General features: G+C 62.7%; 91 protein-coding genes, 1 tRNA gene and 2 pseudogenes. 47 read left to right on the top strand and 47 right to left on the bottom strand.

Features of this window, described 5'->3' with window-relative positions; all coding sequences use genetic code 11:
• The 5 genes and pseudogenes from IVB50_RS27270 to IVB50_RS27250 all read left to right on the top strand — a co-directional run.
• Positions 1–130 (top strand): annotated as a pseudogene (locus IVB50_RS27270) (chemotaxis protein CheW); the annotation flags it as partial.
• A gap of 31 nt (positions 131–161) precedes the next feature.
• The gene (locus IVB50_RS27265) at positions 162–548 is read left to right on the top strand and encodes a response regulator (RefSeq protein ID WP_018456638.1); all 387 of its coding nucleotides are present in this window, start codon (positions 162–164) and stop codon (positions 546–548) included.
• Between the two features lie 59 nt (positions 549–607).
• Entirely contained in the window at positions 608–1,489 is an 882-nt protein-coding gene (locus IVB50_RS27260) for a protein-glutamate O-methyltransferase CheR (protein ID WP_018456637.1), read from the top strand.
• Between the two features lie 2 nt (positions 1,490–1,491).
• A complete protein-coding gene (locus tag IVB50_RS27255) occupies positions 1,492–1,806 on the top strand; it encodes a hypothetical protein (protein WP_018456636.1) in 315 nt (104 codons plus the stop codon).
• A gap of 141 nt (positions 1,807–1,947) precedes the next feature.
• The gene (locus IVB50_RS27250; protein ID WP_018456635.1) at positions 1,948–2,451 is read left to right on the top strand and encodes a response regulator; all 504 of its coding nucleotides are present in this window, start codon (positions 1,948–1,950) and stop codon (positions 2,449–2,451) included.
• A 56-nt stretch (positions 2,452–2,507) separates the two neighbouring features.
• On the opposite strand, the gene IVB50_RS27245 is transcribed toward IVB50_RS27250, so the two are convergent.
• A complete protein-coding gene (locus IVB50_RS27245; RefSeq protein WP_018456634.1) occupies positions 2,508–2,762 on the bottom strand; it encodes a hypothetical protein in 255 nt (84 codons plus the stop codon).
• Positions 2,763–2,946: 184 nt separating this feature from the next.
• Here IVB50_RS27245 and IVB50_RS27240 point away from each other — a divergent pair, with 184 nt between their 5' ends.
• The gene (locus tag IVB50_RS27240; protein WP_018456633.1) at positions 2,947–3,582 is read left to right on the top strand and encodes a response regulator; all 636 of its coding nucleotides are present in this window, start codon (positions 2,947–2,949) and stop codon (positions 3,580–3,582) included.
• A gap of 117 nt (positions 3,583–3,699) precedes the next feature.
• On the opposite strand, the gene IVB50_RS27235 is transcribed toward IVB50_RS27240, so the two are convergent.
• From IVB50_RS27235 to IVB50_RS27225, 3 genes are all read right to left on the bottom strand, one after another.
• Positions 3,700–7,296: a PAS domain S-box protein gene (locus IVB50_RS27235; protein ID WP_247298157.1), complete on the bottom strand. Its 3,597-nt coding sequence runs from the start codon at positions 7,294–7,296 to the stop codon at positions 3,700–3,702.
• Positions 7,274–7,702: a response regulator gene (locus IVB50_RS27230; protein ID WP_018456631.1), complete on the bottom strand. Its 429-nt coding sequence runs from the start codon at positions 7,700–7,702 to the stop codon at positions 7,274–7,276. The genes IVB50_RS27235 and IVB50_RS27230 overlap by 23 nt, the downstream gene beginning before the upstream one ends.
• A gap of 201 nt (positions 7,703–7,903) precedes the next feature.
• Positions 7,904–8,620 carry a GntR family transcriptional regulator gene (locus IVB50_RS27225; protein ID WP_018456630.1) on the bottom strand — a complete coding sequence of 239 codons (717 nt, stop codon included), beginning with the start codon at positions 8,618–8,620 and terminating at the stop codon, positions 7,904–7,906.
• Positions 8,621–8,714: 94 nt separating this feature from the next.
• Between IVB50_RS27225 and IVB50_RS27220 the strand changes: the two genes are divergently transcribed.
• The 6 genes and pseudogenes from IVB50_RS27220 (at position 8,715) to IVB50_RS27195 (ending at position 15,002) form a co-directional block, all read left to right on the top strand.
• Positions 8,715–9,734, top strand: coding sequence for an ABC transporter substrate-binding protein (locus IVB50_RS27220; protein WP_018456629.1), 1,020 nt, complete (start codon positions 8,715–8,717; stop codon positions 9,732–9,734).
• A complete protein-coding gene (locus IVB50_RS27215; protein WP_018456628.1) occupies positions 9,734–10,495 on the top strand; it encodes an ABC transporter ATP-binding protein in 762 nt (253 codons plus the stop codon). Before IVB50_RS27220 ends, IVB50_RS27215 begins: the two co-directional genes overlap by 1 nt.
• An 11-nt stretch (positions 10,496–10,506) precedes the next feature.
• Positions 10,507–11,364 carry an ABC transporter permease gene (locus IVB50_RS27210; protein WP_085348860.1) on the top strand — a complete coding sequence of 286 codons (858 nt, stop codon included), beginning with the start codon at positions 10,507–10,509 and terminating at the stop codon, positions 11,362–11,364.
• Complete coding sequence (gene araD, locus IVB50_RS27205; protein WP_018456626.1) at positions 11,361–13,100, top strand: L-arabinonate dehydratase; 1,740 nt, start codon at positions 11,361–11,363, stop codon at positions 13,098–13,100. Before IVB50_RS27210 ends, araD begins: the two co-directional genes overlap by 4 nt.
• Positions 13,101–13,110: 10 nt before the next feature.
• Positions 13,111–13,828 (top strand): annotated as a pseudogene (locus IVB50_RS27200) (ribonuclease activity regulator RraA).
• A gap of 82 nt (positions 13,829–13,910) precedes the next feature.
• Positions 13,911–15,002, top strand: coding sequence for an SMP-30/gluconolactonase/LRE family protein (locus IVB50_RS27195; protein WP_018456624.1), 1,092 nt, complete (start codon positions 13,911–13,913; stop codon positions 15,000–15,002).
• Positions 15,003–15,112: 110 nt separating this feature from the next.
• Here IVB50_RS27195 and IVB50_RS27190 read toward each other — a convergent pair whose 3' ends face one another.
• Entirely contained in the window at positions 15,113–17,212 is a 2,100-nt protein-coding gene (locus IVB50_RS27190) for a S9 family peptidase (protein ID WP_026233212.1), read from the bottom strand.
• A 148-nt stretch (positions 17,213–17,360) separates the two neighbouring features.
• Between IVB50_RS27190 and IVB50_RS27185 the strand changes: the two genes are divergently transcribed.
• A complete protein-coding gene (locus IVB50_RS27185) occupies positions 17,361–18,797 on the top strand; it encodes an MBOAT family O-acyltransferase (protein WP_018456622.1) in 1,437 nt (478 codons plus the stop codon).
• The gene (locus IVB50_RS27180) at positions 18,797–19,903 is read left to right on the top strand and encodes a hypothetical protein (RefSeq protein WP_018456621.1); all 1,107 of its coding nucleotides are present in this window, start codon (positions 18,797–18,799) and stop codon (positions 19,901–19,903) included. The genes IVB50_RS27185 and IVB50_RS27180 overlap by 1 nt, the downstream gene beginning before the upstream one ends.
• A gap of 160 nt (positions 19,904–20,063) precedes the next feature.
• Here the strand turns inward: IVB50_RS27180 and IVB50_RS27175 are convergent, their stop codons facing one another.
• The 3 genes from IVB50_RS27175 to IVB50_RS27165 all read right to left on the bottom strand — a co-directional run bounded on the left by IVB50_RS27175 (position 20,064) and on the right by IVB50_RS27165 (position 24,041).
• Positions 20,064–21,251, bottom strand: a complete 1,188-nt coding sequence (locus tag IVB50_RS27175) for an aminotransferase class V-fold PLP-dependent enzyme (protein WP_018456620.1) — start codon at positions 21,249–21,251, stop codon at positions 20,064–20,066.
• 107 nt (positions 21,252–21,358) lie between these two features.
• Positions 21,359–22,099, bottom strand: coding sequence for a thermonuclease family protein (locus IVB50_RS27170; RefSeq protein WP_026233211.1), 741 nt, complete (start codon positions 22,097–22,099; stop codon positions 21,359–21,361).
• Between the two features lie 214 nt (positions 22,100–22,313).
• On the bottom strand, positions 22,314–24,041 hold the full coding sequence (locus IVB50_RS27165; protein WP_247298153.1) for a hypothetical protein: 1,728 nt from the start codon (positions 24,039–24,041) through the stop codon (positions 22,314–22,316).
• Positions 24,042–24,465: 424 nt separating this feature from the next.
• Between IVB50_RS27165 and IVB50_RS27160 the strand changes: the two genes are divergently transcribed.
• On the top strand, positions 24,466–25,314 hold the full coding sequence (locus IVB50_RS27160; protein WP_247298135.1) for a caspase family protein: 849 nt from the start codon (positions 24,466–24,468) through the stop codon (positions 25,312–25,314).
• A gap of 165 nt (positions 25,315–25,479) precedes the next feature.
• Here the strand turns inward: IVB50_RS27160 and IVB50_RS27155 are convergent, their stop codons facing one another.
• The 3 genes from IVB50_RS27155 to IVB50_RS27145 all read right to left on the bottom strand — a co-directional run bounded on the left by IVB50_RS27155 (position 25,480) and on the right by IVB50_RS27145 (position 28,047).
• On the bottom strand, positions 25,480–26,367 hold the full coding sequence (locus tag IVB50_RS27155; RefSeq protein WP_026233210.1) for an HlyD family efflux transporter periplasmic adaptor subunit: 888 nt from the start codon (positions 26,365–26,367) through the stop codon (positions 25,480–25,482).
• A 282-nt stretch (positions 26,368–26,649) separates the two neighbouring features.
• A complete protein-coding gene (locus IVB50_RS27150; protein WP_247298131.1) occupies positions 26,650–27,774 on the bottom strand; it encodes a beta-propeller fold lactonase family protein in 1,125 nt (374 codons plus the stop codon).
• Positions 27,775–27,894: 120 nt separating this feature from the next.
• Positions 27,895–28,047, bottom strand: coding sequence for a hypothetical protein (locus IVB50_RS27145; protein WP_018456614.1), 153 nt, complete (start codon positions 28,045–28,047; stop codon positions 27,895–27,897).
• A 117-nt stretch (positions 28,048–28,164) separates the two neighbouring features.
• On the opposite strand from IVB50_RS27145, the gene IVB50_RS27140 reads away from it, so the two are divergent.
• The gene (locus tag IVB50_RS27140) at positions 28,165–28,341 is read left to right on the top strand and encodes a hypothetical protein (protein ID WP_157642977.1); all 177 of its coding nucleotides are present in this window, start codon (positions 28,165–28,167) and stop codon (positions 28,339–28,341) included.
• Between the two features lie 95 nt (positions 28,342–28,436).
• The gene (locus IVB50_RS42475; RefSeq protein WP_018456612.1) at positions 28,437–28,559 is read left to right on the top strand and encodes a hypothetical protein; all 123 of its coding nucleotides are present in this window, start codon (positions 28,437–28,439) and stop codon (positions 28,557–28,559) included.
• A gap of 67 nt (positions 28,560–28,626) precedes the next feature.
• On the opposite strand, the gene IVB50_RS27135 is transcribed toward IVB50_RS42475, so the two are convergent.
• The 10 genes from IVB50_RS27135 to IVB50_RS27090 all read right to left on the bottom strand — a co-directional run bounded on the left by IVB50_RS27135 (position 28,627) and on the right by IVB50_RS27090 (position 39,475).
• Positions 28,627–28,986: a hypothetical protein gene (locus IVB50_RS27135; protein WP_018456611.1), complete on the bottom strand. Its 360-nt coding sequence runs from the start codon at positions 28,984–28,986 to the stop codon at positions 28,627–28,629.
• A gap of 202 nt (positions 28,987–29,188) precedes the next feature.
• The gene (locus IVB50_RS27130) at positions 29,189–30,106 is read right to left on the bottom strand and encodes an MBL fold metallo-hydrolase (RefSeq protein ID WP_018456610.1); all 918 of its coding nucleotides are present in this window, start codon (positions 30,104–30,106) and stop codon (positions 29,189–29,191) included.
• A gap of 128 nt (positions 30,107–30,234) precedes the next feature.
• Positions 30,235–31,017 carry a 3-hydroxybutyrate dehydrogenase gene (locus IVB50_RS27125; protein WP_018456609.1) on the bottom strand — a complete coding sequence of 261 codons (783 nt, stop codon included), beginning with the start codon at positions 31,015–31,017 and terminating at the stop codon, positions 30,235–30,237.
• 34 nt (positions 31,018–31,051) lie between these two features.
• On the bottom strand, positions 31,052–32,224 hold the full coding sequence (locus IVB50_RS27120) for a patatin-like phospholipase family protein (RefSeq protein ID WP_018456608.1): 1,173 nt from the start codon (positions 32,222–32,224) through the stop codon (positions 31,052–31,054).
• Between the two features lie 32 nt (positions 32,225–32,256).
• Positions 32,257–33,054: an acetoacetate decarboxylase gene (locus IVB50_RS27115; RefSeq protein ID WP_018456607.1), complete on the bottom strand. Its 798-nt coding sequence runs from the start codon at positions 33,052–33,054 to the stop codon at positions 32,257–32,259.
• 77 nt (positions 33,055–33,131) lie between these two features.
• Complete coding sequence (locus IVB50_RS27110; RefSeq protein WP_018456606.1) at positions 33,132–34,337, bottom strand: NAD(P)/FAD-dependent oxidoreductase; 1,206 nt, start codon at positions 34,335–34,337, stop codon at positions 33,132–33,134.
• Between the two features lie 103 nt (positions 34,338–34,440).
• Entirely contained in the window at positions 34,441–34,728 is a 288-nt protein-coding gene (locus IVB50_RS27105) for a hypothetical protein (RefSeq protein WP_018456605.1), read from the bottom strand.
• Between the two features lie 98 nt (positions 34,729–34,826).
• Entirely contained in the window at positions 34,827–35,786 is a 960-nt protein-coding gene (locus IVB50_RS27100) for an AraC family transcriptional regulator (RefSeq protein ID WP_162496292.1), read from the bottom strand.
• 212 nt (positions 35,787–35,998) lie between these two features.
• On the bottom strand, positions 35,999–38,662 hold the full coding sequence (locus IVB50_RS27095; protein ID WP_247298128.1) for an EAL domain-containing protein: 2,664 nt from the start codon (positions 38,660–38,662) through the stop codon (positions 35,999–36,001).
• Positions 38,663–38,749: 87 nt separating this feature from the next.
• Positions 38,750–39,475: a hypothetical protein gene (locus IVB50_RS27090; RefSeq protein ID WP_247298123.1), complete on the bottom strand. Its 726-nt coding sequence runs from the start codon at positions 39,473–39,475 to the stop codon at positions 38,750–38,752.
• A 186-nt stretch (positions 39,476–39,661) separates the two neighbouring features.
• Between IVB50_RS27090 and IVB50_RS27085 the strand changes: the two genes are divergently transcribed.
• Complete coding sequence (locus IVB50_RS27085; RefSeq protein WP_018456601.1) at positions 39,662–40,690, top strand: LysM peptidoglycan-binding domain-containing protein; 1,029 nt, start codon at positions 39,662–39,664, stop codon at positions 40,688–40,690.
• A 142-nt stretch (positions 40,691–40,832) separates the two neighbouring features.
• Positions 40,833–42,122 (top strand): Spy/CpxP family protein refolding chaperone, encoded by a 1,290-nt coding sequence (locus IVB50_RS27080; RefSeq protein WP_051113002.1) that lies wholly within the window; start codon positions 40,833–40,835, stop codon positions 42,120–42,122.
• Between the two features lie 102 nt (positions 42,123–42,224).
• Here the strand turns inward: IVB50_RS27080 and IVB50_RS27075 are convergent, their stop codons facing one another.
• Positions 42,225–44,672, bottom strand: coding sequence for an adenylate/guanylate cyclase domain-containing protein (locus IVB50_RS27075; RefSeq protein WP_018456599.1), 2,448 nt, complete (start codon positions 44,670–44,672; stop codon positions 42,225–42,227).
• 284 nt (positions 44,673–44,956) lie between these two features.
• Positions 44,957–47,026 (bottom strand): AsmA family protein, encoded by a 2,070-nt coding sequence (locus IVB50_RS27070; RefSeq protein ID WP_026233203.1) that lies wholly within the window; start codon positions 47,024–47,026, stop codon positions 44,957–44,959.
• 235 nt (positions 47,027–47,261) lie between these two features.
• On the opposite strand from IVB50_RS27070, the gene IVB50_RS27065 reads away from it, so the two are divergent.
• Positions 47,262–47,936 carry a Crp/Fnr family transcriptional regulator gene (locus IVB50_RS27065; protein WP_018456597.1) on the top strand — a complete coding sequence of 225 codons (675 nt, stop codon included), beginning with the start codon at positions 47,262–47,264 and terminating at the stop codon, positions 47,934–47,936.
• Positions 47,937–48,137: 201 nt separating this feature from the next.
• On the opposite strand, the gene IVB50_RS27060 is transcribed toward IVB50_RS27065, so the two are convergent.
• The 4 genes from IVB50_RS27060 to IVB50_RS27045 form a co-directional block, all read right to left on the bottom strand.
• On the bottom strand, positions 48,138–51,287 hold the full coding sequence (locus IVB50_RS27060; RefSeq protein ID WP_018456596.1) for an efflux RND transporter permease subunit: 3,150 nt from the start codon (positions 51,285–51,287) through the stop codon (positions 48,138–48,140).
• The gene (locus IVB50_RS27055) at positions 51,287–52,216 is read right to left on the bottom strand and encodes an efflux RND transporter periplasmic adaptor subunit (RefSeq protein ID WP_018456595.1); all 930 of its coding nucleotides are present in this window, start codon (positions 52,214–52,216) and stop codon (positions 51,287–51,289) included. Before IVB50_RS27055 ends, IVB50_RS27060 begins: the two co-directional genes overlap by 1 nt.
• Positions 52,217–52,374: 158 nt before the next feature.
• Entirely contained in the window at positions 52,375–53,046 is a 672-nt protein-coding gene (locus tag IVB50_RS27050) for an OmpA family protein (protein ID WP_026233202.1), read from the bottom strand.
• 145 nt (positions 53,047–53,191) lie between these two features.
• Positions 53,192–54,703 (bottom strand): caspase family protein, encoded by a 1,512-nt coding sequence (locus IVB50_RS27045; protein WP_018456593.1) that lies wholly within the window; start codon positions 54,701–54,703, stop codon positions 53,192–53,194.
• Positions 54,704–55,085: 382 nt separating this feature from the next.
• Here IVB50_RS27045 and IVB50_RS27040 point away from each other — a divergent pair, with 382 nt between their 5' ends.
• Positions 55,086–55,892 carry an N-acyl homoserine lactonase family protein gene (locus IVB50_RS27040; RefSeq protein ID WP_018456592.1) on the top strand — a complete coding sequence of 269 codons (807 nt, stop codon included), beginning with the start codon at positions 55,086–55,088 and terminating at the stop codon, positions 55,890–55,892.
• Here IVB50_RS27040 and IVB50_RS27035 read toward each other — a convergent pair whose 3' ends face one another.
• Positions 55,893–56,435 (bottom strand): MarR family transcriptional regulator, encoded by a 543-nt coding sequence (locus IVB50_RS27035; RefSeq protein WP_018456591.1) that lies wholly within the window; start codon positions 56,433–56,435, stop codon positions 55,893–55,895.
• A 109-nt stretch (positions 56,436–56,544) separates the two neighbouring features.
• On the opposite strand from IVB50_RS27035, the gene IVB50_RS27030 reads away from it, so the two are divergent.
• The 5 genes from IVB50_RS27030 to fahA all read left to right on the top strand — a co-directional run bounded on the left by IVB50_RS27030 (position 56,545) and on the right by fahA (position 62,200).
• Positions 56,545–58,185, top strand: coding sequence for an FAD-dependent oxidoreductase (locus tag IVB50_RS27030; protein WP_247298120.1), 1,641 nt, complete (start codon positions 56,545–56,547; stop codon positions 58,183–58,185).
• 13 nt (positions 58,186–58,198) lie between these two features.
• Complete coding sequence (locus IVB50_RS27025; RefSeq protein ID WP_018456589.1) at positions 58,199–58,423, top strand: DUF2783 domain-containing protein; 225 nt, start codon at positions 58,199–58,201, stop codon at positions 58,421–58,423.
• Positions 58,424–58,448: 25 nt separating this feature from the next.
• Positions 58,449–59,411 carry an MBL fold metallo-hydrolase gene (locus IVB50_RS27020; protein ID WP_018456588.1) on the top strand — a complete coding sequence of 321 codons (963 nt, stop codon included), beginning with the start codon at positions 58,449–58,451 and terminating at the stop codon, positions 59,409–59,411.
• A complete protein-coding gene (hmgA, locus tag IVB50_RS27015; protein ID WP_018456587.1) occupies positions 59,408–60,754 on the top strand; it encodes a homogentisate 1,2-dioxygenase in 1,347 nt (448 codons plus the stop codon). Before IVB50_RS27020 ends, hmgA begins: the two co-directional genes overlap by 4 nt.
• Before the next feature lie 174 nt (positions 60,755–60,928).
• The gene (gene fahA / locus IVB50_RS27010; RefSeq protein WP_026233201.1) at positions 60,929–62,200 is read left to right on the top strand and encodes a fumarylacetoacetase; all 1,272 of its coding nucleotides are present in this window, start codon (positions 60,929–60,931) and stop codon (positions 62,198–62,200) included.
• 133 nt (positions 62,201–62,333) lie between these two features.
• Here the strand turns inward: fahA and IVB50_RS27005 are convergent, their stop codons facing one another.
• Together IVB50_RS27005 and IVB50_RS27000 are read right to left on the bottom strand one after the other, a co-directional pair.
• Positions 62,334–62,645, bottom strand: a complete 312-nt coding sequence (locus IVB50_RS27005; protein WP_018456585.1) for a DUF1272 domain-containing protein — start codon at positions 62,643–62,645, stop codon at positions 62,334–62,336.
• Positions 62,646–62,719: 74 nt separating this feature from the next.
• On the bottom strand, positions 62,720–63,199 hold the full coding sequence (locus IVB50_RS27000; RefSeq protein ID WP_018456584.1) for an Lrp/AsnC family transcriptional regulator: 480 nt from the start codon (positions 63,197–63,199) through the stop codon (positions 62,720–62,722).
• Positions 63,200–63,320: 121 nt separating this feature from the next.
• On the opposite strand from IVB50_RS27000, the gene hppD reads away from it, so the two are divergent.
• Positions 63,321–64,436 (top strand): 4-hydroxyphenylpyruvate dioxygenase, encoded by a 1,116-nt coding sequence (gene hppD / locus IVB50_RS26995; protein WP_247298118.1) that lies wholly within the window; start codon positions 63,321–63,323, stop codon positions 64,434–64,436.
• A gap of 205 nt (positions 64,437–64,641) precedes the next feature.
• On the opposite strand, the gene IVB50_RS26990 is transcribed toward hppD, so the two are convergent.
• From IVB50_RS26990 to IVB50_RS26975, 4 genes are all read right to left on the bottom strand, one after another.
• Positions 64,642–65,754, bottom strand: coding sequence for a CaiB/BaiF CoA-transferase family protein (locus IVB50_RS26990; RefSeq protein ID WP_026233200.1), 1,113 nt, complete (start codon positions 65,752–65,754; stop codon positions 64,642–64,644).
• A gap of 209 nt (positions 65,755–65,963) precedes the next feature.
• Positions 65,964–66,764 (bottom strand): xanthine dehydrogenase family protein subunit M, encoded by an 801-nt coding sequence (locus tag IVB50_RS26985; RefSeq protein WP_018456581.1) that lies wholly within the window; start codon positions 66,762–66,764, stop codon positions 65,964–65,966.
• A gap of 13 nt (positions 66,765–66,777) precedes the next feature.
• A complete protein-coding gene (locus IVB50_RS26980) occupies positions 66,778–69,120 on the bottom strand; it encodes a xanthine dehydrogenase family protein molybdopterin-binding subunit (RefSeq protein ID WP_018456580.1) in 2,343 nt (780 codons plus the stop codon).
• 84 nt (positions 69,121–69,204) lie between these two features.
• A complete protein-coding gene (locus IVB50_RS26975; protein WP_026233199.1) occupies positions 69,205–69,690 on the bottom strand; it encodes a (2Fe-2S)-binding protein in 486 nt (161 codons plus the stop codon).
• A gap of 356 nt (positions 69,691–70,046) precedes the next feature.
• Between IVB50_RS26975 and IVB50_RS26970 the strand changes: the two genes are divergently transcribed.
• Positions 70,047–72,086 (top strand): HAMP domain-containing methyl-accepting chemotaxis protein, encoded by a 2,040-nt coding sequence (locus IVB50_RS26970; RefSeq protein ID WP_247298115.1) that lies wholly within the window; start codon positions 70,047–70,049, stop codon positions 72,084–72,086.
• 195 nt (positions 72,087–72,281) lie between these two features.
• On the top strand, positions 72,282–74,315 hold the full coding sequence (locus IVB50_RS26965) for a HAMP domain-containing methyl-accepting chemotaxis protein (RefSeq protein ID WP_247298112.1): 2,034 nt from the start codon (positions 72,282–72,284) through the stop codon (positions 74,313–74,315).
• Positions 74,316–74,492: 177 nt separating this feature from the next.
• Here the strand turns inward: IVB50_RS26965 and IVB50_RS26960 are convergent, their stop codons facing one another.
• On the bottom strand, positions 74,493–74,831 hold the full coding sequence (locus IVB50_RS26960) for a DUF3175 domain-containing protein (protein WP_018452857.1): 339 nt from the start codon (positions 74,829–74,831) through the stop codon (positions 74,493–74,495).
• A 182-nt stretch (positions 74,832–75,013) separates the two neighbouring features.
• Between IVB50_RS26960 and IVB50_RS26955 the strand changes: the two genes are divergently transcribed.
• The 3 genes from IVB50_RS26955 (at position 75,014) to IVB50_RS26945 (ending at position 79,028) form a co-directional block, all read left to right on the top strand.
• Complete coding sequence (locus tag IVB50_RS26955; RefSeq protein ID WP_026232409.1) at positions 75,014–76,501, top strand: MFS transporter; 1,488 nt, start codon at positions 75,014–75,016, stop codon at positions 76,499–76,501.
• 3 nt (positions 76,502–76,504) lie between these two features.
• Positions 76,505–77,326 carry a trehalose-phosphatase gene (gene otsB, locus IVB50_RS26950; protein WP_018452859.1) on the top strand — a complete coding sequence of 274 codons (822 nt, stop codon included), beginning with the start codon at positions 76,505–76,507 and terminating at the stop codon, positions 77,324–77,326.
• A 238-nt stretch (positions 77,327–77,564) separates the two neighbouring features.
• A complete protein-coding gene (locus IVB50_RS26945) occupies positions 77,565–79,028 on the top strand; it encodes a trehalose-6-phosphate synthase (protein WP_018452860.1) in 1,464 nt (487 codons plus the stop codon).
• Between the two features lie 51 nt (positions 79,029–79,079).
• Here IVB50_RS26945 and IVB50_RS26940 read toward each other — a convergent pair whose 3' ends face one another.
• The gene (locus IVB50_RS26940) at positions 79,080–79,421 is read right to left on the bottom strand and encodes a hypothetical protein (protein WP_018452861.1); all 342 of its coding nucleotides are present in this window, start codon (positions 79,419–79,421) and stop codon (positions 79,080–79,082) included.
• A gap of 196 nt (positions 79,422–79,617) precedes the next feature.
• Between IVB50_RS26940 and IVB50_RS26935 the strand changes: the two genes are divergently transcribed.
• The 4 genes from IVB50_RS26935 to IVB50_RS26920 all read left to right on the top strand — a co-directional run bounded on the left by IVB50_RS26935 (position 79,618) and on the right by IVB50_RS26920 (position 85,097).
• Positions 79,618–79,707, top strand: a tRNA-Ser gene (locus tag IVB50_RS26935).
• 428 nt (positions 79,708–80,135) lie between these two features.
• Positions 80,136–82,190: an AAA family ATPase gene (locus IVB50_RS26930; protein WP_247298109.1), complete on the top strand. Its 2,055-nt coding sequence runs from the start codon at positions 80,136–80,138 to the stop codon at positions 82,188–82,190.
• Positions 82,187–84,160 carry an ATP-dependent helicase gene (locus IVB50_RS26925; RefSeq protein ID WP_247298106.1) on the top strand — a complete coding sequence of 658 codons (1,974 nt, stop codon included), beginning with the start codon at positions 82,187–82,189 and terminating at the stop codon, positions 84,158–84,160. The genes IVB50_RS26930 and IVB50_RS26925 overlap by 4 nt, the downstream gene beginning before the upstream one ends.
• A complete protein-coding gene (locus IVB50_RS26920) occupies positions 84,135–85,097 on the top strand; it encodes a restriction endonuclease (RefSeq protein ID WP_247298103.1) in 963 nt (320 codons plus the stop codon). Before IVB50_RS26925 ends, IVB50_RS26920 begins: the two co-directional genes overlap by 26 nt.
• 161 nt (positions 85,098–85,258) lie before the next feature.
• Here IVB50_RS26920 and IVB50_RS26915 read toward each other — a convergent pair whose 3' ends face one another.
• From IVB50_RS26915 to IVB50_RS26905, 3 genes are read right to left on the bottom strand one after another with little or no spacing between them, the layout of a single operon-like run.
• Positions 85,259–85,684 (bottom strand): hypothetical protein, encoded by a 426-nt coding sequence (locus tag IVB50_RS26915; RefSeq protein ID WP_247298100.1) that lies wholly within the window; start codon positions 85,682–85,684, stop codon positions 85,259–85,261.
• Complete coding sequence (locus IVB50_RS26910) at positions 85,681–87,015, bottom strand: recombinase family protein (protein ID WP_247298098.1); 1,335 nt, start codon at positions 87,013–87,015, stop codon at positions 85,681–85,683. Before IVB50_RS26910 ends, IVB50_RS26915 begins: the two co-directional genes overlap by 4 nt.
• Positions 87,012–87,458 carry a DUF2924 domain-containing protein gene (locus tag IVB50_RS26905; RefSeq protein WP_247298094.1) on the bottom strand — a complete coding sequence of 149 codons (447 nt, stop codon included), beginning with the start codon at positions 87,456–87,458 and terminating at the stop codon, positions 87,012–87,014. Before IVB50_RS26905 ends, IVB50_RS26910 begins: the two co-directional genes overlap by 4 nt.
• A gap of 362 nt (positions 87,459–87,820) precedes the next feature.
• Here IVB50_RS26905 and IVB50_RS26900 point away from each other — a divergent pair, with 362 nt between their 5' ends.
• From IVB50_RS26900 to IVB50_RS26880, 5 genes are all read left to right on the top strand, one after another.
• Positions 87,821–88,912 (top strand): hypothetical protein, encoded by a 1,092-nt coding sequence (locus IVB50_RS26900; RefSeq protein WP_247298091.1) that lies wholly within the window; start codon positions 87,821–87,823, stop codon positions 88,910–88,912.
• A 64-nt stretch (positions 88,913–88,976) separates the two neighbouring features.
• Positions 88,977–89,195 carry a helix-turn-helix domain-containing protein gene (locus tag IVB50_RS26895; RefSeq protein ID WP_346770951.1) on the top strand — a complete coding sequence of 73 codons (219 nt, stop codon included), beginning with the start codon at positions 88,977–88,979 and terminating at the stop codon, positions 89,193–89,195.
• A 134-nt stretch (positions 89,196–89,329) separates the two neighbouring features.
• On the top strand, positions 89,330–90,169 hold the full coding sequence (locus IVB50_RS26890) for a helix-turn-helix domain-containing protein (RefSeq protein WP_247298085.1): 840 nt from the start codon (positions 89,330–89,332) through the stop codon (positions 90,167–90,169).
• A gap of 429 nt (positions 90,170–90,598) precedes the next feature.
• Complete coding sequence (locus IVB50_RS26885; protein ID WP_247298082.1) at positions 90,599–91,882, top strand: DNA methyltransferase; 1,284 nt, start codon at positions 90,599–90,601, stop codon at positions 91,880–91,882.
• An 11-nt stretch (positions 91,883–91,893) separates the two neighbouring features.
• Positions 91,894–92,352 carry a phage terminase small subunit P27 family gene (locus IVB50_RS26880; protein WP_346770950.1) on the top strand — a complete coding sequence of 153 codons (459 nt, stop codon included), beginning with the start codon at positions 91,894–91,896 and terminating at the stop codon, positions 92,350–92,352.
• A 140-nt stretch (positions 92,353–92,492) separates the two neighbouring features.
• On the opposite strand, the gene IVB50_RS26875 is transcribed toward IVB50_RS26880, so the two are convergent.
• The gene (locus IVB50_RS26875) at positions 92,493–93,896 is read right to left on the bottom strand and encodes a DUF4041 domain-containing protein (RefSeq protein WP_247298079.1); all 1,404 of its coding nucleotides are present in this window, start codon (positions 93,894–93,896) and stop codon (positions 92,493–92,495) included.
• Between the two features lie 490 nt (positions 93,897–94,386).
• On the opposite strand from IVB50_RS26875, the gene hxsA2 reads away from it, so the two are divergent.
• The 5 genes from hxsA2 to IVB50_RS26850 all read left to right on the top strand — a co-directional run bounded on the left by hxsA2 (position 94,387) and on the right by IVB50_RS26850 (position 99,027).
• On the top strand, positions 94,387–94,668 hold the full coding sequence (gene hxsA2 / locus IVB50_RS26870; RefSeq protein WP_247298077.1) for a His-Xaa-Ser repeat protein HxsA2: 282 nt from the start codon (positions 94,387–94,389) through the stop codon (positions 94,666–94,668).
• Positions 94,643–94,996, top strand: a complete 354-nt coding sequence (locus IVB50_RS26865; RefSeq protein WP_247298074.1) for a hypothetical protein — start codon at positions 94,643–94,645, stop codon at positions 94,994–94,996. The genes hxsA2 and IVB50_RS26865 overlap by 26 nt, the downstream gene beginning before the upstream one ends.
• 17 nt (positions 94,997–95,013) lie before the next feature.
• Positions 95,014–96,462 carry a His-Xaa-Ser system radical SAM maturase HxsB gene (gene hxsB / locus IVB50_RS26860; RefSeq protein ID WP_247298071.1) on the top strand — a complete coding sequence of 483 codons (1,449 nt, stop codon included), beginning with the start codon at positions 95,014–95,016 and terminating at the stop codon, positions 96,460–96,462.
• Positions 96,459–97,637: a His-Xaa-Ser system radical SAM maturase HxsC gene (gene hxsC / locus IVB50_RS26855; RefSeq protein ID WP_247298069.1), complete on the top strand. Its 1,179-nt coding sequence runs from the start codon at positions 96,459–96,461 to the stop codon at positions 97,635–97,637. Before hxsB ends, hxsC begins: the two co-directional genes overlap by 4 nt.
• Before the next feature lie 211 nt (positions 97,638–97,848).
• Positions 97,849–99,027: an SIR2 family protein gene (locus IVB50_RS26850; RefSeq protein WP_247298065.1), complete on the top strand. Its 1,179-nt coding sequence runs from the start codon at positions 97,849–97,851 to the stop codon at positions 99,025–99,027.
• Between the two features lie 54 nt (positions 99,028–99,081).
• On the opposite strand, the gene IVB50_RS26845 is transcribed toward IVB50_RS26850, so the two are convergent.
• Positions 99,082–99,396: a hypothetical protein gene (locus tag IVB50_RS26845; RefSeq protein WP_247298063.1), complete on the bottom strand. Its 315-nt coding sequence runs from the start codon at positions 99,394–99,396 to the stop codon at positions 99,082–99,084.
• A 200-nt stretch (positions 99,397–99,596) separates the two neighbouring features.
• On the opposite strand from IVB50_RS26845, the gene IVB50_RS26840 reads away from it, so the two are divergent.
• A complete protein-coding gene (locus IVB50_RS26840) occupies positions 99,597–100,703 on the top strand; it encodes a DUF2235 domain-containing protein (protein WP_247298061.1) in 1,107 nt (368 codons plus the stop codon).
• Here IVB50_RS26840 and IVB50_RS26835 read toward each other — a convergent pair.
• The 6 genes from IVB50_RS26835 to IVB50_RS26810 form a co-directional block, all read right to left on the bottom strand.
• The gene (locus IVB50_RS26835; protein WP_247298060.1) at positions 100,700–101,995 is read right to left on the bottom strand and encodes a hypothetical protein; all 1,296 of its coding nucleotides are present in this window, start codon (positions 101,993–101,995) and stop codon (positions 100,700–100,702) included. The two genes, IVB50_RS26840 and IVB50_RS26835, sit on opposite strands and share 4 nt — an antisense overlap.
• Before the next feature lie 7 nt (positions 101,996–102,002).
• On the bottom strand, positions 102,003–103,724 hold the full coding sequence (locus IVB50_RS26830; protein ID WP_247298058.1) for a hypothetical protein: 1,722 nt from the start codon (positions 103,722–103,724) through the stop codon (positions 102,003–102,005).
• Positions 103,725–103,948: 224 nt separating this feature from the next.
• Entirely contained in the window at positions 103,949–107,023 is a 3,075-nt protein-coding gene (locus tag IVB50_RS26825) for a DEAD/DEAH box helicase family protein (RefSeq protein ID WP_247298056.1), read from the bottom strand.
• A 249-nt stretch (positions 107,024–107,272) separates the two neighbouring features.
• Positions 107,273–108,430, bottom strand: coding sequence for a hypothetical protein (locus tag IVB50_RS26820; RefSeq protein ID WP_247298053.1), 1,158 nt, complete (start codon positions 108,428–108,430; stop codon positions 107,273–107,275).
• Positions 108,430–108,786: a hypothetical protein gene (locus IVB50_RS26815; RefSeq protein ID WP_247298050.1), complete on the bottom strand. Its 357-nt coding sequence runs from the start codon at positions 108,784–108,786 to the stop codon at positions 108,430–108,432. The genes IVB50_RS26820 and IVB50_RS26815 overlap by 1 nt, the downstream gene beginning before the upstream one ends.
• Before the next feature lie 294 nt (positions 108,787–109,080).
• Positions 109,081–109,257: a hypothetical protein gene (locus IVB50_RS26810; protein ID WP_247298047.1), complete on the bottom strand. Its 177-nt coding sequence runs from the start codon at positions 109,255–109,257 to the stop codon at positions 109,081–109,083.
• Between the last annotated feature and the right edge of the window lie 316 nt (positions 109,258–109,573).

Raw genomic sequence — 109,573 nt, 5'->3', positions numbered from 1 at the left:
CCCCGTCAATCTCGACCCCCGCATGGCCAAGCTCGCCGGCGGTGTCCACCGTCTCGACGGCCAGCTCATGGTCGTCCTCGACGTCGATCGCGTCCTCGAACTCAAAACCGAAGTGCAAATGGCTGCGTGAGCCCCAAAAACATCGAAGCCGGAGAACCCAAATGAAGACGTGCTTGGTGGTCGATGATTCCAGCGTCGTGCGCAAGATCGCACGCCGGATCCTGGAAGGCCTGCAATTCGAAGTCACGGAGGCCGAGGACGGCTCCAAGGCGCTCGAGGTCTGTCAGCGCAAGCTGCCCGACGCGGTGCTGCTGGACTGGAACATGCCGGTGATGGACGGCTTCGAGTTCATGGGCCACATGCGCCGCCTGCCGGGCGGCGACCAGCCCAAGGTTGTATTCTGCACCACCGAAAATAACGTGGCTCATATCGCTCAGGCGCTCAGCGGCGGCGCCAACGAGTACATCATGAAGCCCTTCGATAAAGACATCATCGCCGACAAATTCGCAGAAGTCGGCTTGATTCCGGTCGGACAAGCCATGGTCTGAGTGTCTGGCGGAGTGTTCCAGCCAGAGTGTTCCCAGTACAGCTTCCGAGAGGCCTATCCGTGACCCCGACCGAGTATGATTATCTGCGTAAGTTCCTGAGGGATCATTCCGGGCTCGATCTGTCCGCAGACAAGCAATATCTGATTGAAAGCCGGCTGTTGCCGCTGGCGCGCAAGGCCGGGATCTCCGGCATCGGCGAGCTCGTGCAGAAGCTGCAAGGCGCTGGCTCGGGCGCGCTCGTCACCAGCGTGGTCGAGGCGATGACCACCAACGAGACCTTCTTCTTTCGCGACAAGGTCCCGTTCGATCATTTCCGCGACACCATCATGCCGGAGATCATCAAGGCCCGCGCCGGCCGCCGCAGCGTCCGCATCTGGTGCGCCGCCGGCTCCACGGGGCAGGAGCCCTATTCGCTCGCGATGAGCCTAAAGGAGATGGGTGCGGCCCTAACTGGCTGGCGCGTCGAGATCATCGCGACCGACCTGTCGCAGGAGGTGCTCGAGAAGGCCAAGGCCGGCATCTACAGCCAGTTCGAAGTGCAGCGCGGACTGCCGATCCAGATGCTGATGAAATATTTCAAGCAGATCGGCGAGACCTGGCAGATCAATCCCGAGCTGCGGGCGATGATCCAGCACCGGCAGCTCAATCTGCTGCACGATTTCGCTCAGCTCGGCACCTTCGACGTCATCTTCTGCCGCAACGTGCTGATCTATTTCGATCAGGACACCAAGATCAACATCTTCAACCGGCTGGCTCGCCAGATCGAGGGAGACGGCTTCCTGGTGCTGGGCGCGGCCGAAACGGTGGTCGGACTGACCGACACGTTCAGGCCGATTCCGGAGAAGCGCGGTCTCTACAAGCCGAACGACCCGCGCGCGGCGGCCGCCAAGCCGGTTCTTGCCGGCGCAGCGCCGCGCCTAGCGGTCATGGCGGGACGATAGGCATGGCCGAGGATGGCAAAGGCGCGGAACGCGTGACGTTCAGTCGCGGCTATGATGTCTGCATCATGGCCATCGACGGCACTTGGCGCCGCGACTGCAAGCTCAACGCGATCTCCGACACCGACGCCATCCTGACGGTGGAAGGCTCGATTCAGGGCCTGAACCTCAAAGAGTTCTTCCTGCTGCTGTCGTCCACCGGCCTTGCCTACCGCCGCTGCGAATTGGTGCGCGTCAACGGCGTCGAAATGGACATTCAATTCCTGCGGGGCAAGAACCGGAAGAAGCGGGCCGTCGGTGGCCGTGACGAGGCGGCGTGATCTTCACGTGCGTCGCGTCGCCGTTTTCCGCGACGTTGGTTCGCATTTGCTGAAACATCCGACTGAATTTGCCGTCGCGGCTTTACGTCGCCTAAGCGCGAACGGTGTATCCATTGCCGGTCTCAATCTCAGGATACGGCAATGCCCAGAAGCTCTTTCTCCTCTCTCCCGTCAAACCTGCCCGACGCCGCCGAGCGGCGCGCGCTTCAGCTTCTGGTGGTCGATGACGACGGCACACAGCGCAGCCTGATCACGATCGCGGCCAAGCAGGCCGGCCACGAGGTCACCGTGGCGCCGTCCGTGGCCGAAGCGATCGAGAAACTCCGCACCGCGCGCTTCGACTGCGTGACACTCGATCTCGTGCTAGAGGATGGCGACGGCATGGACGTGCTGGGCGAGATGGCCAAGGCGAAATTTGGCGGCGCCGTGATCGTCGTCAGCGGCATGGACGGCAAGCGCCGCAGCGCCGCCCGCAGCTTCGCCCGTTCCGTCGGGATCGAGCTCCAGAGCCTGCCCAAGCCGCTGGATCTGGCCGCGTTGCGCATCAGCCTCGCCAATCTCGGCAAGACCGCGATGGGCCTGCCGGCGATCCACACCTGGGGCGGTGTCGCCACCGACGCGATCGTGGAGCGGCACCGCGCCTGATCCGCGGCCGGCCATGCGATGAAAGAATGCGGTCGCCGCGTCGCAGCGATCGCGATCTACAGCGTACCGCTGGCCTCCGACAGGCATTCCAGGGCGTGGCCAAGGCCCGCCCGGCAGGCGTCGAGCGCGGCGATCGCCCTGGCATACCGGGGTGTGACATCGTCGAGCACGAAGACGTCGGCGGAACTTTCCGGATCGCTCCCGTGTTCTTGAGCCATGGCTGTGGCGGTCCGGCGCATGCTGCTCTCGATCTGCGAGATCAGCACGCGAAGGTCGGCCGCAATCAGCTCACGGCTCTCGACTTCGGGCATTGCCACGAAAGGCGGTAGCGGCCAAAATTAGCATGGATATTCTCCGTCCTCTGCAATTAGGCGCCTCGCCGCTACTTGTGCGTCAAGTTCATGTCCCGTACAAATACGGTGGGCCGAATCCGCGCCGAACGCCATAACGGTTGGGGCGGACGCGAGTCCTTCATGCCAACCGGATGTGTGGCACATGGCCGAACAAAGCTCTCGCGGTGAAATCTTCGTGGTCGACGACGACGCTGCCGTTCGCGACACCTTGTCGATGGTGTTGAAGGCGGCGGGCTATGAGGTGATCTGTTTTGCGGACGGCGCAGCATTGCTCTCCGTCGCGCGAAGCCGCACACCTGCAGCGGTCCTGCTCGACGTGCACATTCCCGGCAAGTCCGGGCTCGATATTCTCAATGAGCTGCACGGCGAGGACTATCCGGCACCGATCTTCATGATCTCCGGACAGGGCGATATCGCGATGGCGGTCGGGGCCATCAAGAGCGGCGCGCTCGACTTCATCGAGAAGCCGTTCCGCGGCAGCGAGATCGTCGGCCGGCTCGACGAGGCGATCGACGCCTATGCCCGCAGGCAGTCGGAGAACGCAGCGCCGAAGTTCGGCTCGCTGCATTTCCCCGGGCGCGAGCCGTTGACGCGCAGGGAGCGCGAGGTGCTTGAGCAGTTCGCCGCCGGCGCTTCCAACAAGGAGGCCGGCCGCACGCTCGGCATCAGCCCGCGCACCATCGAGGACCATCGCGCCAACATCATGAAGAAGCTCGGTGCGCGCAATGCCGCCGATCTGATCCGGATCGTGATGACCGCGGCGCAGCGCGCGTCGTAAATTCCGTGGGCGACATTTCGTAGCCCGGATGAGCGAAGCGACTTCCGGGACCTGGCTCGTGGTGTTCCCGGGTATCGCTTCGCTCACCCGGGCTGCGGGCTCTCACCCGACGCGCCATCAACTGTTCAACGCCTTGCGGATGGCCCGCGCCAGATCCGATTTGCGATAGGGCTTCGCTAGCAGCAGAACGCCCGAATCCAGCCGGCCGTGATGGATGATCGCGTTCTCGGTATAGCCGGACGTGTAGAGCACCCGGAGATCGGGACGCGTTCTCTGCAGTTCGTCGGCGAGCTGCCTTCCGTTCATCTTGCCGGGCATGATGACGTCGGTGAACAGGAGGTCGAACGGTTTTCCGGCGGCGACGATTGCGAGCGCCTCCGCGGCGTTCGCAGCCTGCAAGGTGACGTAGCCGAGCGAATGCAGCTGTGCCAGCACGTAGTCGCGCACCAGCCGGTCGTCCTCGACCACAAGGATCGTCTCGTGTCCGCCCTCGATGGTCGCCGGCGTCACGCCCTCGCCGACCGCCGTCGGCGTCTTGCCGGGCGGCAGGTACATCTTGATCGTGGTGCCGTGGCCTTCCTCGCTGTAGATCTTGATATGGCCCGCCGACTGCTTGATGAAGCCGTAGACCATCGAAAGCCCGAGTCCGGTGCCCTTGCCCGGTCCCTTCGAGGTGAAGAAAGGGTCGAACACCCTGGCCAGCATGTTGGCGGGAATTCCGCTGCCGGTGTCGCTCACGGCGATCAGCACGTAGTGTCCCGGCGGGACGTCGTTGACGCTGGCATAGACCTCGTCGAGATAGGCCGCGCCCGTCTCCACGATCAGCTTGCCGCCGCCCGGCATGGCATCGCGGGCATTGAGCGCGAGGTTGAGGATCGCGGTGGTGAGCTGGCTGGGATCGACGATCGCGACGCAGTTCTCGTCCTCGAACACCGATTCGATATGGATCTGCTCGCCCAGCGTCGGCCGCAATAATTTCGCCGTGTCGATGATCAGCGCGTTGACGTCGATCTCGCGCGGCTGGAGCGGCTGCTTGCGCGCAAACGCCAGCAGGTGCTGCGTCAGCTCGGCGCCACGCCCGGCGGCCTCGTCGATCATCTTCGTGATCGCCGCGAGCTCCGGCTCGTTGGCCACCGCGTCGGCCAGGATCTCGATCGTTCCGGTGATGACGGTGAGAATGTTGTTGAAGTCGTGCGCCACGCCGCCGGTGAGCTGGCCGACCGCCTCCATTTTCTCGGCCTGGCGGATGCGCTCGTCGGCCGCGATCTTGTCGGTCAGGTCGCGGTAGAACGAATTGAAGAGAACGCCTTCGCGTCGCTGGAGCGCCGTGACGCTGAGCTCGGCCCTGAACTCCTTACCGTCGCGTCGCCGCACCAAAAGTTCGCGCCGTGGATTAGCCAGCGATTGTTGCTCGGATTCGAGAAAGAGCTTCAGTCTGGCCCTGACGCTTTCGCGCTCACTGGGGGCGACGAAAAGCTCAATCGCATTCTTGCCGATCGCCTCCTCACGGGTCCATCCGAAGAGCTTCTCGGCCTGCGAGTTCCAACTCAGGATGGCCCCGGTGTGGTCCGTCTGGGTGAAAGCATCGAGCGAGGTCTCGACGATGTTGCGCGCAAGCTGTTCGCTCTCCCGCAAGGACTCCTGTGCAAGCCTCGCTTCTGTCATGTCGCGCCCGACAAAGAAGTAGCGCTGGGCGTGGTCGGACCAGCTGCCGAGCCAGGACAGCCAGACCTCACGACCGTCCTTGTGGAAGCAGCGGGTGTCCGCGAGCTTCAGCCGCTCGCCGCGCCTGAGCGCGCGCATCTCGTCGCGCGACTGGTCGAGATGGCCGGAATGAATGAAATCGGCGCCGCTGCGGCCGATCATCTCCTCCGGCCGGTAGCCGAGAATGGCCTCGCTGCTCGGACTGATCTGCGCGATGTGGCCGCGCGCGTCCATCACCATGATCAGATCCTGGGAGGTCTCGAAGATCTGTCGCCGTTCCTCGAGCTGCTGCTGCAGCGCCCGCTCGGCCCGTCGCGCCTCGGTCAGGCTGCGCGCGGTGCCGGAGGCGCCCACGATCTCGCCCGATGGGCCCCTGATCGGCGACAGGCTGAGTGAGATTTCGACCGGCGTGCCATCCTTGCGCAGGCGCACCGTCTCGAACCGTTCCATCGGTTCACCTCCGGCGATCCGCCGCAAATAGTCCTTGCCTTGCTCGCGTCGGTCGGGTGGGACGATGATCGAGGTGGATTTCCCGATCGCCTCATTCGCCGAATAGCCGTAGAGGCGCTCGGCGGCGGCATTCCAGCCGGTGATGATGGCGTCGAGCGATTGCATCACGATCGCTTCGTCGGAGGATTCGACGGCGGCGCTGAACAAGCGCTCGCGCGCTTCATGATGGCTTCGCGCGGCCTCGGTGCGGCGATGCTCCTCGATCTCGCGTTCAAGCGCGGTCGTCTTCGCTCTCGTTTCTTCGACCATTTGCGCGAATGCCCGCGCCAGCACGCCTGTCTCTCCGCTCGCATCGACGGGAATCTCGGCGCGCCGTCCGCTGCCGATCGCTTCCACCGCCGCGGTCAGACGCCCGATCGGCCGCGTCAATGAGCGCGCCAGCAGTACCGCAAGCAAAGCTGCGGCAAGGACAGCAAGCAGGCCGACCAGTGAGGAGGCTTTTTGAATGGCCGCCGGAACGCTACTGAACACGGATGGTGGGGCCGTCTCGATGACTGCCAACCACTCCTTGCCGGCCAGCAGTGCCGGTGCGAGCGCCGCTCCACTCGGCCGGCCCGCTTGGTCGCTCGTAAGCTGCGTGGATCGTTGCGGCAGGCCGGCCCGGGCTGCAAAGAAAGGAAAGTCCCGGCGCCAATCGTTGGCGTTGCCAAGCAATGCACCGAATTCCCGCGCACGATCAGGGTGGACAAGATAGTCGCCACGCGAATTCACGACATAGATTTCTCCTCCTGCGCTCGTGGTCGAGCGGACGCGGTCGAGCGCAGGACGCATGTCGATATTGGCGATGACGATGCCGAACGGCTTGCTATCAGGCGTGAACAGCGGAGTCGCGACGCGCAACGTCGGAATGTGAGGGTCCGTGGTTCCTCCCTGCCGCGTGGCGAGATCGACGGGCGAAACATAGATGTCGCCCGGCGCCAATCGAATCGTCTCCTGGAAGTAGGTTCGGTCGCTCTTGCGTTCCAGTTCGCCGTCGGGGACGATCCGTGCTGTTCCGTTCGGGCCGGCGCGATCGACGCGGACCAACTCGCGCTGGTCGTCGTCAAGGCCGATGATTCGAAATTGCCCGTAGCTCGGTTTCGCGTCGATCTCGGCTGCGAGCCGGGCTGCGATGCGCTCGCGCCAGGTTTGCTCGGAAACGCCGTCGACATCGTCGAGGCCTCCACCGATGTGGGCACGGATCAGGCCGTTGATGGCCGCGGCGGAGCGATAACCGAGCAGATCGCCGCGCGCGCCGGCAACGTAGGATTCAAGATGGGTGGCCAGCAGGCTCGACTGGGCTTCAATCCGTTCCAGGACCCGCGGAATGACGGCCTGGGTGATATTGCGATAGCCGAGCCAGCCGACTGCGGCCACGGTGACCGCCACCAGCAGGATCATCGCGATGGCGAGCCGCGTAGCGAGTGTCATGGGGAAATCTGCACCGCTTCCTGAATGGCCGTGCCCGCGCTCGGTTGGAACAGAATGAAGGTTCTTGTCATCGGCGGCCGGTGCTGACATCCGGATTCCTCACCGATGCCGTCCGCGCCGCGTCCAGGCAGCCAGCGACCGCGGCGAGCAGCGCGTCGGCCCGGAACGGCTTCTGCAAGCTCGCCACCGCGCCGAGCTTGGTCGCCATCTTGAGGAAGTCCGGCTCCGCATGGGCGTCCGGCGTGAACGAACGGCCGGAAATGACGACGATCGGAATCGCCGGCTGCAGCGCCCGGATGTGGCGCATCGTCTCCAGGCCGTCCATGCCGGGCATGAAGATGTCGAGAAAGAGAAGGTCGAACTGGCCGGCCTCGAACAGCGCAAGTCCCTTGCGGCCGTCTCCGGCGACGGTGATTTGATGACCGGCCCTCTCCAGGAGCAGCCGAATCGTCATCTGCACGGCCGGATCGTCATCCACGATCAGGATGTTGGCCACGTCTGGTATCCTCCCGGGCCGGATGGGGTGTCCCAGCGACCGCAAATCAAACCATCAACTCTGAAATTGTTGCGCGGATTGCATCTGGCCTGCAAGCACTTCGCCATCGATCCCAAGATTGCTCGCAAAAGGCGAACTCGGTTGCGTCAATTTATGCACGGTGACGTGCACAAGCGCTCGCGACAACCGCGCGCCATATGCCTAGTCGGTCAAATATTCCGGATAGTGGCTTCGGATCGTGTCGAGCTCGCTCAACGTGCCCGACAGGTGCTTGCGCAGATGCTGTTGCGCAGCATCGGCGTCGCCGGCCTCGATCGCGCGCGTGATCAGCTTGTGGTGGCGGACGATGTTCTGGGCCTTGCCGGGTGAGGGCAGATGCATCCGGCGCAGCCGGTCGATATGTCCGCTACGGCTGCGCACCAGCGTCCAGAGTTCCTGCTTGCCGGCCGCGGCATAAAGCTGCGCGTGAAAATCATTGTCGCCAGCGATGAAGCTCTCGAAGTCTCCGGCCTTGGCGAATTGCTGCTGGAGCGCGATCGTGTGGTCGAGGCGTATGACCAGGGCTTCGCCGTGCTGCTGCGCGAGCAGCCGGACGATTTCGAGCTCCAGCGCCTGGCGCAGGAAATGGGCCTGCTCGGCCCGACCGACGTCGACGCGGCTGACGACGGTGGCGTGCTGCGGAAACACGTCGACCAGCCCTTCTTCCTCGAGCCGCATCAAGGCGTCGCGGATCGGCGTCGAGCTGACGCCGAATTGTGCGGCGAGATCCGTGCGCGACAGCGGCGAGCCCGGCGGCAATTCGAGCGCGAGAATGGCATTGCGCAGCCGCTCGAATACTTGCGGTGCGGCCTGCCGGGCCCGGTCGAGCCGCGCGCCGGGGCGGGGGGCTACGCGGGGCGCGGGTTCGGCTGGTTCCATGCGAAGCGCTCCGGCCAGCTTGCCTTTGATACACTAATGCATTAGTGCATTAGCAAGATCGCTCGTCAATGGCGGCCGGAGGAAACGAACAACAATGATCAAGCAATTTCAGTGTGGCCTCACGGCCGTCGCCCTGATCGCCGCAGCGGCGCTGACGGCTTCGCCAGCAAAGGCGCAGCAGAAGTCCGAGATCTCGCTGTCTCGCCAGCCCGGCATTTTCTACATGCCGAGCCACATCATGGAAAAGCAGAAGCTGATCGAGAAGCACGCCGCTCAGCTCGGGGTGGCCGGCGTCACCACCAAATGGGTCACCTTCTCCGGCGGCGGTGCGCAGACCGATGCGCTGCTCGCGGGCGGGGTCGACATCCTCAACACCGGCACCGGCAATCTGCTGCTGCTGTGGGACCGCACCCGCGGCGGCGTCAAGGGCATCGTCGCGACCTCGGCGCAGCCGATGACGCTGATCAGCCGCGACGCCAACATCAAGTCGATCAAGGATTTCGGCCCCAACGACAAGATCGCCGTGCCGACCGTAAAAGTCTCGACCCAGGCCATCGTGCTCCAGATCGCCGCCGCCGAAGCCTTTGGTCCCGACCAATGGTCGAAGCTGGACGTCAACACGGTGCAGCTCGGTCATCCCGACGCCTATGCGGCGCTGTCCAACGCCAAGCACGAGGTGCACACCCATTTTTCGATTCCGCCGTTCACCTTCCTCGAGCTGAAGAACGTGCCGGGCGCGCATGTCGTGCTGTCGTCGCCTGACGTGATGGGCGGCCCGCTCAGCCAGGCGCAGTTCTTCACCACCACGAAGTTCGCTGATGCCAACCCGAAAATCATCCAGGCCGTGCGCGATGCGACCAAGGAAGCTCAGGATCTGATCCGCAGCGACACCAGACAGGCGGTCGAGATCTACAAGGAGATCACCGGCGACAAGACCTCGGTGGAAGAGCTGCTCGATCTCCTCCAGGAGCCCGGCATGATGGAGTGGAATCTCGAACCGCAGGGCACGATGAAATTCGCCGCCCATCTGTTCAAGACCGGCACGCTGAAGACTCAGCCCAAGGCCTGGACTGATTATTATCTGCCCGTCGCCCACGATCTGAAGGGCAACTGATGGCGCTGCTCGACGTCAGCTCCGTGACGCTGCGCTACAAGACCTCCAGCGCCGTCGTCACGGCGACCGAACGGGTCAGCTTCACAGTCGACAGGTCCGACCGCTTCGTGCTGCTCGGGCCGTCCGGCTGCGGCAAGTCGACCCTGCTCAAGGCCGTCGGCGGCTACATGGCGCCGAGCGAAGGCCGCATGACCATCAACGACCGCGAGATTCGCGGTCCCGGCGCCGATCGCATGATGATCTTCCAAGAGTTCGACCAGCTGCTGCCTTGGAAAAGCGTGCTGGCCAACGTGATGTTTCCGCTGCTGACCGCGCGAAAATTGTCGCGCAAGGATGCCGATGCGCGGGCGCGGGCCTATATCGAGAAAGTGGGCCTCACCCGCGTGGTCGACGCTTATCCGCACACGCTCTCCGGCGGCATGAAGCAGCGCGTCGCGATCGCGCGCGGCATGGCAATGGAGCCCGACATCCTACTGATGGACGAGCCGTTCGCCGCGCTCGACGCGCTGACGCGGCGAACCTGCCAGGACGAGCTGCTCCAGCTCTGGAGCGAGACCAAATTCACCGTGCTGTTCGTGACCCACTCGATCGCGGAAGCGATCCGCATCGGCAACCGCATCCTGCTGTTGTCGCCGCATCCCGGCCGCGTCAAGGCCGAGGTGGTCGACGTCGACAAGGTCTCCAATGACGATGGCAGTGCCGGCCGGCTGGAGAAGGAGATTCACGATCTCCTGTTCGCCTCCGAAGCAACGGCGCATTGAGGGAGCCTCTCATGGGCGAAGCGAGAATAATGCTGCGTGACGCGCCGGTCGTCGGCAGCGCAGCCGAGGTCGAGCGCAAGCTGAGCGTGCCCGAGCTGTTGTGGAACGACGGCTTTGTCCGCAAGACCGTCATCATCCTGTTCCTCGCGGCGGTCTGGGAGGCCTACGGCCTCGCCCTCGACAATCCCCTGCTGTTTCCGACGCTGCACGACACGATCCTCACGCTCTACGATCGCGTCAAGGACGGCACGATTCCCATGCGGGCCTGGGCTTCGCTAAAAGTGCTGTTCATGGGCTATTCAGCCGGCATCGCGCTCGCCGCGATCTTCACCGTGCTCGCGATCTCCACCCGCATCGGCACCGATTTCCTTGAGACGGTCACGGCGATGTTCAATCCGCTGCCGGCGATCGCGCTGTTGCCGCTCGCTTTGATCTGGTTCGGTCTCGGCAACGGCAGTCTGGTGTTTGTGCTGATCCATTCGGTGCTGTGGCCGGTCGCGCTCAACACCCATTCGGGCTTCAAGAGCGTGTCCAACACGCTGCGCATGGTCGGCCGCAATTACGGCCTTCGGGGATTGCCGTACGTGGCGAAAATCCTCATCCCCGCCGCGTTCGGCTCGATCCTGACCGGCCTCAAGATCGGCTGGGCCTTTGCCTGGCGCACGCTGATCGCGGCCGAGCTGGTGTTCGGCGTGTCGTCGGGGCAGGGCGGGCTCGGCTGGTTCATCTTCGAAAACCGCAACCTGCTCGACATACCTGCGGTCTTCGCCGGCCTCTTGACGGTGATCATCATCGGGCTTTTTGTCGAAAACCTGATCTTCCGCGCCATCGAGCGGAACACCGTGCAGAAATGGGGCACCCAATCATGACCAAGAAGAAACTAACGCCCGACCAGCTCCGCAGCGCGCGCTGGTTCGCACCCGACGATCTCCGCTCGTTCGGCCATCGCTCCCGCACCATGCAGATGGGCTACGCGCCGGAGGAGTGGAAGGACCGCCCGATCATCGCGATCCTCAACACCTGGTCGGACGCGCAGCCCTGCCACATGCACTTCAAGTCGCGCGTTGACGACGTCAAGCGCGGCATCCTGATGGCCGGCGGCCTGCCGCTGGAGCTGCCGGCACTGTCGCTGTCGGAATCGCTGCTCAAGCCGACCACCATGCTCTATCGCAATCTGCTGGCGATGGACGCCGAGGAGCTGTTGCGCAGCCATCCCGTCGACGGCGTGGTGCTGATGGGCGGCTGCGACAAGACCACGCCGGCGCTGCTGCTGGGTGCGACCTCGATGAACATCCCGGCGATCTATCTGCCGGCAGGTCCGATGCTGCGCGGCAATTGGAAGGGCAAGACGCTCGGCTCGGGCTCGGACGGCTGGAAATACTGGGACGAGCGGCGCGCCGGAAAAATCTCCGACAAGGACTGGCTCGACATCGAGGCCGGCATTGCGCGCAGCTACGGCACCTGCATGACCATGGGCACGGCTTCCACCATGACCGCGATTGCAGAGGCGATCGGCATGACGCTGCCGGGCGCGTCCTCGATTCCCGCCGCTGATGCCAACCATATCCGCATGGCCTCGGAATGCGGGCGCCGTATCGTCGAGATGGTCTGGGAAGATCTGACGCCGAAGACAATCCAGACCCGCAAGGCGTTCGAGAACGCGATTGCAGTGGCGATGGCGATGGGCTGTTCGACCAACGCCATCATCCATCTGATCGCGCAGGCCCGCCGCGCCGGTCTCGACATCGGCCTCGACGATTTCGAGATTGCGAGCCGCAAGGTGCCCGTCATCGCCAATGTGCGGCCGAGCGGCGATGCCTATCTGATGGAGGACTTCTTCTATGCCGGCGGCCTGCCGGCGCTGATGGGGCAGATCAAGCCGCATCTGCATCTCGACTGCATCACCGTCACCGGCCTGACGCTGGGCGAGAATATCGCGCATGCCGAGGTCCACAATGACGATGTGATCCGCTCGATCGACAATCCCATCTACAAGGAAGGCGCCCTCGCGGTGCTCAAGGGCAATCTCGCACCCGACGGCTGCGTCATCAAGCCGTCGGCCTGCGCGCCGCGCTTCCTCAAGCACACCGGGCCGGCGCTGGTGTTCGACGACTACCCTTCGATGAAGAAGGCGGTCGACGATCCCGATCTCGACGTCACCGAAGACCACATCCTCATCCTTCGCAACGCCGGGCCGCAGGGCGGGCCGGGCATGCCGGAATGGGGCATGCTGCCGATCCCGACAAAACTCGTGAAGCAGGGCGTGCGCGACATGGTGCGAATCTCGGATGCGCGCATGAGCGGCACCAGCTACGGCGCCTGCATTCTGCACGTCGCCCCCGAATCCTATGTCGGCGGACCGCTCGCGCTGGTGCGGAACGGCGACCGCATCACGCTCGACGTCGCCACCCGCACCATCAATCTCGACGTGTCGGAAGCCGAGCTCGACAAGCGTCGCGCCGCCTGGAAGCAGCCCGAGCGCCGCTTCGAGCGCGGCTATGGCTGGATGTTCACCAAGCACATCAAGCAGGCCAATGACGGCTGCGACTTCGACTTCCTCGAGACCGATTTCGGCGCGCCGATCGGCGAGCCCTCGATTTACTAGAGAGCGTGACATGACCAAACTTGCCGAGGCCACCCGCAACAAGCTCAAATCCGTCTCCACCGCCACCGTCGCAACCGCGTTGTTCAAGCGGGGCCTGCGCATCCAGATGATCCAGGATGTGCACCCGCTCAGTGCCGACCAGCCGACTGGTCGGTGAAGCCTTCACGCTGCGTTATATGCCGGCGCGCGAGGATCTCAACACCATCGAGGTTTTCAAGGACCGCTCCCATCCGCAGCGCAAGGCAGTCGAGGATTGCCCGGCGGGCCACGTGCTGGTGATGGACAGCCGCAAGGACGCGCGCGCCGCGTCCGCCGGTGCAATCCTGGTCACGCGCTTGATGAAGCGCGGCGTCGCCGGGGTCGTCACCGATGGCGGTTTTCGCGACTCGGCCGAGATCGCCAAGCTCGGTATCCCCGCCTACCACCACCGCCCAAGCGCGCCGACCAATCTGACGCTGCATCACGCCATCGAGATCAACGTGCCGATCGGCTGCGGGGATGCGCCGGTGTTTCCCGGCGACGTCATTCTCGGCGACAGGGACGGCGTGATCGTGATCCCTGCGCATCTCGCTGAGGAGATCGCCAACGAGACCTTCGAGATGACCGCGTTCGAGGACTTCGTCACCGAGGAAGTCAACAAGGGCCGCGGCATTTTCGGTCTCTATCCGGCAACGGACCCACAGACGCTGACCGACTTCGCCGCATGGCGGAAGGCGAACGGAAGGTAAAGGCCGCGCGCCGACACCAAGCATATCAAGAAACAGGCCGGCCGCAGCAAGCGCCGGCCTTAAATCACCCAGGGAGGACTCCATGAATTTCACGCGACGCAACCTCTTGGCCGGCGCCGGCGCTGCGGCCACCTCCGCGCTCCTCGCCCACGCCGCCGGTGCCCAGTCGTTTCCGTTCGCGCCGAACCAGCGCTACCCCGATCCCGCCGTTCAAATCCTCGATCCCAGTTTTGGAAAGTACCGGCTCTATTCCTCGACGCTCGAGCAGGTCGCAACCGGCATGCGCTGGGCGGAAGGCCCCGCCTATTTTCCCGAAGGCGGCTATCTGCTGTTCTCGGACATTCCCAACAACCGGATCATGAAGTTCGACGAGAAGACCGGGCAGACCAGCGTGTTCCGCGCCAACGCGAACTACGCCAACGGCAACGCGCGCGACCGCCAGGGTCGCCTCGTCAGCTGCGAGCACTCGGTGACCCGCCGCATCACCCGCACCGAGAAGGACGGCAAGATCACCGTGCTGGCCGAGAAGTTCGAGGGCAAGCGGCTGAACGCGCCGAACGACATCGTGGTGAAGTCCGACGACAGCATCTGGTTCACCGACCCGCTGTTCGGCATCAACGGCGAGTGGGAGGGCAAGAAGGAAAAGGCCGAGCAAGCCACCACCAACGTCTACCGCATCGCTAAGGACGGCAAGCTCAGCGCTATGCTGACCGACCTCGTCAATCCGAACGGCCTCGCCTTTTCGCCTGACGAGAAGAAGCTCTACGTGGTCGAGTGGAAAGGTACGCCCAACCGCAGCATCTGGAGCTATAGTGTCGGTGACGACGGTTCGCTCAGCGGCAAGACCAAGCTGATCGACGCGGCTGACCAGGCCTCGCTCGACGGTTTTCGCGTCGACCGCGACGGCAATCTCTGGTGCGGCTGGGGCTCCAACGGTGCGCTGCAATCCGAGCCGACCGACATCGCCGGCCGCAAGGTTTATCAGCTCAAGGCCAAGTCGGAGGATCTCGACGGCGTGATGGTGTTCAACGCAGAGGGCAAGCCGCTCGCCTTCATCAAGCTGCCCGAACGCTGCGCCAATCTCTGCTTCGGCGGGCCGAAGAACAATCGCCTGTATATGGCAAGCAGCCACTCGGTGTATGCGCTGTATGTGGAGGCGCATGGGGCCGTGTGAGGCTTCGCCTCTCTCGAGGCCGTAGCCCGGATGGAGCGCAGCGCAATCCGGGGCTGTGATGTCGTCTGCACTAATCCCGGATTTCGCTGCGCTCCATCCGGGCTACGAAGTCACGCCTCCGCCATCCCCGCCGCCCACAGCGCGAACGCATAGACGATCGCGACTTCATCGAGCCGGTTGAAGCGTCCCGATGCGCCGCCGTGGCCGGCGCCCATGTTGGTGCGGAGCAGGACCGGGCCGCCGCCGCTCATGGTCGCGCGCAGGCGCGCGATCCATTTGGCGGGCTCCCAATAGGTGACGCGCGGATCGGTCAACCCGCCCATCGCCAGGATCGCGGGATAGTCTTTCGCCGCGACATTGTCGTAGGGCGAATAGGACAGGATGGTGCGGAAATCCTTCTCGCTCTCGATCGGGTTGCCCCATTCCGGCCATTCCGGCGGCGTCAGCGGCAGCGTGTCGTCGAGCATCGTGTTGAGCACGTCGACGAACGGCACTTCGGCGACGACGCCGGCGAACAATTCGCCGGCGCGGTTCGCCACCGCGCCCATCAGCATGCCGCCGGCCGAACCGCCGTGGCCGACAATGCGCTTTGCACTGGTGTACTTCGCATCGATCAGCGCGCGTGCGCTGGCGGCAAAATCGTCGAACGAATTGGTCTTCTTCTCGCGCTTGCCGTCGAGGTACCAGCCCCAGCCCTTGTCGGCGCCGCCGCGGATATGGGCGATGGCATAGACGAAGCCACGGTCGACCAGCGACAGGCGGTTGGCGCTGAACGAAGCCGGCATCGCCATGCCGTAGGAGCCGTAGCCGTAGAGCAGCAGCGGCGCCGCGCCGTCGAGCGTGAGTCCGCGGCGATGGAGGATCGAGACCGGCACCTCGGCGCCGTCATGCGCTTTCGCCATGATGCGGGTGGTGACGTAGTCGCTCGCATTGTGGCCGGACGGGATCTCCTGCCGCTTGCGAAGGGTGCGCGTGCGCTTGACCATGTCGTAATCGTAGACTTCCGACGGCGTCGTCATCGACGAATAGGCGAAGCGCAAATTGGTCGTCTCGAATTCGTAGGAGCCCATCGTATCCAGCGAATAGGCCGCTTCGTCGAACGCGATCGCGTGCTCCTCGTTCGAGGCGAGGTCGCGGATCACGATGGACGGCAGCGCGTTGGCGCGCTCCAGCCGCACCATGTGGCCGGCATAGAGATCGAGGTCGATGATGTAGATGCCCGGGCGATACGGGATCAGATCGCGCCAGTTCTTGCGCTCGGGTGAGGCGAGCGGCGCGGTGACGATCTTGAAGTCGATGGCATGGTCGGCGTTGGTTAGGATGAAGAGTTCGTCGCCACGGTCGGCCAGCGAATATTGCACGCCTTCCTTGCGTGCCGCGACCAGGCGCGGCGGTGCGTCGGGGTGGGCGAGGTCGATCAGCCGCTGCTCGGAGGTCTCGTGGTCGCCGCCCGCGATCACGCAGAAGCGGCCACTGGTGCTCTCTTGCAGATGGGTGAACCAGCCGGAATCCTGCTCCTCGTAGACCAGCGTGTCGTCGGCTTGCCCAGTGCCGAGCTTATGCCGCCACACCTGCATCGGGCGGTGGTTGTCGTCGAGCTTCACGTAGAAGAACGACGTCGCATCCTTGCTCCAGACCACGCCGCCGTCGGTCTCCTCGACGACGTCGTCGAGGTCCTTGCCGGTCGCCCAGTCGCGCACGCGGATGGAGAAATACTCCGAGCCCTTGGTGTCGGCGCTCCAGGCCTGCAGCCTGTGGTCGTTCGAGTGCCGGCTGCCGCCGAACTTGAAGTATTCATGGTCCTTGGCGAGCGCATCGCCGTCGAGCACGATGTGGCCCTCGCCGCCGTCGCGCGGCATACGGCCGAACAGCTCGTGCTGACCGCCCTCGCGGAATTTGCGGAAATAGGCGAAAGGACCATCCGGCGACGGCACGCTGGAATCGTCCTCCTTGATCCGCCCCCGCATCTCGCGCACCAGCGTTTTCTGGAGCGCCGCGGTATGGCCGAGCAGGCTCTCGGTGTAGCCATTTTCTGCGTCGAGATATTTGCGGATGTCGGGATCGAGCACCGCGGGGTCGCGCAGCACCTCCTGCCATTTCTCGTCCTTCAACCAGGCATATTCATCCGTCACGGTGATCCCGTGTCGCGTGAAGGAATGCGGCCGGCGCGGCGCGAGGGGGGGCAGGGAAGGTGTTTTGGCTTGTGTCACTCGATCCTCATTCAGATGCGTGTTTCACCTTATATCGTCCCGCTTCCGTGAATTGCCAGCGTCGCTGCGGGCGTCGTCGCCGGGTTGTTGACGGGCCGCTTGTATGCTTTAGGGGCCGGGTCTTTAGTCCTGCCGCCGGTCCAGCCTGATGTTGTTCAATTCCTACCCGTTCATCCTGCTGTTCCTGCCGGCCGCGCTGGCTGGCTATTTCTGGCTCGGGCGGCGCAGCAATCTGGCCCCGGTGATCTGGCTGGCGGCGGCCTCGCTCACCTTCTATGCCATTGGCAACTGGCAGTTCGTGGCCCTGTTGCTGCTATCGATCGCCTTCAACTACGGCATAGGCCACCTCCTCATCGTGGCCAAGCTTACTTCGTCGCAACGAAAGGTGGCACTGGCCCTCGGCGTCGCCGGCGATCTTCTCGTACTTGGCATCTTCAAATATGCCGGCTTCGTCACCGAGAACGTCAACGCGCTGGCCGGCACGCACTTTGCGGTCCACATCCTGCTGCCGGTCGGCATCTCCTTCTACACGTTCACCCAGATCGCGTTCCTGGTTGACGCCTGGCGCGGGCAGGTCGCGGCCTACGCGCTGCCACACTATGCGCTGTTCGTGACCTACTTTCCGCATCTGATCGCGGGGCCAATCCTTCACCACAAGGACATGATCCCGCAATTCGAGCGGGAGGAAACCAAGCATCCGCATGCGCATCTGATCCTGTGCGGCCTCATCATCTTCGCAATCGGCCTGTTCAAGAAGACCTGCCTTGCCGACGGCATCCAGCCGCTGGTCGCGCTCGCCTTCGATGCGCGCGCGCCGAGTTTTGATCAGGCCTGGCTCGGTGCACTCGCCTACACGTTCCAGCTCTATTTCGACTTTTCCGGCTATTCCGACATGGCGATCGGGATATCGCTGATGTTCGGCATCTTCCTGCCGGTCAATTTCAACTCGCCCTACAAGGCCACCAGCATCGTCGAGTTCTGGCGCCGCTGGCACATGACGCTGTCGCACTTCCTGCGCGACTATCTCTACATCCCGCTCGGGGGCAACAGGCGCGGGCGCGTGCTGCGCTACATCAACTTGCTGCTCACGATGCTGCTCGGCGGGCTCTGGCATGGCGCGGCCTGGACTTTTGTCATTTGGGGCGCCCTGCATGGCGCCTATCTCTGTATCAATCACGCTTTCAACGCGCTGGTGCCGAATGTTCCGAAGTGGCTCGCGCACCCGACGCGTGTCGCCGGAGCCGTGCTGACATTCCTCGCCGTCGTTGTCGCCTGGGTCTTCTTCCGTGCCGAACGGGTCGATTGGGCAATGCGGATTGTGAATGCGATGGCCGATCCCTCCAACATCGTGTTCGGCCGCGAGGAGATTGCGGCGTCGGTGATGGTCACGATCTATGCCGCGCTGGTGTGGCTGGCGCCGAACACGCAAGGACTCATGGGGTACGACCACGCCAATCGCAGGGTCGGCGACGGCCTGATGTCCGGACGGATGCGGCCGCTGGTCCTCTATGGTGCGTCGCTGGTGCTTGCGTTCGGGATTTTGGGTATCCAGAGCCACAGCGAATTCATCTATTTCCGGTTCTGATGCGCGGCGCGTTCACAAATCCAGGGCGTCTTCTCCTCGCGAGCATCGCGTGCGTGCTGGGCGCGGCTGCGCTCACCTATGTCATCGATCCCCTGCAACTGTTTCGGCCTTCGCGTCTCGTCGCGCCGTTCTATTCCGATGACACGCGCGTGCAGAATGCCGGGCTGATCCGCAGCCAGTCGTTCGATACCGCGTTCATGGGCACCTCGCTCGCGATCCATTTCCGCCAGAGCGACATCGACCATGCCCTCGGCGTGCACTCGCTCAAGCTGGCGATGACCGGCTCCAATTCGTGTCAGCAGGGCTTTGTGCTCGAGCAGGCCATCGACCGCGGCGCGAAGCGCGTGATCTGGGCGATGGACGACTTTATCTTTGTCGATGCTGCCGACATCGAGACCGATCCTTATCTCGCTGCCGATCTCTATCGCGGGACGGCAAAGGGGATCGCGTCCTATCTGTTCAGTGCGGCGATGGCGAAGGAATCCCTGTTCGCATTGCTGCGGTCGGTTCCGCCGCTGCGGGAGCCGCTGACCCGGGCGGCGCCTTTTCTGCCCGTCAAGTTTGCGCTTGAAGACGTCGACGACATTTATGCGTTGCCGCGCGATATCGACGTCGCGCGCGCCTATAATGCGAAAAGGACGCTCGCGGCTTTCGCCTATATCACCGATCCCGTGCGCAGCCGTTTTCTCGGCGAAGGCTATCGTTACGACGCGATGGTCCGGCATTTCGAGCGTGACGCCGTCGGCCTGATCGCGCGCCATCCGGACGTGACCTTCGACATCTACTTCCCGCCCTATTCGATCCTGCAATTCGTCGCGATGCGCGACGCTTCGCCTGCGACGCTGAAAATCGTCACGGACCTCACGGCCGTCATTGCGCAGCGCCTGACGCAGCTTCCCAATGTGCATCTGTACGATTTCCGGGCGATCAAGGACGTGACGCACGACCTCGACAATTACGGCGACGTCATCCACCATTCGCCGGTGATCGATGCGAAGGTGCTGTCGTGGCTGGCGCGTGGGGAGTATCGGGTCGATCCGACGGCGCCACTTGCCTCGCTGGACGCGTTGAAGGCGCAGGTCGCGGCGTATCGGTTCCCGCGCTGACTTCCCCTCTCCCCTTGTGGGAGAGGGTGGCTCGCCGCGTTAGCGGCGAGACGGGTGAGGGGTATCTATCCGCGAGTCCGGCAGTTGCGATTGCGGAGACAACCCCTCATCCGGCGCTTCGCGCCACCTTCTCCCACAAGGGGAGAAGGAAAAAAGAGGCTTACACCGCCACCTCTTCGCCGAGATAGGCAACCGCCGCTTCGAGCCCGCCTTTGCCGTGCGGGATCTTCAGCGCGTTCAGCCCGATCTCGATCACGCCCAACGTGCCGAGCAGCATCGGGGCGTTGACGTGGCCCATATGGGCGATGCGGAAGGCTTGTCCCGAGAGATCGCCGATGCCGGTGCCGAGCACGACGCCGCACTTCTCCTTGCAATAGCGTTGCAGGATTGCCGGATCGTGGCCGTTGCTCATGGTCACCGTGGTCACGGTGTTGGAGCGTTCGCTGGCTTCGGCGACGTTGAAGCCGAGCACCTGGCCTTCCGACCACGCGCCGACCGCGCGGCGTGCGGCCTCGCCGAGCAGGCTGTGACGTCGGAAGGCGTTCTCCAGTCCTTCCTCGTGCAGCAGGTCAATGGCCTGGCGCAGCGCGAACAGCAGATGCACCGGCGCGGTGCCGGCATATTTGCGATAGTGCTCGCTGCCCTCGCGCTCGCTCCAGCTCCAATAGGGCGTGCTCATGTTGGCGGTCTTCTGCACCTCGCGCGCGCGCGCGTTGGCCGCGACGAAGCCGAGGCCGGGCGGCGTCATCAGGCCCTTTTGCGAGCCCGACATCGCGACGTCGATGCCCCATTTGTCCATCTCGAACGGCATGCAGCCGAGCGAGGCCACAGTGTCGACCATGTACAGCGCCGGATGGCCGCTGGCCTTGATCGCCTTGCCGATCGCCTCGATGTCGTTCTGCACGCCTGAGGCGGTGTCGACCTGGACGACGACGACGGCCTTGATGGTGTGCTCCTTGTCGCGGCGCAGGCGCTCCTCGACCTCGTGCGGCCGCACTGCGCGGCGCCAGTCGCCCTTGAGCACCTCGACCTCGGCACCCATCAGCGCCGCGGCATGGCCCCAGCCGATCGCGAACCGTCCGCTTTCGAGCACCAGCACCTTGTCGCCGCGCGACAGCACGTTGCTCAATGCTGCTTCCCAGGCGCCGTGACCGTTGGCGATGTAGATGTAGGACTTGCCCTTGGTGGCAAACAGTTTCGAGATGTCACTGAGCAGGCTCTCGGTCAGATCGGTCATCTGTTTGGAGTAGATGTCGATCGCCGGACGATGCATCGCCCGCAGCACCTCGTCGGGCATATTGGTGGGCCCGGGGATGGCCAGAAATTCCCGGCCCGCGCGAACGGTCATTGCTGTTGGTCCTTGTTGCCTGAGAATAGGATGGTGGGTCGCTGATTCACACTTTTACGCGGCGCCGCGGTGCAAGAAAAGGCCGGAAAACGCAGGTCTGACGTGGGTTATCTCTTAGTCTCGCGGCAGCCCGCATCCTCGGCTTCCTCCACCGAGCAGAACCAGCGCGTGCCCTTGCTGATCTTCATCTTGATCTGCGCATACCAGCGGCTGGTCGGCCGGTGATAGATGCACTCGCCGGCGCTGTTGACGTTGCCCTTGATGGTGCAGTCCGGCGAGGGCGCGACCGGGCCCGAAGCCGAAGCGAGCAGGATCGCATGTGCGCCATCGGGCGGCTTGGTGGCGCCGAGGATGGTGGTCTTCTTGTTGCGCTCGCGCCAGTCCCAGGGCGCGATGAAGGCGCCTTGCCACATGCCGGCTTTTGCCTCCCGCGCGGCGGCATCATCGGCTTCGTAGTCGCGCGAGACGCGGGTGTAGGCCAGCGCCCAGCCTGCGCGCACCAGCCATTTCTGGATATCCTCGCCGCCGACGTCGCAGCGCGCCACGGTGCGGCCGCGCCGGTCGATCGACCGCGCATGGCAGACCCAGGTCTTGCCGTCGGCGTATTTGGCGAGCTCGTCGCGGGCCGCGATGCCGCAGGTCCAGCGCTCGCCCTTGTTGTTGAGGCAGAGCTGGTCGACCGCGGGGGCGTCGATGCCGCCGAGCCTGATCCGCGTGTTGCCGATCACCACCGCGTCGCCGGCGCGGACCTTCGCTGTGCCGGTGATGTCGGCGGCCCGCGCCGGCGATGGCAAGCCGGACAAGGAGAAGCCAAGCAATGACAGCGCAATCAGGGGTTTTCGCAACATGCCGGCCCGCGTGTGATGAAAACTGCGATAGACCTCGCAATTGTGGTCGGCTTTTGTCCGCTCGGCCAGCATATGCCTGGCAATTGGGCTTTCAACTTCCTGTCATCGGGCGAAGTTTAGTAGGGGTGGGTTAGCCGAAGGCGTAACCCACCTCTTTCGTCTCCACGGCGGCAGAAGTGGTGGGTTACGCTTCGCTAACCCACCCTGCGCGACCTCATCCCCGCGCCATCGCCCGCTCGGCCACCGCCAGCGCCATCAGCACGAACGCGGACGTGACCTCCGGACCGCCCACCAGGATCCGCGTCGGCGTCTTCATCTTGTTCCACTCATAGGCGCGGAACGGGCCGCGGCGGCCGCCTTCGCCGACGCTCGCGACGATCACGTTCAGCGCCGGCGCAAAGGCGCGCGGGTCGGCGCCGAGATGGCCGAGCGCGATCAGGGCGAGCGCTGCGTCGAACACGTTCATTTCGGCGGCCATCAACTCGCCCTTGACGTAGGAGAGCACGCGGTGGCGGATGAAATCGAAATCGCCGTCGGGATCGATGATCGCCTGCGCCGCCAGCGGCAGCGCCAGGAAGGCAGCATAGCAGCGACCGAAATAGGCGCTGTAAAGCTCAGGCAAATAGTAGATATGCGAGCGCGGATTGGCGAAGGCGCCGCTCGCCGCCAGCCGCTTCTGGAAGCCGAGGATGCGATGCACGGTGGCGAGCCGCGCCGGCGTCTCCAATACTTTCCAGCGCGCGAGGTTGCGAAAGCTGACCTCGAGAATGTCGAGATTGAGCGTCGGATCGAGATCATTGCCATAGGGCCGCTCGCCCTTGAGATTGTCGATCCAGGTCGCAACCCCGCCCTCGTAATCGATATTGTCGTTGATCGGCACGGTCACGCGCGGCTCGTTGACGCCGGCGCGCACCTGATAGCCGGCATAGAAATCCAGCAGCGGCTGGTCGAGGATCGGATCGGTGCAGCCGGCCTGCGTCGCCGCGGAGATCGAGCACGCCGTGGTGTCGCAATCCGGCACGTAGACGCCGAAGCCGAGGTCCTGCTTGATCTGGGCGAAGTAGCGTGAGAAGCGCGGATGCGGTGCCGGCGCGAGCGCGGTGATGACGTTGAACCGCGCCCCGTCGATGCCCTCGACCTCTTCGCGGCTGATGTTGACGCAGAAATCGACCATATCGGCAACCGCGCGCTCCGCCGCCATCTTGTCGGAGAGCGAGGCGAGACCGGTCTCAACGTAGCTCAACAGCGCCTCGATGAAGAACGCGTCGTAATAGGCCGAGCGGTGGCGGATCTGCACCGGCTCCCACATCGGTTCGGCAACCCCTCGCCAGGGCGGATTGACGACTGCGCGCGCCGGAGATCGCGCGATGAAGACACGGGCGAGGTTGAACAGCAGCGAGGAGTTCTTGTAGCCGCGCGCGTTGAGACCCGTGAGCGCCATGGTCAGCTCTCGGCCGCGGAAATCGGGATCGCCGATCAGGTTGAACGCGGCGTAGGTCGGCAGAAAGCCATTTTTGCGGTACGAGCCCAGCAGATGCTGCGCGCAGTCGCGGATCACGCCGTCGATCTGCGATTGTTGCGGCATGGCGCCGGTGAACATGGCCGGCGGCGGCTTGGGATGATCCAGCGCGATGCTGTCGACGAGATCGGCGACGGGCTGGCCGACCGCCGCCCAATTGGGCTCGGCCTCGTCGCGGGCGCGCACTAGGGCCTGGCGCAGCCGGGCCAGTTTGCCTTCGTCGCGCAGCTCGGGCAGCCCGGCCCGGCGGAGCAGCACCCGCAATGCGGGATTGCCGAGCGCGGTCTTGTAGAACTTAGGCAGATGCGGATCGCCGCTGGCCGCAACAGACAGTACGGGATCGCAGACGTCGTAAAGCGAGGGGCCGTCCTTCCGCGCCGTCAGCGCCCGGCAGGCGGCGCCGGCAAAATATTGAAAGCTCATGAAATAACCTGGTCGCGGGAATTGGCCGGGGGGCCGGCCGGCGCGCTCCCAGCCGCGCGCCACCCCCTGCAAGTCGTTAAAAAGCTACCCGGATTCGCAGGAAATACAAATGTGATGAGGGTCACAGAAAAAGCCGGCACGAAGCCTGCATAATCAGGCTCCGGAAGGCTACGGGGACGCAAAAAAATCACACATTGGGCAGTAAAAATTAGCTCATGTTTCCAGAGACTTAGCTCAAATTTTCGGCGATCTATTGCGGGGGAGGCGATATCCGGTTAAGGCTTTGTTTGGTGCGGCGCCGCAAATTGCGCGCAATTCGGGGGCACACCCCCGGCCAATCCCTCAAACCCAAAGACGCTATCGCGCTACTCAAACAGTGTGCGCGTGTTTGGCTGGTCTTTGGCACTGACAGGAATGACGCGAGATGAATGTAACGCAGCTCGACATTTCCCGACGCACGATCGCGGTGGCCGCAGCCCTCATCGGCACGGTCTCGCTCGTGATCGGCGCCCATGCTGCCCTCAACATGCGGGCGCTCGATGCCGCCAAGGCCGTCTCGACCGACCAGGTCACCGGCTCGATCGGCCAAGCCTCGCGTCTCGCCCTCGTCATCGGCAATGGACATTACCCCGACGCCAGCGCGCCGCTGACGCAGTCGATCAACGACGCCCGCGCGCTGTCCTCGTCGCTGCGCAAGAACGGTTTTGACGTCGACATGGTGGAAGACGCGACCAAGGACGACATGGTCCGCGCCGTCAATCGCCTGAAGTCCCGGATCAAGCCCGACACCGTCGTCATGCTGTTCTTCGGCGGCTACGGCGTGCAGGCCGGCCGCGAGAGCTACATGCTGCCGGTCGATGCCGTGATCTGGAAGGAAAGCGACGTCCGCCGTCACGGCGTCTCCATCGAGGGCGTGCTCGAAATGATGAAGGAGCAGGGCGCCAAGGCCAAGCTCGTCGTGGTCGACGCCTCCCGCCGCAATCCCTATGAGCGCCGCTTCCGCTCCTACAGCCACGGCCTCGCGCCGATCAGCGCGACGGACAATGCGCTGATCCTCTCCTCGGCTTCGCCGGGCAAGGTCGTCGACGACGGCAAGGGCGAGCACAGCGTGCTGGTCAGCGAGTTCCTCAACAACCTCAATACGCAGGGCAGCGCCGAGAGCGTCTTCAACAAGACCCGCCTTGCCATCTCCCGCGCCAGCGAAGGCGACCAGGTCCCGACCGTCTCCTCCTCGCTGCTCGAGGACGTCCATTTCGGCGAAGCCGGCGGCTAGTTTTTCTTAGGTTCTGCGAAGTCTCGTGCCCCGGACGCGGCGCATCATGCAATGATGCGACGCAGAGCCGGGGCCTAGTTTTTAAGCTTATCGCTTGGACGAGAGATGGGTCCGGCTCTGCGCGGCAGCGTCACACGCTGCAGCGCGTCCGGGACACGAGCAATCCTACTTCGCCGCTTCCGTGGCCATCACCGTGCGCACCGGATCTCCTTCGCGCAGCAGCGCGCCGGCGCGGGCGACGACGATATCGCCCTCGTTGAGGCCGTCGCGAATCTCGATATTGCCGCCCGACATCAGTCCGACCTCGACGCGCTTGGTCTCGACGCGGTTGCGGCGGATCACCTGCACGACGGTGCCGGCGGAGGAATACTGCACCGAGGTCAGCGGCACCGCGACGTTGCAGCTCTGGCCCGACTTGATCAGTGCGCGCCCGCTCGCATTCAGCAACAGCCGCTTCTGCGAGGAGATGCCGATATAGACCATGCCCTGCTGGATGTTCGGCTCGACCGTCGGGCCGATGCGGCGCACCTTGCCGTCGATATCGCCGGCGCCGGCGATGCGCACGGTCGCCACCTGGTTGACCGCGAGCTTGCGCATATCGCTGGTCGCGACGAGGGCGACGAGATCGTACTCGCTGCGCGCCACGATCGTGAACAGCGCCTCGCCCTTGGCGGAGGCGAGGTTGCCGATCTGCGCGGTCGACGTCGCGATCACGCCTGCCACGGGGGCGGTGACCTGAAGCGTGCCGCCCTCGGGCAGTGCCAGCCGCGCCAGCACCTGGCCTGCGGTGGTGGTGTCGCCGGCTTCCGCCAGCACCTCTGTCACCTTCAGGCCGGGCCGCTCCGGCCGCACCGAGCTTGCCTCGCGCGCGATGATGGTGCCGGTGCCCTCGACGATGTCGGAGAAACAGGATTTTGCGACCTTCAGCACCGTGACCGCCGGCCCCTTGGGCGCGTCGTCATCGGCGGCGGCAGCGGGCTGGGCCGACAGCAACAGCAGTCCGGCGAGCGCAACGAGATGTCTGGAAACAGAACGCGCAGGCAATGATCGCATGGGTCATTCCGGTTGGGGCCTTGACGGCCTCATCGTTAGCAGAAGCGATCGCTGCGAGCCAAGGGCACGTCAGGGCCGGCCGGATCAGAATGCCGCAGCAGCACGGGCGGCGCGATGCCGCCCGTTGAATTAGTCGCCGCACAAGCAAAGAGGTTCGTCGGCCGCCCAACAAACGCGTCATGCCCGGGCTTGTCCGGGCATCCACGTTCTTTGTGCCGCGTAGCTAGGCGTGGATGGCCGGGACAAGCCCGGCCATGACGACGAGGAGGTACCAGCGCCCGCTCACGGCAGGCTCAAAAACTCCACCCAGTTCGGCTTCTTGCCGGTGGCGTAGGATTTCAGCTTGGTCAGCACCCCGCTGCTCTGGTCGATGGCATAGACCGTCATGCTGTCGGAGAGCTCGCCCACGGCGGCAAGGTAGCGCCCGCCGGGATCGATATGGAAGCCGCGTGGCTGCTTCTCGGTCGGCACGCTGCCGATGGTGGTCAGCTTGCCGGTGGTTGCATCGACCTTGTAGGCGGTGAGCGTGCTGGTGGTGCGCTCGGAGGCGTAGAGGAAACGGCCGTCGGGGGTGATTTGGATGTCGGCTGCCCAGGGCTTTCCGGTAAATCCTTCGGGCAGCGCGCTGGTGCGCTGGATCTCGTCCCATGCGCCGCCCTTGGCCTCATAGGCGAACGCCGCGACGTCGCCGTTTAGCTCGTGCAGGAGATAGACGAACTTGCCGTTGGGGTGGAACACGAAATGCCGGGGTCCCGATTTCTCCGGCACCTTATGGGCCGGCGGATCGCTCGGCGTGAGCGTGCCGGTCGTGGCATCGAACGTGAAGGCCAGGATCTGGTCGGAGCCGAGATTGGTCGCGAACGCGAAGCGGTTGTCGGGCGAGGGCAGGAAGGCGTGCGCGTTCAGCCCGGTCGGGATCACCTGCTTCGGTTCGCCTGCGACGCCGTTGGCGAGCAGCGGATTCAGCGCGACCTTGTTGCCGCCATAGGAGGCGCTGAACAGGAATTTGCCGCCGCGGTCGATGGCGATGTAGGCCATGCTGTCGGCGAGCGGGCCGTTGCCGATATGGCTGAGCTGGCCGGTCTTCGGATCGATCGCAAAGCTCACCGCGAGAAACGGCTGCGAGCGGACACCGGCGATCAGCACGCGATGGTCGGGCGTGATCGCGAGCGGCGTCGAGGAGCCGGGCTTTTCGACGCCGGTGAAGCAGGCCGTCTGCACGGGCGTCATCTCGCCGCTCTCGGCCATCTTGAACACGCTGATGTCGTTACTGTCGGCATTGCCGACATAGGCGAACGTCTCGGCCATGCCGGCGCGGACTCCAGAAATGAGAGTGAGGAAAGCAAGCGTGGTGGCGATCGCGGCGCGGGGTACGCCGGATCTGATGCGTCGGGTCGATCTCAACATGGGGTCCTCCTGGATGCCGGTGCGGCATTTGTCGTTTTGCCGGCGAGGATAGCGGCAGCCGCCCCGCCGCGCCAAACTCCAATGCGGATCGATCGATGCCGAAATGGTATCGGTGGAGGTCTACCGTATGGCCGCTGTGCGCGAGGGCAGATGGAGCCCGGGCCGGGTGTGGGGCGGCCCGAGCACGGTCCACACGGTGACCGCGAGCAGCGCGCAGGTCAGGATCGTCCAGGCGACGAGTCGTTTCCGCATCAGGCCGAATCCGTCAGTCATATGAAGAGAATGCTCCCGGGGAGCGGGCCTGGCGATCGTGCACTGCAAATCGCGGCGATCCTATGAACTCGTTCACAGGCGAACCGAACCAATGCCGCGCGAGCGCATTGAACCGGCATGCCCCGTGAAAACGATCTCGAAGGTAAGCCCGACATGGGCGGCAAGCATGGCGGTCAGGCCGGCCAGCCCAAGTCGCCGCCGCGCCCGCGTCAGGGCGAGCGCGATGAGGACGTCGTGGCAAAGCGCCACACCGGCCAAACCGATCCCAACTCCGCGCCGACCAAACCAAAATAGCATCTCGCCCGCGCTGCACTCGCACCGGGAACGGCAGCCTCGTCTTGCCGTTACCCTGATCCCGCGGCGGAGCAGATCGAAACGGAGGCTGGCACGTGTTTTGGATTTATTGGGACACCGCCTGGTCGCTCATCATCAGCGGCATCATGTTCGCCACCATCGTCGCCCATCCCGACTCCGAGTTCGTCGAGATCCACGCGGCCAAGCAGGTCAAGTGAGCCCGCGCCGGCCGGTTTGACGGCGCATCATCGCATGCTGCGCCGAGACGGGACGAAGGTTGAGACCTCAAATCATGCTGCCGGGCATGAAGCAGCGGATCATGGCGCGGCCGTTGACGTAATACGGCCAGACCATGGTGCGGCCGACGCGGTTTGGCTCGGTGATCACGGCGTCGTCGGGCACCTCGATCCAGTCGCCCAGGAGTCTCACGCGATAATGTCCGTTGCTGGTGTCCCAGTCGACATCGTCCAGCGCCGTGCCATCGGCATCGGCACAGCAGGGACCGCCGCCCTTGCTGCGCAGGCTCTCGAACCAGCCCTTGAGGGGCGAGTTCGCGTAGCGACCGTCGTCGCGGGCCTGCACGGATGGGCCGATCATGGCGGCAACCGCCACGAGAGTGATCATCCTGAATGCCGCGATCGCCATGTCGCCTCGCTCGATCTCGCGCGCGCACGAACGCAGACGAGGAGCCGCCTGCGCTGCACGCGACGCAATGCTGGCTGGCGCCGCCGACCGGTTCCAGCCGTCTCAGCGGGGCGATAACCGCGAGGGTCGATGTTTGATCCTATTTTCAAGGGCGCGGACTTGTCGAGTCCGCGCCCTGCTTCAGCTCCAACCCGGCAAGCGGTCAGTAGTCCCAGAACACCGGCACCCAACGGAAGGCGTCGCCGTCGGCTGCCACCCGGCCCACGGACGGGAACGGCAGGTGCGTGGCCACCAGCATTTCCCCGGTCTCGGCAAGCTGTCGCAACAGACGGATGCGAACGCGCGCGGCCTCCTCGGGGTCGTGTTCGAACCCGTTAAACCAGTCGGGTTGCTCGAACCCGACGGCAAACACGGCGTCGCCGGCGAATGTCAGCGCATCATCGCCGGACGCCATGCGAACCACGCTATGTCCGGGGGTGTGACCGCCGGTGCGACGGGCGATGACGCCAGGTGCAATCTCGTGCTCGTCATCGAACAGCCTCAGCTGACTGCCGTACTCCTTCAGGAAATGCTTGGCGGTCGATCGAAGCGCGTCCGGAAAGCCTTCCGGCATGGCAGTGCGGGAGAAATCCGGCTTTTCCCAGAACTTGACCTCGGCGGCCGCGACGTGGATCCGCAGGTCCTTGCGCAGCTGCTGCTTCACCCCCTCGACCAGCAGGCCGCCAATGTGGTCCATGTGCAGATGAGTCAGCACCAGATCGGTCACCGCCGAAAGATCGATGCCGGCGGCCGCCAGTCGCCTGATCAACTGCCCGGCGCGCGGCAAGTTCAGGTTCGGATCCGAACCCAGTCCGGCGTCGATGAGGATGGTCTTGCCGCCGCTGCGAACCATGACGGCGTTCAGCGCCCAGTCGAAAGCGTCCTGCGGCAGGAACATGTCGTGCAGCCAGGTCGCCCGCACCGCCGGGTCGGCGTTGTGCGCGAGCATCTTGGTCGGCAGCGGCAGCACGCCGTCGCTGACCACCAGCACGTCGATCTCGCCGATCTTCAGTGCGTAGCGCGACGGAACGAGCTCTTCAGGTCCCGATGACACGGGATATGAGGTGTTGTGCAGATTCATGTTGGTCTCCTGTTTCAAGGTTGAGGCACTTGGTTGGTGCTGACTCTGGCCGGTCCTGGTTGAGCAGGCCGCGCCGCCAGCGAGAGCGCGGCCGTCATCGCTTGGTGAGTTAGAGGCTCGTCACGCGCTCATTGCGCGGTCCAGCCGCCATCGACGGAGATCGTCGTCCCCGTGATCTGGTCGGCCGCGGCCGAGCACAAGAAGGCGACGGTGCCACCGATCTGCTTAGGGGAGGCGAAGTCCAGCGATGGCTGTTTTTCGGAGAGAAGCTCTTCGGCCGCTTGCTTCTGGCTGATGCCTTTCTCCGCCGCGATGTCGCTAATCTGTTTCTCCACGAGCGGCGTGCGCACCCAGCCGGGACAGACCGCGTTGCAAGTGACGCCGCTGCCGGCGGTTTCGAGGCCTACCACCTTGGTGAGGCCGACGAGGCCATGCTTGGCCGCGACATAGGCTGCCTTGTGGGTGGATGCGACGAGACCATGCGTGGAAGCGATGTTGACGATGCGACCCCATCGCTGCTTTTTCATCTGGGGCACGGCCGAAGCGATGCCGTGAAATGCGGCCGACAGGTTGATGTCGAGAATGGCCTTCCACTTGGCGGGCGGAAACTCCTCGACCGGTGCGGTGAACTGGATGCCGGCATTGTTGACGAGGATGTCGAGCCGTCCGAAGTTCTCGATGGCTGCCGCGATCATTCCGCGCACGGCATTGCCATCCGACATGTCGGCGCCGTCATACGCGACGCGGACGCCGTCCTCGTGTTCGATGCCGCTGCGGATCTTCTCGATCTCTCCCGGATCTCCAAAACCGTTCAGGACGATATCGGCGCCGAGCCTGGTCAGCTCTCTTGCGATCCCGAGGCCAATGCCGCTGGTCGATCCGGTGACGATCGCTACTTTGCCTTTCAACATGAAAAACTCCTTTCGATGATGGTTGCCGGCGAGGTCAATCGCGGCGGTGAATGTCGTAGGTGACGATGCCGAGTTCGGAAGGCGGCGGCTCGAGGCGCCGTCCGTCGGCCAACGTGCGGCGGATGTCGTCCCGTCCACTTTGCCAGTGCGCGCGCATCGCTTTCGGTCCGAACTCGTAATCCTTGGAGTGACCTTCGTGGAGCTTGGACTGGTAGATCAGGTGGATGATGTTGTGGGAGCGGTGACGGGCGAGCTCGGCGATGGCGCGCATTTCGGGATCGTTTCTTGCGGCGTCCGGCAATCTGTCGATCGTCCGCTGCAGCGCCTGCCGCATCTCCTGCATCCGTAGCGCCTGGTCGGTGACGGCGCGGGTACGACTGGAATACTGAATGTCCTTCTGCCGGCTCGACACCTCCATCATGTCGTGCGGCACGCGGCCCCGCGCCGACCAGAGATCGATCTGGAACGTCAGCGTGTCTTTCGCATCGCCCGACAGGACGCGAGAGAGAGGCGTGTTGGAGACCACGCCACCATCCCAGTAGTGCTCGGAGTCGATTTCGACGGCGGGAAATCCGGGCGGCAGCGCGCCCGAAGCCATGAAGTGTTTCGGACCGAGCCGCCGCTCGGCTGTGTCGAAATAGGTGAGATTGCCGGTGCGGACGTTGACCGCGCCGACGCTGACACGCACTTCGCCCGAGTTCAGCCGGTCGAAATCGACGAGCTGTTCCAGCGTCCGTTGCAACGGCGCCGTGTCATAGAAGCTGGTCGACGCGTCGCCCGAGAAGGGCGACCACAGGGGCGAGGGGAAGCGCGGCCTGAAGAAGCCGGGCTGGCCTTGGAACAGCGCGCGCATTGCGGCAAGCGTGTTGTGCAGGGAGTTGAAGTCGAACGCGAACGGTAGCGCACCGGCCAGTCCCTCGCCGGCAGGCCATTCCACCGGGGTTGCGCAGATCGTCTCCCAGAACTCGCGCAGCCGTGCCACGCGCTCGTCTTCCGGGGAGCCCGCGATGATCGCGGCGTTGAGCGCGCCGATCGAGATGCCGGCCAGCCAGTTCGGCCGGATCCCGGCCTCGTGCAAGCCTTCGTAGACGCCGGCCTGGTAGGCCCCGAGCGCGCCGCCGCCCTGCAGCACCAGCGCAACGACATCGTAGGGCAGCGGATTGATCGGTCGTGCGGAATCGATTTGTTCGCGTGTCACGTTGAACATGGTGACTACTCCTTGCAATGCGACCTGTTCGGTCAGCCCGCGTGTGTTTCGGTCAGGATTTCAGATCCGGCTCCACGCGATCGCGCCGCCGCGGACCGCTCCAGATAGTCGTGCACCACGGTGCCTAATCCGAGCGTCAGATCGGCAACGATATGCTTGGCCGAGAGCACCTGAAGAACCGGCAGCTCGGCGACCGGTGCGAGCGCGTGGGAGAAGAGATCGAGCGCGGCGGGCCCCGTCCATGCGCCCTTCACCGTCACGTCCTCGAGATGGAAGCGCACCAGTTCGCAAATGCGCGCGGTGCCGTCGACATGCGGAATGATCTTCAACAGAAAATTGGGAGCGATGAGCTTTCGTGCTTCGGTGGAAAGATCGAGGGCGCGATGCTTGTAGCCCATGGTGCCGGTGGCGATGCGCACCGAGCCGTAGTCGAGCGTGCCGACCAGGGTATCGGTCTCGACGGCCAGCTTCGGCTGGGCCAGCTTCTTGGGAAAGCCCCACAGCTCGCGGCCGCCGGCGATCGGCGGATGATCGTTGAGGAACATCTGGTGGACGAAGCTGCCGGTCTGGCCGCGGAACGACACCGGGATGATCTGGCCGCTTTCCGTGTAGTCTCCGAAGCCGGTGGAATCAGGCATGCGAATGAATTCGTAATTCACCACAGGCTCGGTCAGCTCCAGCGGCTCCGGCACGATCCGGCGCAACGCCTCCGGGTCGGTCCGGTACTGGATGATGAAATATTCGCGGTTGATGAAGCGATACGGGCCGGGCGGGAAAGCCGGATTCGTCAGCGGCATCGCGAAGGCGACGTTGCGGATCTGCTGGTTCATGCTGTGGGTTCCTGAATGGTCGGTGCTGTGGCGGGCCGCGCGCCCCGCGGGAGCGCGGCCATCATCACGTGAGGCGTCTAGACTTCGGTCACGCGTTCCGGATCGGCCGACGCGAGCGCCAGGGCGCGCTCCGCCTTCGGCGGATAGATCCAGACGGTGTTGATCTCACGCTTGGTCTTCTTGGCGACATCGCCGACCAGCTCGACCTTGCGCTCCCAGCCGCGTGTGAACAGCGCGCCGGCTTCGCCGAGGTCGAGGCAGGTGACGTAGGCCTTCTGGTGGTAGGGCCTGGTCGGAACGCCGAGCAATTCGGCCGCGGCATTGTTGCCGGCAAAGGCGCCCATCCGCGTGGCGTGCTGGCACGACATCAGTGCGTAATTGCCCTCGTCGTCGCAGGCGGCGCGTGCCGCGTCGCCGGCCGCGAAGACACCCTGCACGCTTGGCACCTGCAAGCAGCGATCGACCAGCAACCGTCCGAAATTGTCGCGCTCGGCGGGAATCTGCGCGGTCAGCGGCGCTGCACGAATGCCCGCCGCCCAAATCACCGTCTCGGTTTCAATGTGCTCACCGCTGGACAAGGTGACGCCGGTGTCGTCAAGCGCGGCGACGCCGGCGCCGAGCCGTGTCTCTACGCCAACCTTGCGCAAGGCTTCCTCGATGACGGGGCGGGCGCCTGCACCCATGTCGGGTGCGATCGCAGTGTTGCGATCGACGATGACGACGCGAGTCTTGGCATCGGGGCCCAGGATTTCGCGCAGCCGCGTCGGCATTTCGGTGGCCGCCTCGATCCCGGTGAAGCCGCCGCCAGCGACGACGACCGTGTCGCGTCCGTTCGCGGCGGGCCGCTCCGCGAGGCCATGCAGATGCTTGTCGAGCGCTACGGCATCGTCGAGCGAATCGACGCTGAAGCCGTGCTCGGCGAGGCCCGGAATGTTCGGACGGAATAGCCGGCTGCCGGTGGTCACGACGAGGCGGTCGTAGGACAGCGTCTTTCGCGGGCCCTTCGCGGGCGTGATCTGCACCGTTCTGGCCTCGGTGTTGATCGTCTCGGCGCTGCCCTGGATGTAGTCGACGTCGATCGCCTCGAGGACGTCGACCAGCGGGGCCGTCACGGTTTCCGGCTTCGACTCGTAGAGCCGCGGACGGACCACCAGCGTCGGCTCCGGTGAAACGAGCGCGATCTGCAGATCTTGCGGCGAGGCGCCCCGGATGTCGCGCAGCCGGGCTGCGGAAAGCGCGGCGTACATGCCGGCGAAGCCGGCCCCGATGATGACGAGTCGCATGGGTTTTCTCCTTGGTTGCTGTTCGAAAGACCGCGCGCGACCGCGCTGCTGCGTTGAGAACAGCGTCCGGCGTCGGCGCGTGGGGTGGGTTGGATCGCTGGCCTCAGGGCGCGATGCAGCGTGCCTGCAGATTCGGCGGCCGGCCGTAACCTAAGACGACGGGCTGAAGCTCACTTCGACTCCAGTCCTGATAGGGAAGGCCGGCGCCATTTCGGATCATGATGGAAACGGGCGGTTGTGCCGGGTGCATGGTGTAAGCCGGAATTTCCACTTCCTCGCCCGTCGCCGACGTGAAGCGAACGGCCAGCGAGAGTCCGTACAGGGTTGCGGTCGCGAGGCTTCGGCGGCGTGAGGCAATCAGCCGTCGGCTGACGAAGTTTTTCCAGGTCATCTTTGGTCTCCCTCGATTGGTCTGGACATGGAGATGATGTAGCTGACCCGATTTGCCGTTGCCCCAGCGCGATTGCCGTCGCTGTCGAGAGATTGCTGCTAACGCATACGCCTGCGCCAATCGCTCGGCGTCTCGCCCGTCAGCTTCTTGAATGCTGCGGCGAAGGCCGTTTGCGAGGAGTAACCAAGCGCCGCGGCGACCGAGACGATCGATTCGTCGCTCTCCCGCAAGATGTTCATGGCCTGCTCGAGCCGGTGCTGACGCAGCCAGGCATGCGGCGATAGCCCGGTGCTCTCCTTGAAGGACCGGCAGAAATGGAAGCGCGACAGTCCGGCATCGGACGCCAGCGCATCGAGCGAGACATCCGCTTCGCTATCGCAGCGCAATCGTTCGATCGCACGGAGCAGGACCTTCGGCGCCAGCCCGCCCATGGTCGGCTGGAACGTGGTTGGCGAGCCTGCATGCGCAGCCAAAAGGCGCGTGGCCAGAAGATCCGTGAGCTGATGCCGGAACAGCGCATCAAGGACGCCATGGCCCCCCAGCGAATCCGCGGCGCTCAGGAGCAGTCGGGACGTGATGGTGTCGGGATGCGCCGTTCGCTCAATCAATTCGGCGGTCCCGGCGGTCCCGGCCTCGCCAGCGACGCGCTGCAGCGTTGCGTCGGGAAGGTAAAGCTGCACGACGTCGACGGGCTTCGGAATGTCCCATCGGGAGCTCGACCCTTCCGGAACGATGTTCACGACCCCCGGACGAAACGTGCCGATCGCGATCGATTTTCCCGAGCGCCGCTCCATGCGCTGCATCACGCCTTTATGCGCCATGATCACGTGGTGGCGCATGGGCTCGACGACGTCGTGCAGCGCATCATGTTTCCAATGCGCGATCCCCGCGCCGGAGGAGTCCAAGGCCATGCGAAACGGCTCGGTTCTGAGCACGCGCGCCATCTCCGCGTCGGCGGCGCGCCGCTCGGACGTCGAGCGATCGTCAGGCTGTACGTCGGGTGCGGGCGGCAAGCCCTTGTGCGAGGGATTGCGCATGAGTGCAGTGTTCCCGGTCATGATGTGGCTCCTGCTGATCAGCTCGGGCTTTCGATCAGTCGTCCGTATTTGTACGGAACGGCGCGTGTTCTAGGCGCCGTGGCTGCCGGGCGTATTTCCTGAACCCGCCATGTTTTGTCCGATCCTGCTCCAAGCCGGCCGGCGCTTTCGCGAACGCACGGCGGGCGGGAGTGGACAGAGATGTTGATGACAAAGCGTGCGGCAGTGCGCCGCTAGGCCGCGGCCGCCTGCGCCGACAACAGCTGCTTCAGTTTCGCGGCCGGCACGGCCGGGCTGAACAGCCAGCCCTGCATCTGGCTGCATCCGAGCTGGAGCAGCACCGCGCGCTGCGCTTCGGTCTCGACGCCTTCCGCGGTCGTCGCCATGTGACGGGCGGCGGCCATGTGCACCACCGCCTGCACGATCGGCGAGGAATCTTCCGACTGACCGATGTCGCTGATGAAGCTGCGGTCGATCTTGATCTTGTCGAACGGGAAACGATGCAAATAGCTCAGCGACGAATAACCAGTGCCGAAATCGTCGAGCGCGATGCGCACGCCGAGCTCGCGCAGCTGCTGCAGGATCGTCAGCGCCTCCTGGTCGTCGCGGATCAGGACCGTCTCGGTGATCTCGAGCTCGAGCCGTCCGGGCGCGAGACCCGACTCGGCGAGTGCGGCTGCGACCTTCAGCGCCAGCGTCCGCGAGCGGAACTGCACCGGTGAGACGTTGACCGCGATGTGGATGTCGCCGGGCCAGGAGGCCGCCTCGAGGCAGGCCTGCCTCAGCACCCATTCGCCGATCTCGCCGATCAATCCGGTCTCTTCCGCAACCGGGATGAAGTCGGCGGGCGAGACCATGCCGCGTTCCGGATGGTGCCAGCGCAGCAGCGCTTCGCAGCCGGTGACGACATTGGCCGCGAGATCGACCAGCGGCTGGTAGTGCACCTCGAACTCGCCGCGGGCCAGCGCCTGCCGCAGATCGAACTCGAGCTGGCGGCGCAGCCGCGCCTTGGCGTCGTGTTCGGGCGCGAAGATACGGAACGTGCGGCGGCCCTCGGATTTCGCCGCATACATCGCGAGATCGGCGCGCTTGAGCAGATCGTCGAGATTGTCGCCGTGGTCGGGGGCGATCGCGATGCCGATGCTGGCATCGGTCGGGATTTCCTGGCCGTTGCAGTCCACGGGGGCGCGCAGCGCCTTCAGGATCTGCTCGGCGAGGGCGGTCAGTTCGGCCTCGTCGCGGCTGCCGGCCTTGACGATGGCGAATTCGTCGCCGCCCAGCCGTGCGACCATGTCGCTGCCGCTGACGCAGGCGCGCAGGCGGTTCGCGACCTGGCGCAGCAGCTCGTCGCCGACCTCGTGGCCCAGCGAATCGTTGACGCCCTTGAACTCGTCGACGTCGATATAGAGGATCGCGAACGGCTTGCCCTGGGCAAGCTCGGCGACGCGCCGCTCCAGATGGCCGCGCATCAGCACGCGGTTGGGCAGGTCGGTGAGGGCGTCGTAATGCGCCATATGCGCGATGCGCTCGTCGGCGCGGATGCGCTCGGTGACGTCGTCATGGGTCGCGAGCCAGCCGCCGCCGGCGCCGGGCTGGTTCTTGATCTCGATCAGGCGGCCATCGGAGGTCTCGACTATCGCGCTGTGGGTCTGGCCGACGCTGCCCAGAATGCCGTCGCAATAGGAATCGACGTCGCCGTCGAACGAGCCGGTGTCATGGCGATGCTGAATCACGTCGCGGAAATACGCGCCGGGCTTCACCAATTCGGCCGACAGCCCGTACATCTCGATGTAGCGGCGGTTGCAGACGATCAGCCGCTGGTCCTGGTCGAACATCAGCAAGCCCTGCGTCATCGTGTTCATCGCGGTGTCGAGCTGCTGCTTCTCCACGGCGAGCCGGCGCGTCATCTGGCGGAAGATGGAATAAAGCGTCAGCACGAGCAGGCCGATCGACAGCACGGCGACGGTCACGAAGAATTTGGTCTGCGTGTGCCATGTTGCCAGCGTCGCATCCAGCGACTTGGTCGCAACCATCACCAGCGGCTCGCCGGTCAGGAGGCGTGCGGCGACGATGCGATCCTTGCCGTCGATCGGGCTTGCGAGCTGGGTCGTGACGAAGGTGCGCTCGAACACCGCCATCTGCTCGCGCGTGCCGTTGCGGAAATTCTGCCCGATCATCGCCTCCACATGCGGAATGCGCGCCAGCAGCTGGCCGTTCTGGTGGTGCATCGCGATCGAGGAATCCTCGCCGAGCCCGCTCGAGGCGAAGAAGGATTCGAGCTGGTCGGGCGTGATCGCGCGCGAGACCAGCCCAAGGAATTCGCCGTGGGGACCGGAGACGCGGCGCGCGAACACGATCGCCGGTCCGCTGCCCAACCGTCCCGGCACGACCTCGATCTCTTCCTGCGACGCCGGATCGTTCTTGAGGCGATTGAAATAGCCGCGGTCGGCAACTGAAACATCGGCGACCGGCCAGCGCCGCGACGAGTTGATCAGCACGCCCTTGGCGTCGAACACGTTGGCGCCGGCGACGTCCGACCAGCCGCTGGCTTTGGCGCGCAGCGCCTCGTGCACAGCGAGCGTGCCCATCTCGCTGCGGAAGACGTCGGCGGAGTCGATACCATGGCTTTCGAGCTCGGCGATGATGCTCTTCTGCAGCACCGCGAAGTCCTCGAACTCGCGGTCGAAATGGCGCGCGAGCAACCGGACCGCGCTCTCCACGCTGTCGCGGCCGCTTTCGATCGCATTCTGCCGGAAGCGGTCGACGGTGAGCGCGGTGCCGATCGCCATTGCGGCCATCAGCACGAAGCCCCCTGCGATCAGCCATGTCAGCGGCGCGCCGCGCCAACGGCGCAGCAACGCGCGCATGCGCGCGCTCCATCGGATCGATGTGCCCATGCAGCCCTCCCGTGGGATGCAAGATGCGGCAAAACCGACAAGACCACGTTACCAGTGAGGGTTAGGAAAACATGAATCGGAATGGAATCAGAGGGTTGGTTCCATCGCTTGTCTGAAGGTGCGGGGCCATGGTTCCCTCAGCGTCGGATTTCCCATCGCAACGCTTCCGCATTGGTCTTGGCGAACGTCGAAGGTCCCGGTCTTGAGATCATAGCGGCAGCGCCAGTCGGCCAATCCCTTCACGGCGACGTTCTTCGGGTGCTTGTCCATTTCGCCCGAGATCACAAGGTAACGGTTGTCCGGCCAGTGCACGCCAAGCCCGCGATAGGCCTCTTCGGTGCCTTTCACGAGATTGGCCGAGATGTGGTAGTCGAGCTTCATCTTCCCCGTGTCCGGCCGGCTGTGGAAATAGGCCCAGGCCAGATCGCTGAACGAGGTCTTCGTCACGCTGACGAAGGCGCCTTTGTCGACATGGTAGAGATAGAGGTCCTGCTCGCCGGAGCCGGTCTTCTGCATCCGCACCAGCCATTGCGAGTCGGGGGTGAAGCGGAAGCCGGCGCCGTAGCCCTGCTCGGGCTTCAGCTCCGTCATCTGGTCGCCACGCCTCGCCCAGGCCTGCCATTTGACGTCGAAATCTCCGCTGTCCTTCATGTACTGCTCGATCTTGGTGGCTTTGTCGGGCGAGGTGAAGGCTAGATCGGCATCGTCAGTGAGAGCGAAGCCAGACGGCGGGCCGGAAGCGGCGAGCGCCGGAGTTGCGGCCAGGATGAGGGCAACCACCAGCCATTGTGCGGGACGGCAAAATGCGGTCACGGAAAAAATTCCTCAAGAAAAATGCCGCGATGCGGCCTCGATCATTTGACGCCGGCGGGGGTGCGCCGGTTCATCCCGGCGTGCCGGCGCATCATCCCATCGACCGTCTTGCTGCCGTGGCCAAAACGGCGCACCTTGCCGGCTCGATTGATTTGCTAGGTTCTTCCTGATCAAGGTTCGTTTCCGATGGTGACCGCGACCAAGGCCTTCATTGCATTCTGTCTGCTCGCGGTGGGCGGCACCGTGCTGGTGATCGGCCCCACCGAGCTGCGTCGCATGCTGCCGATCGGGGCCAAGACCGATTCCGTGGTCGCCGCCAAGCCGGAGGCCAAGGTCGAACAGAAGGTCGAACCCAAGCCGGAACTCAAGCCGGAACTCAAGCCGGAAGAGCCCAAGCTGGCCGCAAGCGCGCCGCCGGTGCCGGCCGCGTCCCCCGCTGAAACGAAGGCGGGTGCGCTGGCCGAGACGCAAAAGCAGGTCACGGCCGCGCTTGCCGATCTTGCACCGGTCAAGCCGCCGCCGGCGATTGCGGATACCGGCCCCCGCTTCGACGTTGCACGCGTCGACGATCACGGCGAGGCGGCGGTGATCGCGGGCCGGGCGACGCCGGGTGCCAAGGTCGAGCTGCTGCGCGACGGCAAGCCGATCGACACAGTCGTGGCGGATGCGTCGGGCCAATTCGTGATGACGCCGCCGCAGCTTCCCGCCGGTTCCTACGAGCTGACCTTGCGGGCGAAATCGCCTGACGGCACCGTCACGCAATCCGGCCGCAGCATGCCGGTCGTCATCGCCGAAGCCGCACCGCCGCCCGCTCGCCCTGCACCGGTCGCGCGGCAAGAGGCGAAACAAGAGGCGAAGGCCGAGAAGCCCGACGACAAGTCGGATGTCGTGGCATCGGTGTCGGACAGGCCCGCAGCCCGGCCGAGATTGATGGGCGCACCGAAACCGAAGGGCGGATCGGGGGTCATGGCGCGGGCGCCCGCGGCCACGACCGTTGCATCGGCCTCGCCGGCGGACGCCGTCAGCGGAGCAGCGGCGGAAACAGGCGGCAGCCGGGTGATCTCTCGCGGCGACAGCCTGTGGGCGCTCAGCCGGCTCGCTTACGGCGACGGCGCCCGCTTTGCGGTGATCTACAACGCCAACCGCGCCAAGATCCACAATCCCAATTTGATCTATCCCGGCCAAACCTTCGTGCTGCCGCAAAAGGCGGAGTAACACCGCATCGGCTCTGCCGGGGCGCGTTGCGACGCTTTGCCCTGTACGCTTCCGGAACATTTGGTTCCCTCGCGCGTCATGGTGATGCGACGCGATGTGCGCTTGGCGCCGGAGGAGGGCCAAGGTGGACAGGTCAGTGGTCATGTCGAGATCACGCTTGGCACTCAGGCCAAGGCTGGGGCTGGCGCTATCAGGCGTAACCCTCGTGATTCTGGCCGTGCTGTTGCCAGGTCGCGCCGAGGCGCAGTTCGGCTTCCGCGGCGGCCCGCTCGGTGTTGCGCGCTTTGCCGTCGGCCACATGATCGGCATGTCTCGCTTGCGCCATGCCCGCATGGCGGTGCGGGGCAGCCGATACCGCTCCGCAGCGTTGAGGTCGCAAGATCCTCGCGGCGCAGAGCGCGGCCAGCCTGCGAATCCATACGTGCTCCGTGCGGCGATGACCGCGCAAGCTGCGCTGTCGGGCTGGCGTGGCGGCCGTCGTCCGCAGGGCTGGTGGCGCCATCCCGACGGCAGCTACGGCTGGGTCGGCCCGGTGTTCTGGCCATTCGCGCATGACGATCTCACCACCGCGATCATCCTCGGCGATACGACCAGCCTCTCGCTCTACGGCTATGGCGACATCTATGCCGCGATCTTCGCGCCCTATGCGGCCACCGAGCTTGCGGCCTACACCACGCCGCAGGGCCGGCGCGGACGGCGGGTCCCGACCGCAGAGACTGTCTGCGATGCCAGCGACACCGGCGGCCTGCCGGTCGATCGCATCGCCGCTGCCGTGCAGCCGAATGAATTGCAGCGCACAGCGCTCGACGAGCTCGCCACCGCGTGGGCATCCGCGCGCGACACCATCCGCGCCGCCTGTCCGACGCAGGTCCCCGCGATGGCCATCGAGCGCCTCGGCCTGATGCGCGAGCGCATCGAGGCCATGATCAAGGCAACGGACGCCGTCGCACCTTCGCTCGCAAAATTCCTCGACCTCCTCGACGACGACCAGAAGGCCAAGCTCGATGGCCTGGCCAAGGAGCGCCGCGCCGCGCTCGCGTCGATCCAGCAAAAGAATCCCGAGGCGGCGTCGGCCTGCCAGGCGGACAGCGATCCCCGCTACGACGAGAAGCTGCAGCGCCAATACGAGCAGCTCGTGCAGCAGCAATGGCCCGCGGCCGAGATCGCCTCCACGCTCAAGCTCGACGACACCGCCCGCGCCCGCCTCGACGTGCTCCAGGACACCACACTGCGCACCATGGAAACGCTCAGCGCCTGTCCGTCACAGGCCCCACCGACACCACAGGCACGCCTCACCGCCGTGAAGGCGCGGCTGCAGACGATGCTGCAAGCGGTGAACGGCGTCAGTGACGCGCTCGACGATTTCGAAGCTGACTTAAGCGACGAGCAGAAGGCCGGCTTCGAGGCGATCGGGCCGAAGCGCGGGGTGTGATCAACCGCACCGCCTCCAGCCAATTCCGTGCCCGCGTAAGTCATTGATCTTGCAGGCCCCTGCTACTGTGCATGGGGTTGTTTTCGCAGTTTTTTGTTGTGGCTACCCTCTTCGCCTTGCCGCGGCGGCATCCACCACGCTCTCCACCTCCTCGCGCCACGACAGGATCTCCATCGCGAGCACGGGGTGGTTGAAGCCCTTGAGCACGAGATCGTCGAGCGCGCGGGCTTCGACCCAGGGCTCGACCATGCCGTAGACGCGGCGGCTGACGACGACCTGGCCGGCCTTGGCTTCGTCGCAGAGGCGGGAGGAGAGATTGGTGACGCTGCCGATCGCGGCATATTCCAGCCGCTGCTCGAAGCCGATCTGGCCGAGCGTGGCGTAGCCCATGGCGACGCCGACGCCGAAGCCGAGCGAGTGGCCGCGGTTCTTCCATTTCTCGGTCAGCTTGCCGATCGTGTCGCGCATCTCGACCGCCATCTTCACGGCGCGCTTGGTATGGTCGGCGAACTGAATCGGCGCATTGAACAGGATCATCACGCCGTCGCCGGCAAAGCGGTCGAGCGTGCCTTCATAGCGGTGGATCAGCTCGCCGAGCGCGGCGTGATATTCGCGCAGCACGTTCATCGCCTCTTCCGGCTCGGTCGCCTCGGTGAACGAGGTGAAGCCGCGCAAATCGCAGAACACGACGGTGACCTCGCGGCGATGGCTGTCGAGCAGCGCATCGTGGCCGTCGGACGAGGCGATCAGTTGCGCGACTTGCGGCGCGAGGAAACGTTCGAGCCGCTTGATGCGGCCGATCTCCCCCAACTGCTTCTCGACCCGCTCTTCCAGCGAGCGATTCCAGTTGCGCAGCTGCTCGGTCTGCTCCTGGAGCTTTGCGGCCTGCTGCTGCACGGTTTCGTGCGCAGCCGCGAGTTCGCGGCCCTTGTGGTCGACCTCGGTGAACAGCCGCGCATTGCGCATCGCCAGCACGGCCTGGTTGGCGAACGTGCGCATCAGGCCGATGATGCTGGCGGCGAACTCGCCGCTGGCGCGGCGCAGCACCACCAGCGAGCCGAGCGTGCCCTGCTGGTCCACCAGCGGCACCACCAGCACCGAATGGAAGCCGGCCTCGACCGCGACGTCGCGCAGCGGCTGCTCGGAGGCCTGGTCGAGATCGGCGATCGCGATCGGTTCGCCGCTCCCGGCCGCATCGCTCAGGATATCCTGGCCTTCGTCGATGGTGACATGGGCGCCGTCGGCGGATTTGTCGATGCCGTTGGCCTCGACCAGATTGAAGCGGCGCATCTCAGCGTCATAGCCGTAGATCAGCACCGCATCGGCATGGGTGATCTCGATCGCGCGCGCCGCGATCGTCGGCAGCACGGCGTTGAGATCGAGCGAGGCGGCGACCGCGCGGCCGACCTCTTCCAGCACCTTGAGCTCGTTGATCGACTGCGCGAGATCGCGGGTGCGCTCCTCGACCTTGGTCTCCAGGTCCGAATAGGTCTCCTGGATCTGGTCGGCCATGCGGTTGAACTGGCCGGCGAGATCTTCCAGCTCGTCCGCGGTGTGCACCTCGATGCGATGGCTGAAATCGCCTTCGCCGAGCTTGTGCGCGCCGTCGCGCAGCGCCGTGATCGGAATGATCATGCGGCGCGCCAGAAGCGTGCCGGCAAGGATTGCGACCAGCAGGCCCATGCCGATCAAAAGCGCAATGCGCACCAGCTGGTCGCGGATCGGCATCAAGGCCTGCGTGGCCGGCTGCTCGAACATCACGCTCCAGCCGAGCTTCGGCACGGTGCTCGCGGCGCTCATCACCGCATGGCCGTTGAAGTCGGTGCCCGAATTGTCGGGCTCGTGGCCCGGTGCGACCGCGGCCGCAACCTGCGGCAGCTTCGACAAATCCTTACCGATCTCGGGGCCTTTCGAGGACGTCGCCAGCACGCGGCCGCGCGGATCAACCACATAGGCGAAGGCGGCTTTGCCGACCTGGGCGTCGATGAGGTACTCGGAGAGAAAGCTGAGGTCGAGCTCGGCCACGGTGACGCCGGCGTTGAAACCGGAATGCGCCACCGAGATCGACATGAACGGCGTCCGGTCGGAGAACCAGGCCGGCGCGTAGCTGACGCCGCGGGCGACGGTGTCGGTGAAGCGCATGTCGCGGGAGAGGTCGGCATTGCTGCCGGTCGTGGTCGACTGGCGCGAGACGCGCAGCACCTCGCGGCCGTCGCCGTTGAGCTGGAACAGCTGAGTGACGACCGAGACCTGGTGCAGCAGTTGGGCGTAGTCGGCGCGGCGCTTCTCGAGTGTGTCCTGGCTCGCCCGCGTCACCCAGCTGATCTGGCGCTCGAGTTCCGAGATCGACTGCTCGATCCGCCGCGCGGCAGCCTGCGCCTTGTCCTCGAGACCGTCGGTCAGCTGTGTCTTGGTGGCGCGGTAGGAGATCCAGCTCTCCATCGCGCCGTTGACGGCAAGCACGAACACGACGAGGCCGACGAGAGAGACGACGTATTTGGCGAACAGGCCCTCGCGCAGAAACCGTGTCTTGTCGTTCGCTCCTGCCATCCCGATCCTCTCGCGCCGCCATCGGCGCCGGCGCTACGGGCCGCACGGACCCTGCGAGCCTTCTAGCACAATTTGGTCCCAGGGGACTGTGAAGGGACTGGTCAAGGGACGGCCGAGCACCCGGCGTGGTTACCGGCCTCGGTTACTCCCTTGGATGCTGGCAGGCGGAAGCGTGGTGAATTGTCGCAGTCTCATCCGTTTGGAGGAAGCCGCGGCCGGGGACGCCGATGTAAGGGGATCGCCTTGGCAAGGGAGGGCTGGAGTCCAGCGCTTTGGTCCTGCAATCATCGATTAAAGAGCTGCCGCAGCACGTCGTTCATCGGCTGGCTGTCCTGCTGCGCCGCCGGCGGGTCCTCCAGGGCGGGGGACGCCGGCGAGGCTTGCGGCATCAGTGCGGATGGCGCTGCAGGCAGGCTGCGGCTGCGGCCGGTGGCAGTCCCGGTCCCGGTGCCGTTTCCCGCGCCACCGGAAAGTCCCTGCTGGATCAGATTGCCGAGCGCCTCCCCCAGGGGGCCGCCGAGCAAATTGTTCTGTCCGGCGGGCTGCTGGCTTTGCGGATTGGCAGTGCCGGCGGCATTACCGCCACCCGGCGCGGTGGCTCCCCCGAGACCAAGGCTGCCCAAAATATTGCCGAGCCCGGCCCCATCAGCGCCGAACAGCCCCCTGCCCATCTCGCGCAGCTTGGCATAGGCGGCGTCCGGATTGTCCAGCATGCCGGCCATGTCGGGATAGATTCGCGGCTGCGACCAGGTGCCCTGGATCATCACGGGAATGCCGAAGCCGACCGGCTCGGCGGCGCGGCCCTGGCCTTCGGTCGTCATCACCAGTTTCGGCTCGACGCGAAAGCCCATCATCTTGGTGTCGAGTGCGATCGTGCCGGCACCGGTCACGCGGACGAGCGGTCCGGTCAAGTTGAGATCGGTGGTCACCGCCTGGCCCTTGTCGATCCGGAACGACGCCGAGAGCTGCGACAAATCCGTGCTCTGCTCCCGACTGCTGTCTCCGTTTTCCTGCCAGCCGGACAGCGTGCCCGATGTCAGCGAGCGGATCATCTGTGCGACGTTGATGCCGCGAATGGCGCCGTCCTGGAAATTGACGAAGGCCGTGCCCTGCATGTTCGCCATCAGCGCGCGCTGGCTGCTGCCGGCGCTGCGCAGCGCGAGCTTGGCCTGCAGCTTGCCGTCGATCCGGTCGAATTCGGCGAGGCCCTGCAGCAGCGGCAGCGCGCGCACGCCGGCGAGGTCGGAATGCATGGCAAAGCTCGGCGCGCCGCTGGTCGCATCCAGGATCAATTCGCCCGTAACCTGGCCGCCATAGGCGCCGAGATTGGCGGTGCCGGCCTTCAGCACGCCGCCGGCGAGTTTTGCATCGACCGCCAGCGGCGCGAGGCGTGCCTCGCCGATCACCGCCTCATGCGCGGAGATCCTGATCTGCGCATCGACATAGTTGAGCCCGGAGACGTCGATCGGCGCATCGCTCCAGGGCTGCCCGGACGCGCCTTCCGGCGATTTCGCCAGCGGGATCGCGAGCCGCTGGAAGTCGAGATCGAGCTTGACGAGAGGCTTGCTCGCGATATCGACCGAGGCCCAGCCATTGAACGCGCCATCGCCGAGCGTGCCATTCAGGCCGTTGATCATCACGACATCGCCGCTCAGCCGCATCTCGGCATGGCCCGCGAGCCGGGACTTCAGCACGTCCGGCATGTCGATGGCGAAATCCACCGGAATGGTCGGTCGGTCGGCCGGCGGCGCTGGCGTGGTCGCCTTGATGTCGAATTTGGTCGGATGCTCGCCGACCCGTGCGGTGCCGGTGATGTTGAACTTGCGGTCGCGGCCGACGATCGCATCGGCATTGACGGCGCTGATGCGGCTCTCGACGCGATCGCGCACGCGCGCGAATGCGATCTCGCCATCGGTGACCTTGATGCGATCGATGGCGGCGCCGTCGAGATCGAGCGCGACCGGCTTCGACGTGCCGCCGGCATTCGGCAGGCGCTCACGCAGCAGCGGCTGGTAGAGCACGGGATGGGTGACGACGAGCTCGCTGATCTTCGGGCGGCCCGACCAGACGCTTGAGAGCGACATGTCGGCCCGCACGCTGTCGATGGACAGGCGCGTGATGCCGCTGCGGTCCTTGGGGTCGGCAAGCGTGAGGTCGTTCAGCGTCACGTTCAGCGTCGGCCACAAACTGATTCTAGTGGTGCCGTCGACCGACAGGCGATAGCCGGTCGCGCTCTCGACACGCGAGGCAATCGTCGAACTCAGGAAGCCCGAGGGGATCCCGACCACCAGCAGGAGTGCGATCACGATGACGATTGCGGCCACCGCCGCGCCGGCGAATTTCACGGCTCTCATATCGACTTTCCAGCGGCGGACGATCGGCGTCGAATCCGGCACATGACCGTCATTTGCACCCGTCCTTGGCTCCTGAGTTTATCCCGGGACGGGAAGCGGCTCCAAGCACGTAAAAATAGTCTGGGGGTGCTGCAAAGTTATGTGACTTATGGCACACTTCCCGGGCGCGGTTTTACGCGATCTTGATGTTGATGGTTCCAAGCGATTTGCCAACGAAATTCACAAGGATATTGAAATGAGCAAGCAGGCCGAATTTGCGGTCATCCTCAAGATGAATGCGATGTTCGCCGATCTCGGCGCAGACGAACTCCAGCGGCTGGCGAATCTCTGCCACACCCAGCATCTGGGGAATGGCGAGGTGCTGTTCCAGAAGGGCGACCCAGGCGATGCGCTGTTCGGCGTGCGCCGAGGCCAGGTCCGTATCGAGACCGGCGCCTCCGACGGCAGCCGCCTGACGCTGAACTTCATGGGGCCCGGCGACCTGTTCGGCGAGGTTGCGGTGCTGGATGGCCAGAGCCGCACTGCGGACGCCACCGCGGGCGAAGCCAGCGAGCTGTTCGTGCTGCGGCGCGAAGACTTTCTCGCCTTCCTCGAACGCGAGCCGAAAGTCGGGATCAAGATCATCGCGCTGCTCTGCCAGCGCATCCGCTGGCAGAGCGAGCGCATGGAAGAGTCCATGCTCCAGCCGCTGCCGGTTCGCCTCGCGCGGCGCCTCTGCGCGCTCGCCGCCGATTTCGGCTCGGAGGTGCACATCTCGCAGGAGCAACTCGGCGTCTTCGTCGGCGCCGCCCGCGAGAGCGTCAACCGCCAGCTTCAGGCCTGGCGCAAGGAAGCGATCCTCGATCTCCAGCGCGGCCGCATCCTGCTGCGGAACATGACCAAGCTGACGGCGATCGCGCGCAACGAGTAGGGGGGCCGTTAGGCTGGGTCGCTATCGGGGCGAAGGAGTTCGTCAGAAGAGTCTCAACTCGCGACCCACGCTTTAACGACCTCGATCGGCACAGCACGACCGGTACGTCTGAATGCCTGGTAGCGAAGACGATCCTCCGCTATGTCGGGTTCTCGGATGGCGCTCGCTGAACTGCCTCGTGTGCTTGACGCTGGTGCACATCTACTCCGCCGCAGGGTGCACGATGTTCTTCGGCCGCGGCCTCGCTTCGGCCGGCGCAGCTCCGTGATGACTTGCGCCCTCCGCATCTTCGCTGTGCACGACCAGCCGCTTGGCGAAGCGCCAGATCAGGGCGCCGAGATCGTCCATCACCATGAACATCGCGGGCACGAACACCAGCGACAGGATGGTCGAGAAGATCAGGCCACCGATCACCGCGAGCGCCATCGGCGAGCGGAACTCGCCGCCCGCGCCGACCGCGAGCGCGCTGGGCATCATGCCCGCGGCCATCGCGATCGTGGTCATCACGATCGGGCGAGCGCGTTTCATGCCTGCGTCGATCATGGCTTCTTCGCGCGGTGTGCCGGCGTGAATGGATTCGATGGCGAATTCCACCAGCATGATCGCGTTCTTGGTGACGATACCCATCAGCATCAGGATGCCGATCCACACCGGTGTCGTGAGCTGCTTGCCGGTGATCAGCAGGGCCGCGATCGCGCCGCCGATCGAGAGCGGCAGCGAGAACAGAATGGTGATCGGCTGCAGGAAGGTGCCGAACAGCAGCACCAGAACGGCGTAGACCATCATCAGGCCCGCCGTGATCGCGGTGGCAAAGCCTTCGGACAGTTCGTTCAGGCTTTCGGCGTCGCCGGAGGGGGAGACCTTCACGCCCTTCGGTCGGCTCTTCATGACCGGCAGATCGTAGATCTTCTTGGTGGCGTCGCCGAGCGCGGCGGAGCCGACGAGATCGGCCGCGACGGTCGCCTGTCGCTCGCGATCGTAACGGTTGATGCTGGTCGGACCCTGGTCGAGCTTGACGTCGGCGATGACGGACAGCGGCACGCCGCCCTTCTCGCCGTGCTCGCCGAGCGGCACGCGCAACTGTTCGAGCGTCTTCAGATTGCCGCGCGCGGCATCCTCGAGCTGCACTCGGATCGGCACCAGACGGTCGCCAACGTCGAACTTGGCAAGCGCGGGGCCGACGTCGCCGATGGTGGCGACGCGGATGGTCTGCGATAGGCTTTCGGTCGAGACGCCGAGCCGTGCGGCGAGATCGGCGCGCGGTTCGACGCGCAGCTCGGGCCGCTCCAGCGTGGTTTCCGAGATCACGTTGGAGATGGTGGGAATCCGCTTCATCTGCGTCGCGAGTTCGCTGGCGACGTTGTTGACGATGTTGGCGTCTGCGCCGGTCACGACCAGCGAGATGGCGCGCAGGCCGTTCTCGTCGAGGAACCAGAAGCGGATGTCTGGAATGTTCTCCAGCTCCTGGCTGATCGAGAATTCGAGCTCGCGCTGGGTGATGTCGCGGCTGTCCTTGGGCGTGTAATTGATGATCAAGGCGGCGCGCCGGACTTCCTGGGTCCCCGGTGGAACGCGGCCGCCGTCGACGAAGATGCTCTTCACCTCGGGCCGCTTGCGCAGGCGCGCCACGATGTCTTCGGTGACTTTTTCGGTGTAGGCGAGCTGCGTGCCCGGCGGCAGCTCGAGCGCAACCAACGAGCGCGAGCTGTCCTGCGCCGGCAGGAAACCCTGCGGCAGCAGCGTAATGCTCCAGATCGAGGCGGCGAAGACGCCGAAGCCGACCAGCACCGTAATGAAATAGTGCTTCACCGACCAGGCCACGAGCCTGTGATAGGACCGCAGCACGCGGCCGGGCGGCGGCTCTTGGTGATTGCTATGTTTGAGGAAGTAGGCGGCGAGCACCGGCGTGACGAAGCGCGCCGCGAGCAGCGAGAAGAACACCTGTACCGAGACGGTGATGCCGAACTGCTTGAAGAACTGTCCGGCGATGCCCGACATGAAGCTCGCGGGCGCGAAGATTGCGATGATCGTCAGCGAGATCGCGATCACCGCGAGGCCGATCTCGTCGGCGGCTTCCAGGGCGGCACGATAGGGCGACTTGCCCATGTTCATGTGCCTGACGATGTTCTCGATCTCGACGATGGCGTCGTCGACCAGAATACCCGTCGACAGCGTGATGGCGAGGAAGCTGACGAGGTTGAGCGAGAAGCCGAGCAGGTCCATCGCCCAGAATGCCGGGAAGATCGACAACGGCAGCGAGATCGCGGCGATGATGGTGGCGCGCAGGTCGCGCAGGAACAACAGCACGATGACGACGGCGAGGATGGCGCCTTCGAACAGGGTCGAGATCGCCGCGTGGTAATTGCCATTGGTATATTCGACCGAGGTGTCGATCACCTTCAGGTCGACGTCGGGATAAGTGGCCTTGAGCGTGTCGATGCGCTTCTGCACGGCCTCGGCGACCTTCACGTCGCTGGCACCCTTGGAGCGCTTGATGCCGAGCGCGACGATCGGCTCGCCGTTGAAGCGGGCGAAGGTACGGCGGTCTGCGATGGTGTCGGTGACGGTGCCGAGATCGTCGAGCCGGACCTCGCCGCCGCCGAACAGCGGAATCATGGTGCCGGCGAGATCGCTCAGCGTCTTGGCGCCGGCGAGGGTGCGGATCGCCTGGTCGTTCTTGCCGATCTCGGCGCGGCCGCCGGCGACGTCGACATTGGTGCCGCGCAGGCTCTGGCTGACGTTGACGGCCGTCAGCCCCATCGACTGCAGGCGGTCGGGATCGAGCGAGACCAGGATCTCGCGCTCGACACCGCCGATGCGCTCGACCTGGGCGACGCCGCGCACGCCTTGCAGCGCGCGCTTGACCACGTCGTCGACGAAATAGGAGAGCTGCTCCGGCGTCTTGCCGGGCGAGATCGCGGCATAGGTGACGATCGGCAGGCCGATGACATCGACGCGCTGGATCAGCGGCTCGGTGACGTTCTGCGGCAGGTTCGAGCGCACGCGCGTCACCGCGTCCTTGACGTCGTTGAGCGCGCGGTCGGTGTTGGTTTCCAGCGCGAACTGGATTGTCGTCACCGACAGGCCGTCGGTGATCTGCGAGGTGATGTGCCTGACCCCTTCGACACCGGAGACGGCGTCTTCAACCGTCTTGGTGACCTGGGATTCGAGCTCGGCGGGTGCCGCGCCGAACTGCGATACCGCGACCGAGATCACGGGAATGTCGGCCGAGGGTAGCCGCGTCACCGCGAGCTTGGTGAAGGACACCCAGCCGAGGATCAGGAGGATGATGGAAAATACGACCGACGGCAGCGGATTGCGGATCGACCATGCCGAGATATTGAGAGCCATCAGCGTACCCGCGTGCGATCGAGTTCATCAGCGAACATGGTCTTGATCTGGTCGCCGTCATGCAGCGAAGAGCCGGCGTCGGCGACGACGATCTCGCCGACATTGAGGCCTTCCAGGATTTCCGTCGCGCTGTCCGAAGACAGCCCGACCCGTACCTTGCGCGTCTCGACAATGTTGCTCTTGACGACCTGCACGGTGAGATGGTCGATCGCGGTCTTGGGAACCGCGACGCCGCAGCTTCGCTTGGCGTCGATCGAGGCGCGGGCGAACACGCCGACTTTCAGCGAGGGATTGTTGGTGACGCTGATGCGCACGCGGCCGAGCTGGGTGGCGCGATCGATTTCGGGCGCGACTAGCCTGACCCGCCCGATCAAATCGGGCGCGTCGTCGCGGCTGATGCGCACGGTCGCGCCGGAGCTGAGCTTGGCCATGTGCACCGCGGGCACCTGCGCGTCCAGTTCGATCTCGTTGTTGACGGCGATACGGAACATCGGGCCGGCCTGCGGCGAGGCCGGCGCGCCGACGATGGTGCGGACCTCGGTGACGAGGCCCGGCGCAGAGGCCTTCAGCGAGACCGGACCTTGCGGGCCGGGCCGCGGCGGCTGGCCCGGAATCTGGGGCGGTGCGGTCAGGCGCGCCAGCTCCTGATTGTCGGTGACGAGGGTGCCTTCGGTGACGAAGAGGTCGGTGACCCTGGATCCCTCCTGGTCGGCGACGACCACGGCTTCGCGGCGCGGCACGAAGAAGCCGGTCACCCGGACCAGGTCGGAGAAGCAGGCATTGGTCGACTTGGTCACGATGACCAGCGCCTCGCTCGGCGTTTCCTTGGGCTCGGCGCGGTGCCGGTGCTCGAACAGATAATAGCCGACGCCGAGCGCGACGACGAAGATCACCGTTCCGGCTGGCTTGAGATATTGGGAGAGGTTCATTGCCGGATCGTCCTGGCCTGGCTCACGGCCATCCGCGCGCGGCCCATGGAGAGCGTTTCCCTGAAATAAAGCAGCGTCCCGCAAGGCTGCGGGACGCGCGCTGGGAGCGAGACTTTACACCACATCACGACTTGTCACTTCAAAGGATTACGTCGTGGTCACTTCGATGCGGTAGTCTTGTTTTCCATGTTGACGACCTGCACGCGACGATTGACTTCCGCCATCGGCTGGGCCGGGTCCTTCAGCTTGCTCTTGCCGTAGCCGACCGTGACGAGGTCGGTCGCGGAGATGCTGTATTTGTCGACCAAATAGCGCTTGATCGAATCCGCGCGGCGCTCCGACAGATCCTGATTATAGCTCTCGCTTCCGGCGGCGTCAGTATGGCCGGCGACCACGAAGGTCGAGCCTTTCAGGTCGGGGCTGGTCAGCGCGCGGCCGAGCGCCTGGACCGAGGCAAGCGATTTGGCGCTGATATTGGCCGAGTTGTAGTCGAACGTGATTTCCAGATCGATGTTCGGCTTGTCCTTGGCCGCCGACGCGATTTCTTCACGCTCGGTCGACGACAGCGACCGTGTCGAGCGGCCGCGCACGGACTGGATCAGCTTGGTCTCCGTGGCACTCGGTGCGGGATCGGCCTGCGGAGCGATCGAGAGGCCGCGGGTCAGCGGCTTCTTCGGCGGCGGCGCCAGCGCGCGGACGATCTCGTCCTCGGTGACGTTCTTGCTGTTGCCGTCGTCGGCTGCGAATGCCAGCGGGATCGTCAGCGACAGCGCGGCGCCGACGGTGATGATGGACAGGATTGCGGTAAGTCCCTTTGCAGCCAATCTCATAGCCAGTCCCTCCTGCGCAGCCAGCTGGTGCGGTTCGAAAATCCTGCAATAAGCCTCCCGAAAGGACGGCCTGCGGCATCCGTTCGATTAGTCTTCGCCGGGCCGTCGCGGGTTCGAGGCACATCGGCCCCGATTCAAAAAAATATCAACGCACTCCGTAGCTTGCGAATTCCTGAACAATGTTCGGGTCCATCGCCTTGGCATTGGCGATGTCGAGCGCGCCCTCTTGGGCCGAGCCGTTGCGCTGCTTGGCGATCCCGCGTCCGAACAGCGAGGAGGTCAAGCGCGGATTGATCCTCAGGGCGGCCTCGAAATCGGCGATGGCGTTCTTGACCGCCCCCGATTTCAGATTGACGAGCCCCCGGCTGTCCAGCGCGTCGACGAAGTTCGGTCGCAGCCGCAGGGCCTCGTTGCAATCCTTCAGCGCGCCCTGGAGGTCGCCGACCACGGTGCGGGTCCAGCAGCGATTGTTCAGCGCCTCGACGTCCTTCGGGTTGATCCGGAGCGTCTCGTCAAAATCCTTGATGGCCAGGCTGTAGGCGCCCTTGCTGGCATAGACCTGACCGCGCCGGTAAAGCGCGTTCACGTCATCCGGATTGGCCGCGATCTTGGCGGTCAGCCCCTTGATGGTGGGGTCCTCGGCCAGGGCGGCCGCACTCGGCCCGCTCTCCATGGTCGGAGCGGTGGCGGGATCGGCCGGAATCACAGGCGGAGGCGGCGGCGGTGCCGGCGGCAAGGCAGCCTCGACCTGCGGCTTCGGTGACGGAGCGGGCGCAGCCACCGTCTCGGCCGGTTTCGGCGGCGGAGGCGGTGAAGGTGCGGGTGGAGTCGGCGGCGGGTTGTTGGCGACGACCGGCGGCGGGGGAGGCGCAGGTGGCGGCGTGGTGGTCGGGCGCGACCCGCCGGCCCCTGGAATGAAGGAGAAATCCTCGGCCAGCGACGAGGATATCCACGGCACCTGCTCGCCCCGGGAGGCGCGGGTGACGCCCATCTTGGTGCGGTTCAGCGTCTCCTCGGCCATCAGGTCGGGGACGCGGATTTCCTTGAGGAGTTCCTGGACGAACAGGCTGTGCTCGCCGCCGGCGTCCGAGACCACCGAGGCCAGTGCCGCCGAATACATCACCAGCGTGCCGTTCGGCGCGATGACGGGCGTGAGGCCGGCCGAGAAGCTGCGGAACCGGCGCTCGAACGGGTTGCGCCTGGAGGCATCGACCAGCGCGATCTTGACGCCGGCGCCGCGGGTGTTGAGCTCGCCGAGCACGGTTTCGAGGCTGATGCCGTCGCGCCGCACGTCGGATTCGGTCCAGATCTGCGCATCGATCGGCAGCAAATAGCTCTGCCGCGCGGACTGGATGCCGAAGCCGCTGAAGAACACCAGTGCCACCGACCCCGGCTTGATCTTGCCGTAGAGCTTGTCGAAGGCGCGGCGCATGCCGTCGCCGGTCAGGTTCTCACCGATCTCGACGGAAAAGCCGTCGCGCTTGAGCTCGTCGGCGACGTCGCGCGCGTCGTTGAGCGGTTCCTTCAGGGGAGCGTCGGCGTCCGGATATTTGGCATTGCCGATGACCAGCGCAAAGCGATCGCCGGCCGCAAGTGACGGAGCGGTCGGGATGAGCGACACGAGCAAGGATAGAACGAAAAGCAGGCGAATTTTCATAATTAGCGCGATCCAGCCAAAAAGGCGCCGTTTCCAGCTTGCGCCGCGGCGACCTTAACTTACGCAATGTGCATTATCAAACCGGGGGAGGGGGGCGTCAACCGCTTGCGGATTCGGCGCTATCGCGACAATTGACCGCGACGCATGGGCATGTTGCGGGGGAATAAACGGGCGGTCATGATTGCACGCGATGCATTCTGGTTGTCATGCTGGTTGTCATTGCGGCTGCAAATTAGGGCAGCCATGGCGACAACAATGTGATTGGTCTCACATTGCGGACGGGCCTCCTTCAACCTGCGGTGTTTGACCTTTGCGGTGGACGATGGCTTGGTGCGGTCGATCGCCCCTGAAGGTGCATCCACAAAAAGAGCAAGATCAAACTATGGGAAACGCCTCCGAAATCTACGCACTGCGCTACGCGACGATGTCGCCGCGCACGCCCCACATGAACTTCCTCGCGCCCGACCCGCATGACAGCGCGGCGCAGGATCTCGACTATTTCGTCTGGCTGATCCGCGGCAACGGCCGCGACATCCTGGTCGATACCGGCTTCAATGCCGAGGAAGCGTCCGCGCGGGCGCGCAAGCTGACGCTCAATCCGGTCGACGCGCTGGAGCGCTTTGGTGTCGCGGCAGCGAGCATTCGCGACATCATCGTGACGCATCTGCATTACGACCATGCCGGCAATCTCGACCGCTTCCCGAACGCCCGCTTCCATCTCCAGGAGCGCGAGATGGCCTACGCGACGGGGCGCTGCATGTGCAACGGACTGCTGCGACATCCGTTCTCGGTCGAGCACGTCACCCAGATGGTCCGCCATGTCTATGGCGAGCGCGTCAATTTCTATTCCGGCGACGGCGAGGTCGCGCCCGGCGTCACCTTGCACCGCGTCGGCGGCCATTCCGACGGCTTGCAGGTGGTCAGAGTCGAGACCGCGCGCGGACCGGTGGTGCTGGCGTCCGATGCCGCGCATTATTACGCCAATCTCCAGCGCAGAAGCCCATTCCCGATCGTCTACAATGTCGGCGACATGGCGGTTGGCTGGGAGACCATCGAGCGCCTCGCCGGCCATCCTGACCGGTTCATTCCCGGCCATGATCCGATCGTGACGGAGATCTATCCGCGCGCCAGCGACAAGGTCGATGTCTGGGCGCTGCATTTGCCGCCGTCGCGATCATTTGCGAAGTGATCAATACGCCTGCTTGGCGTCGGCCTCTTCGCTGGTCTGGATCAAATCGAGGCTCTGTTCGATCTTGCCGAGCAGCGTCGATAGCTGTTTGCGCTCCTGCGCGGTGAGGCAGGCGAGGATCTCGTCTTCCCGCCGCAGCAATTGCGGAAACAGCTCCTCGTAGAGCGTGCGGCCTTTCCTGGTCAGTCGCAGACGGAATTCGCGGCGGTCGGCTTCGTTCTCGACGCGCTCGATCAAACCCTGATGCAGCAACATGGTCACCGCGCGGCTGATCGTGGATTTGTGCGTGCGGGTGCATTGCGCGACGTACTGCGCGCTGCAGGCATCGTTGCGGAAGCCGAGCGTCGCGATCACGCGCCAGGCGGGGATGTCGAGGCCGTGACGCTCCTGATATTCGACGGCGAGTGCGGAACTCACCTCCGCGGCGAGCCGGTTGAGGCGGAACGGCACGAACCTGAACAGGTCGAGCCGTGTTTTTGGCCGCGGTGAAGCCTCATCGGCCTCGCGTGTCTTCAGCGCGATGTCGCTGGATGTCCTCGCCAAGGAGAGCGCTCCGAATTCCAGTTGACGGCCGGCCGGCTCCGGTCCAAAATAGTTGCACGTGAGACTATTAGCAGATCAGGCCTCTCCTGACCAGAGCCGAGGTTAGCGCATGGCGAAGGCCAATACGCATCAGGCCAAAACCCAGTTCGGCTATCGCCGCCACCCCGATCAGGATCGTCCCGGCCAGAGCTCGGCCGAGCATCCCGTGGTGATCGTGGGCGCTGGCCCGGTCGGGCTGTCGCTTGCGATCGACCTTGCCCAACGCGGCCAGCGCGTCGTTCTTCTGGATGACGCCGACCGCATCGGAGAGGGCTCCCGCGCGATCTGCTTCTCGAAACGCTCGCTGGAATATTGGGACCGGCTCGGCGTCGGCGACCGCATGGTCGACAAGGGCGTGGTCTGGAGCGTCGGCCGCATCTTCCACGGCGAGCAGCAGCTCTACCAGTTCAATCTACTGCCGGAGGACGGTCACAAGCGGCCGGCCTTCATCAATCTCCAGCAATATTACGCCGAAGCCTATCTGGTCGACCGCATCAGCGAGCTGCCCGAGATCAATCTGCGCTGGCGCAACAAGGTGACGGCGCTGGAGAGCCGCAACGCTTCCGTCGCGCTGACGATCGAGACGCCGGAGGGCGCCTATCGCCTGCACGCGCAATATGTCGTCGCCTGCGACGGCGCGCGCTCGTCGCTGCGGCAGATGGTGGGCGCCGACTTCGCCGGACAGGTGTTCGAGGACCAGTTCCTGATCGCCGATGTCAAGATGACCGCGGAATTCCCGACCGAGCGCTGGTTCTGGTTCGATCCGCCGTTTCATGCGGGACGTTCGGCGCTGCTGCACCGACAGCCCGACGATGTCTGGCGCATCGACCTTCAGCTCAATCGCTATGCCGACCCCGTCGTCGAGAAGAAGCCCGAGAACGTGCGGCCGCGGATTGCGCGCATGCTCGGCCACGACAAGTTCGAGTTCGAGTGGATCTCGCTTTACAAATTCCAGTGCCGGCGGATGGATCGCTTCGTCCATGGCCGCGTGATCTTTGCAGGCGATTCCGCGCACCAGGTCTCGCCCTTCGGCGCGCGCGGCGCCAATTCGGGACTCGAGGACGCCGAGAATCTCTCCTGGAAGCTCGACCGCGTGCTGCGCGGCGCCTCACCCGCGAGCCTGCTCGAGAGCTATCACGTCGAGCGCAGTCTGGCGGCCGACGAGAACATCCGCGAATCCACCCGCTCGACCGATTTCATGGCGCCGAACTCGCATCAGGAAGCGCGGCTGCGCAAGGCGGTGCTGTCGCTGGCCAAGGAAACGGAATTCGGCAAGCGCATGGTCAATGGCGGGCGGCTCTCGGTGCCGTGCAGCTATGACTCGCCGCTGTCATCGCCGGATGCGGATGCGTGGCGCGGTGGCCCGCTCCCGGGTTGTTCGATGCTCGATGCTCCCGTTACGACGCGCGCGGGCGAGCAAGCCTATTTGACGGATGCATTCCGCAAGGGTGGAACAGACTTCACCTTGCTGTCGTTCGGCAACGGCGCGGCGATCGATGCGCCTGTTGGTGTGAAGGACATCTGCATCGGCGGTGAGGACGGGCTCGCAGATCCGGCAGGGCTCACTGCAAAGCGCTATGATGCGGAACCAGGCTCAGCCTACCTATTAAGGCCGGACGGTTACGTTGCGGCGCGCTTCCGCCACCCCACGCGCGCTGGCGTCGCGGCAGCGCTGTCACGGGCGCAGGGCTTGAATCAAGAATTTGCTTGAATTGAGGATTCGCATGCCGCTCTCCACCAGCTCCAACTTCGCGCGACCCGACGACGCCTTTCGCGCCATTGTGGAGGCGCATCGTGGCTTCACCGACGAGCAGAGCGCGGACTTCGACGCGGCGCTGGTGCTGATCCTCGCCAACCATATCGGCGATATCGTCGTGCTGCGGGAGGCGATTCTCCTCGCCAAGCGGCGCATGATCGACGGCCAGCAGCAGCAACAGCAACAACAATAGCCCCAAAGACTTGAAGGATGAATTGATGGCGAAGAACTTCGCATCCACCGGCGACCTCTCCGAGAAGAAGATCACCTTCTCCGAGATTGGCACCGATCTCTACGCCTTCACCGCGGAGGGCGATCCGAACACCGCGATCATCGTCGGCGACGACGGCTGCCTGGTGTTCGACGCGCAATCGACGCCGGCGATGGCCAACAAGGTGATCGAGCGCGTCCGTGCCGTCACCGACAAACCGATCAAATATGTCGTGCTGTCGCATTATCACGCCGTGCGCGTGCTCGGCGCCTCCGCCTACAAGGCGCAGGGCATCGTCGCCTCGCAGGAGACCTATCGCCTCATCGAGGAGCGTGGCCAGCAGGATTGGGATTCCGAGTACGGCCGCTTCCCGCGCCTGTTTCAGGACGCATCGAGCATACCCGGCCTGACCTGGCCGACGCTGACCTTCGAAGGCGAGATGTCGATCTATCTCGGCAAGCGCGAGGTACGCCTGATGCAGCTTGGCGCCGGCCATACCTCGGGCGACATCGTCGCCTGGGTGCCGGATGCCGAGGTGATGTTCTCCGGTGACCTGATCGAATACCACTCGGCCTGCTATTGTGGCGACGCACACCTGCGCGAATGGCCGCTGACGCTGAACGAGATCCGCAACTTCAATCCCAAGGCGATCGCGCCGGGCCGCGGCGATGCGTTGAAGGGTGTCGCCACGGTGCGCGAAGCCATCGCGATGACGCGCGACTTCGTCACCTCGCTCTACGGCGCCGCCGAAATCTCGGTCGCCAAGGGCCGCACGCTGAAGGAATCGATGGCCGCGACGCGCGAGGTCATGGATCCGAAATTTTCGAGCTTCGCCATCTACGAGCACTGTCTGCCGTTCAACGTATCTCGCGCCTATGACGAGGCGTCGGGGATCGACGACCCCGTGATCTGGACCGACAAGCGCGACCAGGAGATGTGGGCCGCCCTGCAAGGAGGAGGATCATCATGAACATCAACACCTCGCCCGATCAGATCATTCGCAGCACGGCCCAGGTCACGCCGGGCTACATGTCCGGCTTCGGCAACAGTTTCGAGACCGAAGCGCTGCCGGGCGCGCTGCCGATCGGACGCAACTCGCCGCAGCGCTGTGCCTACGGCCTCTATGCCGAGCAGCTCTCCGGCTCGCCCTTCACGGCGCCGCGCGGCAGCAACGAGCGCTCATGGCTCTATCGCATTCGCCCGTCGGTGAAACACTCGGGTCGTTTCGAGAAGGTCGACGGCGGCCTGTGGCGTTCGGCACCGTGCCACGAAAACGACCTGCCGATCGCGCAATTGCGCTGGGATCCGGCGCCGATCCCGAAGGAGGACATGACCTTCCTTCAGGGCGTGCAGACCATGACCACCGCCGGTGACGTCAACACCCAGGCCGGCATGGCCGCCCACGTCTATCTCATCACCAAATCGATGGTGGACCAGCACTTCTACAATGCCGACGGCGAGCTGATGTTCGTGCTGCAGCAGGGCAATCTTCGCATCGTCACGGAGTTCGGCCGCATCGACGCCGAGCCCGGCGAGATCGTGGTGATCCCGCGCGGCGTCAAGTTCCGGGTGGAGATTCCGAGCGGACCGGCGCGTGGCTATCTCTGCGAAAACTACGGCGGCGCCTTCACGCTGCCGGAGCGCGGACCGATCGGCGCCAACTGCCTCGCCAATGCCCGCGACTTCCTGACGCCGGTCGCGCACTACGAGGACAAGGACACACCGACCGAGCTTTACGTGAAATGGGGCGGATCGTTGTTCAGGACGCAGTTGCCCCACTCGCCGATCGACGTCGTCGCCTGGCACGGCAATTATGCGCCGTATAAATATGATCTGCGCACCTTCTCGCCGGTCGGCGCGATCGGCTTCGATCATCCCGATCCCTCGATCTTCACCGTGCTGACCTCGCCGTCGGAGACCGCGGGCACGGCGAATATCGACTTCGTGATCTTCCCCGAGCGCTGGATGGTCGCCGACAACACCTTCCGCCCGCCGTGGTATCACATGAACATCATGAGCGAGTTCATGGGCCTGATCTACGGCGTGTACGACGCCAAGCCGCAAGGTTTTGTGCCGGGCGGCATGAGTTTGCACAATTGCATGCTGCCGCACGGCCCCGATCGCGATGCCTTCGAGCACGCCAGCAACGGCGAGCTGAAGCCGGTCAAGCTGACCGGCACCATGGCCTTCATGTTCGAGACCCGCTACGCGCAGCGCGTCACCGCGCACGCCGCGAATTCCGCGACGTTGCAGCATGACTACGCGGATTGCTGGAAGGGCCTCGCGAAGCGGTTCGATCCGAGCAAGCCGTAAGCTTCTTACCCTCTCCCCTTGTGGGAGAGGGTGGCTCGCCGCATAGCGGCGAGACGGGTGAGGGGTTCTATCCGCGCGTGAACCTCTCCTTCGGACTCGCGGACAGATACCCCTCATCCGGCGCTTCGCGCCACCTTCTCCCACAAGGGGAGAAGGGAAAGACCGAGCCAAGTGATGCCCCATCCCAACGACCCCAGCCTCCGCTCCTTCATCGGCGTCGATCCCGCCTCCGATTTTCCGATCCAGAACCTGCCTTATGGTGTGTTCTCGACCGCGGCCAATCCGACGCCGCGCGTCGGCGTGGCGATCGGCGACTATGTGCTCGATCTCTGGGAGCTTGAGCAGGACTCGCGGCTCGACGTGGGGCCGCTCGGCGTGTTCTCGACGCCGTCGCTCAATGCTTTCATGGCCTTGGGGCCAAAGGTCTGGACGAAGACGCGGGCGCGGATCAGCGAACTCCTGCGCGCCGATCATCCCGAGCTGCGCGACAACGAGGAGTTGCGCAAGCAGGCCTTGGTGCCGATACGCGACGCAAGATTGCATCTGCCGTTTGCGGTCTCCGGCTACACCGATTTCTATTCGTCGAAAGAACACGCCACCAATGTCGGCGTCATGTTCCGTGGCAAGGACAATGCACTGCAGCCGAATTGGCTGCATATGCCGATCGCTTACAACGGCCGTGCCTCGACTGTCGTGGTCTCCGGCACGAAGGTGAAGCGCCCGCGCGGGCAGCTCAAGCCGCCGAATGTGGAGGCGCCGAGCTTCGGACCGTGCAAGCGGCTCGATTTCGAGCTGGAGATGGGCGTGGTGGTCGGCCAGCCGTCGCCAATGGGCGGCATGCTCACGGAGCCGCAAGCCGAGGAGATGATCTTCGGCTTCGTGCTGCTCAACGACTGGAGCGCGCGCGATATCCAGCAATGGGAATATGTGCCGCTCGGGCCGTTCCTCGCCAAGGCGTTCGCGACCTCGATCAGTCCGTGGGTGGTGACGCGCGAGGCGCTGGAGCCATTCCGCCTCAACGGGCCGCAGCAGGAGCCGGTGCCGCTCGACTACCTCAAGCAGGGCAAGCCGCAGAACTACGATCTCGAACTCGACGTCTCCTTGCGCGCCGCCGGAGCCAACGCGCCCGCCGGCATCAGCCGCACCAATTTCAAATACATGTACTGGTCGTCGGTGCAGCAGCTGATGCACCACGCCTCCTCCGGCTGCGCCATGAATGTCGGCGATCTCCTCGGCAGCGGCACCATTTCCGGTCCGGAGAAGAACCAGCGCGGCAGCCTGCTGGAGATCAGCTGGAACGGCACCGAGCCGATCGAATTGCCCGGCGGCGCCAAGCGGTCGTTCCTGGAAGACGGCGACAGCCTCGTCATGCGCGGCTGGTGCCAGGGCGAAGGCTATCGCGTTGGTTTTGGCGAGGTCGAGGGGACGATTTTGCCGGCGGAGTGATTGCTGGGAAGCGATGCGACCTCTATCCACATTCTCCGTCATTGCGAGCGTAGCGAAGCAATCCAGAGTCTTTCCGCAGTGGCAGTCTGGATTGCTTCGTCGCAAGGGCTCCTCGCAATGACATGGTGAGAGTCTACCGCTTCTCCGGCGGCACCTCACGTAACCGCGCGCAATGCGTCGCGACGTCCTCCAGACTGTACTTCAGATGCACCCGCTTGTCCGACGGCGCCTGGTTGGTCGTGCACACGCCCGGTCGCCATTCCTGCGTGGGCCTGATCGGGCGCGGCGCAAAACCGCCGCCGCAGTTCGGGCAGACGTTGGAGAGTTTCGTCTCCACGCAGTCCGCACAGAACGTGCATTCATAGGAACAGATCCGCGCATCGGTTGCGTTCGGGGGCAGATCGCGGTCGCAATATTCGCAGTTCGGTCGAAGCTGGAGGGCCATGGCTCAATCTCCGCAGATTGGCCGGGATCATCGCAGATCGCGCGCGCAGCGCGAATGCCGGATTTCCCTCGATTTCAGCCGGGCTTGATTTCCTTCAGCGGCAGACGCGTGCTTTCCTTCAGCCTGTCGAGCACGATCGAGGAGCGCACATGCGCGACGCTCTGGTGCGGCATCAGCACGTCGTTGACGAGGTTGGAGAGGCCCTTGAGGTCGTGCAGCACGGCCTTGAGCACGTAGTCGGCGTCGCCTGTCAGCGAGTAGGCCTCCTGGATCTCGTCGATGCGGTTGACCAGAGTCCGAAACCGCTTGGAATTGTCCGGCGAGTGGGTCGCCAGCGTCACCTGGATGAAGGCGACCACGCCGAAGCCGAGCGCCTCGCTGGAGAGATCGGCATGATAGCCCGCAATGACCTTCTCCTCTTCCAGCCGCATCCGTCGCCGCGAGCATTGCGAGGCCGAGAGCCCGGCGAGGTCGGCGAGCTCCTGGTTGGTGAGACGGCCGTCGTCCTGGAGCGCGCCCAGGATCTTGAGGTCGAAGGCATCCACCAAAGTCATGCGCGTTTCACCCACTTCATGCACAAACTGTGCATATGTTAATCAAAAGCCGTCTCATTTGCACGCCCCTTGCGCGTCCCATGAAGGATAGTTCCTCTCAGCAGCAATTTGGGAGAACACCATGGGTCCGTTTCCGCACGATGCACCGCCGGCCACGATCAGCGCCGAGAATCCGATGGGCACCGACGGGTTCGAGTTCGTCGAATATGCGCATCCCAATCCGCAAGAGCTGCACGCCTTGTTCAAGCTGATGGGCTATGTGCCCGTCGCGCGGCACAGAACGAAGAAGATCACGGTTTATCGCCAGGGCGACATCAATTACCTCGTCAACGAGGAGCCCGGCACCCAGGGTCACGATTTCGTCGCCGCGCACGGCCGCTGTGCGCCGTCGATGGCGTTTCGCGTCGTCGATGCGAAGAAGGCCTATGACCGCGCGATTTCGCTCGGTGCCGAACCTGCCGATGCGTCCTCCGCGCAGAAGACGCTCGACGTCCCCGCGATCAAGGGCATCGGCGGCAGCCTGCTCTATTTCGCTGATCGCTATGGCGCCAAGGGATCGGCCTATGACAGCGAGTTCGAATGGCTGGGTGCGCGCGATCCGCGTCCTGCCGGCGCCGGCCTGTTCTATCTCGATCACCTCACCCACAACGTCCACCGCGGCCGCATGGACGTGTGGACGGGCTTCTACGAGAAGCTCTTCAATTTCCGCCAGATCCGCTTCTTCGACATCGAGGGCCGCGCCTCGGGCCTGTTCTCGCGCGCGCTGACCAGCCCCGACGGCAAGATCCGGATTCCGATCAACGAGGACGCCGGCGATTCCGGGCAGATCGAGGAATATCTCAATATCTATCGCGGCGAGGGCATCCAGCACATCGCCTGCGGCTGCCGCGACATCTACCGCACCATCGAGGACTTGCGCGAGGCCGGTCTGCCCTTCATGCCAGCGCCGCCCGCGACCTATTTCGAGCGGATCGACGCGCGGTTGCCGAAGCATGGCGAGGACATCGCGCGGCTGCAGAAGAACGGCATCCTGATCGACGGCGAAGGCGTGGTCGACGGCGGCCAGACCAAGGTGCTGCTGCAGATCTTCTCGGCCAACGCGATCGGCCCGATCTTCTTCGAGTTCATCCAGCGCAAGGGCGACGACGGTTTCGGCGAAGGCAATTTCAAGGCGCTGTTCGAATCGATCGAGGAGGACCAGATCCGGCGCGGGGTGCTGAAGGTGGATGCGGCGTAGGCGGCCGTTGTCTGGAACGCGGTGGCATTAAGTGCCGCCGTCGTCCTGGCGAAAGCCAGGACCAATTACCCCAGGGAGCGGTCATTGGGCGAACTGGTAACTCCGAGTCTTCGTCAAACCGCGTTGGTGGCTATGGGTCTTGGCCCCCGTGCGCAATTGCGCACTAGGCCAGGACGACCCGGAGTGTGATGCGACAGCGGAGGACTTAACGCTCCGCCTTCCAGGCTTTGGTCACCGCGCCGATCTCCGCCACTTCCGGCTCGCGCACCGCCGATGGAGTCCGCGAAAAGCGCGGCGCCGGCGCCGGCTGCTTCACGCCGTGGCGCTCGACGAAGACGTTGCGGGCGACCATGTGCGGATGCTCGGTCGCTTCCGACATGGTCAGCACCGGCGCGAAGCAGATGTCGGTGCCTTCCATAATCTTGCACCAGTCCTCGCGCGTCTTGCTCTTGAACACCGTCTTCAGTTTTTCCTTCAGCGCGGGCCAAGCCTTGCGGTCCATCTGCGCATCGAAATCGGGGTCGGTCAGGCCGGCGTGCTCGCGCAGCAGCGCGTAGAATTGCGGCTCGATCGAGCCGATCGAGACGAAATGGCCGCAGGCGCATTCGTAGACGCCGTAGAAATGTGCGCCGCCGTCGAGAAAGTTCTCGTTGCGGCCTTCGGTCCAGCGGCCGAGCGTGGTCATGTCGAAGAAGAACGACATCAGCGATGCCGCGCCGTCGCACATCGCGGCATCGACGACCTGGCCCTTGCCTGACCGCGAGGCCTCCAGCAGCGCCGCGAGCACGCCGACCACGAGATAGAGCGCGCCGCCGCCGAAATCGCCGACCAGGTTGAGCGGCGGCACCGGCGCTTCCTTCGTGCCGATCGCGGCGAGCGCGCCGGTGATGGAGATGTAGTTGATGTCGTGGCCGGCGGCATTGGCGAGCGGGCCTTGCTGGCCCCAGCCGGTCATGCGGCCGTAGACCAGCTTTGGATTGCGCGCGAGCACCACGTCAGGCCCGAGACCGAGCCGCTCCATCACGCCGGGACGGAAACCCTCGACCAGCGCGTCGGCATTCGCAAGCAGATCGAGTACCTCCGCGATCGCCGCCTGGTCCTTGAGGTCGAGCTCGACCACCTTGCGGCCGCGGCCTGCGACCGACTTCATGTTCTTCCTGGCGCCGACCCGATCGAGCGTGACGATTTCGGCGCCCATGTCGGCCAGCATCATGCAGGCAAACGGGCCCGGTCCAATGCCGGCGAATTCAACGATGCGGAAGCCCGACAGCGGGCCGGAGGTGCGGACGGAGGAGTTTTGGGCTGATTGATCGAGCACGTGTTTGTTTCCTCGGATCCAAGGCGCATATTGCCGATGGTCGGCAAGCGCCAAGGCGTTCCTCTGCGGGGCGAGTTAATTGGCCGATTAACTTTTCTCGCCTTCACGCCAGTGAGGCAAGCGGTTTTCATGTCGCGTGGCTAAAATAAAACGGCGCGCACCGAAGTGCGCGCCGTGGAAAATTGCGTCGAGGCGCTAAGGCCCGATGGTCAGCGAGCGGCAGCCACCGCGCGCTGCGCCATCACCTTGATCAGGTTGGCGCGGTACTCCGCCGTGCCGTGGATGTCGGCCAGCAGATTGCTCGCCGAAATGCTCACGCCGTCGATCGCCGACGGTGACCAGTTCGCCTTCAGCGCCGTTTCGATGGCCGGGACCCGCATCACGCCGCTTTGCGAGGCGCCGGTGGCGGCCACCCGAACCTCGCCCGACTTCGTCTGCGCGACGAACACGCCGGTCAGCGCAAAGCGAGACGCAGGATGGCGCATCTTTTCGTAGCCAGCCTTCGCCGGAACCGGGAACGACACGGCGGTGATGAGCTCGCCCTCCTCCAGCGCGGTCGTGAACATGCCCTGGAAAAAGTCATCCGCCGTAATCGACCGCCTGTTGGTCTTCACGGTGGCGCCGAGCGCGAGCAGTGCGGCGGGAAAATCCGCGGCGGGATCGTTGTTGGCGATCGAGCCGCCGATCGTGCCGCGATAGCGCACGGCGGGGTCGCCGAGCACCGAAGTGAGATAGGCAATTGCGGGAATCGCCTTCTTCACGTCGGCATTCTGCATGATGTCGAAATAGGTCGTGCCGGCCTTGATGGTCAGCACGTCGCCCGAGAGCTCGACGCCCTGCAGCTCCTTGATCTTGCCGAGGTCGATGACGTCGGACGGACTGGCGAGGCGTTGCTTCATCACCGGCAGCAGCGTCTGGCCGCCGGCGAGGAACTTGGCTTCGCTGCTCTTGGAGAACAGGCTGACGGCTTCGTCAACCGAGGACGCGCGATGATAAACGGTCTGGTACATCTTCGTTCCTCCCTTAAGCCGCGTGGATCGTGCGCCACACCCTGTCCGGGGTTGCGGGCATTTCCAGATTGTTCTTGCCGATCGCATCCGTGATCGCATTGATCACGGCCGCTGACGCCCCGATCGCACCGGCCTCACCGCAACCCTTGATGCCGAGCGGATTGCCCGGGCACAGCGTCGTGGTGTGGGAGAGGTTGAACGAGGGAACGTCGTCGGCGCGCGGCATGGCGTAGTCCATGAACGAGGCCGTGACCGGCTGCCCGTTGGCGTCGTAGATCGCGTGCTCGAGCAACGCTTGTCCGATGCCTTGCACAAGACCGCCATGGACCTGGCCCTCGACGATCATCGGGTTGATCAAACGGCCGAAATCGTCGGCCGCGACGAAGTTGACGAAGGAGGTCTTGCCGGTGCCGGGATCGACCTCGAGCTCGCAGATATATGTGCCGGCCGGGAAGGTGAAGTTGGTCGGATCGTAGAAGGCGCTTTCCTTCAGGCCCGGCTCCATCCCGTCGGGCAGATTGTGCGCGGTATAGGCCGCGAGTGCGACCATCGGGAAGGCGATCGCCTTGTCGGTGCCGGCGACCTTGAACTCGCCGTTCTCGATGACGATGTCGCCTTCCGAGGCTTCCAGCGCATGCGCGGCGATCTTCTTGGCCTTGGATTCCATCTTCTCCATGGCCTTCAGGATCGCGGTGAGGCCGACGGCGGCCGAGCGCGAGCCATAGGTGCCCATGCCGAACTGCACCTTGTCGGTGTCGCCATGGACGATCGAGACCTGACTGATGGGAACGCCGAGGCGTTCGGCTACGAGCTGGCAGAACGTGGTCTCGTGACCCTGGCCGTGGCTGTGTGATCCCGTCAGGACCTCGATGGTGCCGACCGGGTTGACGCGGACTTCGGCGGACTCCCACAGACCGACGCCGGCGCCCAGGCTGCCGACGGCCTTCGACGGCGCGATGCCGCAGGCCTCGATGTAGCAGGACACGCCGATGCCGCGCAGCTTGCCGTCGGCCTTCGCCTTGGCCTTGCGCCCGGCAAAGCCGGCATAGTCGATCGCCTTCATCGCGGCGTCGAGCGAGGCGTTAAAGTCGCCGGTGTCATAAGCCATGATCACCGGCGTCTGGTGCGGGAACTGGGTGATGAAGTTGGTCCGGCGCAGCGCGGCCGGATCGACCTTCAACTGCCGCGCCGCCGTCTCCATCAGACGTTCGATCAGATAGCTCGCCTCGGGGCGGCCGGCGCCGCGATAGGCGTCGACCGGCGTGGTGTTGGTGTAGACCCCGACCACCTCGGCATGGATCGCCGGGATGTTGTACTGGCCCGACAGCAGCGTCGCGTACAGATAGGTCGGCACCGACGACGAGAACAGCGACATGTAGGCGCCGAAATTGGCGTAAGTCTTCACCTTCAACCCGGTGATCTTGTTGTTGGCGTCGAACGCCATCTCGGCATGGGTGACGTGGTCGCGGCCATGCGCATCGGTGAGGAAGGCTTCGGTGCGGTCGCCGGTCCATTTTACGGGGCGGCCGACCTTCTTCGAGGCCCACAGCGCCACCATCTCTTCGGGATAGATGAAGATCTTGGAGCCGAAGCCGCCGCCGACGTCGGGTGCGATCACGCGCAGCTTGTGCTCGGGTGCAATGTTGTAGAACGCCGACAGCACGAGGCGGGCGACGTGCGGATTCTGCGACGTCGTGTAGAGCGTGAAATGCTCTTCCGCCGAATCGTAATCGGCAATTGCCGCGCGCGGCTCCATCGCGTTCGGCGCGAGACGGTTGTTGGTGACGTCGAGCTTCACCACGTTGGCGGCCTTGGCGAAGGCCGCATCGGTGGCGCCTTCGTCGCCGATCACCCAGTCATAAACCTGGTTGCCTGGAGCTTCGGGATGTAGCTGCGGCGCGCCGGACTTGATCGCGGCGTGGACGTCGGCGACCGCGGGCAGCTCTTCGTAGTTCACGACCACGGCTTCGGCCGCGTCGCGTGCGAGATTCTTGGTCTCGGCGATCACGACTGCGACGGCCTGACCGACGAAGCGCACCGTCTCCGGCGCCATTGCCGGCCATGCGCCCATCTTCATCGGGCTGCCGTCCTTGGAGGTGATGGCCCAGCCGCAGATCAGGTTGCCGACCTTGTCGTCGACGATTTGCTGACCGGTCAGCACAGCGACCACGCCCGGCATCTTCAGCGCCTCGGCGGGATCGATCCCCTTCACCTTGGCATGCGCGTGCGGGCTGCGGATGAAATGGGCATGGGTCATGCCCTGCAATTTGATGTCGTCGACGTAGCGGCCCTTGCCGGTAATGAAACGCTTGTCTTCCTTGCGCACGACGCTCGCGCCAATGCCTTCAACGCCCATGTCTGGTCCTCCCGACCGGAATTTGTCTTGACCGCGCTTTCCCTCGAAAGCGGCGGCGATCGTTCTTGTTTCGAGGCGGGCCGCTTACTCGGCCGCCTGCGAGACCTTCATGCGGCCTGCCGCATCCAGCACGGCTTTGACGATGTTGTGGTACCCAGTGCAGCGACAGATATTGCCTTCGAGCTCGTGGCGGACGGTGGCCTCGTCGAGCTGGCCACCATAGCGGTGCACGATGTCGATCGCCGACATGATCATGCCCGGCGTGCAATAGCCGCACTGCAGGCCGTGATTGTCGCGGAAGGCCGCCTGCATCGGGTGCAGCTCGTCGCCCTTGGCGATGCCTTCGATCGTGGTGATGCTGGCGCCGTCGGCCTGTCCTGCCAGCATGGTGCAGGATTTGATCGCCTTGCCGTCCATATGGACGACGCAGGCGCCGCACTGGCTGGTGTCGCAGCCGACATGGGTTCCGGTGAGGTTGAGGTGGTCGCGCAGCAGCTGAACCAGCAGCGTGCGGTCCTCGACGTCGACAGCAACGGCCTTGCCGTTCACCGTCAGTTTGACTGTAGACACGGTTGAAGTCCTCCCGGGATCGATTTTGATTGTTTCTAATTAGAGACAGCGACCCGGAACTTTGCAACTACGATTTTGGCCGCCCGCGTCATGGAAAAGTCATTGATCCAGAATGCCCAACATTGGTTTGGGGGGCGAGTCGGCCGGATCGGGTTGCGGCTCCGGGGCGCCAGCTGGGATGCCAGCCTCTATATCCCTATCCGGCTCGCCTTTGCAGTCCGCCTTGGCCGATAGAGCCGGAAGCTCTGCGGACGCACCGAATTTACCGCCCCTTATCGATTCTGCCTTAGTTTTGCGCAGCCAGGTCAGGGGGCGGGGCGCCACCGGATCTCGGCTGAATGAAAATGGGGGTGGGAATGTCCGGGCGTATCGCGTCGTCGTCGAAGCGCACAATAATGCCGACCCTCAGGTTCCGCGCCAAGATCATTCTGGGCTTTGCCGCGGTGCTGGTGATCTCCGCCGGCAGCATGGCCTTCTCCTATTTTGGCTTCGAGCGGGTCTCGTCCGGGGTCGGGTCCTACCGCACCAGTGTCACCGAGGCCGATCTCGCCCGTAACATCGACCGGGAGCTGCTCGCCTATCGCTCGGCCGTCAGATATTTCGTCGTCACCGGCAAGGAGGACGACGCCAAGACGGCGCTGGACGCGGAGACCGGCCTGAAGAGCGCCATCGACCAGGCGGTCAAGAGCGCCAAGAAGCCGGCGCGGCAGGAAAGTCTGGACAAGCTCGCCAAGGAGTTTTCCAACTTCTCCGCGACCTTCGCGAAAGTCCTCCAGGCCAAGCGTGACAGCGCGCTGCTGGTGCAGAACCAGCTCATGCGCAACGCCAACCTCCTGAAATACAAGCTCGACGACATCGGCAACAATGCCTCCGATTCCGAGGCGCAGGCGATCGAGTTCGGGACCAAGCAGGTCAACGCCCAATTCCAGACCGCGAGCGGGGCGGCGACCAATTTCGTGCTGACGTCCGACCAGGCGATCGCGACCAGCGCGCTGGCGCGGTTGAAATTCGTCGAGAACTCGCTCAACGCGGTCTATTCCATGGACGACAAGATCGTCGCCGGCCTGAAGGACGCCAAGGGATTGCTCGGTGCCTATCGGGAATCGCTGGAGAAACTGATCGCCAACGCCAAGATGATCGACGAGCTCGTCACCGAGATGAGCGGCTCGGCCAGCGCGATCCTTCAGGGTGCCCCCACCATGAAGGCGGACCTCGTTGCCGAGCAGCAGCGGTTGGAGTCCGAATCGGAAGCGACCATCGGGAAGACCGAGCAACTGGTGCTGATGCTGGCCGTCGGCGGTACGCTGCTCGGCGCGGTCCTCGCTTTCCTGCTCGGCACCGGCATTTCGCGTCCGATGATCGCGATGTGCAAGGCGATGCGCGAGCTTGCCGCGGGCAATTTCGACGTCGTGCTGCCGGGCCTCGGCCGCAGGGACGAGATCGGCGAGATGGCCGGCGCGGTCGAAGAATTCAAGGTGCAGGCCGTGGCCAAGGCCGAGCGCGATGCCGCCGCCAACGAACTTCAGAACAGGGAGCAGGCCGCAAGCCGTCGTTCCGAGCTGATTCGTTTCGCCGATGATTTCGAGAGCGCGGTTGGTGCCATCGTCTCCAACGTCTCGGCTTCCGCCGTGCAGCTGGAATCGGCGGCCTCGACGCTGACCCGCACCGCCGAGACCACGCAGAGCCTGTCGAGCCAGGTCGCCGACGTCTCCGAGCAGGCCTCCAGCAACATGCAGTCGGTCGCGACCGCGACCGAAGAGCTCTCGGCCTCGGTCGAGGAGATCGGCCGTCAGGTCCGCGATTCCAGCCGCATTGCCGAAGCTGCCGTGGTGCAGGCAAAGGAGACCGATAATCGCATCGGCAAGCTCTCGCATGCCGCCCAGCAGATCGGCGAAGTCGTCAAGCTCATCACGGCGATCGCCGAGCAGACCAATCTTCTGGCGCTGAACGCGACCATCGAGGCGGCACGCGCCGGCGAAGCCGGCCGCGGCTTTGCAGTGGTCGCCAGCGAAGTGAAGTCGCTCGCGAGCCAGACCGCGAAGGCCACCGACGAGATCTCCTCGCACATCACGGGCATGCAAGGCGCCACGGCCGAGTCGGTTGCGGCGATCAAGGAGATCGGCGCCACCATCGGCCAGATCTCGTCGATCTCGACCTCGATTGCGAGCGCGGTGGAGCAGCAAGGCGCCGCGACGCAGGAAATCGCGCGCAGCGTCCAGACCGTCGCACAGGGCACTCAGACCGCCGCCACCGACATCGGCCAGGTCAACCGCGGCGCCGCCGAAACCGGCTCGGCCTCGGAAGAGGTGCTGCATTCGGCCAAGACGCTGTCGTCCGAAAGCACCCGCCTGCGCGCCGAGCTCGACCGCTTCATGGGGAATATCCGGGCGGCGTAAGCGCTCAGCCGTCCCGGCCCCCCGTGCGCGATTGCGCACGAGGCCAGGACGACGAGACCCTGCGTCACGTAACCGCCGGTTGCGGCGCCACAAATTTACCGCAGCTTATCCTTTGCCATTTACCGTGCTCACGCGTCAGGAAGCGGGCTGCTTCCGGGCTGCGCCTGGTTTTCCGCGAATGGAATGGGGTGGGGAATGCCCGTCAAGTCGAAGCCGACCAGATCGAAGCTGCTCACCTTGCGTTTTCGCGCAAAAATCATCCTCGGCTTCGTGGCGGTGCTCGCCATCCTCGCCGTCAGCATGGCTTTCGCGTATTTCGGCTTCGAGCGGATTCAGGCCGCCGTGGCCTCCTACCGCTCCAGCGTCGCCGAAGCGGACCTTGCGCGGACGGTCGATCGCGAGCTGATCGCTTACCAGGGCTTGGCGCGGGCCTACACGCTGACCGGCGCGGCGGATGATGAGACCGCAGCCAAAGCAGCTGAAGAGAATTTGAGGGCCGCGATCGCCAAGTCGGCGGCGGCCACCACGGGCGCAGCCCGCCGCGAGCAGGTCGGCAGGCTCGAGGCCGACTTCAAGAGCTTCACCAAGGTGTTCGGCGAGATCATCACGTTGACGCGCGAGAACGGCAAGATCGCGACCGAGGAGCTCAACAGCGTCGGCAACAAGATCCGGTTCAAGTTCGACGATCTTGCCGATACCGCGGCATTGGCGGGCCTGAACTCGGTTCAGGGTACGGCCAAGGATATCACATCGCAATATCTGGCGGTCTCCACCTCGGTCAGCGCCTTCGTCGCCAAGCCGGAGCCGAAGACCGCCGACGGCGTGACCGCCCGCATCAAATTCCTGGAGACCCTGCTGGTCTCGATCTATGCCAACGACCAGAAGATCACCGACCGCGTCACCGAGATCAGCAATCTCCTCAAGCAGTACCGCGCCTCTTTTTCAAAGCTCACCGAGAACGTGAAGGTCATCGTCAAGCTGAACGGCGAGATGACCAAGACAGCCGCGTCCATTCTCAAGCTCTCGGGTGAGCTGCGATCGGAGCTGACGGCGGATCAGCAGCGCATCGAGGTCAACGCCAATGCCACCATCGGCGAGACCGAGCGGCTGATGCTGATGATGGCGCTGGGCGGCCTTGCCGTCGGCGCTGCGCTCGCCCTGATGCTGGGCAATGGCATTTCGCGTCCGATGATCGCGATGTGCAAGGCGATGCGCGAGCTTGCCGCGGGCAATTTCGACGTCGTGCTGCCGGGCCTCGGCCGCAGGGACGAGATCGGCGAGATGGCCGGCGCGGTCGAAGAATTCAAGGTGCAGGCCGTGGCCAAGGCCGAGCGCGATGCCGCCGCCAACGAACTTCAGAACAGGGAGCAGGCCGCAAGCCGTCGTTCCGAGCTGATTCGTTTCGCCGATGATTTCGAGAGCGCGGTTGGTGCCATCGTCTCCAACGTCTCGGCTTCCGCCGTGCAGCTGGAATCGGCGGCCTCGACGCTGACCCGCACCGCCGAGACCACGCAGAGCCTGTCGAGCCAGGTCGCCGACGTCTCCGAGCAGGCCTCCAGCAACATGCAGTCGGTCGCGACCGCGACCGAAGAGCTCTCGGCCTCGGTCGAGGAGATCGGCCGTCAGGTCCGCGATTCCAGCCGCATTGCCGAAGCTGCCGTGGTGCAGGCAAAGGAGACCGATAATCGCATCGGCAAGCTCTCGCATGCCGCCCAGCAGATCGGCGAAGTCGTCAAGCTCATCACGGCGATCGCCGAGCAGACCAATCTTCTGGCGCTGAACGCGACCATCGAGGCGGCACGCGCCGGCGAAGCCGGCCGCGGCTTTGCAGTGGTCGCCAGCGAAGTGAAGTCGCTCGCGAGCCAGACCGCGAAGGCCACCGACGAGATCTCCTCGCACATCACGGGCATGCAAGGCGCCACGGCCGAGTCGGTTGCGGCGATCAAGGAGATCGGCGCCACCATCGGCCAGATCTCGTCGATCTCGACCTCGATTGCGAGCGCGGTGGAGCAGCAAGGCGCCGCGACGCAGGAAATCGCGCGCAGCGTCCAGACCGTCGCGCAGGGCACCCAGACCGCGGCCACCGACATCGGCCAGGTCAACCGCGGCGCCGCCGAAACCGGCTCGGCCTCGGAAGAGGTGCTGCATTCGGCCAAGACGCTGTCGTCCGAAAGCACCCGCCTGCGCGCCGAGCTCGACCGCTTCATGGGGAATATCCGGGCGGCGTAGCGCTCGACCTTCGCGCCACGCCTCCGCCGTCGTCCTGGACAAGCGCAGCGCCGATCCAGGACCCATTACCCAAGGCGGAGTTGCCGGGCGAACTGCCAACTCCGAGTCATCGCCAAACCGCTCCCTGGGGTAATAGGTCCTGGATCGGCGCTGCGCTTGTCCAGGACGACCTGGCGCTCACTCCCTCCCGAACGCCCGCTTCAGCTCCACCTTTGCCCGCTCCAGCCGCGTGCGCTGCGTCTGCGGCAGCGTCTTGCCGGCGCGGTTGATGTAGAACGTCAGCATCGACAGCGCCGAGCGGTAGGCGCCGGTCTTGCGACGCGCGCTGTGCTCGGCCGAGCGCTTCAACGAAGCCGCGATCTCCTTCGCACTGGTCAGCTTGAACACGCCTTGTTTGAGGTCGAGCGCGTCGCTCTCTTTCGTCACGCGCTGTGACCAGCGCTTCGGTGCGGCGCGTCTGGTGCTCTTGCGCGCCGATGTTTTGCGAGAATGTGTCGTCTTTCTGGCATGAGCCATGCGTCAACTCCTTGCGGCTCCACCGAAAACCAGCGCCGTCAGCGGTCGTTCCTGCTGGAACCCGCCCCTGCCGCAGACGTTGTCGCAGGTGGCAGGCGGAATGCCGCACCCCCTTGATCGGATCGCCCCCATCCACGCCATGTGAACCGGGGCCATGTCCATTGGTCAGATGCAACAACGCGATGGAATTGCAGCGAAGCCCAGCGCCGAACGATGGACCTGTGGTCTCCACGGTGGCCGCGGCCGATCGCATCATCGAAACCAGCATTCCTGCACGGCTTGACGCGCTGCCGTGGAGCGGATTTCACACCCGCGTCGTGCTTGCGCTCGGCATCACCTGGATTCTGGATGGCCTCGAGGTGACCTTGGCCGGCGCGCTCTCCGGCGCGCTGAAGCAAAGCCCCTCCCTGCATTTCTCCAATCTCGATCTCGGCATTGCCAATTCCGCCTATCTCGCGGGCGCGGTGCTCGGCGCGCTCGGCTTCGGCTGGCTGACCGATCGCATCGGTCGCAAGAAGCTGTTCTTCATCACGCTCGCGCTCTATCTCTCGGCGACGGCCGCGACCGCTCTGTCATGGAATGTCGCGAGCTACGCGCTGTTTCGCTTCCTCACCGGCGCCGGCATCGGCGGCGAATATACTGCGATCAATTCGACCATCCAGGAACTGGTGCCGGCGCGCTATCGCGGCTGGACCGATCTCGTCATCAACGGCAGCTTCTGGATCGGTGCCGCCATGGGCGCCGTGGCGGCCATCGTGCTGCTCGATCCCGCGGTGATCGGCCCCGATCTCGGCTGGCGCCTCGCTTATCTCATCGGCGCGGCCATCGGCCTCGTCGTGCTCTTGATGCGGATGTGGATTCCGGAGAGTCCGCGCTGGCTGATGATCCACGGCCGTCCCGACCAGGCCCACGCGATCGTCGACGAGGTCGAGCGCTCGGTGCTCGGACACGGCCAGGAGACGAGCCACGCGCGTTTCGCCAGGATCCGCCTGAAAATGCGGACTCACACGCCGATCCGCGAGGTGGTGCACACGCTGTTCTCGGTCTATCGCCAGCGCGCGATGGTCGGCCTCGTGCTGATGATCGCGCAGGCCTTCTTCTACAACGCCATCTTCTTCACCTTTGCGCTGGTGTTGACCGATTTTTACGGGATCAGCGCCGATCATGTCGGCTGGTATCTGCTTCCCTTCGCCGCCGGCAATTTCCTTGGTCCGCTGCTGCTCGGCCGCCTGTTCGATACGCTCGGCCGCCGGACCATGATCATGTTCACCTACGGCGCGTCGGGCGTGTTGCTGGCGCTGTCGGGTTATCTGTTCTCGATCGGCGCCTTGAGCGCGCAAGGGCAGACCATCGCCTGGATGGTGATCTTCTTCTTTGCCTCGCCCGCCGCGAGCGCCGCCTATCTCACCGTCAGCGAGACTTTTCCCTTGGAAGTCCGCGCGCTCGCGATCGCGGTGTTCTATGCGGTGGGCACCGGCATCGGCGGCGTGATCGGCCCCGCATTGTTCGGGGCGCTGATCGACACGGGATCACGCACGAGCGTGTTCGCAGGCTATTTGCTGGGGGCGTTCCTGATGATCGCGGCCGCGATCGTGGCGTGGCGCTATGCCATCTCGGCGGAACGCAGATCGCTCGAAGAAATCGCGCGGCCGCTTGCGTCCATGGAGTAGACTATGAAATCGGAACTGGCTGAATTGGATCTAAAGCGCACCATGGTCGACGATGAAGCGCCCGATGCGGTGCCGGTGCCCCACGCACTCGTGCCGCATCTCAATGAAACAGCGATCCTGCTCGACATCGACGGGACACTGCTCGACCTGATGCCGACGCCGCGTGAGGTGTGGGTGCCGCCAGGCCTGTCGGAAACGCTGAACCGGCTGACGGAGCGCACGTCGGGCGCGCTGGCGATGGTCAGCGGGCGTTCGCTCAACGACATCGACCTGATCTTCGCGCCCGATGTCTTTCGCGCCGTCGCCGGCCACGGCGCCGAGATGCGGCTTTCCATTGACAACGAAGCCGATGCCGTCAGCGCGCCGCCGCTGGATAAGGAGCTGAAGCGGCGGCTCGCGGCGGTGGCCAAGCTCAGTCCCGGCATTCTGCTCGAAGACAAGGGCTATTCGCTGGCGCTGCACTACCGCCTTGCGCCGCATGCGGAGAAAGCGATCTACGAAGCCGTTTCGCTGATCCGCGCCGACCTGCCCAATGCGCCGATCGAGGTGCTGCCCGGAAAGTTCGTTTGCGAGATCAAGCATTCCGGTTTTACCAAGGCGACCGGCGTGCGCGAGTTGATGAAGCACGAGCCTTTCAAGGGGCGCCGTCCGATCTTCATCGGTGATGACGTCACCGACGAAACCGTGTTCGCGATCATGCCCGACATGAATGGGCTCGCCTTTTCGGTTGGTCGCCGCGCTATGGGGGTCAACGGGCACTTCGACGCCCCGAACGATGTGCGCACGTTCCTTGCGCGGCTGCTCGACGACTCAAGGTTGGAATAAGGCACCGACATCTCGGAGCCACATATCGCGTGCGTAATTCCTCCAGCGCGTCGCTTCATGCTGCGCGCGCCACGGTTCCAAATCCGGCTTTGTGTAGCGAAATCGTCAGGTTGCCTGGAGGTAAACCGGTTCCAACGCGCACGCCCGATTTTGGTTTCAATTGGTGCAAAGGATGATCAGGAACCATATTGATGAACGGCAGTTAAATGGGGTGGAATGAAACAGGAGGGGACGACCTGTGAACTTAGTCGTCGTTTCGAATCGCGTCGCGCGCGGCAAGCCCAATGAGCCCATGACGGGCGGTCTCGCGGCGGCCTTGCTACCCGTTGTGGAACATTCGGGCGCGATCTGGGTGGGTTCCTCGGGCCGTGTGCGTGACGGTCATCAGAAGGAGCCGTTTGCCGAGATCGAAGCACTGGGTTCGGGCGCGATTGCGACGCTGGACCTGCCGGCGGCGCACTATGGCGGCTATTACGAGGGCTTTGCCAATTCGGCGCTGTGGCCGGCGCTGCACTCGCGCAGCGATCTGATCCGCGTCTCGCGCGACGACTATGTCAGCTATCGCGAGGTCAACGCCTTCATGGCGCGCGCCTTGATGCGCTTCCGGAAAGCGCAAACCGCGTTCTGGGTGCAGGATTATCATTTCCTCGCGCTCGGTGCGGAGCTGCGGGATCTCGGCGTCGACGATCCGATCGGCTTCTTCCTCCATACGCCATGGCCTGTCGCCGCGGTGATGCAGGGCGTGCCCAATCATCGTGAGCTGATCACGGCGATGCTGGCCTACGACCTGATCGGCTTCCAGACCAATGACGATTGCCAGAATTTTCTCAGCTATGTCGCGGGCGAACTCGGCCTCGCCGTCGAAGACGGCGTTGCGATCTCGCAGCATGGCCGAACACGCTGCGAGGTGTTTCCGATCGGCATCGACGCCGAGAAGTTCGCGCAGTACGCGGCGAAGTCGGCGTCGCATCCGGACGTGTCGCGGCTGCGCCGCAGTCTCAACGGCGAGCGGCTCGCGATCGGCGTCGACCGGCTTGACTATTCCAAGGGCCTCGTCAACCGCATCAGCGCGTTCGATCGGCTCTGGACCGAGCATCCGCACTTTGCGCGCAGCATTTCGCTGCTACAGATCGCAAATCCCTCGCGCGGTGCCATCGAAGCCTATGGCAATTTGCAGAACGAGGTCGCGCGGCTCGTGTCCGACGTCAACGGCCGCCACGGCGAGGCCGACTGGACACCGATCCGCTATCTCAACAAGGGCTTTAGCCAGGCCGTGCTCGCGGGCCTCTATCGCACCGCGCAGATCGGCGTGGTGACCCCGCTGCACGACGGCATGAACCTTGTCGCCAAGGAATACGTCGCTGCGCAAAATCCGGCTGATCCCGGCGTGCTGGTGCTGTCGAAATTCGCCGGCGCGGCCAACGAGCTCGACGCCGCGCTGCTGGTCAATCCGCATGACATCGACGGCATGGCGCGCGCGATCGCGGTCGCGGCGGCGATGCCGCTCACCGAGCGCAAGATGCGCTGGGATGCGATGATGAAGAAGCTGCGCGGCCACACCATCCAGCAATGGTCGGCGGATTTCGTCGCTGAACTGGAGAAGTGCCGGACGGAGAAGGCTGCAGTCGCGCCGCTCGCCAACCAGCCGCCGCAAGCGCTGCGCTGGCTCAAGTCGGCGATCTCAGGCGTGCGGTTGATCTAGTCTTCTTCTCCCCCGTTCTTTACAGCGAGGGCAGGGGCGAAGACGACAGCCTCAATAGCAGTACGACACGCCCTCCAGAATCGCACACTGCCGCTTGTTCGGCGCGTTCGGATCGTCGAGCGGCACCATGCCCTTGCCCTGGCCGACGAACACGCCGGGCCCGACATGCACTGAGCTCTTGTGGCCGATGATGACGCTTTGATGCGGCGTCGCGCTCGAGCGCGTGCCGTCCGGCCAGAGGATGGCATCGCCCGAAAGCATCCCGCGCCGTCCGTCGTCACAGCTGACATCAACCCCGTGCCGGGTGCAGACCTGGGCGGCGGCCGGTCCGGCGAAGGCAGCGGCAAGGGCCCAAATCAGGCTCAGCGCGGCAATGGTGTTGCGGATGGTCATGGTGCCCCCGGACGTGTTTGACGGTCTTGAGTGAATCGTCGCGCCAAACCCGCCGCCGGTTCAGCGGGCGGCCGGTTCCAAGCGTCGCCGTGGCGCCTGATATTGTCTATAAAGTACAATATCTTACGGAAAAATCATCCGATTTCCCCGCGATCCCTTGCAAAATCACCGGCGCCCCTTCAAGAGAGTGCGCTCCGGAGAGATGGCCGAGTGGCTTAAGGCGCACGCTTGGAAAGCGTGTGTGCGGGAAACCGTACCGTGGGTTCGAATCCCACTCTCTCCGCCACCTTGGCCGAAGCAACATATTCTCCGCGTAAGTTTCTGGGCATCTTACGCTGAACAACGGCGGCGAACTCCCATTTGAATTCCAGACTCCTTCTCGGCAGGGCGTGCTCATTATTCTCCGAGAGGCCCATTTATCTCCGAAGCTCTGGACTTCGCGGATTCGGTACGGTTCTCGAAATTCCAACGTTTCGAAGCACCTATGAACTTCAACGAGAAGAGTTTTGCGGCTCCTCTCGGAGATACGAGAGCCGCGAGGGATCGCAGACGTTCCGCATCCTCGCGGCAATCTGCTGGCTCGGCGAGCGTTAGCGAATAGAGCCTGGTCGGTGCAACCCGGCGCGCACAAGCCACAATTAGATTGCTGCAACGCGGCTTTACACTCATAAGGTGAATTCACCAGCTGTGGATCAGAAGTTAAGAGCGGGACGCATGAATATTGTCGAGGTCCAGATGTGGCGGTTCCGGTGTTTTGGATCAGATGATCCGAGCACCGATGGAAAGCCTGAGCCCAAGCCGGTTCGTGTGAATCTCGATGCTGAAATTACTGGCCTGATTGGACGCAATGGCTCAGGGAAGTCAGCGTTGCTGGAAGCGCTTCAGCGATTGTTTGGGGAGACTCGCGATGAGCGAACCGTAAGGCAAGAGGATTTCTTCGTTCCACCCGGCGAGACCTTGGACAAGGAGCCGAAAAGGGAAATGTTTATCGAGATTCTGATCAGCTTTCCTGAGTTGGCCAAAGGCGCAGCAGCTAGTAAACATACCGTCCCAGTTGGCTTCCGCCATATGATTGTAGATGGGCTTGGGAAAACGCCTATAGCTCGTGTTCGCCTAGAGGCGACATGGCAGTCATCCGGAACGCTCGATGGAGTAATTGAGGATAACGCTTACTGGCTACTTACGTCGGATGCTGTTCCGTTCGGCGAACCCACTGACGCGGCCGTTAAGCGTAAAATGACCGCGGCCGATCGCGCATGCATAGCTGTTCGATATATCCCAGCCTCACGGGACGTGACGGCTCTCACGAAACTAACGGTTCGCAGCCTAGGGCGAAGCTTGCTTCAGTCTATCTATTGGAAGGAAGAAGCGAAAATCCTTGATCTGGTGAAACAAGCCGCAACAGCGCTTGACGAAGAAGAGGCTGTTAAGCGGGTAAATGGAGCCATCAATGCATGTTGGATGGAGCTGAATGCAGCGGACACAGAGACATCCGCGCGCCTCTCAGTGTTACCACCAGATTTTCAGCAAATCGTGCGCGCTGCATCTGTTGTCCTAAGTCCATCGGCAACGGGGCGTACTCTTGGCGTGGAAGATTTGAGTGACGGACAAAGATCATTATTTCACTTCGCTCTCGTAAAGTCGTTGTTAGTGTTCAAGCTCGAACTCGAAGCGGAAGTCGCTCGCGGTAAGAAACCACCGTTCTCTTCCGAATTCATGCGCGCGCCGGCGCTTACTATCTTCGCCTTCGAAGAACCAGAAAATCATCTCGCGCCTTACTTTCTGTCGAGGCTGATCACAGAATTGCAAAAGCTCACCCAGACACAGCGGGTGCAGGCCGTAGTTACAAGTCACTCGCCATCAATTATTGGGCGTTTGGAACCGCGTGCGCTTCGACACATGCGTCGCGATTCAAAGACAGGAATGTCGCTAGGGTCACCGTTACTCCTGCCGAAAGACGGTGACGAGGCCGCTAAATTCGTCCGTGAGGCAGTTCGCGCCCACCCCGAGATCTATTTTGCGCGCCACGCTATCTTTGGTGAAGGTGCCTCGGAAGAAATTGTTCTTCCGCGTTTGGCGGAAGCGCTCGGCGTGCCGGTCGACCGTTCATTTGTCGCTATCGTGCCAGTGGGAGGGCGATATGTCGGTCATTTCTGGCGCCTTGTTGCACAGTTGGGAATCCCCCACACGACCTTGTTGGACTTCGACCTGGGGCGAAGCAGCGGCGATCTCTCGCAACTCAAGGCCGTAGCAAAGGCCGTTTTGGAACTCAGCCCCCCGACCGATCCGACTGCAAAGGCGGATTTGATCAACGCGCAGGCGTTCGACCGCAACTCCGAATGGAGTAAGTCCGGCTGGACTGAGACCACGCTCCAAGCGTGGATAAAATCTTTCGAACAATATGGAGTCTTCTTCTCGGCGCCGCTCGACCTGGACATGCTGATGCTAGAAGCATTCACGGCCGCCTACACGGCGTTGCCGGCCGGTGCTAGGGGACCACAAAAACCGGACGATGCTGCGCGTCAACAGGAAGCCGCAGCGCGCGTGTTGGGTGCGGACGGATTCGGAGCCGCCGCTTATGGCGCCAGTCCGAACCTATCGTTGTTCCCATGGTATGCGTATTTGTTTCTTGGAAACAGGGGTAAACCGGCAATACATCTCAGTGCGTTGGCTCACCTGAGCGAAGCCGATATTGCCAAATCCTGTCCTCCCGTAATCGCACGGTTGATCGATCGCGTCGCCAAAGCGCTCGAAGGCCCAATCCTATGAGCCGCTTCGCCCTGATACGGCCTGAGGATTGGCACCCTCTGGGTATCGAAGGACTTGAGGACGGCGCGCTGGAAGCGGTACGAGCGACGGGCAATACGCTGGTCACCGCCGGACCCGGCGCTGGGAAAACTGAACTGCTCGGACAGCGCGGAGTGTTCCTTCTGCAAACTGGCGCGTGCGCTTATCCACGAAGATTGCTGGCGATCAGCTTCAAGCGAGATGCCGCACGGAACTTACGCGAGCGGTTTCAACGACGTTGTAAACGCGAGCAAGCCGGTCTTCTCGACTCAATGACATTCGATGCTTTCGCCAAACTCCTGCTTGACCGATTTTGGCGGGCTCTTCCCGAACCGTGGAATACAACGAAACCTTATCGCATCGGGCGATTTTTAAACAGAAATGAGTTTTCAGATTTCTTGCGGACGACGGCTGGCACGCTGTCAGACAATACGCCGCCTGCTGGCTGGTCCGCTTCAGCGATCGGAAAACTGCCGACAAGCGCGCAAGTGCATGGCGTTTCGCTGGATTCATTCAATCTTGCGATCCACGAGTTGGTCCTCCATCCGTTGATGGTACCAAACGTCGGGAGCTTCCTTCAGCTTGTGTATCTGCGATCAGCATTCACGGCCAATACGGTTTTGCTTACATTTCCAATGATCGGTCGCCTTGCTCAATTGATCGTCGAGACGAATCCGCAAATCAAAGCGGCAATTCTTGCGACATATGGCCACCTGTTTATGGATGAGTTTCAGGACACGACAGGCGTTCAATATGGGTTGATGAAGTCGATTTTTGGGGGCTCCGAAACTGTCATTACGGCGGTGGGCGACGACAAGCAAAAGATCATGGGGTGGGCGGGCGCGCAAAAAGATAGCTTTGGCGTGTTCAAGATGGATTTTCTGGCGCAGGGGGGCTCTGCTGGGCAAAAGCACATTACTCTGTCGTTGAACTATCGCAGCAACGCGCGAATTGTTGAAATTCTGAACACGTTGAAGCGCCGCCTGGCGCCGACGGAGCCCGACTTCAGGGCAGCTCGACCAGCACCTGCGCTGCCACCGGAGAAAATATGTGCCGTCATACTTTCTCCCGACGTAGCAACGGAAGCCGAAGCGCTTGGATCGTTTCTGGCCGCAGAACTGCAATCAGGAATGTCACCACGAAATATTGGACTGCTGGTCCGACAAAAAGCCGCTGATTGGGAAACCTCTTTAGCGCCGGTTCTTGCCAAGCATGGCGTCATCTTGCGGAACGAAGATCGCGATGTTGGCGGCGCGTCGATTCAGGATTTGATGACCGAACCGTATGCGGTAACCGTTATGGACGGTTTCGAACTCTTACTGCGTGAACGGGGCGGCGCAGTATGGGTGCGCGTTCTCGAGGCATTTTCCGATATGGAAGGATTGGTCTCCGACGAGGAGCCTGAGCGCATTCAGGAAATTGCGGAGAAGCTGGATGCATTCCATGCAGAAAACCGAGTCAAATCACCTGGGAGTGTAGTTACGCCTGCAGAAGTTGGGACGTTATTGACCGATGTAGAGTCATTCTTTGGGATCTCAGCTTTGAAAGTAGGTGCGCCCCAGTATCAACAGGGCGATTTTTTCAATTCGGTGCGCGCGGCCACCAAAGCATTTCTCCAAGAATGCGCGACGGGAAATGTCACATGGCATGAAGCACTGTCGCGCTATCGGGGCGAAGGCCAGGCTCCGCTAATGACCATCACAAAAAGCAAGGGACTTGAGTACGATGTCGTTCTGCTTCTCGGCCTGGACGATCAGCAGTGGTGGAGTTTCAAGAACAATCCTGACGAGGGACACTCGACTTTCTTTGTGGCGGCGTCACGAGCCCGCGAACGTCTCTTTATGACCATCCGGCAAGGTCAGGGCACCGCCAAAATAAGCGAAATCTACAAGCTGCTCGAAGAGGCAGGGGTCAAAGGACTTCGCAGTGAAAACTGGTCTGGTGGAAAATGACGTGATCTATGATGATCGTGGAATTATCGAGGACCATGCGATGGCTACCCTTTCCACCGTGGACATGAAGCTGATCGACAGCTTGTTCGGCATGTACGGGGGTTACGTGCTCAACTTCAGCAACGCTACATTCGCCTCGTTCTTTTCGCGAGACATCGGCATTGATATCTATGACGAGGCTTACGCCATCCACGGCACTTCGAAGGGCAAGCGCTTGTGGGGTTTCTTGGAGGTCGGCCAAACCAACGCTGTTATTAAGGCCTTGCACGCGCTGTGGGAGATCCGCGAGGCCGAGCGGATGGAGCGTGGCGAGGAGGAGAAAGTACCGCAAGCCCGTACCCGATTCAGCGCGCTCATCGTGAAACTGGGCGGCAGGCCGCTTGCTGCGGAACGGTCAGTCGAACCGTCGCCGGCGTCGGCACGAGAAAAGCCGGACGAACCGAGCGAGAGCATACAGGCCGCGTTGCAGCACGAGTTCATGGGGCTGGTCCAGATGGAAGAGGCGCGCCAGCAACGCGGTTACGCTTTCGAGCGATTTCTTAAGCGCTGGTTCGACACCTGGGGTCTCGACGCTCACGCGTCGTTTCGGACCATCGGCGAACAGATCGATGGCTCATTCCAACATGACGGCGCAACATATCTTGTCGAGGCCAAGTGGCACAACAAGCCGGCCGACGCGAACATGCTTCACGGCTTCCAGGGAAAGCTGCTCGAGCGACCGGATTGGACGCGGGGTCTTTACGTCAGCTACGGCGGCTTCTCAGGGGAGAGTTTCGACGCGTTCACGGCGCGGCGTTTGATCATGATGGATGGAGCCGACATCTATTTCACCCTTACTCGCCGCCTCGATTTGCGCCGTGTTATCGCTGCGAAGGCACGGCTTCACAGTGAGAAGCGGCAGCCATTCGCGAAGGTGACCGCCATATTCCCCGGCTAAGGTGCGTCACCGCCGATAAGCTTTCGTAGGCAAATGCGACTACGTCGCCTCGCTCCGATGGCGCTTTGGGTCAGAGACTGACGGACTGTCCGTTCTCGAATTAACAACAGAAATTCCATAACGATGGACCAGCGAAATCCCGCTCTGAGGGGTGGCAACGGCTACTGCGGAATGCGTAGCTCGGAGCGCTGTTGGCTCCACGCCGCGGGCAGAGGTTTAAGCAACTCATCAAGTTGAAGCGTGGTGGGTTGGCGTCCAGTCAGGATCGCCTCGATGACGTCTGGCGCGAGCAGGGTTAATCGCAAAATGCGGCTCAGATAAGAATCGTTGACCTTCTCCGCTTTGGCCAGTTCTGCGGACGAGGCGTATTTGCCGCTCTCGATCATTTGGCGCCACCGGTGCGCGCGGACGACTGCCTTGACTAGCGCGCTGTCCACACGTGGGGTGGGCGACCAGGGAGCCGCTCCCGAAGGAGACAGGATCTGCTTGCGACCGGCCCGCTGAAGAAAACTCACCGCAATGCTGACCATCGCGGTGCGCCCATCCTGGCTGATGAGGGCTTTGCTGGCTCGATGGCTGGTCGTCATGCGGCATCCTGCTGGGTGGCGGAATTGCCGGCTAGCTCGCCGATCAGTGATGTCACGCCCGCGATCCGGAGCTTGATATCAACGCGGTCGGGCCGGATATCAACCCGCTCGACGAGGAGTTCAATGATACGAGACTGTTCAGCAGGAAAGAGTTCATTCCAGAGCGGTTCGAAGGCCAGCAGCGAGTTGCGGACGTCAGACTCGGTCAGGCCCTTGATGGATTTTCGAGCGCTGCGCCAAGTCTGGACGATGATTTCGGGGGAGAGAAGGAGAAGGCGGACCTGATCGATCACGATCCTCTCGACCTCAGCGGCGGGAACGCGTGCGACGGGACAATCGCCAGCGCCCTGCTTTAAGACGGCCTGGCTCAGATAATAGCGATAGAGCTTGCCATTCTTACGCGTATGCGTCGGCGACATCGCGACGCCAGTGGGACCGAAGATGATCCCCTTCAGCAGGGCGGGCGTCTGTGTCCTTGTACCAGCAGCTCGTGTGCGTGGGTTTTCCTGAAATTTCGCCTGTACCTTGTCCCAGATCTTGCGATCGATAATGCCGCTGTGCTCACCGGCGTATGAGACGCCCTTGTGTAGGGCCACACCGACATAGACTGGGTTATTGAGCATTTTATAGAGCATGCCCTTGTCGATCAGCTTGCCGTATTTATTGCGGATGTTTTCTGCGACTAACTGCTGCGCCAATGTAGTGGCTGACCCTACTTTGAGGAAGCGGTCGAAGATCGAGCGGACGAGTTCGGCATCCTTATCATTGACGATCAGCTTGCGGCCTTTGACCTCGTAGCCCAGCGGAGCCCACCCGCCCATCCACATGCCTCGCTTACGGGATGCTGCGAATTTATCGCGAATGCGCTCGCCAATGACCTCGCGTTCGAACTGCGCAAAGGATAGCAGAATGTTCAGCGTCAGGCGGCCCATCGACGTGGTGGTATTGAAGGACTGCGTCACTGAAACAAACGTGACCTTGTGCTGATCGAAGACCTCGACCAATCGGGAAAAATCCATCAGTGAGCGCGACAGCCGATCGATTTTATAGACTACGACGATGTCGATCTTGCCGGCCTCGATATCAGCGAGCAGTCGCTTCAGCGCAGGCCGGTCCAGGGTGCCACCGGAGAACCCGCCGTCGTCATATCGGTCGGCCACAAGGAGCCAGCCCTCGGCGCGCTGGCTGGACACGTAAGCCTCACAAGAGTCCCGCTGAGCCTCAAGGGAGTTGAACTCCATCTCGAGACCTTCTTCGCTGGACTTGCGGGTGTAGACGGCGCACCGGAGCTTTTGCAGCGGACCGGGCGTCCCGGGCGGCTTCCGAGTCATGCAGCACCACGGTGGTTCTTTAGCCCAAAGAACACCCAGCCGTTCCAGCGAACGCCTGTGATCTCACGGGCAATGGCGGACAGGGACTTATAGGGGCGTCCCCGGTACTCAAAATCGTCAGCGCGGACGGTGACCGAATGCTCGATCCCTTGCCACTCCCGGATCAGACGGGTCCCGGCGATCGGCAGCCGTTGACTCCGCCCCTTCGGCCTCTCGCTTGGCTTGCCGTCATATTGCTTTGCCAGCACCCGAAGCCGCTCGACGGTCTCCTTTTTCAGTCCGCCATAGGCCAGTTCTTGAATGCGGTAGGCCAGCCGGCTCTCCAGGAAGCGCCGGTTATAGGGTGGTGGCTCTGTGTCGAACAAGGAGCGCCATTTTGCCTTGAGCGCCGGCGCAGGCGCATTCTTGAGGGCGGCCAATTGGGCTAGAACCGGATCAGTCATGGGGAGCCTCTGCGGAGTAGGGAGGGACACCACCGCTCTGGTCGGGCGAGAAGTGAAGCGAACTTTCTCCAAAATCGGCGGGTTTTCGACTGGACTTACGGCCTTCAAGGCGCAAGAGGGCGGTTGCGAGCACCTGGGCAATTTCTACGATGTGGTCTTGGGTTTGGCTGATCATGTTGGTGACCAACCTGTTCGGCAGAAATCCTAAAATCTAGCGCAAGAATCGCTCGCCGACGACAAACGCGCTCAGGCGCAAATGGTGGGGGTCCGTCGTGCCACTAACACTGTGCAAAAGCGGCGACCGACCCGGCCAAGAAGTGGCCAAAGTGCGAAAATCGGCCGGAATGATTCGGCCAGCAGAAATGTCGCACGAACTGCAGAGTCAGGGATGGACGCTGGATGAAGCGATCAGACGGGTGACAAATTCGTCCAATGGGCGTCCGGAAATCGTTTCGCTCTTGGCTGCCGGGAAGCTGCTTGCTTACACCTGCGGTGAAACCGGTCGTTTGATTAAACTGTCCATCTCCGATTTTGGCCATGGCTGGAGTGATGACGAAAGGCGACTTTCGAAACTACTCATTTTTCCAATTCTGCATTCACCCGACGTTTGTGTGCTCATCAGCGGCAATGCATTGAGAGGCATCTTTCAGAACTACGTTCTCGACGACCCAGAAGTGCGGCAACTCAGTATTGAGGCCATTCGGGCTGATCCCGACACCGTGCGTGTTCTCGAAGGTAACTGGCAGCCCCGCGGCACGGCCCAATGGCCCGTGAATGACGGAATTTTGGACGAGAACGATCCTTATGAGTTGACCGAAAGTGAATTAGCCCGGTTGATGAGCCGAGACACTCCGGACGAAGTTCGAAAATTTCGGCATGTGCTGCGACTTCGTTTCGGTACACTGCTCAACCTGCTTCAAAGTGGAAAATTGCGTGCCCGGGGTGATCCGGTAAGAGGCGACAACCAGGAGATACTGCCAACCATTTGGTCACATCACGATTTCCTGCTCGACGCCAAAGCCGGGGATCTTGTGCAGTGGAATGACGGCTCCGATCCTGTCCACCGAACGAGCAGACTCCTCGGGCGGTGGCGTGCTATTTACTTAGCTCCCACCGTAATCGACCCCAAAACCCCAGGCTTTGTGTCGGACCAGATCATAGGCCCCTCCGCAGCGGAGACTACGTCCAAGACCGCAGTGGTTCCTACGTCCAAGACGACTAGCAGAGATGCTTGCAGGAAATGGCTTATCGAGGAGATGCGTCGGAGCCCCAATCAACGACCGGCTCCGAAAGAGGCGTATCGGAAGCAAGCCCTCGATAGGTGGCGGGGATCACTCAGCAGCCGCATGTTTGATCGAGTTTGGGCAGAAGCGATCAATCAAGCTCCGGCGGAAAAGTGGTCCTCGCCGGGACGCCCATCAAATCCCTGCAGCCATAAATCCCCGCACCAATAAATCGTGGCATCTATTTCCGAGCTACAATTGCCATCAGTTTCGTCGCTATCGAAACCGATAGTGGATGATACCGATGCAAGCCGCTCAGAGCCCCATTGATCCCGATGCCCTAATTGCCGAGGTGCAAGCTGCTGACTTTCTAAGAATCTCTATCAGGACCCTCCAGGCCTGGCGTTGCCGAGGCGCGGGACCAGCCTTTGTTCGCGTCGGGCGAGCCATTCGATACCGGCGACGCGATCTTCTCGCTTGGATCGAAGTGAACACCGTCACGTCGGCACGCTGATTCGCGATGAGATCGCTCGGCGGTCCGTCGGTCTTTCGAGATATCTCTGAGTTCCACGCATAGCTCACGTTTGTTTGCGACTAGCTACGTGGCCGAAATCGGAGACTTGCTTTTGGCAGATCGTCGGTGACTTCGTGCTCAAGATCAGAGCTTCAGCCCATCTCCTCGGAGGCAATATGCGACCAAATAAATCGGACGTCCTCATTGCTTTCAAAGCAATAAGCCTCGCCGAGGATATGTCCGTTACAGAGAAGCGCGTAGCTGCCACGCTCCTCGATCACTACAATCGAGACACGGGCCAATGCGACCCAGCTCTCAACACTATCGCCACGCTACTCGGGATCAATCGGCGCACCGCCATTCGCGCGACAGGCTCTCTCGAAAGATCTGGCTATTTCCGTATCGACCGGCACGGTGGAAAGTTTCATCGGAATAGCTACCAGCCAATATGGGCCCGCTTTCGTGCATGGGAAAACGGTTGGACCGAAAGACGGAAGCGTGCGAAGCAATTTCGATCGGCCGCGTCAGAGTTGTCACCTTTGCAGAGGCCGAGATGTCACATTGGTGGCGGCGGTAGCGCCACCCAAACCTATTCTAACAACCAATCCGACTTAACCTCTGCATCGCAGCAGAGGCAAAGCCAACAGGCCCTGTCGGCGATAGAGGCGACAGCAGTAAAGAGGCTCTCCAGGCAAAGCGAAAGTGGCCGCCAGTATTCAGACGCACAAGAGCGGTTTCACGGCAAACGATCTTACGGCGAAATTGCACGCGCCGCGGCTGAACGCCGATGGAATGAAGCTCTCACGCGACAACTGGCTTCTGCACCCGAACTCTTTGCGGGCGTGATCGATGCCATTGATAGCGATCTCAGCAACGCAACCACGGAAGTTGAGATGACGCGGCGGGGCCGCGGAGTTGAATTCCTTTTGGTTCAGCTGGATCGGCGCAAGGCATTCACGAATGCGGATGCCTAAGATGATCGCTGGAAAGGTCGTGTTCAGTGGGGGGCGGGTCGAAAGTCCCGGAAGGCTTTCGCTGCGGACCGGCCCCTCTCTCACGCAGGGATTTTTTTCCTGCGCAGGCAAATTTTTGGAGCCGTAGAGCGATGCATTTCGGGCGCCTCACCGCGTCAAGCATCTAGCGATGCGGCGACCGCCGGCAACACTCTGAAGGCGCAGCACAATTTCGCGCGCGTGGTTTTGTCGCCAATCGTATTCGGCCTCAACGTCGTAAGCAGCAGGCAAAATCGACGATTATTTTCCTCTGCGCGGCTCGGGATGGTCACGTGCGGCTGAGTGCAAAAAGATGAATCAATTCAATGGAGCTCGTTTCGAAAAAAGTGTCGCGAAATTCCCTAGGGGGGAGGGGCGACCGATGACAGCGCGATGTGCAAAGGCCGAGACATGAAACAAGCGACGCACCCAGAAGAAGCGAACGTACGACTTCAAATCGAATACTGGCCGCTTGATCGGCTGATCCCCTACGCGCGCAATGCGCGCACCCATAGCCCGGCCCAGGTCGCCGAGATCGCCGGCAGCATTCGCGCCTTCGGCTTTTCGAATCCGATCCTCGTCAGCGAAGACGCAGATATCATTGCGGGTCACGGCCGGCTTGCCGCTGCTCGCAAGCTCGGCCTGACGGAGGCGCCGGTCGTGGTCCTCCGTGGACTGACGGAGGTGCAACGCCGCCAGTTGGTGCTTGCCGACAACAGAATTGCGCTAAATTCAGGTTGGGACAGCAAAATGCTAAGCCTCGAACTGGCCGACCTGTCTGCGTTGGGAGCCGATCTGGCATCTATCGGCTTCAGCAAGAAAGAGTTGGCGGCAGCGCTGTCCCGGGTCGAAAGCGGCTTAACGGACGAAAACGATACCCCGGTGGTCGTCGAGGGGGCGGTCTCCCGACCCGGTGACATCTGGCAGCTCGGCCCTCATCGCGTTGCGTGCGGCGATAGTCGAGATGCAGCTCTCGTCCATTCCCTGCTGGCTGGTGCATCGCCCCAATTGATGGTCACCGATCCGCCCTATGGCGTCGAGTACGACCCGGAATGGCGTTATCGCCGCGGCGTCAACAAGTCGAAACGGACGGGCAGAATCCGCAATGACGAGATCGCCGACTGGGCGCCTACCTGGGGCTTATATCCAGGCGAAATCGCTTATGTTTGGCATGGTGCTCTAAGGTCGACCATCGTAGCCGAAAGCCTTCTCAAGAGCGGCTTTTCGATTCGCGCGCAGATCATCTGGGCCAAGGAGCGATTGGTCATGAGCCAGGGAGACTATCACTGGCAGCATGAGCCCTGTTGGTATGCGGTCCGAAAGAAGGGCAACTGGACTGGCGATCGCAAGCAAACGACCGTCTGGAATATCAGCAGCGGAGGGCAGGATGCCGAAACCAAGCATTCGACCCAAAAGCCCGTCGAATGCATGCGGCGGCCGATGGTGAACAACTCCAGTCCCGGACAGGCGGTATATGAGCCCTTCCTTGGGAGCGGAACGACGCTAATCGCGGCGCAATCGTGTGGGCGCATCTGCTTGGCATCCGAGATCGACCCATTGTTCGTCGACGTTGCGATCCGCCGATGGCAAGCCTTCACAGGTGAGAAGGCAATCCGCGAGCAAGATGGTGCTGTCTTTGTAACGCTGGAGCAGGAGACGCAATCCGCGGGCGGCGCTCGTGATCCGTTGGTATAATCAGAACGGACATGCGTGGCCGTCGTCCAAAACCAACAAGGATTAAGGCATTGACGGGCAACCCCGGGAAGCGTCCCCTTAACATGCACGAGCCGCGGCCTGAACCCGCGCTACCGGACTGCCCAATAGAACTCAATTCAGTTGCTAGACGAGAATGGGCGCGGCTGACAGGCGAGCTTGCAAAGCTCGGCCTCATAACTCATCTGGATCGCGGCGCTCTGGCTACCTACTGCGGCGCCTATGCGATGTGGGCAGAAGCGATGGAGCAGATCCAGAACTTCGGTACGATGGTTAAATCGCCCACGGGATATCCGATACAGTCACCCTACCTAGCAATCGCTAATCGACAGGCAGAGATAATGATGCGCATTGCATCGGAGTTCGGTTTTACGCCCGCTAGCCGGAGTAGAATATCGTTGCCCCCGCGAGATCAGCTTCCACTTTTTGATGGGGAGGATGGAGAGAGCTGAGTGCTCCTTTTTAACATTTTCACGTCTAGGTGAGTAAGCCATTGTGTCAGTTGCTCAAGCAGCTCCAGCCGAAGAGCTGAAAATCGCGGTCGTTGCCTGACCGATCCGGTCCCACGCTCGGAGCGGCTTGCGAGCTGCAATCATCGGCTCGTGCTATACTGCTCCTCGCCCGCTACTCGCAGGTTCAGCGTTTGCCTGTATTCGATAGCGTCGGCAGCCTCACGGAACTCCAGAAGTTCTCCAGCCAATTCGCACAGGAGTGCTTTGACGGCCGACGGGCGTGCGCGGAAAAATTCCCGCCGGCGATTTACCGCATTCACTCTCGAGCCCCCGAGGCGCTCATGCATGGCAGTCTCGATACCGACGGCGTCATTTGAGAAGAAGAGAGCGTGAACGTCGAAGTTGAAGGGCACCGATGCGTCACTCAGTTCGCGTACGCGCTCCATAGGATCGAGCCTCCGCGTCATTCCGACTTTGACCATTTCTTCCCCGAAGGAGCCGATGTTTGAGATGACGTACACGTATCCGGCCTTCGTATTGGCCGCCCGTGCCTCAACGCTCTCGATGGCGTTGTTCACCTCTGCTATCTGCGCACGCAGGCGCTGCATTGCATCTTGATCGCCCTTAGCCTCCAGCGCCTGAAAAGCATTCTCATAATGAAGCTTCTCTTTTTCCAGTTTCGCCCGCTCCCGCTCGATTTCTTGTTGAGCTTTCCGCTCTTCGCGCATGCGCTCGCGTTGCTGCCTCTCCTCCTCCTTTTCCTCTGACTGCTTCTGAAGAAAATCGGCAGTCAGGCGGAGCTCGTCAACACGCAATTGGAAGTAGGCCGGAGAGACCTGCAGCTGCATGGTCTTCCCAAGTTTGCGTATCGTTTCCTCAACCTTGCTTAAGCGGTCAATTGCGCTGTCGACCTTGTAGGGCTTAAGAGTGCGAACCAGATTGTCGGCCTCAGCATTGAATGCTCTCAGCATAAGCTTAGAGGCTTCACGGACCATCTTTTCACCTTCGGAGGCGGATCCGTTTACCTGCCAATTGGTGATTGCCAGGATCGCGCCACCATCCTTCTTAACTGCGGATTTGATGGCGTCTTGCAGTCGATTCAGCGCAGCTTGGTACGCTACAGCATCGGTAAGCGGATGGTTATATTCGTACACGCCAACTTCTTGAAGGAGTGCGATCTCTCGTGTCTCGACAATGGCGCGGCGTGTTTCAGCAAGTTCGGCTGCAATTGCGCGCTTTCCTGCCTCGGCTTGTGCCCGCTCCTCGCTTATCTGTGCAGTCAGGATCGCGACCTCGGCTTCAAGGTGCTTTCGGTGAGCTTCAATTTCCAAAAGGGAGGCCCCGCCAATTTGCTCCAGCTGCTTCACGGCTACTTCGTATCGATCTGTAATTTGGGTAACGAAGCCGCTTAACTCGCGGCAGCGCTGCAGGGCCTCATCGCGCTCTTGCTCTACTTGTTCGTTCTCCTTGACGAGCCTTTGAGCGTACTTGCGCGCTCCGAAAAAGGGGATGGCGGAACTTTCGCTGTTCTTCAGGAGTGACATGGAATTGGCCCTGGTCGGAAACTTCCAAATCTTAAGCCAATGGCATTAATGCCGGGTTGTAACTGGAGATGGGGGGTGCGATCCCGTGGCAGTCGTTCAAGGCAAAAGGACTTCCCAAATGGCGGGGGACAGCTTCCCCATTCAATCCGGCTTGTTAAGTGTCGGTGTGACATGGCTCACTGGCCGACTTCTTGCATAACAGCTCATACGGGATGGCCAAGAAAGTATCTCGCTCTCCGCTTCGCATGGCCAAAGCCGGCTTGAACGGTGCCGATGGAGCCGACTGCGGCGCCCAGAGGCGCTTCCTTGACGCACAAGCCACTTGCGACAGAGACTGCCTGCCCGGCGTCCGCCGAAACCTGACCCGGGACGATCTTGACCTAGGGTAGACTAAAATCGGGTGATAATGGGCAATGGAGCTGTAGACTAAGTGCCCTCGGAAGTTGTATTAACCCAGTTCTTCAGATGAATCAGACCGGGGCTGGCGGATATGACTGAGAAATCAAAAGTTGTGCTTTCGCTTGGCGCGGCACTCGCATCGCTCACCGGAATGTCGGTTCAGGGCGCTGAGGCCAAGACCGCAGTTGCCAACGATACGACCGCGGTAGCGTCCGAAAACACCGGCACTAAGCCTAAGGCAAATGCCTACTATCAGGCGGGGGAAGACCTTCTCGGGTTCGTGATGACGAAGCAGGCCGACGGCACCATCGTCGCGGGACATAGCTCCCACGCGTCGCATGCTTCTCATGCCTCTCATGCATCCAGCCGCTAAGTTTCCTCCGGCGCCTCAGGTCGCTGTCGATTTCGATGCGAGCATCCAAAGCCTGAGCGCTTTGGATGCGGCAGCCTATCGACTCATTGGGTCGGCGACCTGCCAGGTTGACCGGGCAGGCGACCGCTATATTTGCCGCTTAGTTTCTTCTGGCAATCCGCAAAAAGGAGCTGTGCTTAGTTCGGACGAACTGAAGGAGCGGTTTCTGTACCTTGTCGCCGACGAAAACTTGCGGATTCGCATCGCTGAAAAAACCGAAGGCGTTCGGAACGTCATCCTCGCGCTTGCCTTCGGGGCCTTGGCCACTAACCAAAATGATGCCGGATAGAAGCCGGCCGGAGGACCATGGCGCGGTTTTTATCTCCTGAGAAGTTCAGAGCGAAAACTGAAGATCTATCGTTGTTGCCGTTCAATTTTGAGCGCACCGGAGCAAACCAGTATCTCCTCGCCAACATGGTCGGCGATTTCACCCGCCTGACGGAGGATGAACTGACCAGGCTGGTCGACCTTCGGGTCCGACCCGGCGACGGCCTCTACGAAAAGGCCTATGCCGCTCATCTGGTCACCGGAGCGAGCCAGAAGGCGCAACGGCAGCTTTTGGCCGCCCGGCTCAGGAGCCGGATGTCGTTCCTGCAGCAGACGACCCCGCTTCATATTTTCGTCGTGACGCTGCGGTGCGAACACTCTTGCCCATATTGCCAGGTCTCGCGTCAAAGTACCGACCGCTCACGCTTCGACATGAGCGAAGAAACCGCGATGCGTGCGCTCGACATCGCGTTCGCCAGCCCGACGGCACGGATCAAAATCGAGTTCCAAGGTGGGGAGCCACTTCTCAATTTTCCGCTGATCAGGAAGATTGTTGCCGCTGCGAAGCAACGATCCGGCAAAAAGCTCGACTTCGTGATCGCGTCGAACTTGGCGTTATTGGATGACGCCGTTCTTGAGTTTTGTAGAGCGAACAACGTCCTGCTCTCCACCTCCCTGGACGGTCCCGCCGATCTACACAACAAGAACCGTCCCCGACCCGGTGCAAACAGTCATGAACTAGCTGTTGCTGGAATCCGGCGAGCCAGGGAGGTTTTAGGTCCCGACATGATCGGGGCCTTGATGACTACTACAGAGGCGAGCCTCGACCGCGTCGATGAAATCATCGACGAATATCTCCAACTGGGGTTGGATGGCATCTTCCTGCGCCCGCTTTCTCCGTTCGGTTTTGCGATCAAAACGAAGCAGTTCGCCAAGTACGACGCGCAGAAGTGGCTGGCGTTCTATGAGCGAGGATTACGCCGCGTCCTGGAAATCAACCGACAGGGCACCCCGTTCCGGGAGTTCTATGCGGCGCTGCTTCTCACACGCATGCTCTCGGACAGGCCCATCGGCTACGTTGATTTGCGCAGCCCCGCGGGCGCCGGCCTTGGCGCCCTAGTCTACAACTATGATGGCAGTGTTTTCGCATCGGATGAAGGCAGGATGCTCGCCGAGACCGGTGACGACGCTTTCAGGCTCGGTCATGTCGAACGTGACAGTTACAATTCTCTCATCCTGTCGGATAAGCTGATCGGCGCGATTTCGTCATCGCTCACGCAGTGCGCGCCCGAATGCTCGACCTGCGTGTACGAGAGCCACTGCGGGGCGGACCCGGTCTATCATCACGCGACGCAGGGTGACGCCCTGGGAATCAAGCCTCTGTCGGCATTTTGCGCTCGGCAAAAAGGCATCATGGGGCTGCTGTTGGACATTCTGGAGAGTTGTCCGGAAGATGCTGCCATCTTGCGGCGATGGGCCGCTGCATGACCCTCCCTCTCTATGGCATAGCCTCGCAGAGCGATGGATTTTCATCGAACAAGACCCGATCAGCCCTCAGGCTCCGGTCGATCGACAGCAATGCCGAACGTCACGTGGCTGATTTCGCAATCGCCAGAACGCCGGACGAAGTCCAACGCGCGATAGAAGCCGATTGGCCATCCATCCTTGTCATCTCTGACAGCCCGATCGATCTACCCGGCACGTTCAAAGGACGGCTCGTCGCGGTCTCCCCGAGATATGACCATCTCGCGGACGGAGACATCATCGGGTTCGATCATGTATCGAGGAAATTCCGTACGCTGTATCGCCGGAAGTCGGCGCACAACTCGTTTCTTGTCACGGAACGGTGCAACAATTATTGCCTGATGTGCTCGCAACCACCTAAAAATGTCGATGACCGGTGGATCCTCGGCGAAATCAAAGAAAGCCTGCCGCTCGTCGACGCCGCGACCCCCGCGCTGACATTCACCGGCGGAGAGACGCTGTCGGATTGGGAAGACTTCATCGCCGTCCTGAAGGAGTGCCGCGATCGGCTGCCGGCAACCGCCATACAGGTGCTGACCAACGGCCGGGCGTTCGCCGACTCGCGGATCGTCGACGCCTGGAAAGAGATCGGCCACCCGAACTTGATGGCGGCCATTCCGGTCTATGCCGCCGTCGATCATGTCCATGATCACGTGGTGCAGGCCGAGGGCGCATTCGACGAGACAATCCTAGGCATCCTAAAGCTCAAGGACCGAAGACAACGCGTGGAAATCCGCGTCGTCCTGCATGCATTGACCGCGCCCATCATTGAGGACACGGGCCGGTGGCTTGCCCGCAATCTGCCGTTCGTCGATCACGTCGCGTTCATGGGCCTCGAAAACACGGGCTTTGCCATCGCGAACGATGCCATGCTTTGGATGGATCCGGTGGACTATGGCGCTGGGCTCGCAAGAGCCGTCGATCACTTGAGTGCCGCTGGCGTCAACGTATCGGTGTACAACCTTCCCAAGTGTGTTCTTCCAAAGTCTGTTTGGCCGCGCGCGCTCCAGTCGATCTCGGATTGGAAAAACGGCTTCGTGGAAGAATGCGATCGTTGCGACGAAAAGAACGCTTGCAGCGGCTTTTTCACAACCGGGCGACCACGCTTCAGCCGGGGAATACGCGCGATCACTTCCTAGCAAAGCGGCCGGACTGTTGTCCGACTCCAGATACAGAAGAGCACGCAATGAGATTAGCAACGGTTTCATCCCAGCTGTTGCTAAATGCGGTGTCTCTGTCGCTCCAATTTTCGCAAGGACTGTCAGAGTAGCATGCTCCTCGCAGAGGCCATTGCCGTGACGGTTGAGAGCAAAAATTGATCCGAAAAAATATCCAACGGTCTCAAGAATCATGACTTCGAAATCCATTTCTCCGGCCGTGCAGGCCTTCATGGAGTGCGTACGGCACTTTAGCTACCAACAGGGGCCAGAGCCTCAAGACAAAGCCCTTACTAACTTCACGTTCTTTGCGGGGGCGGGGTTCTCGAAGTCCTGGGATCCGAAAGCCCCAATCGGATCTGAGCTATTTACGCTCAAGCCGAAAATTATAGAGCGAGTGGCCAATATGGGGGCGCTTGATCGGATGTTCGGGCTAGATCCCCTTCGCGAAATCACTCCTGAACGACTGCGGCAGATCATCTATCGGATGGATATGTATGATCGTTATCCAGACGTTCGCTCGAGGTACGTAGACGAGCAGAATATTAAGATGTTTCGAGGCGCTCTACGCGCTGCCGTCCTCGATCGTTATGACGCGATCACAAAGCTCAACTATTTCGACGGGGAGGTTCAAAAATTTCCCCTGAAAGCACCGACGAAGCCCCAGCAAGATGTGCTGGCATTCTTTCGCTATCTTTTCGACCGAATTGACGGGTCTCAGCCGTTTGTTGAGGGGATCCGCACTCACTTCGTCACGACGAACTACGACTACGTGATAGAAACTATTCTGGACAACACGTTAGGTCCGGATGATTCACTGTTTCTGTACACATACAGGGGCTTTACCCCAATCGACATTGTGAACGAAGCCAATATCGTTCCCGTGCATGAGCACTGGCTGGTGCGTCATCTTCTGAAGATTAATGGGGGCTTCGAAATCCTTAGACGAGGCAACGAATATGTCCTCGATTACAACGAAAGATCGCCAGAGCAAGTGATGCGTGATCCGCCTGTGTTGATGCTGGCCTCGAGAGAGCAGGACTATTCTGACCCCTATTTTAGAGCGGTTTTTCCTAAGGCCGTGCGGCTCCTGCACGAAACGACCGTACTAATCATTGTGGGCTACAGTCTGCCACCGGATGATGCCTTGCTTCGGTTCGTTATTCGTCAGTTCGCGGAGGAAGCCGAGGACGGGCGTGAAAAGATCATTTTTTACATAGGCCCGGGCGCAGATGAAGACAAGAAAGCGGTCATCGAAGAAGTTTTCCCGTCCCGGGGAACTGTTGGGGTGCCACTTCTGCAGACCTACAACAGCGGCTTCGATCAATTTGCGGCTGAGTGTGTCCAGCTGATCTCAGCCGATGGAAAGTGAAGAACGGGCCGACTTCTTCCATAACAACTGACGTGCGAATTCGCCCGGTCGAACTCAAGGCTTTACGAAGTTGAGCACGAATTCGTCCTTCGGTTGCGGAGGATCGGGCGTATTCTTGTCCCCTGGGATCGTTCGGGTTACGGAGGAAATCCCTGCGTCGATCAGCTTAAATCCGGCCGCTTCAATTTCCTGCCGAAGAAACGCTTCTTCGACGCGATGCAAGGTGCCGGATTCAGAGATGCCGGAACCGGGTCGCCCCGAATGGTCAGCAATTAAATAGGGAGCTCTTGGCTTGAGCGCGCGAAACACTGCTTTGTTCATGGCCGCGCGATCGACGCCGAGATGTCCGAGGTCGTGATAGTTGAACATCAAGGTCGCGAGGTCGAGGCGCTCTAACTCCAGCTCGGATGGAACGGGGTCTTACTTTCGGAACAGAACCAACACTGCGTCGATTTCAATGTGTCAAACCCCGGGAAACCCTGGGGCGGAGCAACATCAAAGAAGTGTACATAAGGCCAAGGGCAATTACGCTCGTGCAGACGCTGATTGGCCATTAGGGAGACCTCGAAATGAGCCGAAACATTGTGCTTTGCTGCGATGGCACAGCGAACGAGTTCGCAAGCGATCGCACGAACGTGGTGAAGCTCTACTACGCGCTCGTCCAGGATCCTGCCAAGCAAATCGTATCCTATCATCCCGGTCTCGGCACAATGGAAGCGCCGGGCGCGCTGCTCGGATTCACCAAAACGATTACCAAATGGGCCGGACTCGCCTTCGGCGCCGGCCTCGAACGCGACATCGGAGATGCGTACGTATTCCTGATGAATAACTTCGAGAAAGGCGACCGCGTGTACATGTTCGGGTTCAGCAGAGGGGCCTATACGGTCCGCGCAGTAGCTTCCTTATTGAAGATGTACGGTCTGCTGCCTAAAGGAAGCGAGCCCTTCGTACCCTACGCGGTCCGGATGCTCCACGCGGTAAATTCCGCGAAGGAAAAGAGTGACCGCGACGCGAGCTTCGATCTTGCATCGGAATTCCGGGAGACATTCGACAGAGCAGGAAAATGTCGGCCCCACTTCGTCGGCGTGTGGGATACCGTGAGTTCAGTAGGCTGGGTGGAGAACCAGTTGCGTCTGCCCTACAGCGCGAGCAATCCGGAAATCGCCCACGGACGGCATGCCATCGCGCTCGACGAGCGACGGGCATTCTTCCGTTCGAATTTGTGGTGGCCGGCCCGTACCCTGGAGGAAACAGGTCCGAAAGACATGAAGCAGATTTGGTTTCCCGGCGTCCATTGCGATGTCGGCGGCGGATATCCCGAATGCCAGAGCGCACTGTCAAAAGTCCCGCTCAAATGGATGATGGACGAGGTGGCCGGCCTGCAACTCGTTTTCGACGAGGAGCGGCGTGCAACCGTGCTAGGCGACCGGGGCGGGAAATATGTGAAGCCTGACGGCACCGCGCCCGCGCACGAGTCCCTCGCCGGATGGTGGTGGCCCGCAGAATTTCTGCTGAAGCGGCACTACGATCGCGATAGCGGTATCGAGGGTCGAAAAATGAACCTGGGACGAAAACGCACGATCCCGCCGGCACCGTCTATACACCGTTCGGCTTACGAACGCGGCAAGGAATATGCGAGCAAACTGCCGAAAGACGCCGTGATCGTGGACGGCTAAGAAAAAGTCACCTCGGTCTCGTGATAGAAGTCACTGCCTTCGAGCTGCTGCGTGGAGAAGAACTCCGACTGCGTCTTTAGCGCGCTCACGAGCGTCCCTCGAGGGACTTCCGTATGGCTTTCTTCGCTACCATGCTTGTGTTCCATCGTCGACATCAGCGTGCGCAGTCGCGTCTTGTCGCCGTGCACCTTCGACTTCTTGCGGAAGCCCTCCCAAAGTGTCTTTGGCGTCGCGTTGAGGCTGCCGTGATGTCCGACCTTATAGACATCAACCGCAGCAAGCAGCTTCCTATTTTCGGCCTTGTCCAATGCATACTGCCAATTCTCAATCTGTGCGTCACCGGGGAACAGAAGGCTGGCCTTGCCCACGCGCATCAGCAAAATGACGCTGGTATTGTTCATGGCCTTATCGAGCATCCGCACGATTTGAAGCAGATTGTCGCCACGAATATTGCGAGCATGGTAGACGAGCCATCTGGCCTCGACAGGGAATTTCGGCCCGCTGCTGCGGACGTGCCTGGGAAACAGAACCTGGCCCCCCGCGCCTTCGGCCGTCGAGGCAGCGCTCATCGCGCGCGCCTGCAATTGCCAAAACTCATTTGGATCTCTTGCGCGCTGCTTCTTAATCGTCGCTGTCTGCTTCACCGTGGGTGGTCCGAGCACGTCGATCTGCACTCCGAGCAACGACCCTAGCGAAGTCTTCTTCCCGGCGTAGACGTACTCCGTCTTCTTTCCCATGGTCATCAAGTTCTTGACGGCGCCGGGATTGTTGATGTTGCTCTCGCCCAGGAAGTAGAACTGGCTGCGCAATTCCTTGCTGAAGTATCGCGTTGCCTTGGTCTGAACGATCGTCTGTTCCGCAACAGCCTGCATGGAGGAAAGCATGGCAATGCGCTTCTTCTCGCCTGCCGCTGCCTGAGCGGTAGGGCCCGTAGCATTCACGCCCAGGTCGGGATCCTCCGTCCAAGGCTGCACCACCAGATCCGGCTTCAGCGACCGGATCACATCGCCCGTCCCCTTGCCGCCCTTCTTGGTCTCGAATCCGGAAATGTGATCCTTGTGCCGGTGGGTGGCCACCACCGCATGCAGCTTGCCGCCCGTCCGCTTCCTGATGTCTTCCGCGATATCCATCATCCGTGTCTTCGGAGTCTTCGGCGGCAGTCCCGTCGAACCATAGTCGATGAGCACATGCCGTTCCGGACCATTCACGTACGCGAAACTCAACAGAAAGCAATCGCCGAAGCCCACGTGGTACGTGCGAATTTTCAGGCTTTTGGGTGCAGATCGGGCCATGTGATCCTCAATCCGTTGCCCTGGCGAGGTGAAGTTCGGCAAAGTGTGACTTGCCGTCGGACTGTTGCTCGAAATACCCGGTCTCCCAGAGATATCGGAGCCGGGCCGTCTGTCTCTTCGAATCCTCGATCCGGTTCCTGATCTGGTATTTCAGTTGACCGTACTCGTTGAAGATCAAGGCGCCGCCCCCGAATATGCGGACGCGCTTCCATGCGGGCATGTCCTTGGGCGGTTCGATATCCAGCGCCTGCTTCAGTTCACCGACCTCGAGAGTCATGATCTGAACGTATTCCGCCACCGTTTCGCGCAAGATGAAGCCATCAGGGCCGATACGAAAGCTCGGCCGGACCGTTTCGACTTCGACGTACCCTTCACGGACGATGTCGAGCGCTTCCCGGTTCTCCCAAAGAAAGCGAAAGACCTCTTCCTTGTCGCGCAACATCGAATCGAAATGAGTACGGCTGTAGACGAGATCGAGATCGCATCGACGCCAGGTTCCATCCTTGTCGGCATGGTCATCCGGCCGAATGCCATAGGCCGCAAAGCGCTTCAGCAGCGTTTCGCGGTAATTGAACCTCGTGTCGTCCGGCACCACCTCGCGATCGATCGTCAGCAGTGCGGAAAGATAGTCGGAGAAACGAATATCCGTCGGTGGGCAGTAGTCGAGCGCGCGAATCGACATCGTGAGCAGATGCTCCGCGACCGCGGCCCCCTCGTCGATCACCAAGCTACGATCCCGTTTTTTGGCCTGGATGAACCCGACGCGGTCCAAACGCTTCAGCCATATATCTAGGAATGAGTTCATCATCGCTGCTACCAGGAGCTCACCTCGTCTGTGAGGCTCCTGGAATTCCGGCATCGACGAGTAGTCCTTCCCCGGGGTGAGTTCGACGGAGCGGCGCAACGCCCTACCGCGAACATTCGACAGTTCCTGCCCCATCTGCTTGGCGAGGCCGAAAAGGACGGATTCCCTAAGCACCTTCGGTTCGAGAAATGTCTGGTCGATGAGACGCGCGCCGCCGGTATCGCCGTCGATTAACCTGCCCACGATGTCCTTGAGAGAGAATACCGAAAGCAACGCCACCACATCGGCAAATCCTTCGTGGAATGCCGCCTGATCCGGAGACGAGGGTTCGAGATAACGCCCACGCAGCCCGTCCAACAGGGCGTGCGTCGTCTCATGAGCGACGACGTCGTGAGAAAGGCACGCAAACACCGGCTTGCCGTTCGAGCCATTAAAATAACCGAAGAAGAGGCCGCGGTCCTCCTTGGAATAGAACGCGTTCGCGTCGGCAAAGGCGTGCGGCGCAATGTGAAGCTGGTGGCCCTCACATCCCCATGGAACGCGCCGGCCGAGAGCAAACTCGAAACGGGCCAGAATGCGCATGGATATCGCATAGGTATTCTGACTATGAAAACGAGGGTCCGACAAGAGCGCTTCGTTGTGCGCTGCCGCCGTCTTGTCGGGCGTCTTCCGCCTGAATGGATCGGTATAACTGTTATTATCATTTAGAAGATAGCTGGCAGGCTCATACAGAACGTTGCCGGTCGAGTCATAGTCGATCACGTTCACCCGATAACCGCACGGGCCGGGAAGAATCTCCTCCGCCGGAATCTCCACCTCCGCGGTCAAGATCCTCCCGTTGACGCGGATCGAGGGATCTTGTGCGATGATGGTCAACTTTTGGGTCGTCGGCAGGCTATGGCGCGAGCCGCGGCGGTTCTTCATTCCGATGCCCGTTCAATGAGTGTAGCAATGTGCGCTTCAGTGGTAGCAGAGATAGTCGCGTCAAGCGGGGCCAGATACCACTAGGGAAATCCCTAGTTTCGGCTCGCACCTGCCGCATCCGGTCCCAGGGTCCGCGATCTCGCTTCTTTATGAGGAGGCGAGTGAATGCTGTCGCCATTCAAGAACGAGAAGTCGCCTCGCAAACGAGGGGTCTGCTCAATCCTTCAGATCGCGCAGAAGATCTTGAGGTTGACTCCGACCGACTGGCAAGCTGAGTACATCGAAATGACGAGATGATAGAACTGAAGAACATGCGCCTTGGGCGGTGTAGACTTGAACTCCCGTTCCAGCGCCGCTTTTGAGAGCATTCCGCCCGCGCAAACCAGCCAAATGTCCCGCTCAGCGCCGGGATTTCGTTTAACGTCCGCGAGCATCCTGCGGAATGCGGCCGAGGATGGGCCGGCCCGCCGCCTCGGGACCGTATCGGTCTTCTTCGCCTTCCCCTTGCCTTCACTGAGCCGCCATGACTGATCGAACTTGTTCAATCCGCCTGGAAGGTCATCGCCGTCGCTTTTTAAAAAGGCCAGGTTCTTCACCCCCTGAGCACACACATCGTAAAAGGCGGAAGCCGAGACCGAGGGATCTCCGGCTCTGTGCTTGGCCACCACGAACGCGACACGCGCGCTCGAGGGACGGCCGTCGACACCAATGAAATCTCCGCCTTCCGTCCCGAAATCGTCGCATACCAAGGCGGGAAACGGCGCTCCAAACTCACGTGTCCCGCCCGCTTTCCGCAGCGCGTCGTCGATCAGGCGGAAGAGCGAGCCACGGCGCCACGTATTGAACGCCCCACCGCGCGGCGAGCCTTTTTCCGACGTGACGGCGCCGAGGCCAGGCACGGGCACGACGAGATCTAGGACCAGGCGTCCGGGTCCGGTCGGTTTCGCGAGGTCGAGATCAAGCGCATAGAATGCGCCATTCACGTACGCATGTTGCAGAGCGGCGGTTATGACACGGAACGGCTGCAACTGGTTGAGCCTTTTCGCGAGCGAAATCTTTGCTTCGGCCTTGGACTTAACCCCACTGAGTGCCGGTGATGTCAGCCAGTACTTCTTCTTTTTGGCCTCCCACTTGATCCACACCTTCACGTCCGTGCCATCGATCTTCAAGATAAACCGAAAAGGCGCCGGTGCCGATTTGCTGTCGTCGCGCTCGATATCTACGCAAAGTCCGTCGGCGTCGAATTGGGCCGCTCCAGTGCCTGCCGAACTGTTGAACTGCCCGGAGAGCTCCAACATGTCCACGAGGATGTTGACGGGCGTCGTGTCGGCCGGCGTGTCCGTCGGGGTCGCGAAACGAGACAAGATCGGCGAAGCCGGCGGCGCGGCAGCCAGCCCGACGTCGACCTCGGCGCACCAGTCCATGAACTCCGAGACGCTGAGTTCATTGCCCGCACCGTCCCTGACCCGGCTGCGCGAGAAACCCACCGTTCGTCTGATCCCCTGCGTCCAGCCCGTGGCGCGAGTAACGACGTTCATGTGCTCACCCATGAACATGCCGGCTCGTTCAAGCGATCGCGCCGACAACGTCCGCGCCCTGAGCGCCGACGGACCGAGGTCGGTATTCTTCACGGCAAGAAATGAGACTGAATTGTCCGCATGGTCGGGAAGCAATGATCGAAGATTGATGGGCCGCGCGCGGCTGCCGATACCGTTCAGTTCGTCGATCCACAGACCGGCGCTATCGTAAAAATATAGGCGCCTGCCGACGAGAGCATAGATTGTCACCTCAAGCGACGCAGTCTGAAACAGCGCTTTCGCGAGAAAGGGCGATTGGTTCAGTCGCATCGTGACGTGGTAGCGGCATGCTCCGCCCGCTATCCCGCGGGTCTGATGCTGGAAGCGGTCTTCTGCGTCGAGTTCCGCGGTAACCTCGGCCTGGAACCGATCCATCCCAAACGAATCCGCGACGTCGTAAACGATCGCCGCCCTGGGAAACCGAAGGTCGTCCGAGATGTTGTCGTCGTCGAGGTCGATCCTGGTCCGAAAGCGACCTTCGATGTAGTCAATCTCAGGAAGCGCGGAAACGAGGCCACGCAACACATCTGCGCCATTGCGCAGCGGCGGCTTTCCGCCGTTACTTACGCAGGCCCGGTCATAATCCAGGAAACTATGCCAGTCACGCGCGGTCCCGTCCGACAGTCTCGTGAGTACGCGCGCGTCCGGCATCTTCGTGCCGATCGGCGCGGATTGGCGCGTCAGCCGGCCGATCTGCTGCACCAGCATTCTCGTATTACCGAATGGCTCAAAGATCGCAAGCAAGGCACACTTGGGATCGTCTATGCCCTCGACCAGCATGAACTGATGAATCAGAAATCTCTCGGATCGCTTTTTTAGGTCCGAGGGAACTTCGTTACGCTGAAACGCTCCCTTGTCGCCCGCCGCGCTAAAGTTGTTGTGCACGGCCATGACGCCGTCGCCGCGGCCAGCAAGGGCGCCCCTGAAGGCCTCGAAGAGATCGATGACCGTGTCTTCGCTTCCGCCGCGTACGATTACCTTGTGATCCGGCGCCAGTTCGCCGGATCGGACAAGGCGGTCACTTGCCGCAATGATCTGCGCAGCGAATGTCCGGGCATCGTCGGACAAGTTTACTATTTCAATCGTGACTCCGCGAATGAGGCAATCCTCGACCGCCCGCTCGAACGAGAGGAAATGAATCTGAGCGTCGTCGACGTTGAATATCTTCAGGTCGCCGCGAAATGGCGTGGCGCTGAACAAGACGGTTGGAACGTTGAACTCGCGCACCACCGCTGCCCAGAGCGGCGCCGGCTCCCGGTGCCCCTCATCGAAGATGACGGTGCCGATCCGACCTTTGAACCGTCCTATTTCGCCTGCCGCATGAATTTGCTGGATGGCCTGGATCGTCGCAACGATGATGACGCTGCCCGCCGATTTGAGCAGCGTCGTCTCAAGCACATCTACCGAGCCCGGAAGAGCCTGGATCACCGCATCGGGTCGCCACTCTGCCGGAGCGCCGATGGTGTCCCAAAAGCGGCCGGAAAACTCCGTCATCAACTGCGCGACAAGCGCGGCCGAGGGGCAGACGACGAGCACCGGGGCCGTGGCCGCCCGCCGCATTCCGAGCACGGCCATCACGCCGGTCTTGCCGGTGCCGGTCGGCATATGAATCAAAGCACCGCGCTTGCTGCCGGACGCGAAGTATCTCTCGCCGGCGATCACGGCGTCCTGTTGATGTTGCCAAAGCCGTAGCTGTAAGAAATCAGAGATCACCTTCGCCACCCACTCTCGCATCAACTCGCAATGTCCGGGCGATCTAGCCCGCTGTGTCCAGAGGCCATCAGCAAGAGCAACGCGTGTCGGTCCTCCCGCACGGGCATAAACGATGCCGGGTGCGAAAGGCGTTGCGGTCTGCAGATTACCCGTCGTGAAGACAACATTCGCGCAGGATCGAGGCTGCAGATACACGTCGGCGCGTCTACGGCCGCGGTCAAGCGATCCATCGACGTCACGTTTAAGATGGAGCGAGACCTAGATCTTGCCCGACAGGCCGATCCGGTAGATGTCCGCAAATGCCCCCGTGTCCTCATCGCGGCCCCGTTTGTAGGTAAAGGCTACGGCGAGATGACCTGCCGCGTCGATATTGTATGTAAGCGCCGCCTGCAGCCAGTCGATCGGCTTGCCGGAATAGGTTTCGTAAGCCCAATGGTAGGCCAGAGATCCGTTCAGCTTGGAGAGAAAATTGGTGCCAGCGGTCTCGGGGAAGACGAACAGCGAGACCTGAGGTCCGACCCGAAAAGCCTGATTTCTCCCGTTGAAATCGAGAACGTTGGTTCCTCCGGTGATCTGGGAGTATTGAACCAGCAATTCGGGGTCGAAACGCAGCGAGATAGGAAGCCCCAACGGCTGTATGATCGGCCGTTGGAAGTAGAGCGGGAAGTAGACCGGAATGAACTCTGCGGTGATGTTGGCGGAGGTCGTGCCCTTGATGTTGTTTTCAACCTGGCCGCCGCGGAAGCGGACGTAGTTGGCTCCGCCATCCGTCACCCACCCGAACTCGGCCGCGACGCCGTAGGCCAGCTTGTCGATGTCGGATCCCATGAGCGCGGTGGACGAATTGAAGCTTCGGTGGGAGGTCACGTAGGTGGCAAATGTCTTGTAGTACGGTATCCACCATTCATCCGGATCGGATGTCGCCGACGTGTAGACCAGAGCCGCAGTGCCATCCACCGACCAAATGCGGTTCTTATTGAGCCGATCGTCGGTGAAAGCCACTTCCGCACCTACTGCGTCCGCCGCTTCCTTCGGACATTCGAGGAAACCGATGTCCTTCCAGTCCTGCCGGAGCAAAAACTTGAACCCAGCACAGGGACTGAATTCCTGCGTCTTCCGCTTCAACGGCAATTCCTCTCGCGGACGCTCCTGCTTGCGCACTAGTTCCGAAAATACATCCCTATGGACGATCCGTTCGCGCGGTCGGGCCGAGGGAACGGCTCCCCAGGCATCCTTCGGACCTCCCGTCGGGTTCGTGCCGAGCATGCCTGCCGCTTGGACGCGCTTTTCGGGATCCTCACCGATCTTTCGGAGTATCGCCTTCTCCGCCGCAGTGAGCTCCGACGAATGCGCATGCCCCATTGCGGCCAGCAGGAGAAAGCCCGCCGCGATTCCCGCCTTCGATCGAAATCCCATCACAATCCTCCAGGATTCGCTTTTTTCATGAGGTCGAGAACGCAGCCCACCGTGTCGCACATTTGCACCTGAGCGGTCTGAACCGGCACGCCCGCCTGCTTGATCTGTGCGGCTAGGCCCGCAAGGGCGTACCTGCTGTAGGGAGGGTCGAGTTTGCGGTCGCGCGGCCAGTGCGTCCCGGTGCATTCATCGAAGATCGCGCGATTGGTTCGTCCTGCCAAGCCGAACAGCCTCTTGCGGCCCGGAGCCACGGACCTCTTCGGGGCCGCGGCCTGCGCCTTCGATCCCGCCCGCTTCTTGCCGGCAGCATCCCTTCGGACCTTCATGGTCTTCGCGGACTTAGACTTGCGCGCCATTTTCGCTCTCCTCGATCTGGCTGCAACGACATCACGCAGGAGCGTCGAGCCTCCTCAAAGTTGCGCCAAGTCGCGGGCACGCGCGACTAGGGATATCCCTAGCCTCTTCCGGGCGACGGCTCGCATTTCAGCGAGCGACAGCGCGATCATGCGCTTCCGGATGGTCGCCTCGATCGTGAGGCGGTCGCATCGAGAAAACCACTTGCGCCTTCAGCCTAACGACCTGCGGCGATCAGCCAATGCCTCACAAACGGCGGCATATCCGGGAGACGGATCGCCAGGCGTAGCCGGACGTTAGGTCTTTGCTCCGCCCTCATCGTTCAGAACGACCAAGCCGACCGACGCGTTGTCGAGTAAGCCGAGGGCGCGAAGCGCGTCGCCCGGGATCCTGTCCTCGACGGGCGGCGCGAGGACAATGCAGAAGGCCGGCAGATATCGGGCCGGCAGGAGCGACTTCGCCAGATCGGCCAACGGATCTTCGGAGAATATGGGCTCGAAGTACAGGTCGCACCCTCCCAGGATATCTCTTCCGCCGCGACGATCTCGTATCCCAGCGTCCGGAAATACCTCAGGGAAGGGCGCCGGCGCCGTGAAGCATCGTTGTTGTCCCGCTTATCGTCTTTGAAAGCGTCCAAAGCCTCAACGTCTCCGCTGTGTTATCAAACACCGCGGGCGCTTCTCGCCTGGCGAGCTATCGCCGAAAGTTGGTGACGGCGAGAATCGGAAAGGCGGCATATCGTGGGGGTGCTTGACGCCTCCACTTCTCCACCGAAGGAGCGATATGCCG

The sequence above is a fragment of the Bradyrhizobium sp. 87 genome (assembly GCF_023073015.1).
Lineage (GTDB): Bacteria > Pseudomonadota > Alphaproteobacteria > Rhizobiales > Xanthobacteraceae > Bradyrhizobium > Bradyrhizobium canariense_D.
This window is presented reverse-complemented; position numbering and strand designations above follow the sequence as displayed.

What these genes read in the sequence shown, in the direction of transcription:
- IVB50_RS27005 (WP_018456585.1), bottom strand. Translation starts at nt 62,645, where the DNA reads ATGGCCCTCCAGCTTCGACCGAACTGCGAATATTGCGACCGCGATCTG.
- IVB50_RS27140 (WP_157642977.1), top strand. Translation starts at nt 28,165, where the DNA reads ATGCCCCGTGAAAACGATCTCGAAGGTAAGCCCGACATGGGCGGCAAG.
- hxsC (WP_247298069.1), top strand. Translation starts at nt 96,459, where the DNA reads ATGACCCTCCCTCTCTATGGCATAGCCTCGCAGAGCGATGGATTTTCA.
- IVB50_RS27185 (WP_018456622.1), top strand. Translation starts at nt 17,361, where the DNA reads ATGTTGTTCAATTCCTACCCGTTCATCCTGCTGTTCCTGCCGGCCGCG.
- IVB50_RS27070 (WP_026233203.1), bottom strand. Translation starts at nt 47,026, where the DNA reads ATGAGAGCCGTGAAATTCGCCGGCGCGGCGGTGGCCGCAATCGTCATC.
- IVB50_RS27155 (WP_026233210.1), bottom strand. Translation starts at nt 26,367, where the DNA reads ATGCGATCATTGCCTGCGCGTTCTGTTTCCAGACATCTCGTTGCGCTC.
- IVB50_RS26905 (WP_247298094.1), bottom strand. Translation starts at nt 87,458, where the DNA reads ATGACTGATCCGGTTCTAGCCCAATTGGCCGCCCTCAAGAATGCGCCT.
- IVB50_RS27050 (WP_026233202.1), bottom strand. Translation starts at nt 53,046, where the DNA reads ATGAGATTGGCTGCAAAGGGACTTACCGCAATCCTGTCCATCATCACC.
- IVB50_RS27150 (WP_247298131.1), bottom strand. Translation starts at nt 27,774, where the DNA reads ATGTTGAGATCGACCCGACGCATCAGATCCGGCGTACCCCGCGCCGCG.
- IVB50_RS27170 (WP_026233211.1), bottom strand. Translation starts at nt 22,099, where the DNA reads ATGTTGCGAAAACCCCTGATTGCGCTGTCATTGCTTGGCTTCTCCTTG.
- IVB50_RS27255 (WP_018456636.1), top strand. Translation starts at nt 1,492, where the DNA reads ATGGCCGAGGATGGCAAAGGCGCGGAACGCGTGACGTTCAGTCGCGGC.
- IVB50_RS26940 (WP_018452861.1), bottom strand. Translation starts at nt 79,421, where the DNA reads ATGACCATCCGCAACACCATTGCCGCGCTGAGCCTGATTTGGGCCCTT.
- IVB50_RS26925 (WP_247298106.1), top strand. Translation starts at nt 82,187, where the DNA reads ATGAGCCGCTTCGCCCTGATACGGCCTGAGGATTGGCACCCTCTGGGT.
- hxsB (WP_247298071.1), top strand. Translation starts at nt 95,014, where the DNA reads ATGGCGCGGTTTTTATCTCCTGAGAAGTTCAGAGCGAAAACTGAAGAT.
- IVB50_RS26915 (WP_247298100.1), bottom strand. Translation starts at nt 85,684, where the DNA reads ATGACGACCAGCCATCGAGCCAGCAAAGCCCTCATCAGCCAGGATGGG.
- IVB50_RS27095 (WP_247298128.1), bottom strand. Translation starts at nt 38,662, where the DNA reads ATGGGCACATCGATCCGATGGAGCGCGCGCATGCGCGCGTTGCTGCGC.
- IVB50_RS27145 (WP_018456614.1), bottom strand. Translation starts at nt 28,047, where the DNA reads ATGACTGACGGATTCGGCCTGATGCGGAAACGACTCGTCGCCTGGACG.
- IVB50_RS27215 (WP_018456628.1), top strand. Translation starts at nt 9,734, where the DNA reads ATGGCGCTGCTCGACGTCAGCTCCGTGACGCTGCGCTACAAGACCTCC.
- otsB (WP_018452859.1), top strand. Translation starts at nt 76,505, where the DNA reads ATGAAATCGGAACTGGCTGAATTGGATCTAAAGCGCACCATGGTCGAC.
- IVB50_RS26960 (WP_018452857.1), bottom strand. Translation starts at nt 74,831, where the DNA reads ATGGCTCATGCCAGAAAGACGACACATTCTCGCAAAACATCGGCGCGC.
- IVB50_RS26875 (WP_247298079.1), bottom strand. Translation starts at nt 93,896, where the DNA reads ATGTCACTCCTGAAGAACAGCGAAAGTTCCGCCATCCCCTTTTTCGGA.
- IVB50_RS26850 (WP_247298065.1), top strand. Translation starts at nt 97,849, where the DNA reads ATGACTTCGAAATCCATTTCTCCGGCCGTGCAGGCCTTCATGGAGTGC.
- IVB50_RS27055 (WP_018456595.1), bottom strand. Translation starts at nt 52,216, where the DNA reads ATGAACCTCTCCCAATATCTCAAGCCAGCCGGAACGGTGATCTTCGTC.
- IVB50_RS27225 (WP_018456630.1), bottom strand. Translation starts at nt 8,620, where the DNA reads ATGGAACCAGCCGAACCCGCGCCCCGCGTAGCCCCCCGCCCCGGCGCG.
- IVB50_RS27125 (WP_018456609.1), bottom strand. Translation starts at nt 31,017, where the DNA reads ATGTTGAAAGGCAAAGTAGCGATCGTCACCGGATCGACCAGCGGCATT.
- IVB50_RS27135 (WP_018456611.1), bottom strand. Translation starts at nt 28,986, where the DNA reads ATGGCGATCGCGGCATTCAGGATGATCACTCTCGTGGCGGTTGCCGCC.
- IVB50_RS27120 (WP_018456608.1), bottom strand. Translation starts at nt 32,224, where the DNA reads ATGTTCAACGTGACACGCGAACAAATCGATTCCGCACGACCGATCAAT.
- IVB50_RS27110 (WP_018456606.1), bottom strand. Translation starts at nt 34,337, where the DNA reads ATGCGACTCGTCATCATCGGGGCCGGCTTCGCCGGCATGTACGCCGCG.
- IVB50_RS26835 (WP_247298060.1), bottom strand. Translation starts at nt 101,995, where the DNA reads ATGGCCCGATCTGCACCCAAAAGCCTGAAAATTCGCACGTACCACGTG.
- IVB50_RS27025 (WP_018456589.1), top strand. Translation starts at nt 58,199, where the DNA reads ATGCCGCTCTCCACCAGCTCCAACTTCGCGCGACCCGACGACGCCTTT.
- IVB50_RS27030 (WP_247298120.1), top strand. Translation starts at nt 56,545, where the DNA reads ATGGCGAAGGCCAATACGCATCAGGCCAAAACCCAGTTCGGCTATCGC.
- IVB50_RS27080 (WP_051113002.1), top strand. Translation starts at nt 40,833, where the DNA reads ATGTCGAGATCACGCTTGGCACTCAGGCCAAGGCTGGGGCTGGCGCTA.
- IVB50_RS26985 (WP_018456581.1), bottom strand. Translation starts at nt 66,764, where the DNA reads ATGTACCAGACCGTTTATCATCGCGCGTCCTCGGTTGACGAAGCCGTC.
- IVB50_RS27220 (WP_018456629.1), top strand. Translation starts at nt 8,715, where the DNA reads ATGATCAAGCAATTTCAGTGTGGCCTCACGGCCGTCGCCCTGATCGCC.
- IVB50_RS27105 (WP_018456605.1), bottom strand. Translation starts at nt 34,728, where the DNA reads ATGACCTGGAAAAACTTCGTCAGCCGACGGCTGATTGCCTCACGCCGC.
- hxsA2 (WP_247298077.1), top strand. Translation starts at nt 94,387, where the DNA reads ATGACTGAGAAATCAAAAGTTGTGCTTTCGCTTGGCGCGGCACTCGCA.
- IVB50_RS27100 (WP_162496292.1), bottom strand. Translation starts at nt 35,786, where the DNA reads ATGACCGGGAACACTGCACTCATGCGCAATCCCTCGCACAAGGGCTTG.
- IVB50_RS26970 (WP_247298115.1), top strand. Translation starts at nt 70,047, where the DNA reads ATGTCCGGGCGTATCGCGTCGTCGTCGAAGCGCACAATAATGCCGACC.
- IVB50_RS26965 (WP_247298112.1), top strand. Translation starts at nt 72,282, where the DNA reads ATGCCCGTCAAGTCGAAGCCGACCAGATCGAAGCTGCTCACCTTGCGT.
- IVB50_RS26910 (WP_247298098.1), bottom strand. Translation starts at nt 87,015, where the DNA reads ATGACTCGGAAGCCGCCCGGGACGCCCGGTCCGCTGCAAAAGCTCCGG.
- IVB50_RS26830 (WP_247298058.1), bottom strand. Translation starts at nt 103,724, where the DNA reads ATGAAGAACCGCCGCGGCTCGCGCCATAGCCTGCCGACGACCCAAAAG.
- araD (WP_018456626.1), top strand. Translation starts at nt 11,361, where the DNA reads ATGACCAAGAAGAAACTAACGCCCGACCAGCTCCGCAGCGCGCGCTGG.
- IVB50_RS27245 (WP_018456634.1), bottom strand. Translation starts at nt 2,762, where the DNA reads ATGCCCGAAGTCGAGAGCCGTGAGCTGATTGCGGCCGACCTTCGCGTG.
- IVB50_RS26885 (WP_247298082.1), top strand. Translation starts at nt 90,599, where the DNA reads ATGAAACAAGCGACGCACCCAGAAGAAGCGAACGTACGACTTCAAATC.
- IVB50_RS26815 (WP_247298050.1), bottom strand. Translation starts at nt 108,786, where the DNA reads ATGGCGCGCAAGTCTAAGTCCGCGAAGACCATGAAGGTCCGAAGGGAT.
- IVB50_RS27040 (WP_018456592.1), top strand. Translation starts at nt 55,086, where the DNA reads ATGGGAAACGCCTCCGAAATCTACGCACTGCGCTACGCGACGATGTCG.
- IVB50_RS27165 (WP_247298153.1), bottom strand. Translation starts at nt 24,041, where the DNA reads ATGAGCTTTCAATATTTTGCCGGCGCCGCCTGCCGGGCGCTGACGGCG.
- IVB50_RS27210 (WP_085348860.1), top strand. Translation starts at nt 10,507, where the DNA reads ATGGGCGAAGCGAGAATAATGCTGCGTGACGCGCCGGTCGTCGGCAGC.
- IVB50_RS27180 (WP_018456621.1), top strand. Translation starts at nt 18,797, where the DNA reads ATGCGCGGCGCGTTCACAAATCCAGGGCGTCTTCTCCTCGCGAGCATC.
- IVB50_RS26880 (WP_346770950.1), top strand. Translation starts at nt 91,894, where the DNA reads ATGCGTGGCCGTCGTCCAAAACCAACAAGGATTAAGGCATTGACGGGC.
- IVB50_RS27065 (WP_018456597.1), top strand. Translation starts at nt 47,262, where the DNA reads ATGAGCAAGCAGGCCGAATTTGCGGTCATCCTCAAGATGAATGCGATG.
- IVB50_RS27020 (WP_018456588.1), top strand. Translation starts at nt 58,449, where the DNA reads ATGGCGAAGAACTTCGCATCCACCGGCGACCTCTCCGAGAAGAAGATC.
- IVB50_RS27060 (WP_018456596.1), bottom strand. Translation starts at nt 51,287, where the DNA reads ATGGCTCTCAATATCTCGGCATGGTCGATCCGCAATCCGCTGCCGTCG.
- IVB50_RS26980 (WP_018456580.1), bottom strand. Translation starts at nt 69,120, where the DNA reads ATGGGCGTTGAAGGCATTGGCGCGAGCGTCGTGCGCAAGGAAGACAAG.
- IVB50_RS26820 (WP_247298053.1), bottom strand. Translation starts at nt 108,430, where the DNA reads ATGGGATTTCGATCGAAGGCGGGAATCGCGGCGGGCTTTCTCCTGCTG.
- IVB50_RS27000 (WP_018456584.1), bottom strand. Translation starts at nt 63,199, where the DNA reads ATGACTTTGGTGGATGCCTTCGACCTCAAGATCCTGGGCGCGCTCCAG.
- IVB50_RS27250 (WP_018456635.1), top strand. Translation starts at nt 1,948, where the DNA reads ATGCCCAGAAGCTCTTTCTCCTCTCTCCCGTCAAACCTGCCCGACGCC.
- IVB50_RS26900 (WP_247298091.1), top strand. Translation starts at nt 87,821, where the DNA reads ATGTCGCACGAACTGCAGAGTCAGGGATGGACGCTGGATGAAGCGATC.
- fahA (WP_026233201.1), top strand. Translation starts at nt 60,929, where the DNA reads ATGCCCCATCCCAACGACCCCAGCCTCCGCTCCTTCATCGGCGTCGAT.
- IVB50_RS27085 (WP_018456601.1), top strand. Translation starts at nt 39,662, where the DNA reads ATGGTGACCGCGACCAAGGCCTTCATTGCATTCTGTCTGCTCGCGGTG.
- IVB50_RS27045 (WP_018456593.1), bottom strand. Translation starts at nt 54,703, where the DNA reads ATGAAAATTCGCCTGCTTTTCGTTCTATCCTTGCTCGTGTCGCTCATC.
- IVB50_RS26865 (WP_247298074.1), top strand. Translation starts at nt 94,643, where the DNA reads ATGCCTCTCATGCATCCAGCCGCTAAGTTTCCTCCGGCGCCTCAGGTC.
- IVB50_RS27240 (WP_018456633.1), top strand. Translation starts at nt 2,947, where the DNA reads ATGGCCGAACAAAGCTCTCGCGGTGAAATCTTCGTGGTCGACGACGAC.
- IVB50_RS26930 (WP_247298109.1), top strand. Translation starts at nt 80,136, where the DNA reads ATGAATATTGTCGAGGTCCAGATGTGGCGGTTCCGGTGTTTTGGATCA.
- IVB50_RS27235 (WP_247298157.1), bottom strand. Translation starts at nt 7,296, where the DNA reads ATGTCAGCACCGGCCGCCGATGACAAGAACCTTCATTCTGTTCCAACC.
- IVB50_RS26955 (WP_026232409.1), top strand. Translation starts at nt 75,014, where the DNA reads ATGGAATTGCAGCGAAGCCCAGCGCCGAACGATGGACCTGTGGTCTCC.
- hmgA (WP_018456587.1), top strand. Translation starts at nt 59,408, where the DNA reads ATGAACATCAACACCTCGCCCGATCAGATCATTCGCAGCACGGCCCAG.
- IVB50_RS27195 (WP_018456624.1), top strand. Translation starts at nt 13,911, where the DNA reads ATGAATTTCACGCGACGCAACCTCTTGGCCGGCGCCGGCGCTGCGGCC.
- IVB50_RS26895 (WP_346770951.1), top strand. Translation starts at nt 88,977, where the DNA reads ATGATACCGATGCAAGCCGCTCAGAGCCCCATTGATCCCGATGCCCTA.
- IVB50_RS27160 (WP_247298135.1), top strand. Translation starts at nt 24,466, where the DNA reads ATGAATGTAACGCAGCTCGACATTTCCCGACGCACGATCGCGGTGGCC.
- IVB50_RS27130 (WP_018456610.1), bottom strand. Translation starts at nt 30,106, where the DNA reads ATGAATCTGCACAACACCTCATATCCCGTGTCATCGGGACCTGAAGAG.
- IVB50_RS27075 (WP_018456599.1), bottom strand. Translation starts at nt 44,672, where the DNA reads ATGGCAGGAGCGAACGACAAGACACGGTTTCTGCGCGAGGGCCTGTTC.
- IVB50_RS27175 (WP_018456620.1), bottom strand. Translation starts at nt 21,251, where the DNA reads ATGACCGTTCGCGCGGGCCGGGAATTTCTGGCCATCCCCGGGCCCACC.
- IVB50_RS26845 (WP_247298063.1), bottom strand. Translation starts at nt 99,396, where the DNA reads ATGTTCAACTATCACGACCTCGGACATCTCGGCGTCGATCGCGCGGCC.
- hppD (WP_247298118.1), top strand. Translation starts at nt 63,321, where the DNA reads ATGGGTCCGTTTCCGCACGATGCACCGCCGGCCACGATCAGCGCCGAG.
- IVB50_RS27115 (WP_018456607.1), bottom strand. Translation starts at nt 33,054, where the DNA reads ATGAACCAGCAGATCCGCAACGTCGCCTTCGCGATGCCGCTGACGAAT.
- IVB50_RS26840 (WP_247298061.1), top strand. Translation starts at nt 99,597, where the DNA reads ATGAGCCGAAACATTGTGCTTTGCTGCGATGGCACAGCGAACGAGTTC.
- IVB50_RS27265 (WP_018456638.1), top strand. Translation starts at nt 162, where the DNA reads ATGAAGACGTGCTTGGTGGTCGATGATTCCAGCGTCGTGCGCAAGATC.